The organism is Mesorhizobium sp. LCM 4576 (genome assembly GCF_001854815.1).
GTDB classification, from domain to species: Bacteria; Pseudomonadota; Alphaproteobacteria; order Rhizobiales; family Rhizobiaceae; genus Mesorhizobium; species Mesorhizobium plurifarium.
This window is the reverse complement of the sequence record NZ_MDDT01000015.1, coordinates 1-115,343: the sequence shown is the minus strand read 5'-3', so window position 1 is coordinate 115,343 and position 115,343 is coordinate 1. Positions and strand designations below refer to the sequence as shown.

Below are 115,343 nucleotides of genomic sequence, written 5' to 3'. Positions count from 1 at the left end.
CGACACTCTTCTCGCTGCAGGGGTAGTATGTCAGCGGAGGGCAGCTTTTCGTCATGCGTTCGCACGGAGAACCTTGGCGGCGTAGCGGCTATGCCGAGCGATTCATCACCTTATCGGGAACAACACACTTTGTGACGGGCCTCGTGCTGGAAGCATCTGGCGCAACCGCACATTGAGAGCTATTGATTTGGCATAGGGACACTTATTGGCGGCAGCAAGGGAGAAAACGCCATGCTTATTCATAGACTTGCAGCTTTGACGGGYCTCGCCGTCGCAACCTTGTTCATGGCGGCACCGGCCAACGCGCTGACCATGGCCGAGTGCAGCACCAAGTATAACGCGGCCAAGGATGCTGGAACGCTCGCCGGCCAGACCTGGAACCAGTTCCGCAAGGCGCAGTGCGGCAGCGATGCCTCCGCCGCGACCGACACCAAGGCGGCGACCGATACGAAGGCCGCCGACACCAAGACGACCAAGAAGGCAAAGACGGCCGCCGCTGCCGATGACGCAGCCAAGGGCCTGAGCTCCAAGGAGTGCAGCGCCAAATACCAGGCTGCAAAATCCGCCGGCACGCTCAACGGCATGAAGTGGAACGACTTCCGCAAGGCCGAGTGCGGTCCTGGCGCAACCGCCGCGGCTGCCGCCGCCCCGGCTGCGACAACCAAGACTTCGACCGCCGCTGCCGACGGCGGCAAGGGCCTGACCATGGCCGAGTGCAGCACCAAGTACCAGGCTGCCAAGACCGCCAACAAGCTGAACGGCATGAAGTGGAACGACTTCCGCAAGGCCGAGTGCGGCGCCGGCGCCGACGATGACGACACCGTGCCGGCGCCGTCGGAAGCCACCTATACCAGCGAGCCGGCGAAACCGTCAGTCGCCGCGCCGAAGGGCGTGACCTTCCCGAAGGCGATCTCGCCGAAATTCGCCACCGAGACCCCGGCCAAGGGCCGCATGCATACCTGCCTCGAGCAGTACTACGCCAACAAGGATGCCAACACGCTGAACGGCCTGAAGTGGATCCAGAAGGGCGGTGGCTTTTACAGTCTCTGCAACGCCAAGCTGAAGAGCTGATCGCCGAATTATCGAAGAGAAAAGGCCCGCGCATCGCAAGATGCGCGGGCTTTTTTGCAGGCGAAGAGCCTGCGGCCTTCCTCGCATCTGCATATCGACGTAGCTGCGGGCATGATCGATTCGCCCACACTGCAACCGGCAGGCCTATCGGTAGTTGCAAAATTCCGATTGAACATAACAGGAACAAACGGTATACAAAGGGCGTCGAGATTACTGTCACTCAGGAGGGTCTTATGTTCAGTTTGAAATTGACAGCGTTGGCTGTGACGGCATTGGTCGCTTGGACCGCCGCGCCTGCAAGCGCACTGACGATGAAGGAATGCGGCGAGACCTATCGGGCAGCCAAGGAAGGTGGCACTCTGAACGGCATGGACTGGGCCGCTTTCCGCAAGGAGAAGTGCGCGACGTCCGCCGCGGAGAGTGTCAGCGCGGATTTGGCTGYAACCGCTGAGCAGCCGAAAAAAGAAACCAGCGCGGCGGTCGCCCCCACTGTAGCGCCGGCGGGCGTGACATTCCCGACCACCCTCGCCGCCGAGTTCAAGACCGAAAGGCCCGCRAAGGCCCGGATGAAGACCTGCCTGCAGGGTTACCACGACAACAAGGAGGCGGGTACGTTGAACGGCCTTCGCTGGATCCAGAAGGGCGGCGGTTATTACAGCCTCTGCAATGCCAGGCTGAAGAGCTGAACGCCTTAGCCTCTTCCAGAAAAAGCCCGCGCATCGCAAGGTGCGCCGGCTTTTTGTTTGGGCGGATTCCGAGGTCACATCCGCTCCTCAGGGAAGCGCCGTCCGCGACACTGCCAATCTCCCCTCGAGGGGAGATGTCCGGTTCACCCTCCGCAGCTGCAGCGCAGTTGCTGCGGAGGACGGGCAAGACAGAGGGGCGCTGTTCTCGCCGGCGYATCAAAGCTTGGGTTCCTCGCCCCCCGCCAAAGGCGGGGGAGAGGTGGCCGCGAAGCGGACGGAGAGGGGGCCTTCGTAGGGCGCTCCCCTCTCCGTCTCGGCTTCTCCGAGACACCTCTCCCCACTTTCGTGGGGCGAGGAACCTTCGTCCTGTGAGCGCCGCGATCCTTCGCGCTCCCCCTCTACCCTGCCCTGTCCTCCGCGGCAGCTACGCTGCAGCCGCGGAGGGTGGACTCCACAAGGGGGAGATTGGCCGTCACGGTGACCTTCGCAAATCACAAGCCCCAAAAACGAAAACGCCGCGGTTTGATCCGCGGCGTTTGTCTGTAGGATTTAGCCAATTCTCAGCTTGACGGCTGCGGCTCCATGCCGCCTTCGGGCTCGGGGCCCTTCTTGCGGCGGCCGCCCGTGCCGGCCTTCGGCACGGCCGAGCCACGGCTGGGCGGCGTGTCGTCGCCGAGGTCTCTGGCGGGCTTGTGCCCGGCGATCAGCTGCTTGATCTCGTCGCCCGACAGCGTCTCGTATTCGAGCAGCCCTTCGGCAAGCGCGATCCAGTCTTTCTTCTTCTTGGTCAGCACCGACTTCGCGGTCGAATAGGCGTCGTCGATCAGCCGCCGCACCTCGGCGTCGATGATCTGCGCCGTCTCTTCCGAGATGTTCTGCTGGCGCGCCACCGAATGGCCGAGGAAGACCTCTTCCTGGTTGTCGCCATAGGCGACATGGCCGAGCTTGTCGGAGAAGCCCCAGCGCGTGACCATGGCCCGCGCCAGCTTGGTCGCCTGCTCGATGTCGGAGGAGGCGCCCGACGTGATGTTCTCCTTGCCGAACTTGAATTCCTCGGCGACGCGGCCGCCCATCATGATCGCCAGCCTGGAGATCATGTATTTGTAGCTCATCGAATAGCGGTCGCCTTCGGGCAGCTGCATGACCATGCCGAGCGCGCGGCCGCGCGGGATGATGGTCGCCTTGTGCAGTGGATCGGCCGTCGGCACGTTGAGTGCCAGGATGGCGTGGCCGGCTTCGTGATAGGCGGTCAGCTCCTTCTCGGCCTGCGTCATCGCCGACGAGCGGCGCTCGGCGCCCATCATGATCTTGTCCTTGGCGTCCTCGAACTCGGCCATGGTGACGAGCCGCTTGTTGCGGCGCGCCGCCATCAGCGCGGATTCGTTGACGAGGTTCATCAGGTCGGCGCCCGAGAAGCCGGGTGTGCCGCGCGCGATGACCTTGAGGTCGACATTGGGCGCCAGCGGCACGTTGCGCACATGCACCTTGAGGATCTTCTCGCGGCCGACGATATCGGGGTTCGGCACCACGACCTGGCGGTCGAAGCGGCCGGGCCTCAAGAGCGCCGGGTCGAGCACGTCGGGCCGGTTGGTGGCGGCGATCAGGATGATCGACTCGTTGGACTCGAAACCGTCCATCTCGACCAGCAGCTGGTTCAATGTCTGCTCGCGCTCGTCATTGCCGCCGCCGAGGCCGGCGCCGCGATGACGGCCGACCGCGTCGATTTCGTCGATGAAGATGATGCAGGGCRCATTCTTCTTGGCCTGGTCGAACATGTCGCGCACGCGGCTTGCGCCGACGCCGACGAACATCTCGACGAAGTCCGAACCGGAAATGGTGAAGAACGGCACATTGGCCTCACCCGCGACCGAGCGGGCGAGCAGCGTCTTGCCGGTGCCGGGCGGGCCGACGAGCAGCACACCGCGCGGGATCTTGCCACCGAGACGCTGGAACTTCTGCGGATCGCGCAGGAACTCGACGATCTCCTCGAGGTCTTCCTTGGCCTCGTCGACGCCGGCGACGTCCTGGAAGGTGACGCGGCCGTGCGCCTCGGTGAGCAGCTTGGCCTTCGACTTGCCGAAGCCCATGGYGCGACCGGAGCCGGACTGCATCTGGCGCATGAAGAATATCCACACGCCGAGGATCAGGATCATCGGCAGCCACGAGATCAAGTATCCGAACAGCGAATTGGAGCCGTCGGTCTCAGGCTTGGCGGTGATGGTGACGTTCTTGTCCTGCAGCCTGGAAACCAGCGACGGGTCGCCTGGCGAATAGGTCTGGAAGCCGTTGGCGTTGTCCGTGTAATTGCCGAAGATGCGGGCGCCGGCGATGGTCACGCTCTTGACCCGGCCGGAAGCGACATCCTGCAGGAACTGCGAATAGGCGATATCCGTCGTGGCACCGCGCGTCTGAGGYGTCTGGAACAGATTGAACAGGGCGATGAGCAGGACGGCTATGATCGCCCAGAGCGCGAGGTTGCGATAAYTCGGATTCATCTATTGTCCCGTTGGGGCCCGCATACGGACCCGCGATGATGGAGAAGCTTGGGCCTAACATAGGGAGAGCGCCTCCCCTTGCCAAGCAGAACAGCATGTATCGGTTAAGCTTTCGCCCACCCTCGGCCACCATCATGGCCGAGGAATGGCGGCGCCGGCAAAGGCGGCGCGCCGACAAGCGCCGCGATGGCGGCGGCGGGCTTAAGATCGAAGGACGGCAGGAAGCGGGCGAAAGGGGCCACCGCCGGAACCATCGAGATCGCCAGCGAGCCGGCATCGCCACCAGCAGCATCAAGGCACACGCCACCGCGCCACAGCGCCGGCTCCACGGCCCGCGCCGCGCGTGAGAGGCTTTGCGGAACATCCTCGCTCAAGGACGCTTGCCTGGCGGCGGCGAACCCCAGTGGCGCGATCACCAAGTCGCCCGGCCTGTCTTTCAAAGTGATGCGTTCTTTCAAAGTGATGCGTCGCCGGTTGTCCCAAAGCTGGTTGTCCGACGGCGGCAGGGCAGCGGGCAGGTTGCGGTTCTCGCGGCGGAGGAAAATGCCGGTTCGCCGCGCATCGACCACCGTCCGCGACAATGTGGCGCAAAGCGACCCCAACCGCAGGCGCGAAAACAACGCGGCGCAGCGCGCCTCATCGGCGAGGAACGACACACCGCCGACGGTGGCCAAAAGGATGCGCAACGCATAGATGGCCGCTTCCCCATCCTCCTGCCTGGCGAAATCGCGATCGAGGCGGATGAGGCCTGGACCTGGTCTGTCGGCAAGCACGTCGACAAGCATCGCGGCGCGGCGACCGATATCCTGGCGCGCGAAAGCCGCCTGGCGCGACCGCGCCAGCGCTTCCGCGATGCGCCGTTCGCCTTCGCCCTGCACGAGCTTCGCCCGCACGCGCGGTCGCTCGAAGCGGATATCGATATTGGTCGGGTCCTCGATCCAGCCGACATTGCAGGCCCGCAGCATGTCGCGCAGCGCCGCGCGCCTTGTGCCGAGAAGCGGCCGGATGATCCATGTCCGCCAGTCGTGCAGCGTGGCGGGCGCCATGCCAGCGAGGCCGCGGCCGTCATCGTCGCGCGCCTGGCGCATCAGCACCGTCTCCGCCTGGTCGTCGGCGGTGTGGCCGGTCAGGATCAGCTTGATATGTTCGGCATCGGCTGCTTCTGCAAGCAGCCCGTAGCGCTGCTCGCGTGCGGCGGCCGCCAGGCCCGTGGCAGGCTTGTCGCCGCGCCAGGCGAGAATGCGATGCGCAATGCCGCGCTCGGCGCAGAACCTGGCAACCTGCCGCGCCTCGGTAGCCGAGTCCGGCCTCAAGCCGTGATCGATCGTCACCGCGAGCAGCCTGGCGCCCGATGCGGTCCGGTCGAGGTGATCCTTGAGGAGGAGAAGAAGGGCGGTCGAGTCGCTGCCGCCGGATACGGCTGCAACGGCGCCGCTCGAAAAGTCCAGGTCTGAGAAAAGGCGGTCTTTGGTATCGGGCGTCAGCACGCCGCCAGCGCCTTTTCCTGCTTGATGCGTTCCTTGAGCGTGCCGGAAACGTCGGGATAGCGCTTGCCGATCTCGTTGAAGGTGGCGCAGGCCACGTCGTTCTGCTTCAGGCCCACCAGCGAAACGCCGAGCTTGAGCAGCATGTCGGGCGCCTTCTTGGCCTTCGGATAGTCCTTGCTGGCGGCGAGGAAGACCTCCGCCGCGTCACGGTATTTCTGTTGACCGAGCAGCGACTCGCCCAGCCAGTAATGCGCGTCCGCCGCCTTGGCGTCCTTAGGGAAGCGCGAAATATGGTCGCGAAAACCCTGCTCGGCGGTCGGGTAGTCGCCCGACAGGATGAACTGGTAGGAATTGCGATAGAGCTCGTCGGGATTGTCGGTCGACGGCAGGGCCGCGACTTCGGTGCCGCCGGCCTTGTTCTTCCTGGCCGGCGTTTCGGCGGAAGGAGCGTTTGCCGTGGCCGCGGGAGCTTGCGCCGGCGCGCTGGCCTGCGAACCGGTCTCGGCATTGACCACGTTGCCGTTCTTGTCGACGGTGATGGTGCCGAAATTCTTCGGCGGCGCGCCGGTGATCAGCTTGCCGGGATCGCCGGTCTGCGATTCCACGATCACGTCGCCGACGGTCTTRCCGCCGCCATCTTGCCCACCGGTGTCGGCCGGCGCCTGCGTCGCCGGGGCCTGGGCGACGCTGTTGTCGGTTCCGGCGTCGCCGGTGCCGGAATCCCCGGAGYCGGCGTCGCCGAGATTGGTGCTGCCGCCGTTGCCATTCCCGTCCTGGGGCGCGGCCTCCGACTTCTTCTGCCCGGCCGGCTTGGCGCCGCCTTGCGCACCGCCCTCGAGCTGCTGGAAGCGGAACTCGTTGTCTTCCTGCTGCTTTCGGATCTGTTCCTGCATTTGCAGGATCTGGAAATTCATCTCCTCGATCTTGCCGTTCAACTGTCGCAGCTGGTCTTCCAGACCGGTCATGCCACCGCTGTTGTCCTGCGCGATCTGCGCCGGTTCCGGCTTCTTCTTGTCGCCGAAGATGCCGAGTGTCGGCAGATGGAAGGTGAAGCCACTGTCGGAGGCCTGCCCGGCGCCGTTGGCCGACGCGGCAAGGCTTGGGAGGCTTGATACGAGCAGCAGCGCAAGCGTGCCGCTCAGGACCGTTCTGAAATGCATTCTGTCTCTCGCGGTGGGTGTTGGCCTGATGCGCCTTTCCAAATCAAAACAGGGGGAGCAAGCGCCCTCGCGCTCATAGCAGGACGCGAGACTTCGGCCAAATTTTGTTTCAGGGTGTCGCAAATGAAAAAGGCGGCCCTGCGGCCGCCTTTGATTTTTGCGGTGTTGTATTTTTGTCGCCTGCGGCGTCGCGCCAAGCGGCGGCCGCGGGACCGGCCTTAGGAGCCGGCGCCGGAAAGCGTGGTGACGGCGCGGCGGTTCTGCGACCAGCAGGAGATATCGTCGCAGACCGCGACCGGACGTTCCTTGCCGTAAGAGATCGTCTTCAGGCGGCTGGCGGAGACGCCCTTGGAGACCAGGAAGTCGCGCGTGGCGGCGGCGCGGCGGGCGCCCAGCGCCAGATTGTACTCACGCGTGCCGCGCTCGTCGGCATGGCCTTCGATGACGATCGCGTACTGGCGATACTGATTGAGCCACTGCGCCTGACGCGAGAGCGTGGTCTGCGCATCGGCGCGGATCGACGAGGAATCAGTGTCGAAGAAGATGCGGTCGCCGATGTTGACGGTGAAATCCTGGGCCGAACCCGGCGTCGCGGCGCCGGCGCCGTTGAGGCCGAGATCCGCCGCGCTGTTCGGGGTCTTCTTCGAGGCGCAACCGGTGATGGCGAGAGYCGCCACCAGCGCAATCATCGCCGGGTTTCTGGTAAGTGCTGCGATACGGCCCATGCCGCCTCTCCTTCGCATATGAGTGATTTCGTTGATCACCCAGTAACCACGTTTGGGTTAACCGGCATTCAAGAAACACGGTTAATTTTTGGTTTCGGCCGCCGTCCTCGGCCGTTACGCATCCACGCATTTACCAAGATCGACAATGCCCGCGGACCGTAGGCGGAAATACGGCCAAAACGCGACCAAGCCGTGGAAAAGGGGAACTGAAGAATTGAGGAATTGAAGAATTGAGGAAAAGGGTCACTTCAGCCTCTCCCTCAGATTCACCAGCATTCCATAGATATGAACATAGGACCGCAGCCATTCGTCGCGCTGCGCTTGTGCGACGTAGCCAAGATCGAAGGCATAGGAAATCCACGTTCCATTTCGCTGCATGATCCCAGAGCCATCGAAATGAACCGTGCGAATTCTGGCCTGGAATGCGTCTGCTTGGCAAAGCCCTCAGCGAGATTGGCGCAAATCGCCTTGCTGGATCGACGCATTTGGTCCGCCAGCGCGTATTGCTCGATTTTCGGAAAAACGAGCGTCGCTCTGTGAACGTCAAGAGAAACTGCATAAGCACGCCTATAGACTTCCAAATCCTTCGCGCGCTTGATGTAATTGCCCTCTTTCTCCATTCTTCAATTCTTCAATTCATCAGTTCTTCAATTCCTCTCCTGCCCCGCCCCTCACTCCAGCAACGGCGACCAAGCCGGGTCCGAAGCATAGTTCGCCGTCGGAATCTGCTGCTCGTTGCGGCCGGTCAGATCGACCGAAACCAGCTTCGGGCCGCCGGCGGAGTCGCGGAAGAACATCAAGACGCGGCCGTTGGGCGCCCAGGTCGGGCCCTCCTGCTGGAAACCTGAGGACAGGATGCGCTCGCCCGAGCCGTCGGTCTTCATGACGCCGATCTGGAATTCGCCGCCGCTCTGCTTGGTGAAGGCGATCAGGTCGCCGCGCGGCGACCAGACCGGTGTCGAATAGACGCCGTCCCCGAAGGAGATGCGGTGCGGGTTGGAGCCGTCCGCGCCCATGACGTAGATCTGCGAGCGGCCGCTGCCGCCACCACGGTCGGAGGTGAAGACGATCTGCGAGCCGTCCGGCGAATAGGAGGGCGAGGTGTCGATGGCGGTCGAGTCGGTCAGCCGCGTCGTCGAGCGGCTCCTCAAATCCATGGCGAAGATGTTGGAGTTGCCGTCGTCGCGCAGCAGGCTCATGATCACCTTCTGCCCGTCGGGCGAAAAGCGCGGCGCGAACGTCATGCCCGGGAAGTTGCCGACCAGCTCGCGCTGTCCGGTCTCGATCTGCAGGAGATAGACCTTCGGCTGCCCGCTTTCATAGGACATGTAGGTGATTTCCTGTCGGTTCGGCGAGAAGCGCGGCGTCAGCACGATCGAGCGGCCGTCCGACAGATAGCGCACATTGGCGCCATCCTGGTCCATGATGGCGAGCCGCTTCTTGCGCRCGTTCTTGGCGCCGGATTCATCGACGAAGACGACGCGCGTATCGAAATAGCCCTTTTCGCCGGTGATCTTTTCATAGATCGCATCGGCGATGATGTGCGCGACACGGCGTTGATTGGCGTCGTTGGCGAAAAACTGCTCGCCGGCCAGCTGCTGGTTGCCGAAAATATCCCACAGGCGGTACTGGGCGCGGATGCGCCCATCGGCCTCCTTGCTCACGCTGCCGGTGACCAGCGCCTGCGCGTTGATGACCTTCCAGTCGTCGAAACGGGGCGTGGCATCCGGATTCGTGATCTTTTCGACAAAGGCGGCCTTGTCGATCGGCGCGAACAGTCCCGACCGTTTCAGATCGGCTGCGACGATCTCCGATATCTGCGGGCCAAGTCCTCCCTGGAAGTCAGGGATGGCGATCGGCATCGGCTCGACATTGCCTTTGTTGACGTTCAGCTCGAGAGTTGCCTGGGCGGGCAGGATCGCGACGGAACTTATGCCCATCGCCATCGCGGCGACCATCAGGAGCGGCTTGAGGATGGCTTTCATGTCTTCTCGCTTCTCTTGCTGATTTTTTGGACGCACAGGCTTAGAGGCCAAGCATCGCTCTCGGATCGAAGTTGACGCGAATGTCAGACCAGATGTCTTGCTTTCCGGCGGGAACCTGCAGCCCGGCGACATCGCATTTCTGCACGGCGCGAACCGCGCTGGCGTCGAACTGGGGGTTGCCGCTGGACTTCTCGACGGTCGGGCGCCCCTCCAGCTTGCCGGAGGCATTCAGGTTGAAACGCACGACCACAGTGAAGTTCTCGGAGCCTTCGAGGCCGACCGGAAGGGTCCAGCAACCACCGAGCTGGTCCTCCAACGCCCCTTGCTCCGATTTGGAGAGCTTCTGGCCCTGATCCTTTTCGCCGCCGAGCGAGGCCTGCTGGCTTGACCGCTTGGCGCCGCCRCCGGACGGCTTTTGCTTGTCGAGCAGGGCCRTTATCTCGTCGGCGTTGAACTGCTTCTCGTCCGATTTCTTCTTGGAAGAGGCTTCCTTTACCGGCTTTTCGGCGTCCTTGCGATCCGGCGCCTTGGCGCTCTCGGCCTGCGCCGGCTGCGGCTTCGGCCGCGCTTCCGGCGCCGGCGCCGAATCCGGAAGCTTTGCTTCCTCGGTCGGCTGATCCTGCGAGATCGCCTCGGCGACTGCGTCCGGCTTGACCACTTCCTTCTGGATAGCAGCGGTCTTGTCCGGCTGCGGCGCGGGCGTCGGTTCCTTGGCCGGCGTCGGCTTCGGCTCGGTCTGCTTGACCGGCTCGGGCTTGACCTCTTCCTTCGGCGTCGGCGTCGGCGCGACTTCCGTCGCGGGCGTCGGCTTCGGCTTCTCCTGCGGCTTCGGCACGTCCTCGACCGCGGGCTTCTCCGTCGGCGTCGGCGCGGGCGGYGGCGCCGCCGTCTTGTCGACCGGCTTCGGCTTGGCTTCGTCCGTCACCGGCTTGTCGGTGTCGACGGTGTTCTCGCCGACTTTCTGGGCATTGGGAACAACATCCGGGCGCTTCGTCGGAACAGGCGCCGGCTTGTCATGCATGACCGMCTTCTTGTCGCCCTGCAGCGTCTGCGCGATGGCTTCCATCGGCACGATGTCGACTGCCACCGACTCGACGTCGGAGGCAGGCATGGCCGGYGGCGACGATAGCGTGAACAGCCCGAAGGCCAGCGCCACCGCATGCAAGATCACCGAAGAGGTGAGACCGGTCCGCATTTGGCGCGCCTACTGATCCTGTTCCTGCAGCGAGACCAGGCCGATATTCTTGTAGCCGGCCGCCGAAATGCGGGCCATGACCTTCATCGCCGTGCCGTAATCCRTCGACTTGTCGCCGCGGATGAAGATGCGCTCATCATAGCCGGTCTTGGAAATCGCCTGCAGCTTGGCCACCAGCTCMTCGATCGGKATCTCRGTTTCCTGCAGGAAAATCTTGCCCGCGGCGTCGATCGACACGGTGATCGGCTGCGTGTCGACATTCATCGCCTTGGCCTGCGTGTCTGGCAGGTCGATCGGCACCCCGACGGTGAGCAGCGGCGCCGCGACCATGAAGATGATCAACAGCACCAGCATCACGTCGACCATCGGCGTGACGTTGATTTCCGACATCAGGGCATGGTGACGGCCACGGCGCCTATGACCGCGCCCGCCTCGCCCCGAGCCACCTGCGCCAGCAGCAGACATCCCCATGATCGTTCCTCAGGCCTTCTGCGCTACTTTTTCATCGATTTGGCGCGAGAGTATGGCGGAGAACTCGTCCGAGAACCCTTCCATGCGCACGCCGAGCTTGTTCGYGTCCGATGACAGTTTGTTGTAGGCGATGACCGCCGGAATGGCCGCGAGCAGGCCGATCGCGGTCGCGAGCAGCGCTTCCGCGATGCCGGGCGCCACCACCGAAAGGCTGGTGTTTTTCGAGGCGGCRATCGCCTGGAACGACGTCATGATGCCGATGACGGTGCCGAACAGGCCGATGAAAGGCGCGGCCGAGCCGGTGGTGGCGAGGAAGCCGAGGCGGCCCTCCAGCCTTTCCATCTCGCGCGTCAATGCCAGGTCCATGGCCTTGTCGATGCGCGTCTGCAGCGCCAGCGGCGATTTCGCGCCCTTTTCGAAACTCTTCTTCCATTCGCGCATGGCGGCGACGAAGATCGCGCCCATGCCGGTGGTCTTTCGGTCGGCCAGCGTGCGGTAGAGGTCCTCGAGCGATTGCCCGGACCAGAAGACCTGTTCGAAGCGGTTCAGTGCCAATTTCATCCTGCTATAGGCGACGAGCTTGTCGATGATGATCGCCCAGGTCCAGATCGAGGCGCAAAGCAGGCCGWTCATGACCAGCTTGACCACCCAGCCGGCCTGCATGAACAGGGCCCAGATCGACAAATGCGCTGCCGGATCGGCAAGAGCGATGTTTTCCATGACTTAAGTCCTTAAGGTTTTCCGGGCATCGCTGGCGGCTGGCCCATGGGCATTCCTTTGGTCCGATCGCGCGAAGCTTGAAGCTTGCGGGATAAGCCCCGAATGCACCGTTTCGCGGCCTTTTCGAGGCAAATATTGGTGAAAGGAAGGCGCACGAATTGCGCCAATCTTCGCCAATTCCTTCATGAACCGTTATGGTTAAGGATGGGTTAGGACGTAAGGCGCGGCGCATTGCCGCGCTTAGTCTCGGGGCGTTAGCGTCGAGGGGCGTTGAGATTCAGGTCAGRCCGAGTCGAAAATGGCGGATTCCGAGAACCGGAGCGGAGCGTACTTTTAGGTACGTGAGCACCGGAAGCGCAGGAAGCCACCATTTGCAGGCCGGCCTCACCTGAATATCAACGTCCCTTGGGCATGAAAGCAGCAACCCACTCCTTCGGGAAGCGCTTCGGGCGGCCGCTTTCACCGACGATCGCCGCTTCCACCCTAGCCTCCACAAGCACGTCGCCGCCGCGCTTCAACTGCTGGCCCATGAAGATGCGGGCGCCGGAAATGTCGTCGGTGCGCGTGTCGATGGTGAGGATATCGTCCATGCGCGCCGGCGAGCGGAAGTCGATCTCCATGCGCCGGACCACCCAGACGATGCGCTCGCCATGCTTGCCGTCCAGGAGCTCGGTGTGGTGGACGCCGGTCAGCCTCAGATAGTCGGAGCGGCCGCGTTCGAGGAATTCGAGATAGCGCGCATGATAGACGACGCCGGAGAAATCGGTGTCGGCATAGTAGACCCTCGCCATCAGCCGGTGGCCGAAATCCGTCAGCGCTCCGGAAAGTCCGGCGACGAGCGCCGCCGATTCACCATGATCGTCCATCGCGCTTTCCTTTTTCGGCCCAGAAAGGCACCTAAAGCCCGACGGGCTTTAGGAATCTTTGCGCGTGCCGTTGCCTCAAACCGCTCCACAGTTTTGGGCGATACGCATAGTCTCGCGCGGGAACGGGATGGCACTGTTGGGCACGATGATCAAGACCTTGATGGCGGCGTTTTGTGCGCTCGCCACGCTGGCGCTTCCGGCCGGGGCGGCGACGTTCTCGATGAAACGCGGCCTCAATCTCGACCAGTGGGTGACCTGGCCGGCCGAGGACAAATGGGGGGAGCGCCAGGCGATCCTGCCTTATCCGGAGTGGCGCAAATTCCTCAAGGCGGACGATCTCGAGGCGCTGAAGGATGCAGGCTTCGACTTCCTGCGCATGCCGGTCGATCCCGCGCCTTTTCTCTCGGACCGGACCGCGGCCCTTCGCGGCGACCTCTTTGCCAGCGTCCTGGACTCCGCGCGCATGATCAACCGCGCCGGCCTGAAAGTGGTCGTCGACCTGCATCTGATTCCCGCCGGCGGCAATCGCAAGATCGGCATGAGCGAGGTGATGGACAATCCAGCGACGTTCGACGCGTATGTCGACGTCGTGCGCGCCATGGCAAAGACACTCGCCAGGGAAGACCCGCGGCTTGTCGCGCTGGAACTGATGAACGAGCCGATCGTCGATTGCGACGAGGACGCGACCAGTCTTTGGCCCGACCGCCAGAAGCAGCTTTTCGCGGCCGCGCGCGCTTCCGCCACAAGGCTGACGCTTGTGCTCACCGGCGGCTGCTACTCGAACGCAGCCTCCTTGGCGAAGGTCGATCCGAAGGCGATCGCGGACGATAACATCATCTGGGCCTTCCACTCCTACGATCCATTCCTTTTGACGCATCAGGGCGCGACCTGGGCCGGCGATTTCATCCAATACGTCACCGGCCTGCCCTATCCGCTGACAGCCGTTCCGAAGGCGCAATTGGACATGACGCTAGACACGATCCGCGACCGGATCAGGGCCGAGGCGCCCTGGGCGCGGCAGAGCRGCATGCTCGCCTATCTCGACGAACAGGTGGCAGCGATGRACAGTCCCGAGAAGCTGGCCGCCGTCATGGATGCGCCGTTCAGGACGGTCGACGCCTGGGCGAAGGCCAATGGCGTCAAGCCGCAGGATATCACGCTCGGCGAATTCGGCATGATCCGCAAGGAATACGGCAACGGCTTCGTCATGCCGGCCGCATACCGCGCCGCCTATGTGCGCGACATGATCGCCCGCGCCGAGGCGCATGGCTTCTCCTGGTCGGTGTGGAGCTATGGCGGCGCCTTCGGCATCGTCGACGCGTTCGACGGCGAGAAGGCGGAACCCGAAGTGATGGATATGATTAGGTCGCTGCGGTAAGCAACAAACCAAGGTCTCACCTGAACATCAACGCGCCTTAGCCGAGATCGATCTGCAGGATCTCCGGCCGCACGCCAAAACGCACCGGCAGGATGCTGAAACCAAGTCCGCCGGAAACGATCAGGTTACGGTCGTTCTCCACGACATGGCCATAGGCGAAACGGTTGCCGTAGTCCGAAGGCACCACCGGTGAATAGCCAAACACCCGTACCTGCCCGCCATGCGTGTGCCCGGACAAGGTCAAYGAAACTCGCCATGGCACTTTTGGAAAAATGTCCGGCTCATGGGCGAGCAGGATGATCGGCTCGCCTCCTTGGATCTTGGCCAAGGTGCCGGGGAGGTCGTCGAAGCCCTGGAAGCTCTCGCGTCCCTTGGCTTTGTTCGGCAGCAGCGCGAGCTGATCGGCAAGCCCGGYGATCCAGAAACCATGCCCGTCCTTTTCCAGCCGCACGACGTCGTTTTCCAGCACCGGGATTCCGACATGCTCGAGCGCCTTGCGCGACTGGGTCGGGCCGGCTTCCGCGCGCTGCGCAAAGAAATCGGTCMACCAGTCGTGGTTGCCAAGGATCGACAGCACGCCGAGCCGCGCCTTCAGCCCGGACAGCGCCTCGGCCCATTCCGCCACCCGCACCGAGCCTGTCACGATCTTGGTTCCAGCGGTGTAATCACCCAGCAGGACGATAAGATCCGGCTGCAGCRCATTGGCCTGTTCGGCAAGCGCTGCGATCCGTTCCGGCGTCATCCACGGCCGGCAGGCGTGGATGTCGGCAAGCGCCACGACGCGCAGCTTGAGTCCGGCCGGCCAATGCGGCGGCGTCAGCGTGTAGCGCTTCACATGGGTCAGCAGCATCGGCTCGATGCCGACCGCATAGGCGCCGAGCGACACCATGGCGAAGGCCGAGCCGCCGACGAGGCGCAGGAAGGCGCGTCTGGTGATCATGGATCGGCCCAAGCCCCTTGGGAATCTATCAGGGAGCTGCCTTAAAGGCGGCAATTGCGCCCTGAGCTAGGCCAAGGCGCGCAGATTCTGCGCAGATCGGCCCGCCGCTCGGCCGAACGGCGAACAAATCTGCGTTACTCTTCCTGGAACAGGCTGATCTGCTGCTGGGCGATGTCCTTGGGCGGATCGAGGCCGAGATGGCGCCAGGCATTGGCGGTCAGCACGCGGCCGCGCGGCGTGCGCTGGATGAAGCCCTGCTGGATGAGATAGGGCTCGATGATGTCCTCGATCGCGTCGCGCGGCTCGGAGAGCCCGGCAGCGATCGTCTCGATGCCAACCGGGCCGCCGCCGAAATTGCGCGCGATCATCGACAAATAGCGGCGGTCGAGCGCGTCGAGGCCCAGCGCGTCGACCTCCAGCCTGGTCAGCGCCTCGTCGGCGATCTTCCTGTCGACATGCGCGGCGCCGGCGACGCTGGCGAAGTCGCGCACCCGGCGCAACAGCCGGCCGGCGATGCGCGGCGTGCCGCGGGCGCGGCGCGCGATCTCCGCCGCGCCGTCGTCGCCGAGTGGCATCGAGAGAATCCGGGCGCCGCGCCGCACGATCTGCTCCAGCTCCTCGACCGTGTAGAAATTGAGCCGCACCGGAATGCCGAAGCGGTCGCGCAGTGGATTGGTCAGGAGCCCGAGCCGGGTTGTTGCCGCGACCAAGGTGAAACGGGCGAGGTCGATCTTGACCGAGCGCGCCGCCGGCCCCTCGCCGATGATCAGGTCGAGCTGGAAATCCTCCATCGCCGGATAGAGGATTTCCTCGACTGCCGGATTGAGGCGATGGATCTCGTCGATGAAGAGGACGTCGCGTTCGTCGAGATTGGTGAGCAGCGCGGCGAGGTCGCCGGCCTTGGCGATGACCGGGCCGGAGGTCGAACGGAAATTGACGCCGAGCTCGCGCGCCATGATCTGCGCCAGCGTCGTCTTGCCGAGCCCGGGCGGGCCGACGAACAAGACGTGGTCGAGCGCCTCGCCGCGACTCTTGGCGGCATCGACGAAAACCTTGAGATTGGCGCGCACCGCCGCCTGGCCGACGAACTCGTCGAGCGACTGCGGCCGCAGCGTCTGGTCGGCATCCTCGCCGCGCTTGTCGGGAGCAATGAGGCGGGGCGAAAGGCTCATGCCGCCTTCCTTGCATAGGACCGGTGGCGGGACAAGCGTCGCCTCACCGCGCCAGTTCCTTCAGCCCGAAGCGGATCAGCTTGGACGCGTCCGCGCCCTCGCCCGCCGATTTCAGCGCCGCGGCAACCGCGTTCGCCGCGATGTCGCGCGAATAGCCGAGATTGACGAGCGCCGAGACCGCATCGGTGATCGGCGCGGCCGCGACCCCTTCGCCAAGCTCCTGCTTGAGGCCGATCGTRCCGGTGGCAGCACCCGCATAGGCCGGCGCCTTGGTGCGCAATTCGGTGACGATGCGCTCGGCCACCTTCTTGCCGACGCCGGGCGCGCGGGAAACCATCGCGATGTCGCGCAGGGCGATCGCGTTGGCGAGATCGGCCGGCGCCAGCGTCGACAGCACCGCCAGCGCCACCTTGGCGCCGACGCCCTGCACATTGTTCATCAAGAGGCGGAACCACTCGCGCTCCAGTCCGGTCTGGAAGCCGTAGAGCCGGATCATGTCCTCGCGCACATAGGTCTCGATGAACAGCACCACCGCCTCACCGGGCGACGGCAGCGCGGCAAGCGTGCGCGCCGAGCAATGGGCGACATAGCCGACGCCATGCACGTCGATGACGCAGCTATCTTCGTCGATCTCCTCCAGCGTGCCTTTCAGCTTGCCGATCATGGCTTGGCCTTCATGGATGCGTTTCCGGAGAGATAATTTCGAGATCGGGGAAATAGCTGCGGTAGCGAGGTGCGTCGCGCGTCAACAGACGATGCCCGGCAACGGCCGCATGCGCGCCGATGAAGAAGTCGGGCAAAGTCCGCTCTCGAACACCGCCGGCCCGCCGATAGCGGGAATGTGCCGCCCCAGCCAGGAATGCGGCTTCCCAAGGCAAAAACTCGCGATCCATTTCCAGTCTCTCGGCTGCTTTCCTCAGCATTGCTTCGGAAGCGACCAGAGGAGCAAGCTCGGACCAGACGATGCTGTTGATGACCAACGCGCCATCGCGTCGGCAGGAKATAATCGCGGACGAAGACCATTCCGTCAGCGGCCCGGCCGGGCCCCAGACGTCAATGAGCACGTTTGTGTCAATCAACGTCGAGATTTTCACGCGGTCCCCTCAACCACTCCATATACTCGTCCGTCGTCATGCCGCCCAAATCCAGCGTTCCCTCCATCTTGTCGAGGACCTCCCTGAATTTGCGGGCAGCTTCCTCCTCCGAAATGTTTTCGTTGACGGCGACAAGCCGGGCACCCTCGTCGGTCGCCACGAACTCCACCTCGGAGCCCGGGCCGATACCCAAATGGTCTCTTATCTGCTTGGGGATCGTGACTTGCCCCTTGGTGGTCACCCGCATGGTAATACCTCGCAGGTATTACCTAYGCCCCAAATGAGAACAAGTCAAGAACACCTACCCCGCCACCGCCATGCGATAGGCGACGCTCGGACGGTGATGCGCATGGCAGATGGCGATGGCAAGGGCGTCGGCGGCGTCGTCGGTGTCGAAGACGGCCTTCGGCATCAGCACTTTGACCATCATATGGATCTGCTTCTTCTCGCCGTGACCGACACCGATGACCGCCTTCTTGACGGCGTTGGGGGCGTATTCGGCAACCACCAGCCCGGCCCGCGCCGGCACCAGCATGGCGATGCCGCGCGCCTGGCCGAGCTTCAGCGTCGCGGTCGCGTCCTTGTTGACGAAGGTCTGCTCGACCGCCGCCTCATGCGGCATGGCCTGGTGCAGCACCTCGGCCAAGCCGTCATGCAGCTGGCAGAGCCTTGTCGCCAGCGGCGCCTTGTCGTCGGACCGCACCGTGCCGGACGCGACGAAGCGCAGTGAATTGCCCACGCTGTCGACAATACCCCAGCCGGTGCGCCTCAGCCCCGGATCGATGCCGATGATGCGAATCGCTTCCCCCATGTGCCAAGTCTAGCCGTGGCGGCAAGCGATGCCAGCAAAATGTGAACAAACCAGAAACAATTGCGACCTCAAGAACGCAACCGAAAAGCCGATCGAAGCGGCGGTCGCGGGCTAGCCCGTCCAATCCCAGGATCTAATTCGTCACGCGACGGATGGTTTTCGACAGCCGCGCGAGGAATGCCGGCCTGGACGATGCGACCAGCTTCCACGCCAGGACCGCATTGCCCATGCGCCGCGGCAGGATTCCGATGCTGAGGAACCAGGCCGCCAGGGTGGCCCGCCGCCGCCAGGATGCGTTCATTTCCAGGCTGGCGGTAGCGCCCGCTCTTGCCAGTCCCAGCCGGGAGTCGGTTTCAACCGGATGCTGGGGCTCGTCGACGCAGAGCGAAGCCAGCCGCTCTTCCAGATGAACCGGATCGTGAAGGCCGGCATCCGCTGGCACGGTCAAACCGATCTCGGCCGCCCGGTCGGATAAGGCTTCGAGGCGGCGGAAGTCATGCTCGACGCRCCAGCGCGCCCGCTCGGCAAGCTTTTCGGCAAAGACCGAATGGTTGGAGCCGTGGATGCGGTAGGCGCCAAGGCAGGTGTCGATGGCTTTCACCTCTCCGTGCAGCGGCGCGAGCGTCGCGAGATAGCCGTCGGCGCCTTGCCGGAAATCGCTTTCAGGCATGGGCATTATCGGTTCCAGCGCCTCGCGGTCGAACGCCAGCCCGCTTGTCACCGTCGTCCGGTACCGCCCCTTACGCAACAATTCCGGAACGACGTCGCCTGAATCGAACGGCTGTTCCGGAGGGGGAAAGACATCCTTGATATGCTGGTTCTCATCGACGAGATGCAGTCGGAATTGCGCCTGGGCGACATCCGCGTCCCACTCGTCCAGGACCTCGGAGACGGCGTTCGGATAGAGATAATCGTCGGCGTCGAGAAAAAGAATGATCTCCCCGGTGCTCGCCTCGAACCCGGTATTGAACGCTGCGCCATGCCCACCATTCCTGCGCCTGAGGCACGGACGGATCTTATCGCCATAGGATTCGATGACGGCCACCGACGCATCCGTCGATGCGTCGTCGACGACCACGACCTCGACATTTCGGTGATCCTGCTCCAACGCGCTGTCGATGGCGCGTCCCAGGAACTGCTCGTAATTATAGTTGGGGATGATGATCGATACCGGAATGCGGTCCAATGGCGAATGCACGGGATCAAGCCTCGCAATCTGCTTTGGTCACAGTGACGGTGATTCCTGCAGAACCGGCTCGGTCGACCCGGCTGCGGCGAACGGCCCCAACTAGGGTCCCGTCGCTTCAAGGCAAGGGTCATATTCCCCGCAAAGGCCGGCTTGGCCTTCAAATGCGATGACAGCTGCCGCAATATCGAGCGCAGYCAGAATCGCGGGCGCTCGATTTRCAGCCAGAACGGCTCGTCAAGTCGCGGCTCGGTGAGGGACCGATTCTGCGCGACGCTATCGTTGCAAACGCGATGTCAGCCGCGCGCGAACGCCGTGTTCAAAAGGCTGATCTGGTCGGAAACCGGGTTGGCCCGCCGCCCGGGTGCATGCGTGTCGCTGATGACGCCGCCATAGAWTTCCTCGTCCATGCGCCGCACCAGCGACTGCAGGCGCAGCGAGCGCRTCACGAGGTCCAGAAAATCCGTGGGCAGCTCGTTCCAGCCAAGCGCCTCGTCATGCGCGGACGCCGTGTCGAGCCGTACCTTGGACTTCTCCGAGGCCACCTGATCGCGCGTCATCTCGCCGGAATTCGCCGCCCGCTGCAAAAGCAGCCAGGAGGCGACCTGCATGAGCCTCGTGGTCAGCCGCATCGACTCGGCCGCATAGAGGGTCGCGRCCGTGCGCGACAATTTCTTGGCTTCGAGYCTGCCCTTGCCATCGAGATACTCGGCGGCCTGCTCGACCAGCCCCATGCCTTCCTGGTAGAGCGGCTTGAAGGATTGGGAGAAAACCCGGCGCTCCGCCAGCTTGACGGTTTTCGCGCTGCCCTTCGAAGGCTCGTTCATCGATACGCCCCTGCACTGCCGCCAGCCGATTCGGCAATCCTTGCCGACACGGCCGCACCCTTAAATGACTGAGGCTTGAAAATGCGCTTCGACGCCCATGAAGGCAAGCGCATGTTTAACAAACGGTTAACGCCGRCCGCGCTGCAGCCATCCGCCGGCGGATGACGCCGGCGTGCTGCCTGCGGACAAAAAAAGAGCCGCGGATAAGGCGGCTCTCAGGAGTTTAACAGGGAGGCGTCAAACAAAGTGGCTCCAACCACTCGGTAAGAATCCAGCAAAACTGGATGGGCATAGTAAACGCCCGTAAAGCTTAATGAACCCTTAACGCCGGGTGGAATTTTTGAGCGAACGGACTTTCCTGTGCCGGAACAGGACAGCGGCTTCGCTTCCCGGGACCCTCTGAAAACCGGATTTTCGAACGCCAACCGTGGCCATCGAAACATGTTGGCCGCTGCGGCGGCATCGTTCCGAAACACGCGCCGCGCAAAAGGCCGCTCCTCTGAAGCGGYGCGCGTGTCCGCGCCCTTTGAAAATCACGCGGGATATCCGGGAGCAAACCATGGATTGGTATTCGATCGTCAAATTCCTTCACGTCGTTTCGGCTGTTTTGTGGGTCGGCGGCGGCTTCGTGCTGTTCCTGCTCGGCGTGCTGGCCGAGCGCGCCGGCAACATCGAGGACAAGCTGCTGGCAATGCGCGCCAGCGGACAGCTTGGCGGCAGGTTCTTCGCGCCRATGTCGATGCTGACGCTGGTCTTCGGGCTGATCATGTGCGGCTTCTGGGTCGGMTTCACCGAGCTGTGGATCGTCATCGGCCTCGTCGGCTACGCCACGACCTTCTCGATCGGCATGCTGATCTTCAAGCCGACCGGCGAGCGCATGGGTGCCATGGTCGCCAAGGACGGYGTGACGCCCGCCGTTCTCGCCATCGGTCAGCGCATGATGAGCTGGGCGCGCCTCGACTACGCGGTGATGCTGGTGATCATCGCCGACATGGTGCTGAAGCCCRCTTTGCACGACATCGGCGTTCTTGCCGGCATGGCGATGGTGGTTGCGCTGGGCGCCGCGCTCGCCTTCGGCGGCAGCCGCCAGATGGTGCCGAGCGCCGCCTGATTGTCTGGAGCGAGGCGGCAGGATGGCCGATTCGCTTCTACATCAAGCCGTCCCACAGCAGCTTGACGGCGACCACCGCGACGGTGGCGTAGGTGAACGGATAGAAGACCTCAGGCCGCATGCGGCGCACCAGCCAGGCGCCGGCGATCGTCGACAACGGCGCCAGCGGCATCAGCGCGGCCGACGCGATCAGGTTGGTGGCGTCGAACTGGCCGAGCGCGAAATAGGGGACGAGCTTCAGCGCATTGGTGGCGGCAAAGAAGATCGCCGCGGTTCCCGACAGCACCTTCGGATCGAGCCGGATCGGCAACGCATAGACCTGGAAGGGCGGACCGCCGACATGGGCAACGAAGCTGGTGAAGCCGGCGACCGTGCCCCAGAAGGCGGCGGCGACGCGGTTCGGCTCCGCCGCATGGTCGGCGCCGTGGCGGAACTGCAGGTAGATCCAGCGCAGCACGAACACCAGCGCGACGGCGCCGACGATCAGCCGCACCATCTCCTCGGTGACCAGAGCCGCGGTCAGCCAGCCGAGCCCGATGCCGATGACGGCGCCAGGCATCATATCGACCAGCATCTTGCGGTCGTAGACGCCCCACCAGGTCCACACCGAAACGATGTCCATCAGGCACAGGATCGGCAGCAGGATGGCGGCCGCCTGAACCGGCGGCATGGCCAGCGCCATCAGCGGCACGCCGACGAAGCCGACGGCGCCGCCGAAGCCGCCTTTCGACAGGCCGACAAGGATCACCGCCGGAATGGCGGCGGCATAGAACCACGGATCGCTGAGCAGGCCTGACATCGGCAAAGGAAGGTTGGAGAAGGCGGGAACCCAGCCATAGCGCAGAACAGGGCCGCCGGGATAGTCATTAATGCCAATGCCGGCATCCGCTATGCCGGCCCGATATTGGGCTTCCTCATCCTGACGACTCAGCTTGATGATGYACCATCACGCTCGGGAGCTGACACCTAGCCCTTCGTATAGTCAGRCCCAAAGCGTCTCGGCAGTCCGTCGGCGARCATCAGCCAAGGCAGCTTCTCCTCGAAAGCGACATGCAGCGTAGGCGCAAACTTTTCCGGCTCCGTCATCGCCGCGGCAAAGAAATGCATGACGCCGGACATGTTCTTTGAGYGGAAGGAAAGCGGCGAACCGCAGTGATCGCAAAATGTTCTTTCCACGCCGGGAGAAGAGTTGAACACCTTCGGTGGCTTGYCCAGCCATCGCCACTGGCCGTCCAGGACGCCAATGTAGGTTGTCATCGGCGCGGAACACTGCCGCCGGCAACTTTCACAATGGCAGACCACGCAGGCCTGTGCCGGGCCATCGACTTCAAAAGCAATTGCGCCGCAAAAGCAACGACCACGCATGCGAAACCTCCTCGAGGCAGCAACGACGGCTCAGACTAGTGCGGGGTACGCGCGGGAGTCGCCAAGGAATGCGCCGGACTGGCGCCTGATCCCGACATTCGGAGCTGGCGATTAGCTTCGCCGCGCCTGGACCAGCAGGAACATCGGCCGCTCGAGCTCTTCGGCCAGTTCCGGCCGGGCGGCGATCTGCGCGTCCGTCGGACGGAATTCCTCGACATGCCCGATGGCGAAGCCGGCCTGGATCAGCAAATTCAGCGTGGTGCCGATGGTGCGGTGATGCTTGACCACGCCCTTGGTGAACCAGTCGGTGGTGCGCGGTCCCTCGACCAGATACCGGTCGACCGGCCATGTCTTCCGGCCAGCGGCATCGACGGACCAACCCGGGTTGGTCGGCGCCATATAGATCGGATGTTCCGTCGAGAAGACGAAGGCTCCGCCTGGAACCAGGGCCTGGTGGACGGTCGCGAACAGGCGCGCGGCATCGCCGACATAGTGCAAGGCAAGCGAGCTGTAGGCGAGGTTGAAGCGCGCCTTCGGCAGGCTGAGCTCATCGAGGTCGGCGCGCCGGTAGGTGAGGGCATCATCGGCGCCGGCGGCGCGTGCCCGCGCAAGCATCTTTTCCGACAGGTCGAGGCCGAGGACCTCGCTCGCGCCATGCGCGCGCGCCCAGCGGCAGAACCAGCCGAAGCCGCAGCCGAGATMGACGACGCGCAAGCCATCGACGTCGGGCAGCATGGCGCGCAGCGCCGGCCATTCGGGCGCGCCGTTCAGGCCCTCGACCGAGCGGCCGAGGCGGCTATAGCCTTCGAAGAATTCCGGACGGTCGTAGATGTTTTGCGCCATGTGTCTGTTCCTGCTCTTGCCGGGTATTTAGCGGACGGCCTCTCGGCTTCCAACGCCCTCCGCGAAACCCGAAAGGCGACGCAAGCCGCAGCAATGGTTAAGCATTTTGGCCGCGGCCCCCGCGCGGCCGACTGTTCAAGCCGCTCCCTTTGCTCTATGCCGCAATGCAACCATGTTCGCCCGGCATAGGCGAAACCGGGATCGAAGGCCAATGAACGACGCAAACCMGCCCAACCGCTGCCGTATCGTGCTGATCGCGCCGCCGCTCGTGCCGGCGGAGCAGATCTGCGCGGCCTTCGAGGGCGGCGACATCGCCTCGCTGATCCTGCCCGACAACGGCATGGACGACGCTTCCTTCCAGGCCTTCGCCGAGAGGATCGTGCCGATCGCCCAAGGCGCCGGCATCGCCGTCATCATCGCCGGCGACAGCCGCATCGCCGGGCGCGTCCAGGCCGACGGCATCCATGTCGAAGCAAAACCCAAGGAGCTTGCCGAGACGATCGAGCGCCTGGCCGGCAAGATGATGGTCGGCGCCGGCGGCGCCAAGACCCGCGACGAGGCGCTGGAGCTCGGCGAGGAGCGGCCTGACTACATGTTCTTCGGCCGTTTCGGCTATGACAACAAGCCGGAGCCGCATCATCGCAACCTCGCCCTCGGCGAATGGTGGGCGGAGATGATTTCGATCCCCTGCATCGTCATGGGCGGCTCCGAGCTTGCTTCCGTCGAGACGGTGGCCGCGACCGGCGCCGAGTTCGTGGCGCTGTCCAGCGCCGTCTTTGCCGACGGTCGCGACCCCCGGGCGGCGATCGCCGCCGCCAACGCGCTGCTCGATGAAACCGCGCCGCGTTTCGAGGACTGACATGCGCCTGCGTGGCCCTTGCCTGGTGGTCCTGGCCGGCCTGCTTGCGCAGGCCGCGATGGCGGCCGAGACCGTCCCGTTGCCGCAGCCGCGGCCGGAGACGAATGCGCCGGACAAGAGCGCACCCGACGCAGCCCAGCCGTATGCAGCCAAGCCGGATGCAGGCACGCCGAATACAGCCACACCCAACGCAGGCACGCCGGACACAGCCGCGCCGGACACCGGCGCGCCGGATCCGAGCAGGTTCGGCGCCGGCCCGCATATCGACAAGCCGATCCAGAACACCTTGCCGCAGCCGGCCACCATGACGCCGCCATCGGCCGACACCGTCAATCCCGACCGCTTCGGCGCCAAGCAGCCGGACGCCGCCTACGGCGCCTTCCAGCGCGGCCTTTACAAGACCGCCTACAACCTTGCCATGGAGCGCGCCAAGAACGGCGATCCGGCGGCCGAGACGCTCGTGGCCGAAATCCTGTCGCGCGGACTGGGTGTGCCGCTCAATCCGGCCGAGGCCGCGAAATGGTATGCGCTGGCGGCCGAACAGGGCGTGCCGGAGGCGCAGTTCCAATATGCGCTGATGCTGTTGGACGGCCGCTACGTGAAGAAGGACGAAAAGGGCGCCTTCGCCCTGATGCAAGCCTCGGCCGAGGCCGGCAACCGGCTTGCGCAGTTCAACTTCGCGCAACTGCTCGTCCAGCAGGATCCCGGCGATGCCGGCCTTGCGAAGGCCGCCGTCTACTATGAGCGCGCGGCCGCCACCGGACTTGCCGACGCGCAATACGCGATGGCGCAGCTCTATGCCAACGGGGCCGGCGGCAAGCCGCATGACGACGCCCAGGCACGCATGCTGCTGGCGCAGGCGGCGCGGCAGAACTATGACACCGCGCAGATCGACCTCGCCACCTGGATGATCGAGGGACGCGGCGGCGGGCGCGACCTGAAATCGGGCTTTGCCTGGATGAAGCGGGCGGCGCAAGGCGGCAATGTCGCCGCCCAGAACCGCCTCGCCAAGCTCTATATGGGCGGCATCGGCACCGACCCGGACCTGATCCTCGCCGGCGCCTGGTACATCGTCGCCCGCCGCGCCGGGCTGATCGACCCGCGGATGGACGATTTCCTGCAGGGCCTCGACGACGATCAGACCAAGCAGGCGCTGCAGAAGGCCAACCGCCTGCCTTGACGCGTGGCGCCGGGGACGGCATGTCCGGGCCGCCTTGGGTTCCCTCCCTTGCCACTATGCGCGATTTGTGGTCTTGGAGGCGCCAAAGCGCGACCCGCGCGTGAAAGATCTCACTCGGATCAGTTCATCATGGCCAAGATCAGTGGCAGCGAAATCCGCCCCGGCTATGTCATCGAGCACGATGGCGGCCTGTGGGTGGCGGTCAAGACCAATACCGTCAAGYCCGGCAAGGGCGGYGCCTACAATCAGGTCGAGCTGAAGAACCTGATCAACGGCACCAAGCTCAACGAGCGCTTCCGCTCGGCCGAGACCGTCGAGCAGATCAGGCTCGACCTGAAGGATTTTTCCTTCCTTTACGAGCAGGGCGATGCGCTGGTCTTCATGGATACCGAAAGCTACGAACAGCTCGAGCTGGCGAAGGACTTCGTCGGCGAGCGCGCCGCTTTCCTGCAGGACGGCATGATGGTGACGGTGCAGCTTTACGAGGAGCGGCCGATCGGCATTTCGCTGCCCGACCAGGTGACGCTCACCATCACCGAGGCCGACCCGGTGGTGCGGGGCCAGACGGCCGCCTCCTCCTACAAGCCGGCGGTGCTGGAGAACGGCATCCGCGTGCTGGTGCCGCCTTTCATCTCGGCCGGCGAGCGCATCGTCGTCGACACCAACGAAATCACCTATATGCGCCGCGCAGATTGACCGGCCGAAAGCAGGAATAAAAAATGGCGCGTTCCGCTCTCCTCAACGTCATGGTCCAGGCCGCGATGAAGGCCGGCCGCTCGCTGTCGCGCGACTTCGGCGAGGTGCAGAACCTGCAGGTCTCGATGAAAGGACCGGGCGACTATGTCAGCCAGGCCGACCGCAAGGCCGAGGAGATCGTCTTCGCCGAGCTGTCGAAGGCGCGGCCGGGCTACGCCTTCCTGATGGAGGAGCGCGGCGCCGTCGAAGGCGAGGACGCCCAGCACCGCTGGATCGTCGATCCACTCGACGGCACCACCAATTTCCTGCACGGCATCCCGCTCTTTTCGGTGTCGATCGCGCTCGAACRCCAGGGCCAGATCGTTGCCGGCGTCATCTACAATCCGGCGATGGACGAGCTCTACACGGCCGAGCGCGGCGGCGGCGCCTTCATGAACGACCRCCGGCTGCGCGTTGCCGGGCGCTCCAAGTTGATCGATAGCGTTATCGGCTGCGGCGTGCCGCATCTCGGCCGCGGCCAGCACGGCAATTTCCTGATCGAATTGCGCAACGTCATGGCCGAAGTCTCCGGCGTTCGACGCATGGGCTCCGCCGCCCTCGATCTCGCCTATGTCGCGGCCGGACGCATGGACGGCTTCTGGGAAACCGGCCTGTCGTCCTGGGACATCGCCGCCGGCATTCTCCTGGTGCGCGAAGCCGGCGGCTACGTCTCCGACATGGATGGCGGACAGGGCATGCTGGACAGCGGCGAGGTCGTCGCCGGCAACGAGCTCATCCAGCGCGCGCTGCTGAAAACCGTGAAGAAGCCGCTGGCTGCTCGCTGATCGACAATGGCGTTCCTCGCGCGTCGAAAGGACGCGCGCCTTTAGTCGCAGAACCGCAACCGAAGCTTGAAATACTGGTCCGCAAGCGCCCAAATAGGCGTTGCAGGGTCATTGATGAGCGACGCGCGTCCAGATACAACGCTTGAAATCCCCTTCGTGGGGCGATGGCACTATTCGCGCGCCGAAATGATCGCCGATGGCATCGTTCACGCGGTGGGCATCGTGCTGGCGATCGCCGCCGGCTCGGCTTTCCTGGCTTTGGCCGCCTTCCACTCCGGCCCTGGCGAATATGTCGCCGCGGTGTTCTATGTGGTGTCGCTGCTCACCGTGCTCTCGGTGTCGCTGGCCTATAATCTATGGCCCGTCTCTTGGCCGGCGAAATGGATCCTGCGCCGTTTCGACCATRCCGCGATCTATCTGCTGATCGCCGCCACCTACACGCCCTTCCTCGCCCAGCTCAACAACTCGCCGCTGGCCGTGCCCATGATCGTCGTCGTGTGGAGCGCGGCCGTGACCGGCATCGCCATCAAGATGTTCCTGCCCGGCCGTTACGACCGGCTGGCCATCGTCTTCTATCTCGCCATCGGCTGGAGCGGTGTGGTGCTCGCCGGACCGCTGGTCCAGACGCTGCCGACGACCTCGGTGGCGCTGCTGGTCGCCGGCGGCGTCGTCTATTCCCTGGGCGTCATCTTCTTCGCCTGGAAGGGCCTGCGCTTCCACAATGCCGTCTGGCACGGCTTCGTCGTTACCGGCGCCGGCCTTCACCTGGCGGCCATGGTCGACTGCCTGGTGGTCAGCCGGTTCTAGGCCTGCGGCGCGGGGGCCTATCGGCCATATTGCCAAGCGCCATTCAATTTGGTCACAATTCCGTTTAGAGTCGCGGCAATTCTGCGGCGGGTGGCATCGGAAACGGGGCACGGATGGCTTTTCTCAGATCCTTCGGCAGGCGATCGGACGTCCTGGTCTATGATCCGCATAAGCTGTCGAGCCCGCAGGTCTTCCTGCTCACCATGGTGATCTTCCTGATCATCGTCGCTTTCATCGCCGCCATCCTCACCCGCCAGATCTCGACCGCCTTCTCCAGCAATCCGGGCCTCAACGGATTGATCGTCGGCGTGCTGGTAGTCGGCATCCTGCTTGCCTTCGTCCAGGTCGGGCGGCTGTTCCGCGAGGTGCGCTGGGTCAACTCCTTCCGCGCCGGCTCCGAAACCACCGAGCCGGTGCTCTTGGCGCCGATGAAGGCGATGATCGGCCGCTCGTCGACGATCGCGTTCTCGACCTCGTCGATGCGCACGATGCTGGATTCCATCGCCACCCGCCTCGACGAGAGCCGCGACACCTCGCGCTATCTGGTCGGCCTGCTTGTGTTCCTCGGCCTGCTCGGCACCTTCTGGGGCCTGCTCAACACCATCGCCTCGATCCGCGAGACGATCGAGGCTCTGGACCCGGGCACCGGCGATGCGGCGGCCGTGCTCGATGCGCTGAAGCAGGGCCTGTCGGCGCCGCTGGCCGGCATGGGCACCGCCTTTTCGTCCTCGCTGTTCGGCCTCTCCGGCTCGCTCGTGCTCGRCTTCCTCGACCTGCAGGCCGGCCGCGCCCAGACCCGCTTCTACACCGAGCTCGAGAACTGGCTGTCCTCGGTCACCGATCTTTCTTCCGACATCGTCGTGTCCGACACGGCCAAGACCGAGTCCTCCGAGGACATCCGGCTCCTGTCGGAGCGGCTGCGCAGCCTGCAGGAGAATGGCGGCGGCTCCAATCCGCGCGTCGCCACCGCCATGGCCAATCTTGCCGACGGCATCTCGGGGCTGGTGAAGAACATGCGCTCCGAGCAGCAGATCATGYGCGACTGGGTCGAAGCCCAGTCCGACGAGCAGAAGGCCATGCGCAACACGCTGGAGAAGATCGCCGACGCGCTGAAGAAGCAAGGGGTCCACTGACGTGGCGCTGGCAAGACGGCGCGCCGACCGCCGCATCGACTACTGGCCGGGTTTTGTCGACGCCTTGTCGACGCTGCTGCTTGCGATCATGTTCCTGCTCACCGTCTTCGTGCTGGCGCAGTTCCTGCTCAGCCGCGAGATCTCGGGCAAGGACGCGGTGCTGAACCGCCTCAACTCGCAGATCAACGAGCTGACCCAGCTGCTCGCGCTGGAACGCACGAACAGCCAGGACAAGGAGGATTCGCTCGCCAACCTGCAGGCGTCGCTGTCGGCGGCGCAAGCCGAAAAGAGCCGCCTCGAGCAATTGCTGGCGCAGGGCGCCGGCGCCGGCGACGCGGCTAACAAGCGTGCCGACGCCCTGTCCGGCGAGCTCAGCAACCAGCGCCAGATCAGCCAGCAGGCGCTGAGCCAGGTCGAGATCCTCAACCAGCAGATCGCAGCACTTCGCAAGCAGATCGGCGCGCTGGAAGACGCGCTCAACGTCTCGGAGCAGCGCGACCGCGACTCCAACACCAAGATCGCCGATCTTGGCCGGCGCCTGAACGTCGCGCTGGCGCAGCGCGTCCAGGAGCTCAACCGCTACCGCTCCGACTTCTTCGGCCGCCTGCGCGAGATCCTCGCCGACCGCGAGAACATCCGCATCGTCGGCGACCGTTTCGTCTTCCAGTCGGAAGTGCTGTTCCCGACCGGCTCCGACGTGATCAACGACGCCGGCAAGGTCGAGATGAAGAAGCTCGCCGACGCCATCATAGAGTTGCAGAAGGAAATCCCGCCGGAGATCARCTGGGTGCTGCGTGTCGACGGCCACACCGACAATAAGCCGCTGTCCGGCACCGGCCGCTATCGCGACAACTGGGAATTGTCGACCGCGCGCGCCACCTCGGTGGTGAAGTTCCTGATCGAGAACGGCGTGCCGGCCAACCGGCTGGTGGCCGCAGGCTTCGGCGAGTTCCAGCCGCTCGATCCGGCTGACACCGACGAGGCGCGCAGCAAGAACCGCCGCATTGAACTGAAGCTCACCGAACGGTGATCTATCTTCACGCCAGGTCACGGGAAGTTGTTTGTCGGCTTGAATACTTAGAGTATCAAGTCCCGTCGRCAAGACCTGAAAACATTATCTTTTTTTAATTACAAATCGCAAATCGACGCACCTAGTTTGCCGCGCAGGGCCGGGGACCGCCGGCGATGCCTCCCATCGCGACGCGACGGAACCGGACGGCCCGGAAAGGTCGGAAGGCAAGGCGGCAGGGCCGCCACCTTCCCTATCGGAGGATGCGCCGCCATGCGCGCTTCAACATCTCTCAAGACTGTAACCCTGGCTGCCGCGCTGATCGCGGCCCCGCTCGCCGGCGCCTATGCGGCCGGGCACCGCAAGGGGCTTCTCGACGCGACCCCTCCAGCCGAGTTCATCGGGCCGCGCGTGACCGGTCTGATCGATCAGGTTGAGGGCGTGGATCAGGGCATCACCGACGCCCGGCAGGCCAACAACATTTCGGCTTCCGAGGCGCAGCAACTGCACATGCGCGCCGCGCGCATCAGCCAGGCCGCGGAGCATGTCGCGGCGTCGGATCACGGCAGGATCCCGTCCCCGCAATACCATGAGCTGCTGCGCCRCCTCGACAATGTCGACCAGAGGCTGATGAACGATACCGGCAGCGGCTTCATGACGGGCGACGGCTCAGACGGCGGCAATTACCCGAACGGCTGACGTTTCCGGAGGAAATGGAAGGGACCACCTGGCGCCCGCGGGACCTGGCCCCGGGGGCGTCCTTTTTCGATTGCTGTTCCGATTACAGGCCGAGCCAAAGCGCGACGATGGCGAGCACCGCCGGCACCGACTGGATGAAGAGGATCTTGCGGCCGACGGTCGCCGCGCCGTAGAGGCCGGCTATCGCGACGCAGAGCAGGAAGAACATCTTGATCTGAAACCCACCGGCGCCGAGATAGAGACCCCAGATCAGGCCCGCGGCGAGAAAGCCGTTATAGAGGCCCTGATTGGCGGCGAGCACCTTCGAGGCGCTGGCGAATTCCGGCGTCAGGYCGAACGCCTTGCGGCCGCGCGGCGTGTCCCAGAGCACCATCTCCAGATAGACGATATAGCAATGGATCAGCGCCACCAGCCCGACCAGGATATTGCYGATCATCGTCCCCTCCAGCGATTTGTTCCCCGCATTGATCACGCAGCCGCCTCACAAGGCAAGACGGCCGATCCCCTCACTGCTGATCACTTGACGACCAATCCTCTGGCGATCGGTGAGGGTTGCCAAGCGTGGTGCGTTGGTATCTTTTCGCGCCAGCCAAATTGAAGCTGGGTATCCATCATGTCCTTCCAGAAACTCGACGATCTCGGCCACAAGCTCGAAGCGCTCGAGCATGCTTTAGCCATCCTTGGCGCGGATGAGGCGACGCACATGGCGGTCGGYGGCGGCGAAAAGCGCGCCGAGGCGATGTCCTCGCTTGCCGGCATGCTGCATCGCCAGGCGACCGCGCCCGAGATCGGCGACTGGATCGCCGCCGCCGAGCAAGAGCCGCTGAACGACGAGCAGCAGGCGGCGGTGCGGGAATTGCGCCGCCAATACACCAACCTCACCTGCCTGYCGGCCGAGTTCGTCGAGCGTCAGACAGTGGCGCGCATGCGCTCCGAGCAGCTCTGGCGGAGCTTGCGCGCCAGGAACGACTGGGCCGGCTTCCTGCCGGCGCTGGAAGGCGTCGTGGCGCTGGTGCGCGAGGAAGCAGCACTGCGTGCCGAGGCGCTTGGCCTGGCGCCCTATGATGCGCTGATGGAGCAATWCGATCCCGGCAACCGCGCCGCCGACATCACGCCGGTCTTTGCCGAGCTGAAGGCCTTTCTCAAGGATTTCCTGCCGCACGCGCTGGCGGTGCAGGATGCGCGGCTGGCAAAACATCCGCTGAAGCCGCTCTCCGGCAGCTATGCCGTCGAGAAGCAGCGCGAGCTCGGTCTTGCCATGATGGCGGCCGTCGGCTTCGACCTCACCCATGGCTCGCTGTCGGTGTCGCACCATCCCTTCTGCGGCGGCGTGCCGACCGACGTGCGCATCACCACCCGCTACAAGACCTCCGACTTCCTGTCGGCGCTGATGGGCGTGCTGCACGAGACCGGCCACGCGCTCTACGAGCAGAACCTGCCGAAAGCCTGGTCGCATTGGGCGCTCGGTAAGGCGCGCGGCATGGCCGTGCATGAGAGCCAGAGCCTGTTCGTCGAAAAGCAGATCGGCCGCAACCCCGCCTTCTGGCACTGGGCGCTGCCGGTGGTCGAAAAACACCTCGGCGAAGCCTGGTCGCTCGACGACATCCTGCCGCATGTCCACCATGTCGAGCGCGGCCTGATCCGCGTCGACGCCGACGAGGTCACCTATCCGCTGCATGTCATCCTTCGCTACGAGCTCGAGCAGGAGCTCGTCGCCGGCCGGCTGGAGGTCGCCGACCTACCCGAGGCCTGGGACGCCAAGATGCGCGACTATCTCGGCCTCTCGACCATCGACAACCCGGCTGACGGACCGATGCAGGACGTGCACTGGCCGGGCGCCGCCTTCGGCTATTTCCCCTCCTACACGCTGGGCGCCATGATGGCGGCGCAGCAATGGGCGGCGCTGACTAGGGAGCATCCGTCGGCCGACGAGGACCTCGCCAAGGGCGATTTCAGCGCCGTCAACGAATGGCGTCGGGCAAAAATCTGGTCGCAAGGCTCACGCTGGTCGACGCCGGACCTGCTCGAGCGCGCCACCGGCGAGAAGCTCAACGCGGTTTACTTCACGGAGCACCTGCGCAAGCGCTACGACGCCTCATAGACCGACACCGGCAATGGCCGCCCGTTTGCATACCGATTCGTACTACCATATGTTATGATCAAAAGGTGCGCAGATGAACGCTTCAGGTCCCAAGGAACGCGCAACGTTTTCGATCGACAGCACGATCAAGGAGACGCTTGAAAGCCAGATTCCGAAAAGCAAGCGATCCCGCTTTGTCGAAGAGGCAATCGCGAAGGCATTGAAGGACGCCGCGAAAGAACGTGCTCTGAAAATGATCCGGGAATTCAAGCCGACCTCGACCGGCGGTGAAGACTCCACTGACGTGCTGCACAGAATTCGCCAGGAAATGGACGGTCGGCCTGTGGATATCCTCGAAGGCCGCAAAAAGTGATCATCGTCGATGCGTCGATCTTCATCAAACTCTTTCGGGATGAGGATGACAGCGAACAGGCACGAAATCTGTTCGCGAAGAACATTGCGGATGGCCGCGCCATGGCCGCTCCCAGCATCCTGCTTTACGAGGCGCTATCGGCTGYGCTTCATTATGAGCAATCCTTTGTCATAGTCGCAAAGCTCATCGCCGGATTGCGCGAAGGCGGTTTCGAGCTTCTAGAGCCGGATATGGACGAACTGGCCAAAACACAGGAGATGGCGACGCAGCTCAGCCCGGCTGGCGGCTATCCGACGCTCAATGATTGCGTTTACCATGCAATCGCCATCAATCGCGCCGGAACGTTGGTAACAGCCGACCGGCGGCATTTTGCCAAAACAAAACACTTGGGCCGCATCACTCTACTCGCCGACTGGCGAGCAGACTGACACATTTCTACTCCGCCGCGCCCTTGAAGGCGCTGGCGCCCGTCTCGAACTGCAGCTTGGCGAGCCGCGCATAGGTGCCGCCCTTGGCGACAAGGCTCTGATGCGTGCCTTCCTCGACGATGCGCCCGCCGTCCATGACGAGGATGCGGTCGGCCTTGAGCACGGTGGCCAGCCGGTGCGCGATGACGATGGTGGTGCGGCCGCGCATCAGCCGCTCCAGCGCCCTTTGCACCAGCGTCTCGCTTTCGGCGTCGAGCGCCGAGGTCGCTTCGTCGAGCAGAAGGATCGGCGCGTCGCGCAGGATGGCGCGGGCAATCGCGACGCGCTGGCGCTGGCCGCCGGACAGCGTCACGCCGCGCTCGCCGACCTGGCTGTCATAGCCATTGCCCAGCCTGGCGATGAATTCATCGGCAAGGGCGGCCTTTGCCGCGGCCTCGATCTCGGCGTCGCCGGCGCCCTGCCTGCCGAAGCCGATATTGTCGCGGACGCTCGCCGCAAAGATGGTGACGTCCTGCGGCACGATCGCGATGCGCTGGCGGATGGCGGCCGGATCGGCCTCGCGCAGATCGACGCCGTCGATGACGACGCGGCCGCTCTCGGGATCGTAGAAGCGCAGGATCAGCGAGAAGACGGTGCTCTTGCCGGCGCCTGAGGGCCCGACGATCGCCACCGTCTCGCCCGGCTTCACCTGGAAGCTCAGGCCATGCACGGCGGCGCGGTCCGGCCGCGCCGGATAGGAGAAGGAGACATCGTCGAAGCTGATCGCGCCCTTGGCGGTGGCAGGCAACGGAACAGGGTCGACGGGCCGCTGGATCGCCGGCGTCTCGGCCAGGATCTCGGTCAGCCGCTCGGCGGCRCCCGCCGCCTGCGACAGCTCGCTMCACACCTCCGACAGCGCGCCCAGCGCGCCGGCGGCAAACACCGAATAGAGCAGGAACTGACCGAGCGTGCCGGCCGACAGSGTGCCGGCAAGCACGTCGCGCGAACCGAACCACAGCACCGCGACCACGGACGAAAAGATCATGAAGATGGCGAAGAAGGTCAGGAACGAGCGCGCGAACACCGATGCCCGCGCGGCCTCGAAGGCGGCGTCGACGGCGCTTGCGAAGCGGCCGGTAACCAGCTTCTCGTTGGTGAAGGCCTGCAGCGTGCGCACCGCGCCGATCTGCTCGCTGGCATAGGCGGTGGCCTCGGCGAGCGTGTCCTGCGCCATGCGCGATTTAYGGCGCACCGAACGGCCGAATGCGACCAGCGGCAGCACGATCACCGGGATCGCCACCAGCACGAGGCCGGAGAGTTTCGGGCTGGTGACGACCATCATCGCCACCGCGCCGAGGCCGAGGATGAGGTTGCGCAGCGCGACCGAGGCAGTGGCGCCGACCGCCGACTTCACCTGCGTGGTGTCGGCGGCGAGCCGCGACACGATCTCGCCCGAATGCGAGCGGTCGAAGAACGCCGGCGACAGGGTCGTGACATGGGAAAAAACGTCGCGGCGGATGTCGGCGACGACCCGCTCGCCGAGCGTGATGACGAAATAGTAGCGGCTGGCCGAGGCGGCCGCGAGCAGCGCCGCCATCGCCACGAGCGCGGCGAAATACTCCGCGATGAAGGTCGAGCCCRATGCCTGGAAACCGTGATCGATCATGCGCCGCACGGCCATCGGCAAGGCAAGCGTCGTCACCGCCGCCACGATCAGCGAGATGATGGCGCCTATCGCCAGCTTCCGGTAGCGGGTGATATAGGGAAAAAGGCTGCGGAGCGGCCGGACCGAGCGTCTGCGCTCGCCTGCACTGGCACCGATTTCCGCCATGAGCATTTCCTCTGGCCGCTTGCCGGGACCGCGTTTCAATATGCGTCCGCCGCGGCCTTGTGATTCAATTCCGGCTGATGTATAGGCTCGCCGACCGTTTTAGAAGCCGTGGCTTTTCATTAGCTGCGGCTTCGAGTTTTAAAAAGGGGCGCATCGACGCAGGCCTTTGGCCCGTCACCAGCGCCGGCAGCCAGGAAACACGACAATGAAGGCCGATATCCATCCCGACTACCACACCATCAAAGTCGTCATGACCGACGGCACCGAGTACCTGACCCGTTCGACCTGGGGCAAGGAAGGCGACACGATGAACCTCGACATCGACCCGACCACGCACCCGGCCTGGACCGGTGGCCAGCAGACCCTGCTCGACCGCGGCGGCCGCCTGTCGAAGTTCAAGAAGCGTTTCGAAGGTTTCGGCCTCTAAGCCGGATATATCGACAGGTTTGAAAAACCCGCCTTCGAGGCGGGTTTTTTGTTGGCAGTTTTTCCTTCYCCCCGTTCAACGGGGAGAAGGTRCCCGAAGGGCGGATGAGGGGCAGCGCCGAACCTTGAAGTTCAAGGTTCCTCGCCCATGAAGTGGGGAGAGGTGGCTCGGCGAAGCCGAGACGGAGAGGGGAGCGCCCTTCGAAGGCCCCGCTCCGTCCGCTTCGCGGACACCTCGCCCCGCTCTTGGCGGGGGCGAGGAACCCAAGCCTTGCGACGCTGCGGAAATCGTTCCTACTCTCCCACCAACTCCCTCAGCGCCATGCGCTTGTAAGCCGCGACCAGTCTGTCGCCCTCGTCGCGGTCGACCGAGATCGCCAGCCGCACGGCGGCTTCACCCATCTGCCACACCAGAAATGCCGTCGTCTCCAGCTCGACCGGATCGGCATCGGGCCTGAGCCGTTTCAGCACCGCGACCAGAAAGTCGGCGTTGGCGCGGCTGTCGGCCAATTCCAGTTCGCGCAGCGCCTTGTCGGCCTGCGTGCCCGACCAGACGTCGCGTATCACCGGCTCGGCCAGGAACAGCCGGTAGTAGATGTCGACCAGTTCCGAGAACGCCTGTCTAAKGCCATCCTTGTCGCCGACATCCTTCAGCGCCGCGGAAATGCACGCCTGGCTTTCGGCCGTGTAGCGCTCGGCCAGCGCCCAGACGATCGCCCGCTTGTCCGGAAAGAACTGGTAGAGCGAGCCGATCGAAACCCCTGCCCTTTCCGCGACCTCGCCCATGCGCATGGCATCGCTGCCCTGCTCGGCAATCAAGGCCGAGGCGGCCGCGAGCATGCGCTCGACCCGTTCGCGGCTGCGCTGCTGGCTCGGCGACCGGCGCGGCGAAGCGATGGCGGCCTGATCGGCCTTCGCGGCGACTTTCTCGTCCATGGCTCTCTCCAGGCGATTTTTCCCACAACTGGCTTGACTCAAAAAATACGAGGGTTTATCACGTTTTGCAAATGTGAGGATTTATCACGTTTTAATCCTGGCCCCTGGAGCAACTGAGATGATGAAACTTCTTCCCACCCTCACCTTCATCGCCGCGATCGGCTCGGGCGTCGTCGGCGGCGTGTTCTTCGCCTTTTCCAATTTCGTCATCGCGGCACTTGCCCGGCTGCCCGTCCCAAGCGGCATCGCGGCGATGAATTCGATCAACGTCACGGTGATCACGCCGACCTTCATGACCGCGCTGTTCGGCACCGGCCTGATCTGCCTGGTGTTGATTGCCGCCGTTTTCTTCGGCTGGAGCCAGTCGGGCTCATACTGGCTGCTTGCCGGCGCCGTGATCTATTTCGTCGGCAATCCGATCGTGACCATGGTCTTCAACGTACCGCTCAACGACGCGCTGGCCGCCGTCGATCCGCAGAGCGCCGAYGGCGCCGCCGTGTGGGCGAACCATCTGAGCCAATGGGTGATGTGGAACCATGTCCGCACCGTCACCGCCATCGTGGCGATGGCCTGCTTCATCATGGCGCTGATTTGAAAGGCGCCTAGTTCAAAACGAAAGAGCCGGCTTCAAGCCGGGTCTTTCGTTTTATGCCCCTTGCGGTCGGCGTGGCCGAGATCCCGCTCCGGATCGATGACGTCGCGGACCAGCTGCTTCAGCTTCGCCGCGTCCGGAAAACCGCCGTCGCGCTTGCGTTCCCAGATGAGCTGATCGTTGCAGGAAATGGAGAAGATGCCGCCAGTGCCCGGAACCAGTGTCACCTCGCCGAGATCGGTGCCGAAGGTCGAGAGCAGTTCCTGCGCCATCCAGCCGGCACGCAACAGCCATTGGCATTGCGTGCAATAGGTGATGCGGATGACGGGCAGCGGCTTCTCGCTCATATCGGATCCGCTAGGCCGGTCAGGCCGCGCTGAGCTTGGCCATCGTTTCGTCGTCGACCTCGAAATTGGCGTAGACGCTCTGCACGTCGTCATCGTCCTCGAGCGTGGCGACCAGCTTCATCAGCGACTGCGCCCGCTCTTCGTCGACCGGGACGTTGTTCTGCGGCTGCCAGATCGGCTTGACCGATTCCGCTTCGCCGAGCGCCGCTTCCAGCGACTTCGACACTTCGCCGAGATTTTCGAAGCCGCAATAGATGGTGTGGCCTTCCTCGTCGGACTCCACATCGTCGGCGCCAGCCTCGATCGCAGCTTCCATCACCTTGTCGGCGCTGCCGGCCGAGGCCGGGTAATAGATCTCGCCGACACGGTTCCACATGAAGGACACCGAGCCGGTTTCGCCGAGCGCCCCGCCGGCCTTGGTGAAGGCGGCGCGCACGTTGGAGGCCGAGCGGTTTCGGTTGTCGGTCAGCACTTCCACGATCAACGCCACGCCGCCCGGGCCATAGCCCTCATAGCGCACGGCCTCATAATTTTCGGCGTCGCCGGCGGACGCCTTGTTGATGGCGCGCTGGATGTTGTCCTTCGGCATCGACACCGCCTTGGCGTTCTGCACCGCAAGGCGCAGCCTTGGGTTCATCGCCGGGTCCGGCGTGCCGGTCTTGGCGGCGACGGTGATTTCGCGCGCCAGCTTGGAAAACATTTTCGACCGCACCGCGTCCTGGCGGCCCTTGCGGTGCATGATGTTCTTAAACTGCGAATGGCCAGCCATGGCACCCCTGTCGTGTTCGGCTAGAGCATTTCGAAGCGAGGTGTCGTCACCGCGTCTTCGGCAAATGCTCGAATTCAATCTTTTAGAACGTCCCGGGCATGCCTGCGAAGGCACGCGGCGCTCTTTGTCGGAATGGCCGGCTTATAGATAAATCGGCTCAATTCGTCCAGCCGCCCCGTCACTCCGGCGCCGAAGAGACCGCTCAACCCTCCAGATCGGACTTCAGCCGATCGAGAATGCTGATCGCGTGGCCGGCATACTGGCTGATCCAGCGATCGTGGATCTGCTTGATCGGCAAGGCGTTGAGATGGTTCCAGCGCTCGCGCCCCTCGCGCTTCGYCACCACCAGGTCGGCCTCCTCCAGCACTTTCAGGTGCATCATCACCGTGCAGCGGTCCATGTCCGGGAAAGCCTCGCACAGCGCGCCTGTGGTCTGCGGCTGATCCTTCAGGCGATCCAGCAATTCGCGCCGGCGCGGATGCGCCAAGGCCTTGAAAACATGGTCGTCCGCGGTTTGACTTGACATGTTATGTTTCTATAACATATCGTTTCGCGCAGCAAGGAAGGAGYTGTGGATATGTCCCTTGGTTTCAGGATTTCCGGACGCATCGGCAAACCGGTCGCCGAGGTCTTCGACGCGGTCGTCAACCCGACGAAGCTCAGCGGCTATTTCACCACCGTCGGCGGCGCTTCGGCTCCGCTTGTCGCCGGCACCACGGTCACCTGGTGGAAGGCGGTRCCGGTCGAGGTCGACGAAGTGACGAAGGACAAGCGCATCGTGCTGCGCTGGGACGCCACCGACGCTGATGGCAAGCCGGTCTACAAGACCCGCATCGAGATGAATTTCGAGCCGCTGGACGACGGCGGCACCTTCGTCACCATCGCCGAGGACGGCTGGCGCGAAGGAGAGGTCGGCCTGAAGAAATCATACCTCAACTGCGAGGGCTGGTCGCAGATGCTCGCCTGCATGAAGGCCTATCTCGAATACGGCATCAATCTGCGCGACGGCTATTATCGCAGTGAGATGAAGGGCGAAYCGGCCAACGAGACCAATATTTGAGACCCAGCATCTCCAGCCAAGGGAGGACTGTCGTGAAGGTAACGCCGTTCCTGATGTTCGAAGGCCGGGCCGAGGAGGCCGTGACCCTCTATTGCGGGACAATTCCGGACAGCAGCGTCCTCGAGATGACACGTTACGGTGCGGGCGAAGATGGGCCCGAGGGGACCGTCAAGCTGGCGCGCGCGTCCATCTGCGGTGTGGAGGTTACGCTGTTCAACAGCCCGGTCCACCACGCCTTCACCTTCACGCCGTCCTTCTCCTTCTTCGTCGACTGCTCGTCCGAAGAGGAGCTGGAGCGTATCGTCTCCGTTCTTTCCAAGGACGGCGGCTTCCTGATGCCGGCCGGCAATTACGGCTTCAGCCGTCGCTTCGCCTGGCTGAACGACCGCTTCGGCGTCTCCTGGCAGATCAACCTGCCTTGAACGGTCACCAGCAACATCCGAACGGCAGACAAGGAATCGGGAATGGAAGCCGAAATCACCGGCGGCATCAACATCGCCATGAAGGTACCGCCCCACCAATATGAAGCGACCATCGCCTTCTATCGCGATGTCGTCGGCCTGAAGCCTTTCACAGCTAAGGCGCCGGCGGTGGGGTTCGAACTCGGTCCCAACCRCCTCTGGATCGATGAAGCGCCGATGCTGAGCCAGGCCGAAGTCTGGCTGGAGCTTTTCACGCCGGACTTTGCAATCRCCGCCGATCATCTTGCCAGGACCGGTGTCGTGCGTTGCGACGCCATCGAGCCGCTGGGCGATGGCTTCCGCGGCGGTTGGATCACCAATCCGGCCAACATCGTCCACATGGTGCGGGAGCCGGACGCCTGGTGACCTGCCCGAAAGGAGAACGCCATGGAAATCGACAAAGCTCCAACCGCTGAAACCGCCATGCTGATCCGCCGGCCGGTCGCCGAGGTCTTCGAGGCGATCGTCGATCCGGYGGTCACCACGAAATTCTGGTTCACGCATTCGAGYGGCAGGCTGGACGAAGGCAAGCCGGTCGAGTGGGAGTGGCGCATGTACGGTGTCTCGACGACGGCCACGGTCAGCGAGATCGTTCGCAATGAAAAGATCGTCATGCAATGGAGCGATCCGCCGACCACTGTGGTCTGGACCTTTACCGAAATGCCCGGCGACACCACTTTCCTCGAAGTCCGCAACTTCGGCTTTGCCGGCTCTGGCGACGAGCAGGTCAAGCAGGCGGTCGACTCGACCGGCGGCTTCTCGCTGGTGTTGGCCGGCGCCAAGGCCTGGCTGGAACAAGGCCTGACGCTCGGCTTGGTCGGCGACCGTCACCCGAAGGGCATTTCGGCTTAGCGGCGCGCCGGTGCCGTAGCGGGGGCCTAGTGCCCGCCGCCCGACCCCTGYTTCTTGCGGTTCCGTGCCAGCATGTTGAGGCCCTCGACCAGCGCCGAAAAACCCATGGCGGCGTAGATGTAACCCTTGGGCACGTGATAGCCCATGCCGTCGGCGATCAGCGTCATGCCGATCATCAGCAGGAAGCCCAGCGCCAGCATGACGATGGAGGGGTTCCTTGCGATGAAGTTGGCGAGCGGTGTCGCCGCCAGCATCATCACGCTCACCGCCACGATCACCGCGATGTACATGATGGCGATCTCGTCGGTCATGCCGACCGCGGTGATGATGGAATCGATCGAGAAGACGAGGTCGAGCAAAAGGATCTGGAAGATGGCGCCGGCAAGACTCAACTGCAACGTGCCGCCGACCATCGTGTCCTGATGGTCTTGCGGATCGACCGTATGATGGATTTCCTTGGTCGCCTTCCAGACCAGGAACAGGCCGCCGGCGATCAGGATCAGGTCGCGCCAGGAAAAGCCGTGGCCGAAGGCGGTGAATACCGGCGCCGTCAGCTGCACGATGATCGAGATCGTGGCGAGCAGGATGAGGCGCATGACCAGCGCCGCCGAGATGCCCAGCCGGCGGGCGCGGGCGCGCTGCGCTTCCGGCAATTTGTTGGTCAGGATCGAGATGAAGATCAGATTGTCGATGCCGAGCACGATCTCAAGCACCACCAGCGTCAAAAGCGCGACCCACGCGGTCGGATCGGAAACAAAGTGAAAGTGCGGCGCCAGGAATTCGACAAGCTGCATGGAGGTCGTCCCCTCTACGATCTAGAGCAGTGTTGCCGCCAGTTAGGTACTTTGCACACTCGTATCAATGTCACGACCAGAAGGACGGCGCCGTTTCTTCCAGCCGCGGCCCGCGACGAAACGGCGCKATTTTTTCGGCAAGCCCGGTGCGGTCGGAAATATCGACGCCGACGCCGCAGAGCGTCGCGGGTCCAGACGCCGCTTCGAAACGGCCCTTCGGCACTTTCGACAGGAACCGGTTGAGCGGCTCCTCCTTGTCCATGCCGAGCGAGGAATCGTAATCGCCGCACATGCCGGCGTCCGAAATATAGGCGGTGCCGCCATTGAGGATCTGATGGTCGGCGGTCGGCTGATGCGTGTGCGTGCCGACCACGAGGCTGGCGCGACCGTCGACGAAATGCGCGAAGCACATCTTCTCCGAGGTCGCCTCGGCGTGGAAATCGACGATGGCCGCATCGGCCTGCTCGCCGAGCGGACAGGCGGCAAGCTCGCGCTCGCCGGCCTGGAACGGATCGTCGAGCTCGGGGTGCATGAAGACCCGCCCCATGATGTTGGCGACCAGCACACGCGCGCCGTTACGGGCGATGTAGACGCCCGAGCCGCGCCCTGGCGTGCCCTTGGGAAAATTCGAAGGCCGCAGGAAGCGCTCCTCGCGCGGCGCGAAGATCAGCGCGTCGCGCTGGTCCCAGACATGGTTGCCGGTGGTGACGACATCCGCGCCCGCCGCGAGCGTCTCGCGGAAGATCTCCTCAGTGATGCCGAAGCCGCCGGCGGCGTTCTCGCCATTAACGATGACGAAATCGAGCTTGAAGTCGGAAATCAGCCCCGGCAGCTGCTCCCAGACTGCCGTGCGTCCYGTTTTGCCAACCATGTCGCCGAGGAAGAGAAGTCTCATGCGGCGCTACGCGTGCYGAGCGCCCGAGACACCGTTTCCGGCTCCTTGGCGATAACTTGCAAATAAGCTTGCGCAGCCTGGTCCGGCTCCGTTCTGCCCTGCTCCCAGTCCCTAAGTGTGCCGAGCGGAATGCGATAGCGGACGGAAAATTCCTCCTGGGTAAGATGCAAGGCCCGACGGATCACTTTGACGCGCGCGACAGATGCCACTCCCGACCGATCCGTGTCGAGGGGAGGATTGTCCTTGTCCGTCAAGGCGCCGGCCTCCGCCTCCGCGTCGCTCATGTTGCGCAGACGCTCCCAATCGGATTCAGTTCCTGCGTGCTTGGTCATAGGCTTTCTGCTCATGGCGCGTCGCCTTCCTGGCGGAGATCAGTCTTATTCGGTCGCCGCGTTCGGTGTAAACCACTGTCAGCACCAATCCATTGACAATACCGATGCCGATAAAGCGCTCTTCTTCGTAATCCATCGAGCGATCCGAATAATGCAGGGCATGGATATCGTCGAACAGCCGTTTGGCATCCGCAAATGCCACACCGTGCTTGGTAAGATTGCTCGCTGCTTTGTCGTCATCCCACTCGAATTCAAGCATTGCGACCTACTGGAATTCAGTAGTATTTGCCAGATGGGCGCGAACGTCAAGCCGTGGCATGGCGTCCTCGCAGCCAGAAGAACCAGACGTAAAACAAGGTGAACCCGCCGGTGACGCCGAGCAGCAGCAGCMCGCCACGCCARCCCTCCATCRCCGCGGTATCGAGGTTTGATGGATCGGCCGGGTCGTAATAGAATTCCAGTTGATCGCCCTTGGCCGCCTTGTAGAGACCGACATCCTTACCCTTGCCGGACCAGGTCATCGGCACGTCGTTGACGACGTAAGCCAGGGCGACATCGATGCCGTCCGTCTTCAGACCRTTCGCCTGCATTTCGCTGTAGGGACTGACATCAGCGACGGTGGCGACCGTCCGCTGCCAGGCGACCTGATGATGCAGGGCAGTTCCTATGATGTGCGATCCCATCAAGAACAGTATCGCCGCGATCAGCGCGAAAGGCATCAGCAAATAGCGCGAAAGAACAAGCACCGCGCCCCCCCCGGCTCGACTATGGCTGCAGGAATATTATCCGACGTGTCTTTGAAACGCATTAAGCGGGTCGCGATAGTTTAAGCGATATCGAACCGGCGCAACCCGCTCTCGGTCAGTATTTCCGGAATGATGACGTCGTGGTCTTCATTGGGCACCAGCGGCACTTCCTGGCAGTCGAAGGCGATGCCRATCAGCCTGGGCTCGATGCCCTTGTCGGCGAGCTTGGCGATAGCGCGGTCGTAATAGCCGGCGCCATAGCCGATCCGGTGGCCGCGGGCGTCGAAGGCGGCGAGCGGCACCAGCATGAGCGTCGGGTCGAGCACCTCCGCCTCTTCATGCGGYCCGACCGTGCCGAACCCCATCTCGACCATCGGCGCGCCGCGCACCAGCTCGCGGAAGACGATCGTGGTCTTGTCGAGGATCGCCGGCAGGCAGAGTCTGGCGCCCTTTTCGCGCAGCGCGAACATCAGCGGCCGCACGTCGACTTCCGAGCGCATCGGCCAGAAGCCGGAGACGATCCGGCCGGGCTCGAAATCGATTTTTTCCTTCGCGGTCTCGGCCATTTCGAGCGCGATTTCCACGCGCCAGAATTCGTCGAGCGCATCGCGTCGCGCCAGCGCTTCCTTGCGAAGCTGTTTTTTCAGGTCTTTGGAAGGTGACATGCGGGGACGCTAGAAAAGGCCGAGCTTGGACGGCGTTGCAGGAACGACGTTTTCTAGCGTAATTCCAGGAAAGTGCGCAGCGCTATTCCGACCGGAATTGCGTCAAAACAGAGTGCAGGCGCAAGTCTYCCGAAATCGGCTACGCTATGCACACATCTTCCGTGACTGGCGTGACTGATCCGGCCGAGGCTTGATTGCCTCGTGGTTCCCCCAATCGGTCGCTGCTTCGCAGCGCCACCTTCCCCCGGAGGGAAAGGAAGGGAGCGTTGCAGAAAGCTCAGCGCCTTTCCTCTACCCCGTCGATCGGGGGAGAGGTGGCTCGGCGAAGCCGAGACGGAGTGGGGGTCGACCAGCGCTGCGTTGGACAATGCATGCGTCAAGCTGCCATGCTCGCCAAAGACCAGCCGTTTGTGTGCATGCCGTAGCCGAAATCGGGAGAGTGGCGATCCACACAACCGGTGGAGAGGTCGATCCCGGGTGCCTACAAAGTAGGTGGGCGCCGTGTGAGAAAACCCACGGGTCTTCCCAGGGACAGCTCCCTAAGGATCGATAAGGCCCCGGGGATAAGTTTCTCCTGCCGGGAAGCGCAGACCGCCGGGAGCAAATATAGGCCGATGGTTGGCCGTGCGCCAGAGAAACGAGCGACCATTGCGCGTAATTCGCCTTGCAGACCATCCMGACCAGAGGCTCTTCGGCAGCCGCCCTTGCGCGGCCCGTCCGGCCTCCTTACGGTCGCCGCAAAACGGCCAGGAGAAAAAATGCGTTTCGAAGGCACAGCGGCTTATGTCGCCGACAAGGATTTGATGGTCGCGGTCAACGCCGCGATCGCGCTGGAGCGGCCCTTGCTGGTCAAGGGCGAGCCGGGCACCGGCAAGACCGAGCTTGCCCGCCAGGTGGCGACCGCGCTGGGGCTCGAGTTCATCGAGTGGAACGTCAAGTCGACCACCAAGGCGCAGCAGGGCCTTTACGAATATGACGCCGTCTCGCGGCTGCGCGACAGCCAGCTCGGCGACGAACGCTTCAACGACATCGCCAACTACATCAAGCGCGGCAAGCTTTGGGACGCCTTCRCTGCCGGTAGGAAGGTCGTGCTGTTGATCGACGAGATCGACAAGGCCGACATCGAATTCCCCAACGACCTCCTGCAGGAACTCGACCGGATGGAGTTCTTCGTCTACGAGACCGGTCAGACGATCCGCGCCGAATTCCGCCCGATCGTCATCATCACCTCGAACAACGAGAAGGAACTGCCGGACGCCTTCCTGCGCCGCTGCTTCTTCCACTATATCCGCTTCCCCGACATCGACACGCTGCACCGCATCGTCGAGGTGCATTATCCCGGCATCAAGCAGAATCTGGTGCGGGCGGCGCTCACCCAGTTCTACGAGATCCGCGAGGTGCCGGGCCTCAAGAAGAAGCCCTCGACCTCCGAGGCGCTCGACTGGATCCGCCTTTTGGTCGCCGACGACATCGCGCCCGAGGATCTGCGCGCCGATCCGAAGAACATGCTGCCGAAACTGCACGGCGCGCTGTTGAAGAACGAACAGGACGTGCACCTGTTCGAACGCCTGGCTTTCATGGCCAGACGGCAGCAATAACGCATGTCGCCCAGAAGTGTGCAGCGGTTCTGGGACAACGACATGCGTAAAAACAAGGAGCTAAAGCGCGTCGCGCTTTAGCTGCCAGCAATAGCGCTTTCCCGGTCCGTGGACCGTTGCCGGCCAGTCGTCCTCAGCGCAGCTTCGGCCCAAATGTTGGAGGAGAAAATGTCCGAGATCATCATCCGCCCACTCGCGCAGTCCGACCACGCCGACTGGCGCCGGCTGTGGACCGACTATCTGACCTTCTACGAGACCAAGCTGCCGGAAGAGGTCTACGCCATCACCTGGAAGCGGCTGTTCACGGACGGCGAGTTCGAGCCGAAGGGTTTCATCGCCAGGCTCGACGGCAGGGCCGTCGGCCTCACCCACTATCTCTATCACCGCTCCGGCTGGTCCGAGAAAAACAACTGCTACCTGCAGGACCTGTTCGCGGACCCTGAAGTGCGCGGCAAGGGCGTGGGCGCCGCGCTGATCAAAGCGGTGCAGGACGAGGCCGGCAAGATCGGCGTGAAGAACGTCTATTGGATGACGCACGAGACCAACGCCACCGCGCGCAGGCTCTACGACCATGTGGCGCGGCGGACGGGCTTCATCGAATACGATCTGCTATAACGGCTTGATGTTCATCCCCTTCTTCCTCGAACTGAAGGCCGCGCGGGTTCCCGTTTCGCTCAGGGAATATCTGTCGCTGCTGGAAGGGCTGGAAGCCGGGTTGGTCGATTATGACGTCGAGGCCTTCTACTACCTCGCGCGCTCGGCCCTGGTGAAGGACGAGCGCCATATCGACCGTTTCGATCAGGTCTTTGCGCATGTCTTCAAGGGCGTCGAGGCGCTTGGCGGCCCTGACGCCGTCGATGTCGCCAATATCCCGGAAGAATGGCTGCGCCGTTTGGCCGAAAAGCATCTGACCGAGGAGGAAAAGAAGCTGGTCGAGGCGCTGGGCGGCTTCGACAAGTTGATGGAGACGTTGAAGCAGCGGCTGGAGGAGCAGAAGGGCCGCCATCAGGGCGGCTCGAAATGGATCGGCACCGGCGGCACCTCGCCCTTCGGTGCCTATGGCTACAATCCGGAAGGCGTGCGCATCGGCCAGCATGAAAGCCGGCATCGTCGCGCGGTGAAGGTCTGGGACAAGCGCGAATTCCGTAACTTTGACGACACCGTCGAGCTCGGCACCCGCAACATCAAGGTGGCGCTGAAGCGGCTGCGCCGCTGGGTGCGCGAAGGCGCCGAGGAGGAGTTCGACCTGCCCGGCACCATCCACGCCACCRCCGAGCACGGCTATCTCGACGTGAAGACCAGGCCCGAGCGTCGCAATGYCGTGAAGCTCCTGATGTTCTTCGATGTCGGCGGCTCGATGGACGACCATATCCGCGGCGTCGAGGAATTGTTTTCCGCGGCGCGCGCCGAGTTCCGCCAGCTCGAATATTTCTACTTCCACAATTGCCTGTACGAGCGCGTCTGGAAGGACAACCGCCGGCGCTTGGCCGAGACGATCCCGACCTTCGACCTGATCCACAAATACGGGCCTGACTATAAGGTGATCGTGGTCGGCGACGCCTCGATGAGCCCGTACGAGATCGCCCATCCCGGCGGCTCGGTCGAGCATTGGAATCCGGAGGCCGGGAGCGTATGGCTCACGCGCCTGTTGCAGCAATGGCCAAACGCGATTTGGCTCAATCCAGAAGCCGAGAAGAACTGGCGCTACACGCACTCGATCGCCATGATCGGCGAGATCTTCGGCGGCCGCATGTTCCCGCTGACGCTGGCCGGGCTGGAGGCTGCGACAAGGCAGTTGTCGCGCAAGCATTAGTTCCCCAGCACAGGGATTTTGACCGGTCGGCTCTGTTTGCGTTGGCAGATGGCATGCTTTGGAGATTGGCCGAAACGCCCATCGCGGTCGTCATTCCAGGGCGGAGCAGGAGCGAAGCTCCGTCGCGAAGACCCTGGAATCCATGCCGTTCCCTTCGCCAAGGCGTGCAACGGAGCAGAATTCTGCACCGCGGCGGCGGTTCGAAGTCACGGCATGGATTCTATGGTCTGCGCCGCGTCGCTTCGCTCCTTGCTCCGCCATAGAATGACGAGGTTGGGGCGGCTTCGACCAATCCCCGGCGTTTGCGCTGATTTCACGGACATGAACGGAAAATCTTGCACCAAGACAAACGRCAACCTTTCAAAATCGCTGCGTCGGTGAACGTCAAGCTCGCTTTCGCTGGCAGCGCTTGTAACAAACGCCTATGTTTCGGCGAATACCCGTTGCAAGCAACAACGAGCCGCCAAGGCCGAGGAGATTTCATGGACACCCACGCCTATCCCGTCACCCGCACCGATGCCGAATGGCGCGCCCGGCTGACGCCGGAGCAATATGYCGTCATGCGCAACCACGGCACCGAGCGCCCCGGCAGCTGCGCCCTGCTCTACGAAAAGCGCGCCGGCACCTTTTATTGCGTCGGCTGCGACCAGCCGCTGTTCGAATCCAAGCTGAAGTTCGAGAGCGGCACCGGCTGGCCGAGCTTCAACGATCCGGTGCCGGGCTCGATCGAGACCACCATCGACCGCAGCTACGGCATGGTCCGCACCGAATGCCATTGCGCACGCTGCGGCAGCCATCTCGGCCATGTCTTCGAAGACGGCCCGCCGCCGACCGGACTGCGCTATTGCATCAATGGCGTGGCGCTGCGCTTCGAGCCGGCGGCTTGATGCCTCGGAAATGACCTCGCAAAGGGCGGCTTCGGCCGCCCTTTTTCGTACAGCTCACGCCACGACCGTCGCGATCAGCCAGAGCGCCGAGCCCAGCATCATCAGCTGCGCCTTCAAGCCGCCGCTCTTCTCCGCCGTTCGCCAGACGGCGATCGTCAGGAAGATGTTGTAGGGAACAGGCAGGAAATGCACCGCCAGCACCAGCCAGAGCGGCAGCTTGAACCCGAGCAGGATCAGCGCCAGCGCCGAAGAGGTGACGTTCAAGATCGTCCCCACCAGCAGCATGTCGCGCCAGAACAGCTGGTCGAGCGGCGCTTCACCCCTCCAGCGCGCACGGAAAAAGTCGATCATGACCTATTTCTGCCCCAGGACGTCGGTCACCRCTTCTTCGAAGCGCGAGCACTCCGTCACCAGCCAGTCGGTCATGGCTGGCCAGTTGTCCTCGGCATAGCAGTTCACGTGCCATAGTGAATTGATGCCGAGGTCTTGCGCGCTCTGTTCGGGCCTGAGCTTCAGCCTGGCCTCGATCGCCGGCTGGAACGGTTTCAGCCGCGACCACGATTGCGTGGCCCCGAGCTTCTCGTTACGCCCGAAGAAGACGCCGACATGGTTCTGYGCCGGCGCGACATACATGGAAAGCACCAGGGCGAAATCCGGCAACCCACGCTGCCAGAACCAAGGCCCGCGTCGCGCCATCCTTGGCCTTTCCTCCGGGTGCCGCTCGGCGAACAGCGCCCAGAAGCCGCGATGGCGGAACTCCGAGGCGCGACGGCCGCCGAAGTCGAATTCGTTCATGGCCGGCTCCCGGCCATGAGCCTTACACCATGCCGAGAGCGGCCTTGTAGAGATCGAGGATCGACTCCTCCTCCTGGCGCTCGGCCTGATCCTTCTTGCGCAACCGCACGATGGTGCGGATCGCCTTGGTGTCGAAGCCGGTGCCCTTGGCCTCGGCATAGACGTCCTTGATATCGTCGGAGATCGTCTTCTTCTCTTCCTCGAGCCGCTCGATGCGCTCGATGATGGTGCGCAGCTGGCCGGCGGCTACAGTCTGGCTGGTCTCGGTGATTTCGTCGGCCATTTTTCTCTCCGCGTCTTCTGGAGCCAAGGCGATTCCCGCCACGGCGAATTGGAGCGGGTTCCCTGCCCGAGCGGGCGCGGCGGGTCAAGCCACTTGTCGAACGGCTGTGGACGGCTGCTGTCAGTCGTCCGTCCGACTTCCAGTTCGGCCGTCACTTAAAGGCTATGAGCAGATCCTTCGCATCGATCTGGTCGCCGGCCTTGACCAGCACCTCTGCGATCTCGCCGTCGCGTTCGGCATGYAGCGCGGTTTCCATCTTCATCGCCTCGATCGACAGAAGCACGTCGCCCGCCTTGACCGCCTGTCCGGCCGCCACGGCAAGCGCCGACACGACGCCGGGCATCGGCGCGCCGACATGCCCCTCATTCCCGGGCTCGGCCTTGCGGCGCGCCTTGGCGGCGGAAGCGCCATGCGCCCTGTCCGGCACCTTGACGCGGCGCGGCTGGCCATTGAGCTCGAAGAAGACGGTGACCATGCCCTTGTCGTCGACGTCGCCGAACGCCTGGCAGCGGACCACCAGCGTCTTGCCCTTCTCGATGTCGAGGAAGATCTCGTCCTCAGACTTCATGCCGTAGAAATAGGTCGGCGTCGGCAGCACGCTCACCGGCCCGTAGGTTTCCTGCGCCGCGGCGAAGTCGGTGAACACTTTCGGATACATCAGCCACGACGCGAACTCGTATTCCGACAGCTTGCGCTCGAGCTTGGTCTCGATGTCCTTGCGGCTGGCCTTGAGATCGGCGGGCTTCAACAGCGAGCCGGGCCTGACCGTGATCGGCTTCTCGCCCTTCAGCGCCTTCTTCTGCAGCGCCGCCGGCCAACCGCCGGGCGACTGGCCGAGATCGCCGCGCAGCATCGAGACGACCGAGTCCGGGAAGGCGATATCCTTGGCTGGGTTCTCGACATCGGCGACGGTGAGATCCTGGCTGATCATCATCAGCGCCATGTCGCCCACCACCTTGGATGAYGGCGTCACCTTCACGATGTCGCCGAACATCAGATTGACGTCGTGATAGGCCTGCGCCACCTCATGCCAGCGCGTTTCCAGGCCAAGCGAGCGCGCCTGTTCCTTGAGGTTGGTGAACTGGCCGCCCGGCATCTCGTGCAGATAGACTTCCGAGGCCGGCCCCTTGAGATCGCTTTCGAAGGCGGCGTACTGGTTGCGCACCGCCTCCCAGTAGAAGGAGATGTGGCGGATCCATTGCGGGTCGAGACCGGGATCGCGCTCGGTGCCCTTCAGCGCCTCGACGATCGAGCCGAGGCAGGGCTGCGAGGTGTTGCCGGAGAACGAATCCATCGCCGCGTCGATGGCATCGGCGCCGCTCTCCACCGCCGCCAGCACCGTTGCCGCGGAAAGCCCCGACGTGTCGTGCGTGTGGAAATGGATCGGCAGGTCCGTCGCCTCGCGCAGCGCCTTGAACAGCACGCGGGCAGCACTCGGCTTGAGCAAACCGGCCATGTCCTTGACGGCGATGATGTGCGCGCCGGCGGCCTCCAGCTCCTTGGCGAGCCCGACATAATATTTGAGGTCGTATTTGGCGCGGGCCGGATCGAGGATATCGCCGGTATAGCACATCGCCGCTTCGACCAGCTTGCCCTCGGCGCCGACGGCGTCCATGGCGACCCGCATGTTCTCGACCCAGTTCAGGCAGTCGAAGACGCGGAACAGATCGACGCCGCCGCTTGCCGCCTGGCGGACGAAATGCTGGACGACATTGTCGGGATAGTTGGTGTAGCCGACGCCGTTGGCGCCGCGCAAAAGCATCTGCAGCAGAAGGTTGGGCGCCGCCTCGCGCACCTTGCTCAGCCGCTCCCACGGATCCTCGGTGAGGAAGCGCATGGCGACGTCGAACGTGGCGCCGCCCCAGCATTCCAGCGACAACAGCTGCGGCAAGGCCCGAGCATAGGTGCCGGCGATGYCGACGATGTCATAGGTGCGCATGCGCGTGGCGAGCAGCGACTGGTGGYCGTCGCGCATCGTCGTGTCGGTGACCAGCACCTGGCGCTGCTCCCGCATCCAGCTCGCGAATTTCTCCGGGCCGAGCGCATTGAGCCTCTGCTTGCTGCCGTCCGGAATRTGGCCGTTCAGGTAGGGCACCACGGGTGCCGCCGCATTCGGCTTCGGCATTGGCCGGCCGCGCGTCTCGGGATGGCCGTTGACGCTGACATCGGCCAGATAGGTGAGCAGCTTGGTGGCRCGGTCCTGCCGCTTCACCTGCTCGAACAGTTCCGGCGTCGTGTCAATGAACTTGGTCGTGTAGGAATTGTCGGCGAAGCGCGGGTGGTTGATGATCGCTTCGAGGAAGGTGAGGTTGGTGGCGAYGCCCCGGATGCGGAACTCGCGCAGCGCCCGGTTCATGCGCGAGATCGCCTCGGCGGGCGTCGGCGCCCAGGCCGTTACCTTTTCGAGCAGCGGATCGTAGAAGCGGGTGATGACCGCGCCCGAATAAGCGGTGCCGCCATCGAGCCGGATGYCGAAGCCGGCCGCCTCGCGATAGGCGGTGATGCGGCCATAGTCCGGGATGAAATTGTGCTCCGGATCCTCGGTGGTGATGCGGCACTGCAGCGCGTGGCCGTTGAGCCGGATGTCCTTCTGCGCCGGCACGCCCGATTGCTTGGTGCCGATGGCGAAGCCGTCCAGGATGTGTATCTGCGCCTTGACGATGTCGATGCCGGTCACCTGCTCGGTGACGGTGTGCTCGACCTGGATGCGCGGATTGACCTCGATGAAGTAGAATTTGYCGGTGTCGGCATCCTGCAGGAACTCGACCGTGCCGGCGCCGATATAGCTGGTCTCACGCGCGATCTTGAGCGCATAGCCGCAAAGCTCCTGACGCAGCTCTTCGCTGAGATAGGGTGCCGGCGCGCGCTCCACGACCTTCTGGTTGCGGCGCTGGATCGAGCAGTCGCGCTCGAACAGGTGCACGGCGTTGCCGTGGGTATCGCCCAGCACCTGCACCTCGACATGGCGGGCGCGCTCGATCAGCTTTTCGAGATAGACCTCGTCCTTGCCGAAGGCGGCCTTGGCCTCGCGCTTGCCCTCCATCACCTCGCGCGCGAGGTCGGCCTCGGAACGGATGGCGCGCATGCCGCGGCCGCCGCCGCCCCATGAGGCCTTGAGCATCACCGGATAGCCGACCTCCGCCGCGAGCTTCTTCACCTCGTCCATGTCGTCGGGCAGCGGATCGGTCGCCGGCACCACCGGCACRCCGACCTCGACCGCCAGGTTGCGCGCGGCGACCTTGTTGCCCAGCCGGCGCATCGTTTCCGGCTTCGGACCGATGAAGGTGATGCCRRCCGCCGCGCAGGCTTCGGMGAATTCGGGGCTTTCCGAGAGCAGGCCRTAGCCGGGGTGGATGGCGTCGGCGCCCGACAGCCTGGCGACCCGGATCACCTCCTCGATCGACAGATAGCTCTCGATCGGGCCCATGTCCTTGGCAAGATGCGGTCCGCGCCCGACCTGATAGCTCTCGTCGGCCTTGAAGCGGTGCAGCGAATATTTGTCCTCCTCCGCCCAGATCGCCACGGTTTTGAGACCGAGCTCGTTGGCCGCGCGGAATACGYGGATGGCGATTTCGGACCGGTTGGCGACAAGGATCTTCGTGATGGCCAAGGACTGGGCTCCAGCAGCGGAAGGGACGATGAACCGGCGCAATGATTAGCGTGAAAATGCTGCAGTGCAAACAAATTTGCGCGACACCTAAAGCGATTTAACTCGCTTGTTTGCGTCAGACCGTCATTTGCTTTTCCGCCGACATCGGCGGTCTGGGGCGGGTATTCCGGGCGCGCGGCGCGGGAGCTCTCCTGCAAGGGCCGCAAACCCGCAAACGAAAATGCCCGGCGCACGCGCCGGGCATCCCGAAAAGTCGGCTTGAATTGGCCGGCTTATTTCTCGAAGTAGGCGTACTTGCCGTCGTCGCCCTTCTTCCATTCGTAGATGACATAGTCAGGACGGGTGATGTCGCCCTTGGCGTCGTAGCCGATGTCGCCGATGGCCGTCTTCCAGGTGTTGGCCCGGATGGTTTCGGCAACCTTCTGCGCGTCGTCGGCYGAGCCGGTCTTGGCGATGGCCTGGGCGATGATCTGCACGGCGGCATAGGAGTAGAGCGTGTAGGCTTCCGGCTCGAAGCCGGCGGCGCGGWACTTCTCCACCACTTCCTTGGCGGCCGGATTCTTGCGCGGATCCGGAGCGAAGGTGTTGAGCGTGCCGGCAACGGCGTCGCCGGCGATCGAAGCCAGTTCGTTGGAGACGATGCCGTCGCCCGAGAACAGCGGCGCCTTCAGGCCCTGGTCGRCCGACTGACGGATGATCAGGCCGGCTTCGGTGTGCAGGCCGCCCCAGTAGATGAGCGTGACGCCGTTTTCCTTCATCTTGGCGATGAGGGCCGAGAAGTCCTTGTCGCCGACATTGACGCCTTCATACATCACTTCCTTGATGCCGTTGGCGTTGAGATTCTTCTTGGTCTCGTCGGCGAGGCCCTGGCCGTAAGGCGTCTTGTCGTGGACGATGGCGATTTTGGCGTCCTTGAAGTTCTTGGCGATGTAGTCGCCGGCCACCTTGCCCTGCTGGTCGTCACGACCGCAAGTGCGGAAGGTGTTCCACATGCCGCGCTCGGTAAACTTCGGGTTGGTCGCGGCAGGCGTGATCTCGAGAATGCCGTTTTCCTGATAGACTTCCGAGGCCGGGATCGACACGCCCGAGTTGAAGTGGCCGTCGACATACTTGACGCCGTCGGCGACGAACTTGTTGGCGACCGAGATGCCCTGCTTGGGATCGGACACGTCGTCGCCGATCTCGAGCTTGAGCTGCTGGCCGAGGATGCCGCCCGCCGCGTTGATGTCRGCGATCGCCTGTTCCGCGCCCTTCTGCAGCTGTGCGCCGAAGGCGGCGTTCGGGCCGGTGATCGGACCGGCGACGCCGATCAGGATGTCAGCGGCCCACGCGCTGCCGCTGAGCGCGACGAACGCGGTCAGCRCAACGGCGGACAAGAGTGATTTTTTCATTGAAACGCTCCCATTTACGGAGTGGGCGTGGATGATACTTTCATGCGATGCCCACCCTTATCGCAGAAAGCATAGAATGCCGATTTTCAGGCACTTGTCACGCCGATTCATCCCCGAGACGGCGTTAATCATGAACGTCAACCTTTCGGTTTCCAGCTTAATAAGGAAGCTCTTTCATAGAGCCAGTTATACTGGGTGACCATCTGGTTGGTGCGCGTGTATTGATAGCCGAGGAAGCCAAGGATCATCAGCACGATGGTGTCGACGATATAGTAATGCAGCGAGAACATCGTGCCCTCGAACAGGRCATGATGGATGAACCTGATGCCGACGCCGAGGCCGAGCATGTAGAAGAACAGCTGCAAGTGGCTRCTCCAGGTCTRCGYCGCCGCCTTGCCGGTCATCCACGCCGCCCAGCCGCCGAGCAGGCATGTGACGAACAGGAACTGCCAGATCGAGGCCTCTTCGTAGAGAATACCCATGATTGATCTCCCCCGATCTCAGTGATGTCCGCCTTCGAGATAGGCGGCGCGCACTTCCGGATTGGCGAGCAGTTCCTTGCCGGTGCCGCTCATCGTCACATTGCCGTTGACCATGACATAGCCGCGATTGGCGAGCTTGAGCGCGCCGAAGGCGTTTTGCTCGACAAGGAACACGGTCAGTCCCTGCGCCTTGTTGAGCTCGCGTATGGCGTCGAAGATCTGCTTGACGATCAGCGGCGCCAGACCCAGCGACGGCTCATCGAGCAACAAAAGCTTCGGCCGCGCCATCAGCGCGCGCCCGATCGACAGCATCTGCTRCTCGCCACCCGACAGCGTGCCGCCGCGCTGGGCGATACGCTCTTTCAGCCGCGGGAACAGCGCGAACACTTTCTCGACGTCCTCGTCGTAATGTTTGAGGTTGTCGAGGCTGGCGCCCATCTGCAGGTTTTCCATCACCGTCATGCGCGGGAAGATGCGGCGTCCTTCCGGCGACTGGGCGATGCGCAGGCGGGCGATCTCGTGCGTAGGCAACTGGGTGATGTCGGTGCCCGCGAAGGTGATGGTGCCGGCTCGCGCGCGCGGAGCGCCGAAGATGGTCATCATCAGGGTCGACTTGCCGGCACCGTTGGCGCCGATCAGCGCCACGATCTCACCCTGGTTGACCTGCACGTTGACGCCGTTCAGCGCGCGGATGTTGCCGTAGTAGGTCTCGACGCCCTTGATGTCGAGCAGCGTTGTGCCGGCCATTATTTGCGCCCTCCACGCGTCGCGGGCTTGGCCGCCGCTTCCTTCGCCAGCGCTTTCGCCTGGCCGATCCAGTCTTCGCGCTCGATGCGCCCGTCAAAGGCGAGATAGGCTTCCGCCGCTTCGATGTCGGCCTTCTTCCAGGCGGCGATCTGGTCGAAATGGAAGATGCCGTGCTCGTTCAGCTTGCGCTCGTTGACCGGGCCGATGCCCTTGATGCGGATCAGGCTGTCGGCCTTGCCGCCGCGCGGCGCGTCGAGGCGGTTGGAGATGCCGGYGGTTTTCGCGGCGGGAGCCTTCGCGGCCGCCTTTGTCGATCGYGCTTTTGCTGCCGGCTTCTTCGCCGCCGGAGCAACGATCGGCTTGCTGGCGATCGACGCGGAGCGCGCGTCGACCTGGGCCGCCTTCGAGGCCCCTTTGGACACCGTGACCCGCTCGCCCTCGTTGGCATGTTCGACGCTGTCCGAAACCGGCCCCGCCATCATCGAAGCGGAATTGCCCGGCCCGTGCGCCGGGTCGGGGCCCGTATCGAGCTGCTCGATGACATCCTCGTCGCCGACTTCGGTGAGCACTTCTTGCACCTCCTCGTCGTCGACGCCGAGATAGGCGGCGATGACGCGCGGATCGGTGCGCACCGACTGCGGATTGCCGTCGGAAATCTTGCGGCCATATTCGAGCACCACGACGTGGTCGGAGATCTGCATCACCACCGACATGTCGTGCTCGATGAGCAGGATCGAGGTACCGGTGCTCTTGATGCCCATCAGGAGCTCGTTGAGCGCGGCCGATTCCTTCGGATTGAGGCCGGCGGCCGGTTCGTCCAGGCACAGAAGCTCCGGCCCGGTGCACATGGCGCGCGCGATTTCCAGCCGCCGCTGCGCGCCATAGGGCAGGTCGCCGGCCGGATCGTCGGCGCGGTCGACGAGGCCGGCCTTCTCCAGCCAATGCCTGGCGAGCTCGATCGATTCGGCCGAGGCCTGGCGATAGCTCGGGAAGCCGAACAGGCCGAGGAAGGTATAGCCCGAGGCCTTCATCAGCTTGTTGTGCTGCGCAACCAGAAGGTTCTCCAGCAGCGTCATGCCCGAGAACAGGCGGATGTTCTGGAAGGTTCGCGCCACATTGGCGCGCGCCGGGATCTCGTGGTTGGGCAAGCGTTCGAGCAGATAGGTCGAGCCGTCACGCTTGTTGAGCGTGATCATGCCCTCGGTGGGCTTGTAGAAGCCGGTGATGCAGTTGAACACCGTCGTCTTGCCGGCGCCGTTCGGCCCGATCAGCGCGGTGATCTCGCCGCGCCTGGCCTGGAACGACAGGTCGCCGATGGCGACAAGGCCGCCGAACTTCATCGACAGATGCTCGACCTGCAGGATGAAGTCGTTCGAGGAAGGGGTCGCGTTCATCAGCCGTGGCCCTCCTTGGTGAAGGAGGCTGAGACCGCTCTTCGCTCCTTCAGGAAGGCTGTCGGTTCCCGGCTGCCGACGAAGCCGCGCGGCTTCCACAGCATGACGATGACCATGGCCATGCCGAACAGAAGCATGCGGTAGAGTTCAGGCGTGAAGTCCGGCCCGAACACGGCCTTGAGGAAGTCGAGCTCGCGCAGGATTTCGGTGCCGCCGATCATCACCAGCGCCGCCACGGCGATGCCGCCGAGCGAGCCCATGCCGCCAAGCACGACGATGGCGAGGATGATAGCCGATTCCAGGAAGACGAAGGATTCAGGGCTGACGAAGCCTTGCCTTGCCGCGAAGAACGAGCCGGCGAAGYCGCCGAACATGGCGCCGGTGGCGAAAGCGGTCAGCTTGGTGGTGGTCGTGTTGATGCCGAGCGAGCGGCAGGCGATCTCGTCCTCGCGCAGCGCCTCCCAGGCGCGTCCCACCGGCAGGCGACGAAGCCTGATGGTGACGAAGGCGGTGAGGAAGCAGAGCGCCAGGATCAGATAATAGAGGAAGATCTTGTAGTAGGCGCCCGACTGAGYGATGTGCAGCACCTTGGCGATATAGTTCGGATCCGAGACGTTGAACGACATCAGGCCGAAGAACGACACTTTCGGAATGCCGGAGATGCCGGCCGAGCCGTTGGTCACCTCGCGCCAGTTGATCAGCACCAGACGGATGATCTCGCCGAAGGCCAGCGTGACGATAGCCAGATAGTCGCCGCGCAATCTCAGCACGGGAAAGCCGAGCAGGACGCCCCAGAAGGCGGCCATGGCCCCGGCGGCCGGCAGCAGGATCCAGAATGACAGGCCGAAATGCGTGCCGAGCAGCGCATAGGCGTAGGCGCCGACAGCGTAGAAGGCGACGTAWCCGAGATCGAGCAGGCCGGCGAGACCGACGACGATGTTGAGGCCCCAGGCCAGCATCACGTAGATCAGGATCTGGATGCCGAAATTATCGACCCACTTCAGCGAGCCCTGGAAGCCGAAGGCGAGCACCATCGCAATGGGGTAGAGGATCAGCAAGGTGGCGCCGATCTTGTTGAAGTTCCGCCTGACAAAGCCGGGCTCGGCGACAATGGCGGGCGCTCCTGCCTTCTCGGCCTTACGCCGCTCCATGGCCGGGACGGCGTAAGCCACATAGAGGAAGCGGCCAACGGTGACGGCGCCCACCACGATGGCGAGCAAACCCCAGCGCTTCACCAGGATCAGCTCGTTGCTGATGTTCTGGTCGGTCCTCAGGCCGATGAACAGCACGAACAGGCCAAGCGAAATGGCGCCGGCGTAAAGCGCCTCGCGAAAAGCGCGTTGTACGGGAGTAGCGACGTCGTCGCGCTCCGAAGACACGGTAGCGGCCATGAGGATCAGACCTTTTCGACTTCAGGCCGGCCGAGGATGCCGGAGGGCAGGAAGATCAGCACGATCGCCAGGATCGAGAAAGCGGCGACGTCCTTGTAGTCGATCGAGAAATAGGCCGACCACATGCTCTCGATGAAGCCGATGAGCAATCCGCCGAGCACGGCGCCGGGCAGCGAGCCGATGCCGCCGAGCACGGCCGCCGTGAAGGCTTTCACGCCCGGYACGAAGCCGTCCGAGAACACCACGACGCCGTAATACATCAGGAACAGCGTGCCGGCGACGGCGRCAAGGGCCGCGCCCATGATGAAGGTGATGGAGATGGTGCGGTCGACGTCGATGCCGAGCAGCGCGGCCATCTTGCGGTCCTRCTCGCAGGCGCGCTGCGCCCGCCCGAGCGCCGTTCGGTTGACGAGGTACCAGAAGATCGCCAGCAGCGCGATGGTGACGATCACGATGATGATCTGTTTCAGCGAGATGCTGATGCCGTCGATCGTGTAGACCTGGCTGACCAGCGGCGGGATCGGCTTGTTGCGCGGACCTTGCGTGACCTGCACGAAGTTGGACAACGCGATCGACATGCCRATGGCGGTGATCAGCGGCGCCAGGCGGAACGAGCCGCGCAGCGGACGGTAGGCCACCTTCTCGATCGTCCAGTTGTAGAGGCTGGTGAGAAGCATAGCCACGATCATCATGATCAGAAGCGCCACCACGACCGGCACCGAGTAGAACAACGCGCCAAGGATCAGAAAGACGATGAGCGCGGTGAAGGCGCCGATCATGAAGATGTCGCCATGGGCGAAATTGATCATGCCGATGATGCCGTAGACCATCGTATAGCCGATCGCGATCAGCCCATAGATCGATCCCAGCGTCAGCCCGTTGATAAGCTGCTGGACGAAATATTGCATATTCATGCGGCTCCCCTGGAATGTCGCCTTTCAGGACGCATTCCTTTTCGTATTTCCCCTAGTCGTAAAGTTTCGAGCCCGGATTGCAACGTGATTTTTCAATCGCTCCGCGTGGTTTGGAAGCACGCCGTCCGATTGCCCGTTTTTTCGCACCCGACCCCTGGACTATCGCGGACCCTATCATTGGCACAACGCAATGTCTTTGACGATTCAACCTTATGATGATCCTCCTGTCGAAGGAATCAGCGTCAAAATAAGTTGATAAGAAGAATCCTTGCATGAACCGAAGCGCTCGGTTTTGCATCGCCGCATCTTCCGTAAGGTCAGGATTCCGCTCTGTGTGACGGCCACGTGACGGTGGGACGCCCTCGATGGAATGCGCCTCTCCAAATAGAAACGCCTTGAAGCAAAGTCTCGGCAAGCAGAGCCTGAGATCGGTTCTCAATCCCTTTGAGCGGCGGATGAAGGCGCCCACCAAGGCCGGAGCGCATGCCGGCTGATCCCGTCACGTCACGATGAACCCGTGCGCGAACGGATCGCGGTCGTCGATGAAGATGGTGTTCAACCCCGTCATCCGCGCCCAGCCGCCGATCGAGGGGATGATCGCCGGCTTGCCCGCCACGCTGACCTCCTTTTCGACCCTGCCCTTGAACAGCGAGCCGATGATCGATTCATGCACGAAACTGTCGCCTTCCTTGAGCTTGCCCTTGGCGTGGAGCTGCGCCATCCGCGCCGAGGTGCCGGTGCCGCAGGGCGAGCGGTCGATCGCCTTGTCGCCATAGAAGACGGCGTTGCGGGCGTCGGCCTCGGCCTTCTTCGGCTTGCCGGTCCACAGYATGTGCGACAGCCGGTTGATGCCGGGGTTCTCCGGATGCACGAAGGAGTATTTCTCGTTGAGGCGCTGCCRCACCACCGGGCTCCAGGCGATGAGGTCGCCGGCCGAGTAGTCGGCCATGTCGCGATAATTCTTCWGCGGCTCGACGATGGCGTAGAAATTGCCGCCATAGGCGACATCGACGCTGATCTCGCCGAGCACCGGGCATTCGACGGTCAGCCCTTCGGCATGGAGGAAGGACGGCACATTGGTGATGCGCACCTCCTCGACATATTCGCCGACCTGTTTGTATTCGGCGATGACCAGGCCGGCCGGCGTGTCGAGCCTCAAGACGCCGGGCGTCTTCGGCTTCACCAGCCCGTGCTCGATCGCCATCGTCACGGTGCCGATCGTGCCGTGGCCGCACATCGGCAGGCAGCCCGAGGTCTCGATGAACAGGATCGCGATGTCAMAGTCATCGCGCGTCGGCGGATAGAGGATCGAGCCCGACATGACGTCATGGCCGCGCGGCTCGAACATCAGCCCGGTGCGGATCCAGTCATATTCGGCGAGGAAATGAGCCCGCCGCTCCATCATCGTCGAACCCTCGAGCAATGGCCCGCCGCCGGCGACCAGGCGCACCGGGTTGCCGCAAGTGTGGCCGTCAATGCAGAAGAAGGATTTCTTGGCCATGGTTGCTCTCTTGCTGTCAGAACCGTTGCGGACGGAAGGGCGTGAGGTCGAGCGGCGGAGTCTGCCCGAGAACGAGATCGCGGATCAAGCGGCCGGTCGCCGCCGACTGGGTGAGGCCGAGATGGCCATGACCGAAGGCATAATAGATATTCGGCGCGCGCGCCGCGCCGATCACCGGCAGCGAATCCGGCAGCGACGGGCGATAGCCCATCCACTCGCGGCCGCCCGACGCGTCGAGCCCGGGCAGGAAACGCTTCGCCTTCTCCAGCATCGCCTTGGAGCGGGCGAAGTTGGGCGGCCGCTCGATGCCGCCAAGCTCGACGGCGCCGCCGACGCGTAAGCCGGTTTGCAGCGGCGTGATGACGAAGCCATGYCCAGAAAAGATCAGCTGCCGCTTCACGTCGAAGGCCGACACCGGTAGCGTCGTGTTGTAGCCGCGCTCGGTTTCGAGCGGGATGCGGTCGCCGAGATTTTTTGCCAGGAGATGCGACCAGGCTCCCGCGGCGACCAGGAGCTTGTTCGCCCTCCGCCTGGTGCCGTCGGCCAGAACGATCGTCGCGCCGTTTGCGCCTGCTTCGATGCGCTCCACCCGCGCATGCTCGAAACGGGCGCCGAGCTTCTCCGCATAGGCCCACACCGCCTTGCCGAGCAGCTTGGGATCGGCGACCGTCTTCCAGCCCGGCACGAAGGTGCCCTTGACGAAGCGCGGCGCCAGGCCCRGCTGGAGCGCGGCCATCTCTTCGCCCTCGACATGGCGGAAGCCGATGCCGAAACGCTGGCGCTCGGCCCAGCCCGGCAGCGAGGCGCGGAACTCCGCCTCGCTCTCGTAGAATTCCAGCGAGCCGTCCTCGCGCAGCATCGGCCGCGTGCCGGAGCGGTCGAGCAGGCCCATCCATTCGGCTTCGGCGAGCTTCATCATGCCGGCCTGCGTGGCGAGGCTCGTCTCATAGTGCTTCGCCGCGCCCGCGCGCCAGAAGCGGACCAGCCAGGGCAGGAGTTTCGGCAGATAGGCCGGCGGAATGGTCAAAGGCCCGAGCGGGTCGGCGAGCCATTTCGGCAATTGCCGGATCATCCCCTTATGCGCCAGCGGCAGCACGTCGGAGAAGGCGAAGGCGGCGGCATTGCCGGAGCTCGTCTCCTCGCAGATGCCGGTGCGGTCGAAGACGGTGACGCTGCGCCCCGCCTCCGAGAGCAAGGCCGCGGCGCAGATGYCGATGATGCCGCCGCCGACGATGGCGATGTCTTCCGCTTCTCCCCGCGAACGGGAGGAAGATGCCCGAAGGGCGGATGACGGGCCGCCCCCCTCCTCGGAATTTCCCTGCACGCGAATGCTACCTCTTATTCGGCCGCCACCAACTTGTCCGTCGATCGGGGAGACGTCTGCAGCGACGGCAGCTTCGGCCGCGCCGCCAGCGCATCCCGGACGATCTTTTCCACCGCCTTGCGGCGTTCGCCCGACAGCGGCTGGCGCGGCATGCGCACGCGGTCATTGGTACCGATCGCCAGCACTTCGGCAAGCTTGATGTTTTGGACCAGATAGGTCGACACATCGAGGTCGAGCAAGGGCCGGAACCAGCGGTAGATCGCCAGCGCCTCGTCTCGGCGGCCCTGCCGCATCAGCTGATAGATCGCGACCGTCTCGCGCGGGAAGGCGGTGACCAGGCCAGCGACCCAGCCGATGGCGCCGACCGACAGCGCCTCGAAGGCAAGGTTGTCGACGCCGGTGAAGAGATCGTAGCGGTCGCCGAACCTATTGATGATCTCGGTCGAGCGGCGGATGTCGTCGGAGGATTCCTTGATGGCGACGAAGCGCTTGTCCGACGCCAGCTCCTCCATCAGGTCGACGGTGACGTCGACGCGATAGGCGAGCCGATTGGAATAGATCATCACCGGCAGGTCGCCGGCCTCCGCCACGGCGCGAAGCGCCGCGACGGTTTCTTCCGGATTGGTGTGGTAGATCGAGCTCGGCACCACCATCAGCCCGTCGGCGCCTTCCTTGGCGGCGCGCCTCGCGATAGCAGCCGCCTCGCGGGTGCCGGGCTCGTTGACGGTCAAGAGCACCGGCTTCTTCCCGGCGACTTTCTGCGCCGTCTTCAGCACCTCGATCTTCTCGTCAGGCGACAGCATCGGCCCCTCGCCGAGCGAGYCGCAGACGATGATGCCGTCGCAGCCGGCCTCCATTTGCAGCGAATAACAACGCTCCATCTCGGCATGGTCGAGACGATCGTCGGCGGTGAATTTGGTCGTGACGGCGGGGAAAACTCCGGTCCACATGGCTGTCTCTCCGTTGATATATCAGTCGTATATCTATTAAGAGCTGGCTCGTCAATGCTGAATCCGTTATGATATATGAAAAATATATCAGGAGCCCGCCATTGATCTCCCCACTGATATCCGCTGACGCGAACACGAGTTTCGAGCCGGCGGCGACCAAGGCCTATCGCGCGCTGGAGCATATGATCGTCACGCTCGAGCTGGCGCCGTCGAGCTTCGTCACCGAAGGCGCGYTGATCGACCGGCTGGGTYTCGGACGCACGCCGGTGCGCGAGGYGATCCAGCGGCTGGCCTGGGAAGGGCTTCTCGACATCAGGCCGCGCGCCGGCATCGCGGTCGCGCCGCTTCACGCCGGCGACTGGCTGCGGGTGCTGGACGCGCGGCGCGGCATCGAGGTCGTGCTCGCCCGCTCGGCCGCCCGCTTCGTCACCCGAGAGGCCGCCGACCTGTTCCATGAGGCGGCGCTCGCGATGCAGAAGGCCGTGATCTCGGGCAACGTGCTTGCCTTCATCCAGGCCGACAAGGCGCTTGACGAGGCGCTGGCCATCGCCGCCGATAATCCCTTCGCGGCGCGTGTCGCCGCTCCCTTGCAGACCCACAGCCGCCGCTTCTGGTATCGCTACAAGGCCGACACCGGGCTGGCCGAATCGGCCGAGCACCACGTCGCGCTGATCCGCTCCATCCTCGACGGCGACGAGGAAGGCGCCGCCAAGGACGCCAAGAAATTGATGGCGCTGCTGCGCGGCCACGCCGAGGTCGCCGCGACCCGATAAGTCCACTCCAGGCGATGACTCTCAGCTCGCGCGCGGTCCGATATCTCCGGCTGGGTTAAGGCATGTCTCCCGAAGCGGGAACCGGTTTCGCGACGCGCTTTAGGCGCCTGGCATCGCCGCCCTGATCGTCGGGCTGTCCCAGCCCTCGCCGACCGACAGAACGCAACTTTGCCCCTTGGTATCGGAAGCGAGCACGGTCCAGCTGCCCTGGTCCGAGACAAAAATCTCGAGCACGACGTTCGGGTTGATCAGGCCGCGCCCGGCTTCGGTTTCGTGGAATTTGTCGCCAAGGGCCTTGATGATGTCGGCGCGCGCCGCGCATTGCGCCGCAGCACTCGCCGGCGCGGCTCCAACGGTCAGCGTCGCCGCCAATATCGTGGCCATAAGAAATCGTGTCATCCGACACCTCCTCGCGCCAGACGAGACCCCGGCTGAACCGGCGCTGTTTGATTGCCTGCACGCATGGCAGGAATACAGCCTAAGGCGAATGGTGGTCTGTTGGTTCCATCACGCGGCGATGGAATTATTAGAAGATGCGTATGCTCTCTCGACGTGCCGCGCTTCGAATCGAGCACCTGAAGCTGTGCCGCGACGACGACGCGCCGAAAAAGCGAGAGGTTGACGCGGCATAAAAAGAAAGCGCGGTTCGCACCGCGCTTTCTCAATGTCTGCTTGGAAACCGTCGGGCTAGTTCATCGTCGGAATGACGAACTCGGCGCCGTCCTTGATGCCTCGCCGCGCGCCCGCAGCCACGAAGTGGCGAGGACGCGCAAACGAGGAAACCGTCGGGCTAGTTCATCGTCGGGATGACGAATTCCGCGCCATCCTTGATGCCCGACGGCCAGCGCGAGGTGACCGTCTTGGTCTTGGTGTAGAAGCGGAACGCGTCCGGGCCGTGCTGATTGAGGTCGCCGAAGGACGACGCCTTCCAGCCGCCGAACGTGTAATAGGCGATCGGAACCGGGATCGGCACGTTGACGCCGACCATGCCGACCTGAACGCGGCTGGCGAAGTCGCGCGCGGCATCRCCGTCGCGGGTGAAGATGGCGACGCCGTTGCCCATCTCGTGGTCGTTGGCGAGCTTGATGGCGTCCTCATAGCGCGGCGCGCGCACCACCGAGAGCACCGGCCCGAAGATTTCTTCCTTGTAGATGCGCATGTCGGCGGTGACGTTGTCGAACAGGCAGCCGCCCATATAGTAGCCGTTCTCGTAGCCCTGCATCTTGAAGCCGCGGCCGTCGACGACGAGCTTGGCGCCTTCCTTGACCCCGATATCGACATAGCCCTTCACGCGCTCCAACGCCTGCGCCGTCACCAGCGGGCCGAAATCGGCGGAAGAATCCGTCGAGGGGCCGACCTTCAGGCTTTCGACGCGCGGCACCAGCTTTTCCATCAGCCGGTTGGCGGTATCGTTGCCGACCGGGACCGCCACCGAGATCGCCATGCAGCGTTCGCCGGCCGAGCCGTAGCCGGCGCCGATGAGCGCATCGACCGTCTGGTCCATGTCGGCGTCGGGCATGATGATCATGTGGTTCTTGGCGCCGCCGAAGCACTGCACGCGCTTGCCCGATGCCGTGCCGCGCGAATAGATGTAGTGCGCGATCGGCGTCGAGCCAACGAAGCCGATCGCCTTGATGTCCGGATCGTCGAGGATGGCGTCGACCACTTCCTTGTCGCCGTTGACGACGTTGAGGATGCCGGCGGGAAGACCGGCCTCGATGAAGAGCTCGGCGATGCGGATCGGCACGCCCGGATCGCGCTCGGACGGCTTCAGGATGAAGGCGTTGCCGCAGGCGATGGCCGGCGCGATCTTCCACAGCGGAATCATCGCCGGAAAGTTGAACGGGGTGATGCCGGCGACGACGCCGAGCGGCTGGCGCATCGAATAGACGTCGATGCCGGGGCCGGCGCCGTCGGTGAACTCGCCCTTCATCATATGCGGCGCGCCKATGCAGACCTCGACGACTTCGAGGCCGCGCTGGATGTCGCCGCGCGCATCGGCGATGGTCTTGCCGTGCTCGCGCGCCAGGATGTCGGCCAGCTCGTCATAGTCGCGCTGGACCAGCTCGAGGAACTTCATCAGCACGCGCACGCGGCGCTGCGGGTTGGTGGCGGCCCATTTCGGCTGCGCCGCCTTSGCGTTCTCGACCGCGGCGCGCAGCTCCGCCTGCGAGGCAAGCGCCACCGTGCCGCGCACGGAACCGTCCATCGGCTGCATCACATCCTGCTTGCGCCCGCTGGTGCCGGCGACACGCTTGCYGCCGATGAAATGACCGTATTCGATCATGGTTTCTCTCCCTGGATTTGGTGATGGCGCATTGTCCGCCTTTGCGACGGCGATGGCAACGCGAGGAAGATCGCAACCGTTGTGCGGAAAATGGACAGCGGTGATGGAGTGTGCATTAATTGTCGCAAATGACAGCGTCGCTAAGATATCCCAAAGGGACAACAGATTGAGTTCCTTCGCGCCCCCCTCTGTCCTGCCGGACATCTCCCCCACTTGGGGGGAGATCAGCAGCTTTACCGCCGGCACCATCTCCTGCAACGCTGGTGATTGGCGAAAGCCGGCGAGGCATCCAATCTCCCCACTTGTGGGGGAGATGTCCGGCAGGACAGAGGGGGGCGCCACAGAACGCTCCGTTGATGATTGTCATCCAGGTCATCCCCATGAACTGGGATGACGTCCGCATCTTCCTCGCCGTGGCACGCGCCGGCCAGATCCTCGGCGCGGCCAAGCGCCTGGAGCTCAACCACGCCACCGTCTCGCGCCGCATCGCCGCGCTCGAGGAGGCGCTGCGCACAAAACTCTTCCGGCGGCTCACCACCGGCAGCGAACTGACGCCGGCCGGCGAGCGCTTCCTCGAGATCGCCGAGCGCATGGAAGGCGACATGATCGCCGCGCGCTCGACCATTGCCGGCGAGGGCGACGACGTTTCGGGCACGGTGCGCATCGGCGCGCCAGACGGCTTCGGCGTCGCCTTCCTGGCGAAACGGCTGGGCGAACTGACCGCCTTGCACCGCGAGCTCACCATCCAGCTGGTGCCGGTGCCGCGCTCCTTCTCCCTGTCGCGCCGCGAGGCCGATATCGCCATCACCGTCGAGCGRCCGACCGAAGGCCGGCTGGTGGCGGGCAAGCTGGTCGACTACACGCTCGGCCTCTTCGCCTCCCGAGGCTATGCCGAGGCCAATGGCCTGCCCAAGACGCCGGCCGAGCTCGGTCGGCACACGCTGATCGGCTATGTGCCGGACCTCATCGTCAGCCCCTCGCTCGACTACGCCGCCGAGTTCAGCCCCGAATGGCGCACCAGCTTCGCCATCTCCTCGGCGCTGGGCCAGGCCGAGGCGGTTCGCTCCGGCGCTGGCATCGGCATCCTGCACACCTTCGTCGCCCGCTCGATGCCGGAGCTGGTGCCGGTCGACATCGTCGCGCCCATCCGCCGCGCCTACTGGCTGGTCTATCATGAATCGGTCAGGCCGCTGCGCCGCGTCCAGCTGGTCGCCAACTTCATCACCAAGGCGGTGGAACGCGAGCGGGGCCTTTTTGTCTAATCCGCGTCGAGCACGAACGAGCTCACGATCTTCTCGGCCTCATCCGCAAGCGGCGCCCATTTGCGCTCTACCTCTTCGGAGTTGTCGCCCGCGACCCCGCAATCGACGAAACCGTAATGCGATCGGCGCAGTGTCAGCGCAATGCGGGAATGGCCGTAGAAGCTGACATTTTCGTCGGCATAGTGGAAATCCATGTCGGCCATGCGCACCGGATAGCCGTCCGGRAAATGCGCCAACCTGTCCTTGCGGAAGGCGGCCGACTGATAGGCTACGCCAACCATGGTCTGCCAGTTGCTCACCTGYCAATCTTCCTCCATGAACGCCCTGACGTCGGGTGGATTGTCGGGAGCGGTCGGATCGTAGGCATTTTCCGACACGCGGCAGGTGAGTCCTCGTTCGCCGGATTTGATCTTGAGCCGAATGGTGTTGTCAAAGGCGGTTTCGCTCGCCCATTCCTCGGGATAGGTCAGCGAAAAGCCGTGCTCCCTATCGTGAACGGTCTTGTCGTGAACGGTCTTGTCCGCGGCAAACGCCGCCGCGGCGCAGCTCAGACATGCGGCCACCGCCGCGAAAAGAAAAAGACGCATGCCAAAGTCCCCTCGCTGCGGCCGATCCTATCACAGGCAGTTGGTGGTTGCCGCCTTGCCTCCGCCACAAATTCAGCCACTGTGGCACCGGCGCGCTTCGTCATGCTGTGGCTGGGCGCGAGGGGACAATTTTCACAACGCGGGCGGAGAAATGCGAGCCGTTCTTGCCATTCTGCCGCTGCTTTTCCTGTCGGGCTGCGCCAATCCCTGGGCGAAGGTTCCGGAAGCGGAGCTGCCGAAGCCGATCCGCTATGCCATGTCGCGCCCCTCGCCTTTCGTCATCGGCAACTATTGCGGCCCGGGCACCCGCACCGGCGATCTGTCGGCCAAACCGGTCGACCGCCTCGACGCCGCCTGCCGGGTCCATGACGCCTGCTATATCGCAAGGCACGATCATTGCGACTGCGACGGCGCGCTCGTCGCCTCCGCCAGGAAGATCCGCGACGACAGGACGGCGCCGCGCAAGATGCGCCGCGAAGCCGAACTGCTGATCGCCACTTTCGCGTTTCCCGTCTGCAGGATCTTTCMGCAGGGCTTCCTGCCGCCGCGCGATCCTGCCCAGCTCAAGACCCTGAATGGGGCGGCTGGATGAGCTTCAGGCCGGCTCTCGCCAAGGCATTGCTTGGACTGGCGCTGGCGGTATTTGCCGGTTGCGCCGGCATGCCCGGGCATTCGGCCTGCGCCTTCTTCCCCGGCGACGACGCCTGCGGCCGCCTGCCCGTCTCGGCGGACARCAGCGGCGAGGAGATAGCCGGAGCCCACTACTTCGCAGGCGGCAACGGCGCCTACGAGAAACAGTTCCAGGCGCTGCTCGCCCAAAGCCGCCTCGACGCGCTCGACCGCGCCAACGGCACCGGCCGCTTCGGCCGCGACTGGCGCGATGTCCAGAACAGCGGCTTCCACGCGATCTATCCGGCGCTGCAGCGGTTGGCCCGACCGCTCGACGACGCTGAGATTGCGCCGACACAAGGCAGGCCGGGCGAAGGCCGGTTCGCCGGCCGCTGGCGCATGTCGCGGCAGACGCTCTATCTCGATGCCGCCGCGCGGCCCTTGGCGCCCAAAACCTTCAGCTTCTCCGGCCTGCAGGCGCGTTCGGTCGAGATCGTGCTGCGCCAGGCGGGCCAACAGCCCGTCCACATCAGCGGCACCTGCGACGGCCCGCTCGCGATCCGCGCCTCGGGCCGATCCACCACCGTCGGCAGGGCCTCGCCATTCCATCTCAGCTTGCCAGCCGCGGAAACCTCCGTCAGCCTGTTCCCCGACGAGACGCTCAGCCAGTGCGATCTTCGCGTGACCTCGGCGCTGGCGCCGGCCGGCGCGCCGCTGACCCTGCTGCGGGAGGAGAGCGCGAATCCCTGGATCGCGAGGCTCGACAGCCGCTACGACCGCTGCCCGGTGCCCGATCCGGCGGGTATGGAGGAGCTCGACCGCGCCTTCTATGCCGGCCGCTGGTTGTCGCAGACCTGCGCGCTGCCTCTCGGGTCGCCGGCCCTGCTGCGCAAGTCGCRCGACGGTTTCAACGCCAAGGTCGAGGCCTTGCTCGGCAAGACGCTGCCGGACAGCGCCTTCGACAAGGCCGACCCCGAGCTGCCGCTCGATTTCGCAGACGCGCCGAAGCTCAGGCTGATCTATCTGTCGTCGCTGGAGTTCAAGGCGGATTTCTCCGGCCGCATCATGGAGCGGCTGATCCGCCATCACGCGGCACTTGGCACCAAGGTGCGCATCCTGGTGACCGACGTGCTGGAGCGGGAGAAGGACGACGCCATGCTGCACCGGCTGGCGGCGGAATTCCCCAATGTCGAGCTGCAGGAATATCGCTGGCAGGCCGACCACGGCGCGCCGTTCGACGAGCAGATCTCGCAGCTGCACAAGGTTCACCACATCAAGATGCTGGCGACGCTGGCCGAAGAGCCTGGACGCTCGCGCGTCATCATCGGCGGCCGCAACGTCCATGACGGTTTTCTGTTCCACAAGCCGGTCGACCTGACGCGCTATCCGGACCTGGAGCAATACGGCAAGACCGACGGCTTCTCGCTGAACTACTACTCCAACTGGAGCGATTTCGACATCGAGATCGCCGACCCGGCGACCGTCGAGACGCTGGCCGCGCATCTGTCGACCGTATGGCTGCGCGACGCCGACACCAATCTGTCGCGGCCGTTCTCCATTCCGGTCCGCTCCAGCGCGGCCCCGCGCGGCGTGGCGCGGCATTTCATTTCCGTGCCCTATGAGGACGGGCACGCGCTGGAGGCCTATTTCGTCGAGCTGATCGACACCGCCGAGCACCGCATCCAGATCGTCAATCCCTATCTCAACCTGACGCCCGATATTGCCCGGGCCTTCGACCGGGCGCTGGCCAGAGGCGTGAAGATCGATGTCGTCGGCCGCATCGACCTCAAGGGCGATATCGGCGGCCGGTTCCTCACCGCGCTCAACAAGCTGTTCGTCGAGAGATATGGCGACCGCATCGACATCCGCGAGTTCAAGGCGCCGGATGTCGTGCTGCACTCCAAGATCATGATGATCGACGAGAGGCTGGTCGCCATCTCCTCGGTCAACCTCAACAACCGCAGCTTCTTCCATGACTCGGAGAACGGCATGGTCGTGCTCGATCCGGCCTTCTATCGCCGCATGAAGCCGGTCTATGACGATTACCTCGCCCATTCGCGCCCGGTCGCCACCAACGTCACGATCGGCTGGGCCTACCGGCTGCTGTTCAGTGACACCTGGGTCAGGGAGGCGTTTTGAGGCCGCCCGACACCAACTAAGGTGTGCTGAGATTCAGGTCAGGCCGAGTCGAGAATGGCGGATTCCGAGAACCGGAGCGGAGCGTACTTGAAGTACGTGAGCACCGGAAGCGCAGGAAGCCGTCATTCGCAGGCCGGCCTGACCTGAATATCAGCGCACCTTTAGATGGGTTTCAGATACCGCTCGGGGCTCAGGTCGCGCGCGTTGATCTCCGGCACCCGGTTCGACATGATGTCGGCCAGCACCTTGGCCGAGCCGCAGGCCATGGTCCAGCCGAGCGTGCCGTGGCCGGTGTTGAGGTAGAGGTTGGCAACCTCGCTCAGTCCGACCAGGGGCGGTCCGTCCGGCGTCATCGGCCGCAAGCCGCACCAGAAGCTCGCCGCCTTGAGGTCGCCGCCGCCGGGGAAGAGGTCGCCGACAGAATGTTCGAGCGTGCGGCGACGCGATTCATGCAGGCGAAGATCATAGCCAGAAATCTCCGCCGTGCCGCCGACGCGGATGCGGTCGCCGAGCCTAGTGATCGCCACCTTGTAGGTCTCGTCCATGACGGTCGACACGGGTGCTGCCCCGGCATTGCTGATCGGCACGGTGATCGAATAGCCCTTCACCGGATAGACCGGAATCGGCCGCCCCAGCGAGCGCATGAATTGCGCCGAGTAGCTGCCCATCGCCATCACGAAGGCATCCGCGGACCTCCACCCGTGGTCGGTGAGCACATTGGTGAGGCGGTTGCGGTTCCTGACGATGCGCCGGATGGTCGAGCCGTATTCGAAGGTCACGCCGCGCGCCACGCAGAGTTCGGCGAGCTTGTCGGTGAACATCTTGCAATCGCCGGTCTCGTCGCCCGGAAGCCTGAGGCCGCCGACGAATTTGTCGCGCACCGCCGCAAGCGCCGGCTCGGCGGCGACACAGCCGTCGCGGTCGAGGATTTCGTAGGGCACGCCGTATTTCTTCAGCACCTCGACGTCGCCACCGGTGCCGTCGAGCTGTTTCTGCTTGCGGAAGAGCTGCAGCGTGCCTTTGGCCCGTTCGTCGTAGGTGATGCCGGTCGCCTCGCGCAGCGCCTTCAGCGTGTCGCGGCTGTATTCGGCGAGCGGCACCATGCGCGACTTGTTGAGCGCGTAGCGCTCGGCCGTGCAGTTGCGCAGCATCTTGAGGAGCCAAGTCCACATATGCGGGTCGAAAGCCGGCCGCACCACCAGCGGGCCGTATTTCATCAACAGCCATTTGATGGCCTTGACCGGGATGCCCGGCCCGGCCCAGGGCGAGGCATAGCCCGGCGACACTTCACCGGCATTGGCGAAGCTGGTTTCGAGCGCCGGCCCCGGCTGGCGATCGTAGACGGTCACTTCATGACCGGCCTCGGCGAGGAAGTAGGCGGTGGTGACCCCGATCACGCCGCCGCCCAGCACGATGACTTTCATTCCATGCTCCCTCAAAGGCCGATCATGCCGCCGAAGGGCCCGGATCGTCCCCTTCTGTCTGCCGGATTTTGCCGCGCCCGCCAAGGGGCCAGTCAGCGGTGGGAGCGCTGTGGACCAGCTTCAGGACGTGGCGAGGCCGTTCGGCGACGCGGTCCTGCACCGCTCGCCGCGCCGCCTCCGGCTGATAGGCCACCTCCTCGAGAAGGACCTCCTCGGCCGGGCCGTCGGCCCGCTCGGCCAGCGCCGATTGTCCCGCCCTCATGCCAAGCAGGCAGAGGCCGTGCCACGTGGCGACCGGCAGGCCGGAGCCGACGGGAGCAGATGCTTCGGCCTGCACCAGCGTCCGCGTCTGCGATGAACCGCCGCCGGCGCGGAAGATCACCCGGCTGTTGAGCGTGGCAAGGTCGGGCTCGACGGCTCCCGTCGCAATGACGCGGCTTTCGGCGAGCTTGCGTTCGAGCATCGGCGCGATCGGATCGGCAAACGCGCGACGGCGCATCAGCATCGCCTCGATCACCGCGAAGTCCTTGGCCGTCAGGCGATAGAAAGTCCCGGTCATGGCGCTCTCCGCGTTTGTTCGACGGCGTCGATCGTTGCCGAGAGGACCCGGCTGTCACGGCTGCGCCACGAAACCGTGCGTCCGGCCCGCGCGCCGATCAGCGCCGTTCCAAGCGGCGTCAACACCGATATGCGTTTTTCGGCGATATCGGCCTCCGCCGGATAGACCAGCGTCACCGTCTGGGTGCTCCCCTCCGGGTCCTGAAGCGTCACCGTCGAGCCCATCCGCACCACGTCGGCGGGCAAAGCCGCCTCGTTGGCGACCCTGGCGCGATCCATCTCGGCAAGCAGGTCCTCGGCCATATCGGGTACGCGGTCGAGAAAGGCCCTGGCGAGACTGCTCAGCCGGTCGTGGTCCGCCGCGCTGACAAGGATGGTGTTTCGCGAACGCGCTTGCGTTGCTGCATGCATGGCATACCTCATAATCCGGCGCATCGGTTGCCCGAATGCGCGCAAGCCGCCACGTCGAGGGCGGCGAACAAAGCCGGACCGCAAGGGCCGCAGGCTCGATGAAAATATCTGGAATTCAAACGCCCCGGTTCACGCGGCCGCCGGCATTGGCGGCCACGCCGGGGCTACGCTCCCGCGATGGGGCAAACCCTGAAGCAGGTTTTGATATAAGCGAGGTTGCTCATATCCCGAACCTTGCCGAGAAGCTCCGGCTTGTCAAGCAAGGCGCCTGTTTCAACCGCCGAGGTAGCGGCGGTGAAAGCGCGCACCCAGGCTGGTCAATATCTCATAGCCGATGGTGCCGGCATGGCCGGCCGCGTCGTCGACGCTTTGGGACGGACCGATGAGCTCGACGAGATCGCCCTCGCTGAGCCGGCCGGCGGGAAGCGCCGAAATGTCGAGGATGATCGAGTCCATCGACACGCGCCCGATGAAGGGCAACCGCACGCCCCCGAACCAGGCGGCCGAAGCGGCGCGCCGGTGCCAGCCGTCGCCATAGCCCAGCGAAATGGTCGCCAGCCTGAGCGGACCGTTCGCCTGGTGGGTGTGGCCGTAGCCGATGYCGGTTCCGGCGCCGATCGCGCGCGTTTGCGCCACCTTGGCTTGCAGCCGTATCACCGGCAGCATCGGATTGGCTTCGTAGGGCGTCGGATTGACGCCGTAGAGCGCGGCACCCGGGCGGGCGAGGTCGTAATGATAGGCCGGCCCGAGAAAGATACCGGACGAGTTGGCCAGGGAGGCTGGCGCCGCAGGCAGCAGCATGCGCAGCCGCTCGAATTCGCGCCGCTGCGTCTCGTTGGCCGCCTGTTGCGGCTCGTCGGCGCGGGCGAGATGGCTCATCACGAAACGGGTGCCGATGCCGTCGAAGGCGCCCGCCTCCCCCGCGACCGCCTCGACTTCCGCCGGCGCCATGCCGAGCCGGGCCATGCCGCTGTCGACCTGGATGGCGGCCGGCAGGCTCCGGCCCGCGCTCCGCGCGGTCTCGCGCCAGGCCTTCAATTGGACCGCGCTGTTGATGACCGGGAAAAGCCCGGCCGCCAAGGCTTCCGGTTCCGAACCCGGCGGCAGCCCGTTCAGCACGAAGATATCCGGCCCGGGACCGATCGCCTTGCGCAGCGCGATGCCCTCGCCGAGCAACGCGACGAAGAAGATGTCGCAGCCCTCTTTCGCCAGCGCCAAGGCCACTTGGGCGGCGCCGAGCCCATAGCCGTCGGCCTTGAGCACGCCGGCGCAGCGGACGCCGTTCAGCCGCGCCTTCAGCCGGCGATAGTTTTCCCGGATGGCCCCGAGGTCGATCGTCAGGATCGCTCCGGCGGCCGCCTCGCTCACCGTCGAGCCGCTGCTTGCGTCATGTGCCGGAAACCTGCGTCCGGTGTCGTCGTTCATGGCGACCCCCGCTTAAAGCATGTCTCCCGAAAGTGGGAACCGGTTTCGGGATAAAGACATGCGCCAAATCAAAAAACCTAAAGCGCATGGAGCGAACCTGAAAGATCGCGACGCGCTTTGGTGCATCGGCAATCAATACGGTCACAGCGCCGCCGCGACAACCGGGTGGCTATAGGGCCAGGTGCTCGAACGCCGCCACCACCTGCTCATAGACCTTGCGCTTGAACGGCACGATCAGCTCCGGCAGCTCCCGCATCGGCCGCCACGCCCATTCATCGAATTCGGCCGTGTGGCCGCCGGGCGGCGGATTGATCTCGATCTCGCTTTCGTCGCCCTCGAAGCGGTAGGCGAACCATTTCTGCGTCTGGCCGCGATAGCGGCCCTTGAAGGCGACGCCGACCAGATGCGGCGGCAAGTCGTAATTGATCCAGCGCGGCGCCTCGGCAAGCAGCGAAACGCTGCGCATGCCGGTTTCCTCGTAGAGCTCGCGCCCGGCGGCTTCGATCGGCTCTTCGCCCTTGTCGATGCCGCCCTGCGGCATCTGCCAAAGCTGCGTCGTGCCGGCGAACTCGCTGTCCGGTTCGGCGATGCGGTGGCCGACCCAGACCAGGCCTGCTCTGTTGAGGATCATCAGCCCGACGCAGGGACGATAGGGCAGCGTTTCGGGATCGATCTTCTTGGCCATGTGGATTTCCAGCCGTTTTGGGGATTGATTGCGCGAGGCGGGTAGAGTTATCCCTTTTGCGGATCAACAGCCACCGCCGAGATCGGCACGATCTCGATGCCGCGCTTCTTCGCTTCGGCGATCCAGGACGTCACCGTGTCGACGGTGATATCGAAGGCCGAACCGATGCCGACCGCCGAGCCCTTGGCCCGTGCCGTCGCCTCAAGGCTGTCCAGCTTCTTGAGGATTTCGCCGCGATCCTGCACGGCATCGATCGCCATGTCCCCGGCGGCGAACGGCACGCCGTCCTTCAAGGCAAGCTCGGGCGCAACGCTGCGCGCGGTAGACCCGTCGTCGATATAGGCAAGCCCCCGCTTCCCGAGCTCGGCCATGAACGGCTCCATCGCGTTCGCATCGGCCGAAAAGCGCGCGCCCATATAGTTCATCACGCCYGTGTAGTTGGTCGTGCGCGACAACGCCCAGTGCAGGCTCTTCAGGTTCTCCTCGGGACTGGCCGAGACCGTCAGCGTGTTGCGGCCGGGATTGACGTTGGGATAATCGAACGGCTCGAGCGGCACCTGCATGACGATCTCATGCCCGCTCTGCCTTGCCGCCTGCATCCAGCGGCCGATGCTGTTGCCTTGCGGCGCGAAGGCCAGCGTCACTTCGGCCGGCAGCTTGGCGATCGCCGCTTGCGTGCCGGTCTGCGACACCGCGAGCCCGCCGATAATAATCGCAACGCGCGCCCCGCGCGCCCCCGACCACGGCCGCGCATAGACGTCGAACGGCCTCCGGCCATCAGCAGAACGCATCGGCAACGGACCGGTGTCGCTGGCCTCGATCAGCGCCCTGTCCGGGATATGGGCGACCTTGAGGTTCTGGCCGAGCGTCGAGGGATCGCGGATGACGATCGCCGCTTTCGGCGGGCCGTCGCCCTCCTCGGTCTGGACGTGGATGATCTGTGGCCCGCCGCTCTTCATCGGCGTGCTGGCCTGCGGCGTTGCCGTGGCGACCGGAGCCGGTGCAGGCGCCAGCGCCGGCGTGGCGGGAGCAGCGACGACCTTCGGTGTCGAGACCGCCACCTCTTCCGGCTTGCGGAACGGCTTTTCACGCAGCGCGATCGCACTGGAGACGCCGATCACGGCAAGCACCGCGACCGCCGCGACAGCTGAGCCGCCGCCTATGCCGCGCCGCGCCGGCCGCTTGGGTGGGAGCGACTGTCCGAGCGGGCGTTCGATATCTTTGCCGATGTCTGCCAAGTTAAGTTCCCAGCACGCCGCCCCGTGAATGTCACGTTAAACGTGAGATCCTGCGCAACCTTCGGCGCTATACCCCAGACGCGTGGCGCCTAGATCAGGATGACGTTTCGTTGAACCGCCACCCCGATCTAAATTTTTGTTGGAGCATGATCTTTCCCGAAAACCGGTTCCCACTTTTCGGGATCATGCTCTTAGCCTCGGTCCCCGAATCAAACTGCCGGAACCTCGCGGTCCCGGCAGCATTGCATTGCTTAGCTCGATCGGCCAGAGCCCAGCCTAGTGCATGTCGCCCAAAAGTGCGTCGCGGTTTTGGGATAACGACATGCACATACTCAAAGCCCGAACCGCATTACTGGTTCAGCACGGCCTTGTCCGGGTTCGGCGGGAAGGCCGGATCGGTCTTCTCGCCGCGCAGCAGCTGCTCGGCATAGATCAGCTGCAGGTCGTCCTTCGGATCCGGCGGCACATAGGCGGCCGAGCCCGAGCCGGTCGAGTTCTCGTCGGCGCCCTTGATGTGGCCCTTGAGGTCGGATTCGCCGCGGGTCAGGTCACGGCCCTGCAGGTCAGGCGGCAGCGGCTGGTCGACCTTGATGTCGGGCGTGATGCCCTTGCCCTGGATCGACTTGCCCGACGGCGTGTAATAGAGCGCCGTCGTCAGCCTCAGCGCGCCGTTCTCGCCGAGCGGGATGATGGTCTGCACCGAGCCCTTGCCGAAGGACTGCGTGCCGACCACGGTGACGCGGCGCAGATCCTGCAGCGCGCCGGCGACGATTTCCGATGYGCTCGCCGAGCCGCCGTTGATCAGCACGATCATCGRCTTGCCGTTGATGTCGTCGACCTGCTTCGGCTTGGCGTCGAAGCGGGTCACGTCCTTCGGGTCGCGGCCGCGGGTCGAGACGATCTCGCCGCGCTTGAGGAAGGCGTCCGACACGCTGACCGCCTGGTCGAGCAGGCCGCCCGGATTGAGGCGCAGGTCGAGCACATAGCCCTTCAGCTTGTCGTTCGGCACCTGCTTCTTGATGTTCTCGATGGCGTTCTCGAGATCGTCATAGGTCTTTTCGGTGAAGGAGGTGATCTTCATATAGCCGATGTCGTTCTCGACCCRGTACTTCACCGCCTTGACCTTGATGATGTCGCGCACCACCGTCAGCTCGATCGGCTTGTCGGCGCCCTGGCGCAGGATGGTGAGCTTGATCGGCGTGTTGACCGGCCCGCGCATCTTCTCGACCGCGTCGTTGAGGGTGAGGCCGCGAACCTCCTCGCCGTCGATCTTGGCGATGTAGTCGCCGGCAAGCACGCCCGCTTTGGCGGCCGGCRTGTCGTCGATCGGCGTGATCACCTTGACGAGGTCGTTCTCCATGGTGACCTCGATGCCGAGACCGCCGARCTCGCCCTTGGTCTGCACGCGCATGTCCTGCGCCTGTTCGGCATTCATGTAGGAGGAGTGCGGGTCGAGCGAGGCGAGCATGCCGTTGATGGCGTTCTCGACCAGCGACTTGTCGTCCGGCGGCGTCACGTAATTGGCGCGCACCCGCTCGAAGATGTCGCCGAAGATCGCCAGCTGCTTGTAGGTTTCCGAGCCCGCAGCGTTCGCCRCCGAGCCCGGTGCGCCGTAGACCAGGCTCATTGCCGATGCGCCCATCAGCGCGCCGGCAAACAGAAGCGACAGTTTCCGCATCATTTCACGTCCTTCCAGAGAATCGGTCCGCCCACCATGGGGCCGGATCGACGGGTTTTCCATCCTTGCGGAACTCGACATAGAGTTCCGGCGTCGCATTTCCATTTCGCGAGGCCGAGGTGCTTGCCACCCGGGCCTCTCCCATCGCGCCGATCGGCTCTCCCGCGAGCACCGACTGTCCCGTCGCGACGCTGATTCTGCTCATCCCCGCCAGGACGACATGATACCCGTCGCCCGCATTGAGGATCAAGAGTTGACCATAGGAGCGAAACGGCCCCGCATAAAGCACGTTTCCATCCGCCGGCGCGGTGACGATGGCCCCCGATTGTGTCGCAACCATGTCGCCCTGCATTGCCGCGCCATTGCCGTCGTCGGTGCCGAAACGCCGTTTTATCTTGCCGATGACCGGCAGCGCGATCTGGCCCTGCAAGGCCGAAAATGGCGCCGATCCCRTAAGGCGGTTGGCCTCCGGCACCGGCAGGGCGGCGAGCTCGGTGGTCGAGGCCGTCGTGTCGGCGTCGGTCGACTTTCGCTCACCGGCCTTGACCTGGTCCTGCGCCTTGCGCGCCTTGTCGGCTTCCAGCGAAGCGATCAGGTCCTTGAGGCTGCTCGCCTTCGCCGCCAGCTGCTGCGAATGCTGCTGCTCGGCCGCGATCGCGGCCTGGGTGTCGGCCTGCAGCTTCTTCTTGGCCTCGAGCAGCATGGTGAGCCGCTTCTTCTCCGCCGTCTGGTCGGTGACGGCGCTGGTGAGTCTCGCCCGTTCGGCCTCGATCGAGGCCGTCACCCTTGTTTGCTCCTTGAGATCGGCCATCAGCCGGTCGGTCTRCTGGCGCAGTTCCGGCACCACGGCGCCGAGCAGGATGGCGCTGCGCACCGACGACAGCGCATCCTCGGGCTTGACCAGGATCGCCGGCGGCGGGTTGAGCCCCATGCGCTGCAGGGCGCCCAGCACCTCGGCCAGCACGTCGCGCCGCGCCATGAGCGAGGCGCGCAGCTTCTTTTCCTCGGCCTTCAGCCCTTCGAGCTTGGCGCCGATGTCCTCGATGTCCTGGCCGAGCTTCTGCTCGGTCATCGCCGACTGGATGAGCGCAGCGGTGATCGAGGCATAGTCCTTGCGGACCGAGGCGATATCGGCGGCAAGCTTGGCCAGCCGCTCCGACGAAAGCGTGATCTCCTTRGAAACCTGCTCGTATTCGGCCCGGCTCTGATCGGGATCCGGCGCCGTGTCGAGCGTGTTCTCGGTCGCCCGGACCGGCCCGAGCGCGACCAGGGCGGCGACGAGGGTCAAGCCGCAGCGGCTGCGCCAGGCGCGCGTGATCGGGTACCAGCCTTCAGACATCAGGCCCCTAACCTATCCGCCGCTTCGTTAACGAACCATCAACCATGTTGGAAGCGGTGCCGTGATCGTGGTGTCGAGTTATTGCGGCGGAAATCCGGATAGTTACGTGTCACCTATTTCTCAGCATAGGATTTTGACCGGTTGCCGGTTGTCCTGGTGTAAGGCTTCCGTGAAGGCAGCGCAAACGCCGGGGATTAGCTGAAGCCACCCCAACCTCGTCATTCTATGGCGGAGCAAGGAGCGAAGCGACGCGGCGCAGACCATAGAATCCATGCCGTGACTTGGAAGCGCCGCTGCGGTGCAGAATTCTGCTCCGCAGCACGCCTTGGCAAAGGTAAYGGCATGGATTCCAGGGTCTACGCGACGGAGCTTCGCTCCTGCTTCGCCCTGGAATGACGATCGCGATGGGCGTTTCCGCCAATCTCCAAAGCATGCCGCCTGCCAAACGCACCGCGAATCACGATCGATGATAAGGATGCCCCGCCAGGATGGTCGCGATCCGGTAGAGCTGCTCGCCCAGCATCACGCGCACCAGCTGATGCGGCCAGGTCAGCGCGCCGAAGGACAGCACAAGATCGGCCTGATCGCGCAGGGATTTGTCATGGCCGTCGGCGCCCCCGATGGCGACGACCAGCGCCTTGCGGCCGCCGTCGCGCAACTGGCCGATGCGGGCGGCGAGCTCCTCCGACGAAAGCGACTTGCCGCGCTCGTCGAGCAGGATGAGAACGCTACCGGCCTGCAATTGGGCCTGCAGCTTCTGGGCTTCCTCGCGGCGGCGCTCGTCGGCGCTCTGTCCGCGGCTCTCGGGGACCTCGACGATGCCGGCAAATTCCAGCCCGACCGCGGGTCCGCTTTTGGCGAAGCGCTCGAAATAGCGGTCGGCGAGCTCTCTCTCGGGGCCGGTCTTCATCCGGCCCACGGCATGAACGGTGATCTTCATCCTCGCCCCGGCGAGCTTGTCCTAGCGCCTACCGTGACGGTCCACGGCAGGCGGATCAAGGCTCAGTGCAAGGTCTCTTCCTCGAGGTCCGGCGCCAGCCACATCTTTTCGAGATTGTAGAAGTCGCGGACTTCGGGGCGGAAGACATGGACGATGATGTCGCCCGAATCGATCAGGACCCAGTCGGCGCTGGCCAGCCCCTCGACGCGCGCGGTGYCGAGACCGGCATCCTTGAGCGCCTTGAGGAGGTGATCGGCGACAGCCGAGACATGACGGTGCGATCGGCCYGAGGCGATGACCATATAGTCGCCGAGGCTCGATTTTCCCTGGATGTCGATTGAGACGATGTTTTCGGCCTTGGAGTCTTCCAGACTGGCAAGGACTGTGGCGATGGCGTGGGACGCGGCGTCGTTTACGCTGATCCCGGCCGGCGAAGGCATGATGTCAGCCTTCTTCCRCAGTGCTGTTCTCAGTGTGTTTCCTTTCCCAACAAGAACAACCAAATCACCTATGCAAATCAGGTGACACCACTTAGATAGGCAGAGTTCCATTGCAGTTTCAAGACGACGGCCCCGARGCGTGATCGTCGCGCGATGCTCCGGAAGCCTTCCGCCGGACTGCAAGAGGCGGGAACTGATCCCGGGCGCATGGGTTATCGGCGCACCGACCAACGGGATCCCCGTCATGCCCACCGACCCGCAAAGCGCCCTCATCACCATCCAGGCCGGGCTCGCGCAGCTCAGCACGCTGATCGTTTCCTATTCCTTCTCGGCCATCGGCGCCGTCATCCTCCTGGTCGTCRGCTACTTCGTCGCCGGCCTGGCCGAACGCTCGATCCGTGCCGRCCTCAGTCATATCCACGGCTTCGACGCGACCTTGCGCAATTTCTTCTCCAAGATCGTGCGTTACGCCATCCTGATCCTGGTCGTCATCATGGTGCTCGGCCAGTTCGGGGTGCAGACGGCCTCCATCATCGCGGCAATAGGCGCTGTCGGCCTCGCCATCGGGCTGGCGCTGCAGGGCACGCTGCAGAACATCGCCGCGGGCATCATGCTGCTCGCGCTCAGGCCCTTCCGCATCGGCGAATATGTCGAGGTCGGCTCGATTGCCGGCACCATCGAGGAGATCGGCCTCTTCGCTACCAAGCTGCGCTCCGCCGACGGCGTCTATGTGCTGGCGCCCAACTCGACGTTGTGGAACCAGCCGGTGCGYAATTTCACCCGCAACGGCGTGCGCCGCACCGACGTGGGCTTGAGCATCGGCTCCTGGAACGATATCGACCGCGCGCAAAAGACGCTGCTTGCCATCGCCGGCGCCGAAAAGYGCATCCGCCGCGAACCGGCGCCGATCGCCTTCGTGGCCAGTCTCGGCGATGCGACCGTTTCGCTCACCTTGCGTTACTGGACATCGGCCGCCGACTACTTCTCGACCCAGATCGACATGACCCAGCGCGCCAAGCAGGCTTTCGACAGCGAAGGCATCTCGATCCCGCTGCCGCCGCCGGAGGTGYCGGCGCCGGAGGCACGCAAGCAGTAGCCCGACCAGCGCTTCCCCGCTCAGTGCTTCGTTGCCGCCTCGTCCGGCGCAAAGGCAAGCTCCACCGGCAAGGGCGTCTGCGCCGACATCGGCGCGAAACTGCCGCTTGTGGGCGCGGGCGTCGGCCGGCCCGCCATCACGCGCCACAGCACGAACAGACAGAAGGCTGATGCGATGACGATGCCGACATAGATGAAGGCCGCCGTGCCGAAGACGGCGGAAAGCGCCGTGACGAAGCCCGGCACGATGAAGCCGGCCAGCGACCAGGCGAACAGCATCGAGCTCGACAGCGCCAGAAGCTCGTCCTTGGCGGCACGGTCGGCGGCATGCGCGCTGGACAGTGCATAGATCGATTCCGACGCCCCGTCCCAGATGAGATAGATCACCACCAGCACCATCAGCGCGCCGCCGTCGAAGGCGATGGCGAGCACGCTGGCGACGGTCGCGAGCGCCGCCGCGCCCGCCAGCACGTAGCGCCGGTCCGTGCGGTCCGAAATCCAGCCGAGCGGTATCTGCAGGATCAGCGTGCCGACCGGCATCGCCGACAAAAGCAGCGCCACATCGGCCTGGCTGTAGCCCTTGGCGGTGGCGTGGATAGGCGCGAAGCCGGATACGATCATCGACAAGCCGCCGACGGCGAGCATGCCGGCGACGCCGACCGGCGAGATGCGCCAGGCGCGGCGCAGCGCCACCGACGCGGCCTGCGGCGCCGGCGGCTGCGCAAGCCGCGTCATGCCGACCGGCAGAATGGAAAGCGCCGTGAAGGTGATGCCGATCAKCGCTGCCGCGGCCGTGTGGATGTCGACCGCGGCGAGCGTCGCATATCCCACGCCCAGCCCGGCGATATAGGCGACATAGAACACCGCCATCACCCGGCCGCGGATCGAGTTCGGCAAGGCGTCGTTCAGCCAGCTCTGCGCGACGATGAACAGCCCACAAATGGCGAAGCCGTAAAGCGCCCGGGCGGCGATCCATAAAAGCGGGATCGGCCCGGCGCCGATCGCGGCGTTTGAGAGTGCGATCAGYGCCGAAAGCACCATGAAGGCGCGGGCGTGACCGACCCGCCTGACGAGCGGCCCGGTCAGGATGCAACCGGCCAGCCCCCCGGCCGAGAGCCCGGTGACGATCAGGCCGGCCCAGGTCGGGTCGAAGCCGTCGGCGCCGAGACGCACCGGGATATAGGCGAACATCAGCCCATTGCCGATGGCGATCAGCGCCATCGACACGATGACGCTGGCAATGGCGATCAGCGGCGCCGGTTGTTCGGCCTGTATCCGATCGGTTGTGGCTTGGTCCTGCTGCAGCATGCTCCARCATCTCCTGCCGGCGAGCAAAAGGCAGCCGTAAAAGCGACATGGCCGGACTTCCTTCCCCCTTGTGGRCCAAGGGAAAGTGCTACCCCTTCGCCGCCTTGCGGATCGCGGTGGAGGAGAGCGACGAGCGCGGGCCGTGGATGAAGGTCCAGGCCGGCGCCTGCATGCGGGCGAGCAGCGGCGCGTCGCCCTCGTCGATGCGGGCATAGTCAAAGGTCTTGGCGACCACCGACGACAGGAAGGAGAGCGTGGCGCCCGGACGGTCGATGACCGCGATCGGGAAGGTCAGCACGATCTCGCGCCAGCGCTGCCAGCGGTGGAAGTCGCGTAAGGAGTCCGCGCCCATGATCCAGACGAAATCGACACCCGGATTGCGCGCCTTGACCAGAGCAAGCGTGTCGGCGGTGTAGCGCACGTGGTGCGCCGCCTCGAAGGCGGTGACCTTGATCCTGGGATTCCTGGCGATCCTTTCGGACAATTCGATGCGTTCGGCGAGCGGCGCCAGTTCCCGCCCGCTTTTCAGCGGGTTGCCCGGTGTCACCATCCACCAGAGCTGATCGAGCGCGAGCCTTCTCAGCGCAATCTCGGCGACCAGCGAATGTCCGGCATGCGGCGGGTTGAACGAACCGCCGAACAGGCCGACGGTCAGGCCCTTGGCGGCGTGCGGCATGCGGAGGTAGCGAGCGGGGACAGGCTGCTCGGCTTGCGAAAGCATTCGCCTTGGCCTCCCTCAGGCCCGCCGGGCGAAAAAGGTCAAGGCCTCACCTGTCCCGATCCGCGCACGCGGTATTTGAACGAGGTGAGCTGCTCGACGCCGACCGGCCCGCGCGCATGCATCTTGCCGGTGGCGATGCCGATCTCGGCGCCCATGCCGAACTCGCCGCCATCAGCAAACTGCGTCGAGGCATTGTGCAGCAGGATCGCCGAGTCGATCTCGTTGAAGAATTTTTCGACCGCCTGTGCGTCCTCGGCGATGATCGCCTCCGTGTGGTGCGAGGAGAAAGTCTCGATGTGCTCGATCGCGCCGGCGACGCCGTCGACCAGTTTCACCGCGATGATGGCGTCGAGATATTCCGTCACCCAGTCGGCGTCGGTCGCGGGGCTGGCGTCGGCGAAGGCCTTCATCACCTCTTGATCGGCATGGATCTCGCAGCYGGCGGCGCGCAGCGCTTCGAGGATCGGCACCAGATGCGTGGCGGCCACCGCGCGGTCGACCAGCAGCGTCTCGGCGGCGCCGCATACCCCGGTGCGCCGCATCTTGGCGTTGACGGCGATCTTCACCGCCATGTCGAGATCGGCCGAGCGGTCGATATAGAGATGGCAGATGCCTTCCAGATGCGCGAAGACCGGCACCCGCGCCTCGGTCTGCACGCGCCCGACCAGGCTTTTGCCGCCACGCGGGATGATGACGTCGAGATTTCCGCCAAGCCCTTTCAGCATTTCACCGACAGCCGCGCGGTCGGTGGTCGGCACCAGCTGGATGGCATCCTCAGGCAGGCCGGCCGCCTTTAGCCCTTCGGTCATGCAGGCATGGATCGCCGACGACGAATTGAGCGAGTCGGACCCGCCGCGCAGGATGACCGGATTGCCCGCCTTTAGGCAAAGCGCGCCGGCATCCGCCGTCACATTCGGCCTGCTCTCATAGATGACGCCGATCACGCCGAGCGGCGTGCGGACGCGCTCGATATGCAGCCCGTTCGGCCGGTCCCATTCGGCGATCACGTCGCCGACCGGATCCTTGAGCGCGGCGATTTCTCGGATGCCGTCAGCCATCGCCTTGATGCGCGAAGTGTCGAGTTTCAGCCGATCCATGAAGGACCCGGACAGCCCGGCCTCCTCGCCATTCGACATGTCGATGGCGTTGGCGTCGAGGATCACCTGCTCGTTGCGCAGGATGGYGTCCGCCATCGCGGCAAGCGCGTCGTTCTTGGCCTTGGTGGAAGCGACGGCCAGCGGTCGGGCGGCCGCACGGGCGCGGCGGCCCATRTCGGCCATCAGCGCAATCGTGTCTTCGCCGGATTTTTCATGCAGTTTCAGCATGGTTATCCTCCGCTTTGGTCAGTCGTCGGCCAATATCTGGTCGCCGGCCAATATTTGATCGCCGGATTGGCTTACCACAAGGTCGTCGCGATGGATCATCGCCGAACGCGCCTCGTAGCCGAGCACGGTTTCGATCTCGGCCGTCTTCAGACCCGCGATCCTTACGGCATCGGCGGCATCATAGGCAACCAGCCCGCGCGCGATCTCGCGGCCCTCGGGCGACAGGATCGCCACCGTGTCGCCGCGCGAGAAATTGCCGCTGACCAGTTTTACCCCGGCCGGCAGCAAAGACTTGCCGGATTTCAACGCGCCGATGGCGCCGGCATCGAYGGTGAGCCGGCCGGCCGGTTCGAGCTGCCCGGCGATCCAGGTCTTATAACCCTTCACCGGGTTGGCGCTCGGCTTGAAGAAGGTCGCTCGCTCGCCGCGTTCGATCGCCATCAACGGCGACAGCCTGGTGCCGGAGGTGATGATCATGGCGGTGCCGGCGGCGTTGGCGATCTTGCCGGCATCGAGCTTGGTGCGCATGCCGCCGCGCGACAATTCGGAAGCGGCCGCGCCCGCCATCGCCTCGATGTCGGGCGTGATGCGGTCGACGACTGGGATGAACTTTGCCTGCGGATCCTTGGCCGGCGGCGCGGTATAGAGCCCGTCGATGTCGGAAAGCAGCACCAGAAGATCGGCGCCCATCATGGTCGCCACCCGCGCCGCCAGCCGATCGTTGTCGCCGTAGCGGATTTCGGACGTCGCCACCGTGTCGTTCTCGTTGATGACCGGCACCGCCTTCATCTTGAGCAGCGTCGAGATCGTCGCGCGCGCGTTGAGGTAGCGGCGTCGCTCCTCGGTGTCGCCAAGCGTCAAGAGGATCTGGCCGGATCTCAGCCGGTTCTTGCCGAGCGCATCCGACCAGGCGCCGGCAAGCGCGATCTGGCCGAYGGCGGCAGCCGCCTGGCTCTCCTCGAGTTTCAGCGCGCGCTTGCCCAAGCCGAGAATGGTGCGGCCGAGCGCGATCGCGCCCGAGGAGACGACGAGCACTTCCGCGCCGGCATCGGCAAGCACGGCGATGTCATCGGCCAAGGAGGTCAGCCAGTCGCGCTTCAGCCCTGCCGCGCGGTCGACGAGCAGCGCCGAGCCAATCTTCACGGTGATGCGCCGGTATGATTTCAGCGATTTCATGGGTCTTACCGCCAGCGCGTGTCGACGGGGGCCGGAACGGCGTCGCGCGATTCCGCGACCACCGCCATCAGCGCGCGCAGCACCGCTTCGACGCCTTCGCCGGTGACGGCCGACAAAAGCATCGGCGCGCGGCCGGCCGCGCGTTTCAGCGAGGCGGCCTTCTTCTTGCGGGCGTCCGCATCGAGGATGTCGACCTGGCTGAGCGCGACGATCTCGACCTTGTCGGTCAGCCCATGGCCATAGGCTTCGAGCTCGGCGCGTACGGTCTTGTAGGCCTTGCCCGGATTTTCCTCCTGCGCGGAGACGAGGTGGAGCAGCACGCGCGTGCGCTCGACATGGCCGAGGAAAYGGTCGCCGATGCCCACCCCCTCATGAGCGCCCTCGATCAGGCCGGGAATGTCCGCCAGCACGAATTCGCGGCCATCGATGCGGGCGACGCCGAGGCCGGGATGGAGCGTCGTGAACGGATAATCGGCGATCTTCGGCTTGGCGGCGGTGACGGCCGCAAGGAAGGTCGACTTGCCGGCATTGGGCATGCCGACCAGGCCGGCGTCGGCGATCAGCTTGAGCCGGAGCCAGATGCTGAGTTCCTCGCCGGGCAGGCCGGGATTGGCGCGGCGCGGCGCCTGGTTGGTCGAGGTCTTGAAATGCTGGTTGCCGAAGCCGCCATTGCCGCCCTTGGCGAGCAGGAAGCGCTGGCCGACAATCGTCAGGTCGCAGATCAGCGTCTCATTGTCCTCGGCAAAGACCTGCGTGCCCGCCGGCACTTTCAGCGTCACGTCGGCGCCCTTGGCGCCCGTCATGTTGCGGCCCATGCCGTGCATGCCGGTCTTGGCCTTGAAATGCTGCTGGTAGCGATAGTCGATCAGCGTGTTCAGCCCGTCGACCGCTTCCACCCAGACATCGCCRCCGCGGCCGCCGTCACCGCCATCCGGTCCGCCGAATTCGATGAATTTCTCGCGGCGGAACGACATCGATCCGGCGCCACCGTCGCCGGAACGTATGTAAACCTTGGCCTGATCGAGGAATTTCATCGGATTTTCAAGTTTCTGCTGATGGCTGTGAGCGATTGCTCTAAGGCATGCCTTAAACCAAGGCGGAGCCAAGGGCGAGGCCCGTTTTGCGACTAAAGCGCCTGATGCCCTTAGGCCAAGGACGCGGTAGCACTGTTTGGGGGCGAGACTGGGAGGCGCGGGAATGAAGATCGTCACCTACAACATCCAATACGGCATCGGCCTCGACGGCAAATATGATGTCGGCCGCATCGCCGACGCGGTGCGCGGCGCCGATGTCATCGCGCTGCAGGAAGTGACCCGCAACAACCCGCGCAATGGCGACCGCGACATGGTGGCCGAGATCGGCGAGGCGCTGCCCGATTATTTTGCCGCCTATGGCAGCAATTTCGAGGTCAATATCGGCTCGCGCCTGGAGAACGGCCGCGCCATCTCGACCTCCTTCCAGCTCGGCAACATGGTGCTGTCGAAGACGCCCATTCATCTGTCGCGCAATCTCCTTCTGCCGCGCAGCCGCAGCCTCGAGACCATGAACTTCCAGCGCGGCGCGCTCGAGGCGCTGATCGAGACGCCGCTCGGCTTCATCCGCTTCTATTCCACCCATCTCGACCACCGCAGCCCGGTCGAGCGCCAGGGCCAGATCCGTTTCCTGCGCCAGCGCCTCCTGAACTACGCGCTGGAAGGCGGCGGCCTGTCGGRCATTCCCGAGATCGGCCTGCCGGACCTGCCCTATCCGGAAGCCTTCATCGTCATGGGCGACTTCAACATGCTGCCGGGCTCGCCCGAATATGTCGAACTCGCCGGCCGCCCGGACCATGAGTTCGGCATGCCGCTGACCGCCGATCTCGCCGTCGACGTCGCCCAGCGTCTTGCCGTCGCCGACCTCGTCACCTGGGTCGATCCCGACCGGCCCGCCGACAAAAGCCGCCATAAATGCATCGACTACATCTTCACCAGCGCCWCGCTCGCCAAATCGCTGCAGCGCCTGTGGTCCGACCGTGACGCCGTCGGCTCCGACCATTTGCCGCTCTGGGCCGAACTCGGCTGATGGATCCTCATCCGGCCGCTACGCGGTCACCTTCTCCCCTCGGGGAGAGGCCGGATTGCCCCGAATTGACCTTGGCAATTCGGTTGACAATCCGGGCGAGGGCGCGCCGCTCAACCTTCCGAAGCCCCGATCAATAGTGGATCCAGTTGCGAAGACTGTTCCACGTCTTCCTGTCGAGCCGGTAACGCTCGACCGGAACCTGGCCGGCGACGATCGAGTTCAGCATGCCCTGGCCGGCATACTGGAAGCCGCATTTGTGGATGACCCGCCGCGAGGCCGGATTGATCACCCTGGTCGAGGCATGCAGCACCTGGATCGAGGTCCGCTGGAAGGCGAGGTCGACGAGCGCGTGCGCGGCTTCCGTGGCATAGCCGCGCTTCCAATAGGGCTCGCCGATCCAGTAGCCCAGCTCCAAGCCGCGATCGGTGGTGTTCAGGCCGGCRCAGCCGACGAAGGTGCCGCCATCCTTGAGCGTCAGCGCATAGACGATGCCGGCGCGGCGYGACGCCGCCATGGCAAGGAAGGTGCGGCCTTCGGCTTCGCCATAGGGATGCGGCATGCGGGCCAGCATTTCGGCGACATGTCGGTTGTCGGCAAGCGTGACGAGTTGCTCGAGATCGCTTTCGCGCGGGGCGCGCATGACCAAGCGCTCGGTGGCCAGCACCGGGCAATCGATCGCATAACTTTCGTCTTCGGTATCTTCCGCTTCGGCAACCATTTTAGTCCTCCAGGGCAAGAAATGAAAAAGGAGAGAGGGCAAGCCCATCTCTCCTGATCCTTTTCCTGGCCTGGCCAGACACCGGTTCCCGAGATGGGCGCCGGTGTTATGGTGCGGAACCGGCTACTCCGCTGCTTTGGTAATCGGGTTCACCGATACGTAGGTTCGGCCGTTGGCTTTCTTGTTGAAGGTGACTGCGCCGGCTTCGAGCGCAAAAAGGGTGTGGTCCGTGCCCATGCCAACATTGGTGCCCGGATGCCATTGCGTGCCGCGTTGACGGATGATGATATTGCCGGCGACGACGGCTTCGCCGCCGAACTTCTTCACGCCCAGACGCTTGGAGTGCGAATCGCGCCCGTTGCGCGAAGAACCGCCAGCTTTCTTGTGTGCCATTTGACTAACTCCGATGCGCCCTGAGGCGCTTGAATGGTCTTATGAACGCGTTCGCGTTCCGTTTCAAGTCCGTACCGGCGACGATCGTCGCCGGAGAAATTACTTCTTCGCCAGTTCCTTGGCCTGCTCGCGCCAGTCCTTGATCTGGTCGGCGCTGAACGGCATATGCTCGTCGATCTTGGCGACATCCTTGTCGGTGAGCTTGGCGAGCTGCGCGAAGGTGACGATGCCCTGCTCGGCGAGGTCCTTCGCCGCGACCGGGCCGATGCCCTTGATCACGGTGAGGTCGTCCGGCTCGCCCTTCGGCGCCTTGAACAGCGGCGCGGCCTTTGCCTCTTCGCTGGCGGCAGTTTCCTTCGGGGCGGCTTCCGCCTTCGGAGCAGCTTCCTTCTTGGCCTTCGGCTCCTTCGGAGCAGCCTCGGCCTTCGCCTCGGCGGCGACTTCAGCCTTGGCCTCTGCCTTGGCTTCCGGCTTCGCAGCAGCCTTCTTCGACGGCTTGGYGCCGCCCAGCAGGATCTCGGCGATCCGGACCGTGGTCAGCAGYTGGCGATGGCCGATCTTGCGGCGCGAATTCTGGCGGCGGCGCTTCTTGAAAGCGATGACGGTGCGGTTCTTGCCCTRCTCGACGACTTCCGCCGTGACCATGGCGCCATCGACGAACGGCGCGCCGAAGGTGACATTCTCGCCCTCGCCATGCGCGAGCACATTGCCGATCTCGACGATATCGCCGACCTTGGCTTCGAGCTTCTCGATCTTCAGGAGATCGTTGGCGGCGACGCGATACTGCTTGCCGCCCGTTTTGATGACTGCGAACATTTTTAGCCTWTCGCTGTTCGGTCGGCCTTGATGAGCCGCCTGAGGCGGTTCGRCCGTCTTTTTGTCAGTCTGCGGGTTCAAAAAACAAGCGGCGCGGAAGAGCCTCCACGCCGAATGCGGGCTGTCCCTAACCGAAGGTTGCGCCGGAGTCAAGGCAAGCGGCCTTGTTCCGAGAGGCCGCGAGCGGCGTTGCCGGCAAATATCGGTCCGCCMCGTCGCAATCGCTTTTCACGGAAGCTGGAATTCGCTCGAATAAGGCCTTGTATCTCCGGCAGTCAGCCGTTATCTAGTGCGCCGCGCCGGCAACGGCCGACCATGACCTCGCGGAGAGGTGGCAGAGTGGTCGAATGCACCGCACTCGAAATGCGGCATACTCGCAAGGGTATCGGGGGTTCGAATCCCTCCCTCTCCGCCATATTGTCGTTGCCGTTACGCCGCGCCGCCCAGGAACATTTCGATGGGTCCGACGTTCCCGGCCATGGTCAAAAAGCAATCCAACGACAACCGTTCATACTTCGAATTCGACGTGATGYGCGAAGCGTTCAAGCGCTGGGTCGAGGAGGACAAAGTTCCCGAAGATCAATGGCGGCCGCGCGCAACGAAACTGGTCCGTATCGTGACCGGCGACGACTACGTTGATCCCAACATGGTGGAATGGATCGTACGGAGCAAAAGCTCCACCCCCGCGGATGAAGAGTGAAGCGCTCACATGCCGAGCATTACAATCCTGTCGGGTTGATGAGTAGCCGCTACCAAAGCAGCCGCCGCCTGCTCGACCTCRTCGGCCAGGTGGTCCACCTTATCCATCCGCTTGACCACGCGCTCATGAAGCATCGAAAGCCGAGCGGATCTGTGGATCTCGGCGCGCTTTTCGCCATGCATATCGAGGGGCGCAAACATTACCATCCCCGCCAACGGCCATCTGCGGCGTTTGTTCCGCGGTCGTCTGTTGGAGCAGCTGTGCCCCCTTGGCCGGCACGCCTATGCCGTTTCGGCAAGTCCGGCCTGAACTCACCGCTGCATGGACGGGACAGGTGAGTACATTTATATTAGCGATACCTAATCATAGGAACGGTCCTCGCGTATCGCAGCACGCGACATCCGCTCGAAAGGCYTTTTGTTCGGAGGGGACGCAAGCATGACAAGCGAACGTCGTTACGAATACGAACTGGGGCATTCGGAAAAAGAACTGAGAAGGCTCGCGACGCAGGCGGCCTTGGTTGACCCCATGACGCGCGACTACCTGCGGCGGGCCGGGCTCCGAACGGGAATGCACGTTCTCGACATCGGAAGCGGCGCCGGCGACGTGGCTTTTCTGGCGGCCGATATCGTTGGGCCTACAGGTCTGGTCATCGGTTCGGATACATCGCCGGMAGCTCTCGAAGCAGCTCGGGCGCGAGCCGCGCAACGCGGACTGGAGAATGTGATCTTCCACCAATGTGATCCCGCAAGCTTTGCCTTCGACATATCATTCGACGCAATTGTCGGCCGTTATGTGCTGATGTTCTCGCCCGATCCCGTCGAAATGTTGAGAGGCGTTGCGCGAAATCTTCGTCCGGGGGGCGTGGTCCTATTCCACGAAGTCGATTGGACCGGGGCCGCCTYGTTTCCGCCCGCCCCAACCTACGACAACTGCTTTCGGTGCATTGCCGAGACGTTCCGTCGGGTGGGCACCAATCCCAATATGGGCCTCGCGCTCCACTCGACCTTCATCAAAGCTGGACTGYCGGCCCCCAGCATGGCGATCAGTGCTTTGGCCGGAGGCGGGTCGGACAGCCTGAGCGGTATTGACCTTGTTTCGGATCTTGCGGCGACCATGGCTCCGGYGATGGAACAGATGGGTGTCATCGCAGCTTCGGAACTCGGCCCGGACACCCTTCAAGACCGAATTCGCGCCGAGGCTGCCGCAAACRCCAGCGTGGTGATCGGCCGCTATGAGGTGGGAGCCTGGTCACGACGGATTTAGGTGGGGCAATCCCGACGGCCTCCCACACCGACCACAGCCCTTGCCAGGACGTTGAACGTGCCGCCCTTCGGCATCTCCTTTTGCTTGGAAAAGGACCAACCACCACCGGGCGGTGCGATCCTTATAGTTGCCATTGTCTGTCGCGGGGATGAACGGCAACTTATGATATAATATGATCTCAGGGGAACATCCTGTGGAGGGCCGTCAGACATGCGCTCGGGGCAAAATCCAACCGTATCCGGTCGCTGTTTCACAACGGGTGACAGGATGACAGGGCGAACCATAGCGRCTGCCCTTGCACTTGCGTTTTCCTTTTCGCCTTCGCACGCGCAACCGCAGCATCGTCTGCCGAGCGGTTACAAATGGGGCCGCTGCCTGCTGGTCGTTCACGGTGAGACCCGCATCTCCGGAAAATGCTCCTATCAAATCGAGAAGGGCGGCGATTTCAACATCCAGGGTCCCAAGCAGGTCTTCGCAGGCATCGAGTATCCCGATACGCATAGCGGGGCCGGTGAGATGTCGAAGGATTACTGGGCCGTTGTCTACAAGGACGGGGATTCTTGGGCAGGCTATGCGAACGGGGATATCCGCGACACGCATGGCGAGGCAGGAGATTGGGGGGAGCTTCGCCGTGAAGGCGCCTGCTATGTCGGGAAGGACGTCAAGGTCTGCCTTTGGCGTTAGCCGGCTCAAGCGGTCGTAGGGTTGGCGCGAGCAGATCGATCGGTGAGTAAGCTGACGCCGCCTGGATCCATTGGGCGGCGACCGGGCAAGACCTACCCCAGCGACACCAGACGTTCGAGGAAGCGCCCCTTCCCGGCATGGCGCTCCCGAATCGACTGAAGTCGGACACGGAATTCCTCGGCGCCGCCCTCTCTTTCGGCAAGCACCGACAGATCGGAAAGAAGCGCCGCCGCCTTGTCGTAACCGGCGGGATTGCGCCGCATGATCTCGGTCTCGACCTCTTCCCAGACGGTTTCGCCCCTCTGGCGAAGGGCCTCGACCCGCACGTCTTGCGCCTTCTTCGCCGCTTCCGCCCGCAATCGCCGCTGCGCTTCCGCCAGCTCCGCCTCGGCGCGCTCGCGGGCAAGGCGAATGTCTTCGGCCCGTGCCTGCAGATCCGCCGCTGTGCGCAATGCGCCAGGCGAGATTGTCGTTTCGGGTTCCAGACGTGTCCGGACAGTGGCCCRCAACTCGGCGGACATGTTGGGCTCGCCGTTGAAAACCCRCATGAGCAGATCGGTTTTCTCAGCGTCGCTCATCGCCGCGACCACCCGCCGGACCATTTCCGGCGCGGGGTCGGCGGGCGCAATTGCCGCGTTTCGCTCGGCCGCCGCCTGGACGAGATCATGATCGATGCCGAAGAACGCGGCAAACGCTTCGAGCGCCTCGGTCAGCGGTCCGATCCCCGGCATCGGCTCCGGTTCATCGGATTCGATCGCTTCGGCTTCGACCGCCATCAGCCAAGTGAGATAGAAAAGCCGAAGATCGCCCGCGAGCAGATCGGCCCGCAATGGCGCCAAGGCCACGAGCCAACTCGAATCCTCATCGTCCAGATATTCGAGCTCCAACTCATCACGCGAGATGCTTATGATGACGTTCTCGCCGGCGTCTTCGAGCATGACGTCGTCRGTCGCCGCGAGGAAGGCCCCTATGCGATCCCGATCGACCAGCCGGGCCGGCAGCTTCATCATCAGGCGGCGGGAGCCCCAGTTCGCGAAATAGAGATGAAGATCGAACCAGCGCGCCATAAGCTCGTCCGGATCGCCTCTGAAATCCCCCCACTCGTAGAAATTTGTGAAGCTGGTGGCGGTGATCCGCGCCCGCGAGGATAGACCGCGAAGCACCTGGCGATCCGCGTTGCTGAGAGGACGATCGACCGCCTGGAATTCATAATATTGGTATTCGCTCATTGCTAGACCGGGTGCAGGAGTTCATCGGCTTCGAGAATATGTAGCGCCTCGACGAGCGTTACATTCGCATGCAATGGCCACCATTTGCCTGTATGCCGCATCCAATAAATGTCGAATCTGTCTGGTCCGATGCGGTCCAGCCTGGCGAATGGCGCGTCGAACTCCTCGCCGCGATTTTGCTCCCAGCCCGACCGAAAGCGCTGGATGAAGCGGTATCGTCCACCAGCCCATGCRCCCCGGATGTCGACTGTGTAGTTCCATTGCGTCGGTCGTATCTCGGACAGATACTTGGGCTTGAGGACGTCCTGAATAAACTTTTCGCATGACGTGACAATCGCCTGTTTTTCCCGGGGGTCTATCGTTGYGGGCCTTGTGGCTCTACGGCCCCACTGCTTGCCTTGGACCATAGGGTTGATCCATCCTCTGTTTACCGGCCGTATCTCTTGCGACCRCCAACATCCTGTCGATTCACAACTCGGCGAGCAAACATGAAACCGGAACAACGGGCAAGGAAGTGGATCGAGAAGAAAGCCAAGAAAGGAGTGCGAAGCTACCCTGTTGGCACCATCGCCTTCTATGGGCCCGATGACAGCCGCGCCACCAAGGTGGCCGCCGCGATACTTCCCTACCAAGACTCAGAGGTGACCGAGCTGCGTCGGTGGTTCGGCGAAACGGGCGATCTGCGCAAGGATGACAAGATCTTTGYCGAAATCGCGGCGTTCTTGTGGGAGCAAGACGTCCATTCCGTGGTCATGGTCGACGGAATTCTCKGGTGTCCGCATGAGGAAGGGACTGACTATCCTGAAGGCGGCGTCTGCCCGAAATGCCCCTATTGGGCAGGGCGAGATCGCTGGGCGGGCAAGCTCAAAGCCTATTGATATCCCGTCGAGATTGATCGGTCGCGGCGCACCTCCACGATCCTGCGATAAGGCCTTCAGTCCAATCCATCCGCCTGATGCGCCGCGATCGCAGCCAAGAAAACCTCGCCGAACTCCTTGAGCTTRGCTGCACCCACGCCGTTCACCTCGGCGAAGTCGTCGAGGTCGCGCGGACGGCRCTCGGCCATGTCGATCAGGGTGCGGTCGGAGAACACCACATAGGCCGGCACCTGGCGTTCCTTGGCGAGCCGCAGCCGCAGCGTCTTGAGCGTCGCCAGAAGCGATGCATCGACGCCCTCGCCATCCATGGCGGCGCCTTGCGCGGCACGCTTCCTGCCCCGCGCGAGACGGTCCCGGCCCTCGACACGATACTCGAACGCGACCTCGCCACGCCCGAGCGCGCGACCGCTTTCGGAGATGACGAGACCGCCATGGCCGTCGGGATCGGGCACCAGGAAGCCGCCGGCGACAAGCTGCCGGACGAGCGACAGCCAGACCGGCTTCCTGTGCATGATGCCGGTCCTGAAGCTTTCGAGCTTCTGATGGCCTCTCGCCAGCACCTTCTCGGTCTCATGGCCGAGCAGGATGTCGATGACATGGGAGGCGCCGAAGCGCTCGCCGCTCTGCGCGATCGCCGCAAGGATGAAGCGCGCCTCGGCGCTGCCATCGGCGCGCGGCGCCTGGTCGAGGCAATTGTCGCAATTGCCGCAGGCCTGCGCCTCCTCGCCGAAATAGCCGAGCARCACCTGGCGCCGGCACTGCGCCGTCTCGCAATAGCCGATCAGCGTGTCGAGCCGGCGATGCGCCCGTCTTTTGTGCTCGGGCGAGGTATCCTCCTCGTCGATGAACATCCGGCGCGTGCGAATGTCGCTGGCGCCGTAGAGCATGTGCGCTTCCGCCGCCCGTCCGTCGCGTCCGGCGCGGCCGATCTCCTGGTAATAGGCCTCCAGGCTGCCCGGCAGGTCGGTGTGGAAGACATAGGCGACGTCGGGCTTGTCGATGCCCATGCCGAAAGCGATGGTCGCCACCATGACGACGCCCGACAGGCTCATGAAGGCGTTCTGGTTGGCCTCCCGCGCCTCCTTGCTCATGCCGGCATGGTAGGCAAGCGCCCGCACGCCGTTCTTCTCGAGGAAGGCGGCCATCTCCTCCGTCTTGCGGCGCGACAGGCAATAGATGATGCCGCTCTTGCCCTGGTGGCGCTCGATGAAGCGCAGCAGCTGGCGCTTGCTGTCCTGCTTGGCTTCTATCRCCAGCTTGATGTTGGGCCGGTCGAAGCCCAGCACCAGGGTTTCGGCCCGCCCGGCGAACAGCCGCGCCTCGATATCGGCGCGCGTGGCCTCGTCAGCCGTCGCCGTCAGCGCGATGATCGGCACGCGGGGAAAGAGGCCGCGCAGCCGCGACAGGTCCTCATATTCGCGCCGGAAGGCCGGGCCCCACTGCGAGATGCAATGCGCCTCGTCGATGGCGATCAGCCCGACATCGAGCCTGGACAGCGCATCCAGCATCCGCTCCGTCATCAGTCGTTCCGGCGCCAGATAGAGCAGCCGCGTCTGCCCGGAYGCCACGCGGCGCCAGGCCGCCACATTGGTCTCGCGGTCGAGCGAGGAATTGATGGTGTCGGCGGYCACGCCGGCAAGGCGCAAGGCGGCGACCTGGTCCTGCATCAGCGCGACCAGCGGCGACACCACGATGGTGAGCCCGCCCTTGACCAGCGCCGGAACCTGATAGCAGAGCGATTTGCCGGCGCCTGTCGGCATCACCGCCAGCACATGCCGTCCGGAGAGCAGCGCCTCGATCACGGTCGCCTGTCCGGGGCGGAAATYGTCGAAGCCGAACACGTCTTTCAGGACGCGCCGCTTGTGGTCCCCGGCCCGGATGCTCGTCGCCTGTGCCGGCATCAGGCAGACACCGGGCAGCAGTTCGTTTTCGGGAAGGTGAGAAGAGCAGACAAGTGATTCACCACGTGATGCCCTGAAGTAGCRCAGGGCCCATCCGRCCACAACCGTGCTCGGCTGGAATCCCGTCGCTCCGTGYCAATGTCGTCATTCGAAAGCGACCGCTGGCATAGCGCCCGAGAGTTCCGCCGATGCATTCCGAAGTGCTATGGTTTCGAGTCGCCGAAGCCCGCCGGTCGACGCAAAAGGAACCTTCGCATGATCGATCCCGCCACGCTCATCACTTACGTCGCGGTCGTGTTCGGCTTCGTCTTCATTCCGGGTCCGGCGACGCTGCTCACGGTCGCGCGGGCGACGAGCTCAGGCACGAAGGTCGGCATCGCCACCGGAGCCGGTGTCGCCGCTGGCGATGTGATCCACACCATCATGGCCATCGTCGGCATCTCGGCCATCATCGCCGCCTCGGCGATGCTGTTCAGCATCGTCAAATATATCGGCGCGGCCTATCTCGTTTATCTCGGTATCCGCGCCATTCTCGAAAAGGCGCCGGCCGGCCTGGCGGGCAGGACGCTGCCCATCTCCGCGGGCAAAGCCTTCCGGCAGGCGATCCTGACCGAAGTGCTTAATCCGAAGACCGCTTTGTTCTTCCTCGCCTTCCTGCCGCAATTCGTGCACCCGCAAGGCGGTTTCGTGATGCTGCAGCTGATGCTGCTCGGCATCATCTTCGTCCTGCTCGGGCTCTTCAGCACGGTCGTCTTCGCCGTCAGCGCGGGCGGCCTGGGTTCTTTCCTGCGCCGCAATCCGGYGGTGCTGAAATGGCAGGGCAAGGTGGTCGGCGGCATCTATTGCGCGCTCGGCATACGCCTGGCGCTGCAGCAGCGCTAGAGAAGGCGAAACACTCTAAGGACGCTTTCATCCGGTAGCGCCGGCCCAGGCCGRCATGTCATAGCCGAATTCGCGACAGAAGGCCCGCATGGGTCCAAGAACGGCCGCCGACAGCTGGCTTTGAAGATAGGCATGATAGTCTTCGTTGCGCTCCCACTTGCGCAGCGAGCGTGAGTGGATGGGGCGCCCTCCGTCCCCGGTCACCGGCACTCTCGGGCGAAGTCCGAACCGGTCTGCGATCCGTTGCTGCACGGCGTCCGGATCGGCGATCGTGTCTTCGTAGCGCAGGTAAAGAATATCCCGCGCCGGCTGCGCCTTCCGCAAGCTCAGCAGGGCATCGTATTCCTGGGCCCAGCGGTCGGCCGTGGTATGAAATCGACGCTCCTTCATGGTCTGCGGATGCACGCTGGTAAGCACATCCAAGGGATGTCGAACGCAATAGATGAGACCGATGTCGGCAGGCAGTTTCGCAAGATGGGCGAAGGCCCGGGAATCGCGCTTGATGACCAGGTTGCTTTCCTGGCGGTCCAGCAGATAGAACTTCGTGTGCCGCGCCTCGGGCGGCCAGACGAAAGTATCCTCGAAGCTTTCCATGACGCGTTGCGTCAGGGTCGTTCCGCTGCGCGCGCATCCGGCTATGAATATCTTGTTGGTCCGCGCGGCCCGCGCATTCGGCCTCGACCGCCAGCGAATTTTGACGGCCGTCACAAGGCGATCGAGCTCCCTGCTCGATCGGGCAACCAGAAAACCGACAGCCGCCTGAAGTTTCCRCACAATCCCCTATCCCCGATCGCGCCGGATCACATTGCCGTGACCGCCACTAGCTGATTGGCCGATATGCGGGCGGGTTTCAAGGGCTGGAGACCAAGGGGGCTGTTAAACCTATCTTTACCCTGCTGCAGCACCCTCGCTCTTCTGCGGCGATGTTTGAGTACCGCGGCGGCGCGATAAGCGCCCAGGCAACAAGCCCGCGCCCGACGGCGCGGGCTTTTCTTTTGGTACTCAGCCCAGGAAATCGGCCCGGTAAGGCGCGAAGCTGTCGACCAGGCGGCCGGCCTCCAGCGCCTTGACGCCATGCACGAGGTTGGACGGCACGATGAAGCTGCTTCCTGTTTCGAGGATCTCCGATCGGCCGTCGATGGTGACCTCGAAGCGTCCCTCGGCGACATAGCTTGCCTGGACATGCGGATGCGAATGCAGCGCTCCGACGCCGCCTTTGTCGAAGGCGAACTCGACCATCATCAGTTCATCGGTGTGCACCAGCACGCGCCGCCTGTTGCCGTCCGGCGTCGGCTCCCAGGTTTTTTCGCCCGCATGGGAAAAGATATCGGTCATCGCTCAGCTTCCGTTCGAAGTAGGTAGAAACGTCATCGCGCCAGCCAGCCGCCATCGACCGGCACCATTGCGCCGTGCATGTAGTCCGACGCCGGCGAGAGTAGGAAAACCGCCACATCGCCGATATCCTCCGGCCGGCCCCAGCGCGCCGCGGGGATGCGCCCGAGGATGGCGGCGCTGCGGTCCGGGTCGGCGCGCAAGGCCTCGGTGTTGTTGGTCTCGACATAGCCCGGCGCGATGCCGTTGACGTTGATGCCTTTGGCCGCCCACTCGCAGGCGAGCAGCCTTGTGAGGCCGAGCACGCCGTGTTTCGAGGCCGTATAGGAGGCGACGCGGATACCACCCTGGAAACTCAGCACCGAGGCGATGTTGACGATCTTGCCGCGCCGGCCGGGCTCCGCCAGCACGCGCCTGGCAAAGCTCTGGCAGAGCCGGAAAACCGTCTTCAAATTGACGTCCATCACCTCGTCCCAGTCGGCTTCGCTGAGGTCGACCGCATCGGCGCGCCGGATGATGCCGGCATTGTTGACGAGGCCGTCGAGCGGGCCGCTCTCGCCCCAGACCCGGTCGAGCATGGCGGCTGCCTCGGCTGGGTCGCCGAGATCGGACTTGACCGCCTCGAAGCTGCCGCCCACGGCCGCGACTTTCCCGGCGGTGTCGTCCATCGCTGAGCGGCCGACGCCGACGACCAGGCCGCCGGCGCGCGCGATCGACACGGCGATGCCCTGCCCGATGCCGGTGTTGGCGCCGGTGACCAGGACGCGCTTGCCCGTGAGGCTGAAGGCGGAAAGATCGCTCAAGCTCGTCATGCCTTTCGCTTGCCGCCGATCGAAGGACCGGTCGTTCCGTGGCGGCGCGTCCTCACAGCCGATAGGCCTTCTTGGCAAGTGTATAGGCCAACTCCCCGGCCAGCTCGTGCGCCTCGTCCTCGCGCAGTCGATGCTCGGCGACCAGCCGCGCCAGGAAGGCGCAATCGACGCGGCGCGCGACGTCATGGCGCGCCGGGATCGAGGGGAAGGCGCGCGTGTCGTCGTTGAAGCCGACGGTGTTGTAGAAGCCGGCCGTCTCGGTGGTCATCTCGCGGAAGCGGCGCATGCCTTCCGGACTGTCATGGAACCACCAGGCCGGGCCGAGCTTCAGCGCCGGATAGACGCCGGCGAGCGGCGCCAGCTCGCGCGCGTAGCTCGTCTCGTCCAGCGTGAACAGGATGATCGCGAGGTCGCGCTCCAGCCCGACGCAGTCGAGCAGCGGCTTCAGCGCCGTCACGTAATCGGTGCGGGTCGGGATATCGAAGCCCTTGTCGCGCCCGAACTTCCGGAAAACGGAAGGCGAATGATTGCGCCATGATCCAGGATGGATCTGCATCACCAGGCCGTCGTCACGGCTCATCTTGGCCATTTCGGTCAGCATCTGGGCGCGGAACAGCTTTCGCTCGCGGCCGTCCTCCGAGCCGCGGCGGATGCGGTTGAACAGCTCCTCAGYCGCCGCGTCGGAGAGATTGGCGGTCTCGGCGGTGGGATGGCCGTGATCGGACGAGGTGGCGCCGAATGCCTTGAAATAGGCGCGCCGCTTCCGGTGCGCCTCGATATAGCCGGCCCAGTTGCCGGTGTCGCACCCGGTGATTTCACCGAGGCGATCGAGATTGGAAGCAAAGCCTTCGAAATCGGGATCGACGACGGCGTCCGGCCGGTAGGCGGTGACGACGCGGCCGCTCCAGCCGCTGTCGCGGATCGTGCGGTGCCATTCGAGATCGTCGAGCGCGCCTTCGGTCGTCGCGATCACCTCGATGTTGAAGCGCTCGAACAGCGCGCGCGGACGATAGTCGTCGCGTTGCAGCAGCGCGGCGATCGTATCGTAGCAGCGGTCGGCGGTGGCGGTGGTCAGCGGTTCCGCGATGCCGAACAGATGCTCGAGCGCATGGTCGAGCCAGAGCCGCGTCGGCGTGCCGCGGAAGAGATAGTAATGCTCGGCGAAACGCCGCCAGATCGCGCGGCCGTCGGTTTCGGCGAGCGAACCGTCAAGCGTTGCCACGCCGAGCTCTTCCAGCCTCACGCCCTGGCTGAACAACATGCGTAAGATGTAATGGTCCGGCACGATGAGCAGCTGTGCCGGGTCCGGAAACGGCTCGTCGAGCGCATACCAGCGCGGGTCGGTATGACCGTGCGGGCTGACGATGGGCAGGTCTTTCACGCCGGCGTAAAGGGCACGTGCGAGCGAAAGTTGGCGCCCTTCGGCGGCAAACAGCAGATCCGGATCGGTCAATGCGGCCATGTCGGTCCTCCTCYGGTGATCCACCGGTAGGGTCCGTGGGAAATGGTGTCAACACACGAAAGGCTGCGCGCCTTAAGCGTGCCGCGGCCATTGTCGACGGAGGCGGCGGGTGCTACGCCGCCACCGAACTTGCCGTCATCCAGGGCGGCCTGGCCGCAAGCGATTGGAGACTTCACGTCCGATGAAGAAGCGCCTGTCGAACCTGACGATTGCGAATGTGCCGGCCGCCATCCCGCGCTATGACCGCCGCGCCATCACGCCCGGCATCGTCCATCTTGGCGTCGGCGCTTTCCACCGCGCCCACCAGGCCGCCTATGTCGATGCCTGTCTGGCGGATGGCGAAGGCGATTGGGGCATCGTCGGGGTCTCGCTGCGCAGCCCCGACACGCGCGATGCGCTCAAGCCGCAGGACGGGCTCTACACGCTGGCAATCCGGGACAGCGCCGGCGAACAGCTGCAGGTCGTCGGCTCGATCCAGTCCTTGCTCGTCGCTCCGGAAGACCCCGGCGCGGTRCTCGCCGCGCTGACCGACCCGCGCATCCGCATCGTCACGCTCACCATCACCGAGAAGGCCTATCTCAGGGCGGCCGACGGCACGCTCGACAGCGCCCACCCCGATATCGTCCACGACCTCGCCAACCCTGGATCGCCCAAGACGGCGCATGGATTTCTCGCCGAGGCGCTGGCGCGCCGTCGCGCGGCGGGCACGCATCCCTTCACCGTGCTCTGCTGCGACAACCTGCCGGCCAACGGCGCCACGCTGCACCGGCTGTTGATCGAGTTCGCGAAGCTGCGCGATGCCGATCTCGGCCGCCATGTCGCCGACGAAGTCGCCTTTCCGTCGAGCATGGTCGACCGCATTGTGCCGGCGACGACGGACGCCGACCGGGCGCGCATCGCCGACGAGCTCGGCCTCGAGGACGCCTGGCCGGTGATGACCGAGCCATTCCGCCAATGGGTGATCGAGGACCGCTTTCCGGCAGGCCGGCCGGCCTGGGAGAAGTTCGGCGTCACCATGGTCGAGGATGTGCGGCCGTTCGAGGACATGAAGCTGAGGCTGCTCAACGGCGCGCATTCCGGCATCGCCTATCTCGGCCTGCTCAGCGGCCACGCCACCGTCGACCGCGCCTTTGCCGATTCGGCAATAAGGCAATTCGTCGACCGGCTTTGGGCCGAGGCCATTCCAACGCTGCCGCAAGATGCCGGGCTCGACCCGACCCCCTACACGGCCGAGCTCGCCGCGCGCTTTTCCAACACCGCGCTCGCCCATCGCACCGCGCAGATCGCCAATGACGGCAGCCAGAAGCTGCCTCAGCGCATCGTCGCCTCAGCGCTGGCCCGGCTAGAGGCGGGCCTGTTGCCTGAACATCTGTCGCTGGTTGTCGCCGCGTGGATCGCTGCATGCGCCGCGCGCGGCGGTCCTTTGCCCGAGGGCCATTTCACCGATCCGCTCGATGCGGCGCTCGGCGACCTGTTCGGCCGCAACCTGCCGACGGCGACGATGGCCGGGGCCGTGTTCGACCTCGCCGGCTTCGCCATAGGCCACGCGGAGCGCCGGACGTTGATCGAGTTTGTCGCCACGCATCTGGTCCATTTCAAGCAGGGTGGCCCGAAGCTGGCTTTCGCCGCGCTCGGGATTGGCAACGAGCCGCCCAGGCTGGCTGAGTAGCTATTCGCCCGCCGATCCGTTCACGACCTGCCGCACGGCGTAGTCGGATCCGTTCGAATTCCAGAACAGGCGCACCGCCTTGCCGACCAGGTTCCCGTAAGGCACCGCGCCCATGGTGAAGCGGCTGTCGGCGGAATTGTCACGGTTGTCGCCGAGCATGAAATACTCCCCGGCCGGCACCACGATTTCGGGCGTGTCGTCGCCGATCGAAGGGGCGGTGTAGTCGATCACCAGATAGGAGACGCCTTCTGGCAGCGTTTCGCGCTGCAGCCGTGCCGAGCGTATGTCCTGGGTGGCATAGTCTCCGAGGTCCTCCAGCTCGACGGGAACCCGGTTGATGTAGAGCCGGCCGTCGCTCATCTGGATGCGGTCGCCCGGCAGGCCGACGATGCGCTTGACGTAGTCCGTTTCGGGATCGCTGCGCGGCCTGAACACCACCACATCGCCGCGTTTCGGCGGGCTGCCCAGAACCCGACCGTCGACCGGCAGCAACCCGAAGGGAATACTGTAGCGGCCATAGCCATAGACATATTTGGAAGCGAAGAAATAGTCGCCCAGCTGGAGCGTCGGCTCCATGCTGGCGGACGGCATCGAGAAKGGCTGGAACAGGAACGTGCGGATCGCGAGCGCCGCRCCATAGGAGGTGAGAGCGGCCAGGATCAGCACMCAGAACCCGTGCGCGTACCACTTGTCGGGCCGGAAACGCCGCGCGAACGGAACGACGATCGCCGCCGACAGGATCGCCAGACCAGGCCCGGCGAAATCRGCAAGCCAGGCCAGATTGGCGCTTGGGAAAACCGGCAGCCCGACATARCAGGCTGCAATCGAGGCCAGGCTGACGACGATCAGYCAGGCGACCGCGGCACGRCCGGCGYCGATCCACAGGAAGCCGCCGARAGGCCCACCGAACAGCGACACCAGCGCTGTCGACCATCTCGATCGTGAGCCTTGTTCGTTGGACATCCGGCGGCCTTCTCACAAGCAGCGCGGACTGTCTCGCAAACGACAAAACGGGGCAAATAAAAAAGCGGGGCGAACCCCGCTCTTCAATTGAAGTCAGGAGCGACTTCCTCAGGCCGGCAGCAGCGCGCCTTCCAGCGTGGTGAGCTGGGCGAGGAACTGCTCGGCGCGGCTGCGCGCCACGTCGTCCTTGGCGTCGGCGGCGTCTTCCTTGGCGTCCTGGATGCGACGCGCCAGGTCCGCACGGTCGATGTCGTTCACATGCACCGCCGATTCGGCGAGCAGCGTGCAGCCGGACGGCAGGATGTCGGCGAAGCCGCCGAACACAACGTAGCGGTCTTCCTTGCCGCTGGCCGCCTTCACCGTGACGACGCCGGGTTTGATGGTGGTCATGACCGGCGCGTGCTGCGCCATCACCGTCATCTCGCCTTCGGCGCCCGGAATGACGAYGGACTCGACCTGCTCGGAGACGAGCAGCCGTTCCGGCGAGACCAGTTCGAACTTGAAAGCTTCAGCCATGATCAATTTAGTGAGTAGGGAATAGTGAGTAGGGAGTAGGGAGAGGACATCTGTCCTGATCACCCAGCTGCTTATTCACTACCGACTACTGACTACTCCCTATTGCCTCAATTAWGCCGCTTCAGCCGCCAGGCGCTGCGCCTTCTCGACCGCTTCGTCGATGCCGCCGACCATGTAGAAGGCGGCYTCCGGCAGGTGGTCGTAGTCGCCGGCGCAGAGGCCCTTGAAGCCCTTGATGGTGTCCGCGAGGTCGACCAGCTTGCCCGGCGAGCCCGTGAACACTTCRGCGACGAAGAACGGCTGCGACAGGAAGCRCTCGATCTTGCGGGCGCGGGCAACCGTCTGCTTGTCCTCTTCCGACAGCTCGTCCATGCCAAGGATGGCGATGATGTCCTGCAGCGACTTGTAGCGCTGCAGGATCGACTGCACCTGGCGGGCGACCTGGTAGTGCTCCTCGCCGACGACCATCGGGTCGAGCATGCGCGAGGTCGAGTCCAGCGGATCGACGGCCGGGTAGATGCCCTTTTCAGAGATCGCGCGGTTGAGCACGGTCGTGGCGTCGAGGTGCGCGAAGGAGGTCGCCGGCGCCGGGTCGGYCAAGTCGTCGGCCGGCACGTAGATGGCCTGCACCGAGGTGATCGATCCCTTGGTCGTGGTCRTGATGCGCTCCTGCAGCGCGCCCATGTCGGTGGCCAGCGTCGGCTGGTAACCCACGGCGGAAGGAATGCGGCCGAGCAGCGCCGACACTTCCGAGCCCGCCTGCGTGAAGCGGAAGATGTTGTCGACGAAGAACAGCACGTCCTGGCCCTGGTCGCGGAAATATTCGGCAACCGTCAGGCCGGTCAGGCCGACGCGGGCGCGCGCGCCCGGCGGTTCGTTCATCTGGCCGTACACGAGCGCTGCCTTCGAGCCCTGGCCGCCGCCCTTCTTGTTGACGCCCGATTCGATGAACTCGTGATAGAGGTCGTTGCCTTCGCGGGTGCGCTCGCCGACGCCGGCGAACACCGAGAAGCCGCCATGGGCCTTGGCGACGTTGTTGATCAGCTCCTGGATCAGCACGGTCTTGCCGACGCCGGCGCCGCCGAACAGGCCGATCTTGCCGCCGCGGGCGTAGGGAGCGAGCAGGTCGAGAACCTTGATGCCAGTGACCAGGATCTGCGCTTCCGTCGACTGGTCGACATAGGCCGGAGCCGGCTGGTGGATGGCGCGCAGCTCGACGGCGTCGACCGGGCCGGCTTCGTCGACCGGCTCGCCGATGACGTTGATGATGCGGCCGAGCATGCCCGGCCCCACCGGGACCGAGATCGGCGCGCCGGTGTCAAAGACGTCCTGGCCGCGGACCAGGCCTTCGGTCGAGTCCATGGCGATGCAGCGCACGGTGTTCTCGCCGAGATGCTGGGCGACCTCGAGCACCAGGCGGTTGCCGACATTGTCGGTTTCCAGCGCGTTCAGAATGGCCGGCAGATGGTCTTCGAACTGCACGTCGACGACGGCGCCGATGACCTGRCGGACCTTGCCGGCGGCGCCGACGCGCTTGGCCGCGACGCTGGCCGCGGAAGCCGCTGCTTTGGCCGGAGCGGCCGCCTTCTTTGCCGGAGCGGCGGCCTTCGCGGCGGCTGCCGGGGCCTTTGCCGCCTTCGGGGYCGATGCCTCCTTGGCCGCGGTCTTCGGGGTAGCTGCTTTCGCCATCGTCTTTGCCCTTTTCGTCTATCCGTTGTTCACGCCGCCGCGAGGTCTCGGACCCCGCTTGCGCGCGCCTAGAGCGCCTCGGCGCCCGAAATGATTTCGATCAGTTCCTTGGTGATCTGCGCCTGCCGCTGGCGGTTGTAGGTGATCGACAGCCTGTTGATCATGTCGCCGGCATTGCGCGTCGCATTGTCCATCGCGCTCATCTTGGCGCCCATCTCGCCGGCCGCGTTTTCCAAAAGCGCCCGGAAGATCTGCACGGCGATGTTGCGCGGGATGAGGTCGGAGAGGATCTCGCCCGGCTCCGGCTCGTATTCGTAGACCGCGCCGCCGCTATTGCCACCTTCGGCTGCGGCCGAAGCCTGCGCAGCCGGGATGATCTGCTGCGCCGTCGGGATCTGGCTGATCACCGACTTGAACTGCGAATAGAACAGCGTGCAGATGTCGAAGCCGCCCTCGTTGAAGAGGTGGATGACCTTGCGCGCGATCGCATCGGCATTGACGAAGCCGAGCGTCTTGACCTCGCGCAGGTCGACCCGCTCGAGGATCAGCGAGGCGTAGTCGCGGCGCAGGATGTCGTAACCCTTCTTGCCGACGCAGATGATCTTCACCTGCTTGCCGTCGGCCACCAGCCTGCGGATGTGGTCACGGGCGAGACGCGCAATCTGCGAGTTGAAGCCACCGCACAAGCCGCGCTCGGCGGTGCAGACGATGAGYAGATGCACGTCGTCCCGGCCGGTGCCCGTCATCAGCGCCGGGGCATCGCCGCCGCCGCCGATCGCCTGGGTGATGTTGGCCAGGACCGCGCCCATACGCTCGGAATAGGGCCTGGCTGCTTCCGCCGCCTCCTGCGCGCGACGCAGCTTCGCCGCGGCGACCATCTGCATCGCCTTGGTGATCTTCTGCGTCGCCTTGACCGAGGCGATACGGTTACGAAGGTCTTTTAACGAAGCCATGCCTCAAACCTGATCCCGTCCGGCGTCGTTCAAGCAAAGGTCTTGGCGAAGGCGTCGATTTCCGCCTTGAGCTTGGCGCGCAAATCGTCCGACAGCGCCTTCTCCTTGCGGATGCCGTCGAGCACGTCCTTGCCGGCCGAGCGCATGTGGCTGAGCAGGCCATGCTCGAACTTGCCGACCTGGTTGAGCGGCAGCTTGTCGAGATAGCCGTTGACGCCGGCGAAGATCACCGCGACCTGCTCTTCGGTCTTGAGCGGCGAGAATTGCGGCTGCTTCAGAAGCTCCGTCAGGCGCGAACCGCGGTTCAGCAGGCGCTGGGTGGCGGCGTCGAGGTCCGAGCCGAACTGCGCGAAGGCCGCCATTTCGCGGTACTGCGCGAGCTCGCCCTTGATCGAGCCTGCAACCTGCTTCATCGCCTTGATCTGCGCCGACGAGCCGACGCGCGACACCGACAGGCCGACATTCACCGCCGGACGGATGCCTTGGAAGAACAGGTTGGTCTCGAGGAAGATCTGGCCGTCGGTGATCGAGATCACGTTGGTCGGGATGTAGGCCGACACGTCGTTGGCCTGGGTCTCGATGACCGGCAGCGCGGTCAGCGAACCGGCGCCGTTGTCGTCATTGAGCTTGGCGGCGCGCTCGAGCAGGCGCGAATGGAGATAGAAGACGTCGCCCGGATAGGCTTCGCGGCCCGGCGGGCGGCGCAGCAAGAGCGACATCTGGCGATAGGCGACGGCCTGCTTTGACAGATCGTCATAGCTGATGAGCGCATGCATGCCGTTGTCGCGGAAATATTCGCCCATGGTGCAGCCGGCGAACGGTGCCAGAAACTGCATCGGCGCCGGGTCGGACGCGGTGGCGGCGATGATGATGGAGTAGTCGAGCGCGCCGCGCTCCTCCAGCACCTTCACGAACTGCGCGACGGTCGAGCGCTTCTGGCCGACGGCGACGTAGACGCAGTAGAGCTTCTCCTTCTCCGGGCCGTTGTCGTGCACCGACTTCTGGTTCAGCATCGTGTCGAGGATGATGGCGGTCTTGCCGGTCTGGCGGTCGCCGATGACCAGCTCGCGCTGGCCGCGGCCGACCGGGATCAGCGCGTCGATGGCCTTGAGGCCCGTCGACATCGGCTCATGCACCGACTTGCGCGGAATGATGCCGGGCGCCTTGACGTCGACGCGCTTGCGTTCGGTGGCCTTGATCGGGCCCTTGCCGTCGATCGGGTTGCCGAGCGCGTCCACGACGCGGCCGAGCAGGCCCGGGCCAACCGGCACGTCGACGATGGCGCCCGTGCGCTTGACGGTGTCGCCTTCCTTGATGTCGCGGTCGTTGCCGAAGATGACGACGCCGACATTGTCGGCTTCGAGGTTCAGCGCCATGCCACGGATGCCACCCGGGAATTCGACCATCTCGCCGGCCTGGACATTGTCGAGGCCGTAGACGCGGGCGATGCCGTCACCGACGGACAGAACCTGGCCGACTTCGGAGACCTCGGCCTCCTTGCCGAAATTCTTGATCTGGTCTTTCAGAATTGCGGAAATTTCCGCGGCGCGGATGTCCATCAGCCGACCTCTTTCAGTGCAAGCTTGAGCGAATTGAGTTTGGTTTTGAGCGACGTATCGATCTRGCGCGAGCCCATCTTGACGATCAGCCCGCCGAGCAGCGACGGATCGACGGTCATGGCGATGGCCACATCCTTGCCGGCGATGCTCTTCAGCGTCGCCTTGAGTTCAGTTTGCTGCGCGGCCGTCAGCGCATGCGCCGAAGTGACCTCGGCGGATGCCTCGCCGCGATGCTCGGCGGCGATCTGGCGGAACGCCTTGATCATGCCGGGCACCGCGAACAGACGGCGGTTCCTGGCGACGACGCGCAGGAAATTGCCGACCAGGCCGGTGATCTTGGCCTTGTCGACGATGGCGGCGATGGCCTTGGCCTGGTCCTCGCTGGAAAACACCGGGCTGTTGATCAGCCRCTTGAGATCGTCGCTGCCGTTGAGCAGCGCCTCGAAGCCGGCAAGGTCGGCCTCGACCTTGGCGACCGAATTGTCCTGCAGCGCGAGCTCGAACAGCGAGCCGGCATAGCGCTCTGCGACAGCTGAGATTGGCGATGACGATTGGGCCACGGACCGTCTTTTCTCTTGTCTGACAGGCCGCAGATTGTTGGCGCGAGCGAAAACTCTGGCTAAATCTTTGACCTTACTGCATTTTTCCAAGCACGGAGGCGCGGCTTCCGCTATCCCCGGTCGAAAGTCGATTGCCGTCTAGCACAGGCTTTTTAAGACCGCAATGCATCGTCCGRCATGGTTTTCAGGCACTTTTGTCGCATCAGGCGGCGAAGGCCAAGCTCAAGCGCCGAATTCACGGCACGAAGCCGAAGGCAAAGGCCAGCGGCAGCGCCGCCAGCGCCAATTCAACCACGATCGAAACCCAGTTGAAAGGTGTGTTGGCGCTGTCCGACATCATCGACAAAAGCCGGCCGAAAGCGGTGAACAGCCAGGAGAAGCCAAGCGCCATATAGAGCAGCGGCTGCGCCAGAAGGATGCAGCACAGGCTGACGCCGAGATAGAAGCCGGACATGCGGCCGCGCCCCTCGGCGATCGCCGCCGCCTTCTCCGGCCTCGGCTGCAGGCGCAGCACGCGAAATGCAAGCCCCGGCGCCAGGAACAGGAACAGGCCGAGGGCCAGGGTCACCACGGCGCTCGACCAGGCCAGCCATTCGCCTTGGCTCGCGGGCCACGGAAACGCAAAGTCCATATGATCCCCCTCATATTTCTTGTTCTGAAACGCTGCATTCTAGCGAGGGAATGAAAGCGCGCCAGAGGACGGCGGGCACATTAGAAGCAGCGCAATCAGGCGAGCGCGAAATCGACCGCGGCCGCGGTATGGATGCGGGTCGTGTCGAAGACCGGAACGTCGAAATCGCCCTGGCCGATCAGCATGGTGATCTCGGTGCAGCCCATGATGACGCCGTCCACCTGGTCGGTGCGCCGCATCCGGCCGATCTCGTCGAGATAGGCGGATTTCGATTCGCCTTTGACGATGCCCTGGCAAAGCTCGTCATAGATCACCTTGTGCACCATGTCGCGACCGGCCTGGTTCGGCACCACAGGTTCCAGGCCGTATTTGTCGGCGAGACGGCCCTTGTAGAAATCCTGCTCCATGGTGAAGCGCGTCGCCAGCAGTGCCGGCCGCCTCAGGCCCGCCTCGACGACGGCGCGCCCCGTCGCGTCGGCGATGTGGATGAGCGGGATCGAAATGGCCGCCTGCACCGCGTCGGCCAGCTTGTGCATGGTGTTGGTGCAGATCACCAGGCCCTCGGCGCCGCCGGCCTCCAGCCTGCGCGCGGCTTCTACGAGCAGGACGCCGGCGCCTTCCCAATCGCCCGCATGCTGCCGTTCGGYGATGTCGGCGAAATCGAACGACCACAACAAGAGCTTCGCCGAATGCAGCCCGCCCAGCCGCTCGCGCACGATCTCGTTGAGCAGGCGGTAATAGATCGCCGTCGATTCCCAGCTCATGCCGCCTATGAGGCCGAGGGTTTTCATAAGCTGGCACTCCGTTGGGATTGTCTCTCGCTTATAGGAAGCTCTGCGGGTCGATGTCGACCTGCACCCGGACCGAGCCGCGCAGCTTCGGGCCTTCGGCCAGCATGGCGCGGATGAAACCTTGCATGTCGGCACGCCGCTCGCCCTGGATCAGCAGGCGGAAGYGGTGACGGCCGCCGATCAGCGACAAAGGCGCCTCGGCCGGCCCGAGCACGAACAAGTCCGAAGCCTGCGGTGCCGCCCGTCTCAATCCCCGCGCATGGCTTTCGGCCTCGGCTCGCGTCGCAGCGCTGACGATGATGCCGGCGAGCCGGCCGAACGGCGGCAGGGCCGCCCGTTCGCGCTCGGCGATCTCGCGCTCGTAGAAGGCTTCCGAATCGCCCGAGACGATCGCCCGCATCACAGGATGGTCGGGCTGGTAGGTCTGCAACAGGCCGAGGCTCTTCTTGCCGGTGCGGCCGGCGCGCCCCGTCACCTGACTGAGCAATTGGAAGGTGCGTTCGGCGGCGCGCGGATCGCCATTGGCCAATCCCAGGTCCGCATCGACCACGCCGACCAGTGTCATGCCGGGAAAATTATGGCCCTTGGCGACGAGCTGCGTGCCGATGACGATATCGGCTTCGCCATTGGCGACGGCCTCCAGCTCGAGCCTGAGCCGGCGCACGCCGCCCAGAAGATCGGACGACAACACGATGGTGCGGGCATCCGGGAAATGCGCAACCACTTCCTCGGCGATTCGCTCGACGCCCGGGCCGCAGGCTACCAGATGGTCGAGCGTGCCGCATTCCGGGCAGGCCTCGGGCCGCCGCTCGTTGTGGCCGCAATGATGGCAGACGAGCTGGCCGCGAAAGCGATGCTCGACCAACCAGGCCGAACATACGGGGCAGCCGAAACGGTGGCCGCAGACCCGGCAGAGCGTCAGCGGCGCATAGCCGCGCCGGTTGAGGAAAAGCAGCGACTGTTCCTTCCTCTCCAGCGTGCGCTGCATCTGTTCCAGAAGCACCGGCGACAGGAAGCCGCCGCGCGCCGGCGGCGAGCGCCGCATGTCGATCGACTTCAGGTCGGGGAGCGCCGCCTCGGCGAAGCGCGACGACAGCACGGCCCGGTGGTAGCGGCCCTGGCTGGCGTTGACGCGGCTTTCCACCGACGGTGTCGCCGAGGCGAGCACGACCGGAAAGCCGCCGATATGGCCACGCACCACCGCCATGTCGCGCGCATTGTAGAAAACGCGGTCTTCCTGCTTGTAGGCGGGGTCGTGCTCCTCGTCGACGACGATCAGGCCGAGTTCCTTGAACGGCAGGAACAGCGCCGAGCGCGCGCCGGCGACGACCCTCACGCCGCCTTCGGCCACCTGCCGCCAGACGCGCTCGCGCATCCTCGGCGGCAGGTCGGAATGCCACTCCGCCGGCTTGGCGCCGAACCGGTCCTGGAAACGTTCGAGGAAGGCGTGGGTCAGCGCGATTTCCGGCAACAGGATCAGCACCTGCCTGCCCTTGTCGAGCGCCGCCGCCACCGCCTCGAAATAGACTTCGGTCTTGCCTGAGCCGGTGACGCCGTCGAGCAGCGTGACGTTGAAGACATCGGCAGCGACCGCGGCGCGCAGTTTTTCGGCCGCCGCTTTCTGGTCCGGCATCAATTCCGGCACGGCATGGCCGGGATCGGGCGCCGCCACCACCGGGCGCGGCGGAATCATCACCGTCTCGAACACGCCCTGGGCCCGCAATCCATCGATGACGGTCGAGGACACGCCCGCCGCATGCGCCAGTCCCGTGCGTGTCCAGGCGAGGCCGCCCTCGGCGGTTTCGAGCACGCGTCGCCGCGCGTCGGTCAGCCGGTCGGGCTCGGCCAGCGTGCGCTGAAGCCCTTCGATCCATGGCTCCGGGTCGAACGCTTCCGGCGCGCGCAGCAGCATGCGCGCCACCATGCCTGGGGCCGACAGCGTGTATTGTGCGATCCAGTCGACGAAGCGGCGCATGTCCTTGTCGATCGGCGGGCAGTCGAACACCTCCTCGATCGGCCGCAATTTCTTTGCATCGACCGCCTCGACCGCGCCGTCCCAGACGATGCCGGCCACTTGCCGAGGTCCGAGCGGCACGCGCACGATCGAGCCCGGCACCACGCGCATGCCGGGCGGCACGGCATAAGTGTAGGGCCGCTCAGCGGGCATCGGCACCAGCACGGGCGCGGCTGCGACAAAGGGCGAATCTTCCATCATGAGGCGTGACCTTGCCCCGACTTTGCTCTAGATCAAAGGGGACCCTCTTATGTGCCTGGCCGACGCCGGGCGACCCCAAGGAGACAGCCATGAAGTTTTTTGTCGACACCGCTGACATCAAGGAAATTAAGGAGCTGCACGAGCTGGGGCTTCTCGACGGCGTCACCACCAACCCCTCGCTGATTCTGAAATCGGGCGGCAAGATCGCCGAAGTCACCAAGCAGATCTGCGACATCGTCGAAGGCCCGGTCTCGGCCGAGGTCGTCGCGACCGAATACAAGCAGATGATGGCCGAAGCCGAGGTGCTGGCCAAGATCGCGCCGAACGTGGCCATCAAGGTGCCGCTGACGCTGGACGGCCTCAAGGCCTGCAAGACCATCCGCACCGAGATGAACCGCATGGTCAACGTGACGCTCTGCTTCTCGGCCAACCAGGCGCTGCTCGCCGCCAAGGCCGGCGCTTCCTTCATCTCGCCCTTCGTCGGCCGCATCGACGACACCGGCTCGGACGGCATGGAGCTGATCTCGGAAATCCGCACCATCTACGACAATTACGATTTCAAGACCGAGATTCTGACCGCTTCGGTGCGCACGGTGAACCACGTCAAGCAGGCCGCGCTGATCGGCGCCGATATCGTCACCGCGCCGCCRGCGACCCTGAAGGCGCTGGTCAACCACCCGCTGACCGACAAGGGCCTTGCCGCCTTCCTCGCCGACTGGGCCAAGACCGGCCAGAAGATCGGTTGAGGGCGGCATCTCGTCAGAACAGAAAAAGGCCGGGTGACCGGCCTTTTTTGTTTCAAACAGCCTACGTGTTGGTGGGTCGCATCTGGCGATGGCCGGAACGCCCATCGCGACCGTCATGGTGCAGAGTTCTGCTCTTCGATCGAGGTCGAGGTCGAGGCAAACGCAGGGGATTGGTTGAGGCCGCCCGAACCTCGTCATTCTATGGCGGAGCAAGGAGCGAAGCGACGCGGCGCAGACCATAGAATCCATGCCGTGACTTGGAAGCGCCGCTGCGGTGCAGAATTCTGCTCCGCAGCACGCCTTGGCGAGGGGAACGGCATGGATTCCAGGGTCTACGCGACGGAGCTTCGCTCCTGCTCCGCCCTGGAATGACGATCGCGATGGGCGTTTCGCGCCAATCTCCAGCGCATGCCACCAGCCAAACAGAGTCGACCGGTCAAGCCTCTGTGCAGTGCCTCAGGCTTTCTTGCCGTGCTTGGCCAGATCCTGCGCGATCGACAGCCGCAGCAGGTCGGCCAGCTCGCGCGCGGCGCGGTTCTCGGCGTCGATCTGCGCCCGGTAGGCCGCGAACTCCTGGCGGGGCCGGTCGAAGGATGAGGGGATCGAGCGTTTGCCCACCGCAATCACCGTGTTGGTCGCGGTATCGCGCAGCACGTAATTGGCGGTCAGCGTGACCGTGCCCGCCGTCGGCTCGTCCTCCTGGGTCTGCACCTGCACGATGGCCGCTGATTCGACGAGCTCGGTGACGCCGAGATCGAGCGTATAGGCCGGCGAGGCCGGCTCGCCCGAGCCTTGCCCGAAAGCGAAGATCAGATTGTTGCGCACCTGCTGCGCGTAGCGCGTCTTGACCGGCTTGATCGAGATCGAGGCGAGCTCGGCGGACGCGCTGAGCTGCGATCCGGGCGACAGCGGCTGGTTGGAATAGAGCGGCCTGACCGTGCAGGCCGAGACCAGCGCAAGCGCGGCGGCCATGCCGCAGACCGCCAGGCGGCCGCGCAGGCGGGGCCCTTCTGACTTCACCGGATCAGGCAACGACATTGACGATCCTCTGCGGGA

Annotated in this window: 123 protein-coding genes, 1 tRNA gene and 1 other RNA gene; 39 read left to right on the top strand and 86 right to left on the bottom strand. The window is 64.4% G+C overall.

The features are described from left to right. Positions 1-231: 231 nt before the first annotated feature. The gene (locus LCM4576_RS07650) at positions 232-1,071 is read left to right on the top strand and encodes a hypothetical protein (RefSeq protein WP_040991706.1); all 840 of its coding nucleotides are present in this window, start codon (positions 232-234) and stop codon (positions 1,069-1,071) included. Between the two features lie 233 nt (positions 1,072-1,304). Continuing rightward, a complete protein-coding gene (locus LCM4576_RS07645; protein ID WP_071031459.1) occupies positions 1,305-1,757 on the top strand; it encodes a hypothetical protein in 453 nt (150 codons plus the stop codon). A gap of 560 nt (positions 1,758-2,317) precedes the next feature. Here LCM4576_RS07645 and ftsH read toward each other — a convergent pair. From ftsH to ybgC, 10 genes are all read right to left on the bottom strand, one after another. Further along, complete coding sequence (gene ftsH, locus LCM4576_RS07640; RefSeq protein ID WP_071031457.1) at positions 2,318-4,252, bottom strand: ATP-dependent zinc metalloprotease FtsH; 1,935 nt, start codon at positions 4,250-4,252, stop codon at positions 2,318-2,320. A 104-nt stretch (positions 4,253-4,356) separates the two neighbouring features. Beyond that, positions 4,357-5,739, bottom strand: a complete 1,383-nt coding sequence (tilS, locus tag LCM4576_RS07635; protein WP_071031455.1) for a tRNA lysidine(34) synthetase TilS — start codon at positions 5,737-5,739, stop codon at positions 4,357-4,359. Beyond that, a complete protein-coding gene (gene ybgF, locus LCM4576_RS07630) occupies positions 5,733-6,899 on the bottom strand; it encodes a tol-pal system protein YbgF (protein ID WP_071031454.1) in 1,167 nt (388 codons plus the stop codon). The genes tilS and ybgF overlap by 7 nt, the downstream gene beginning before the upstream one ends. Before the next feature lie 218 nt (positions 6,900-7,117). Beyond that, the gene (gene pal / locus LCM4576_RS07625; RefSeq protein WP_071031452.1) at positions 7,118-7,624 is read right to left on the bottom strand and encodes a peptidoglycan-associated lipoprotein Pal; all 507 of its coding nucleotides are present in this window, start codon (positions 7,622-7,624) and stop codon (positions 7,118-7,120) included. A 266-nt stretch (positions 7,625-7,890) separates the two neighbouring features. Beyond that, entirely contained in the window at positions 7,891-8,244 is a 354-nt protein-coding gene (locus tag LCM4576_RS07620; RefSeq protein ID WP_244508299.1) for a four helix bundle protein, read from the bottom strand. Positions 8,245-8,295: 51 nt separating this feature from the next. Further along, on the bottom strand, positions 8,296-9,609 hold the full coding sequence (tolB, locus tag LCM4576_RS07615; RefSeq protein WP_071031450.1) for a Tol-Pal system beta propeller repeat protein TolB: 1,314 nt from the start codon (positions 9,607-9,609) through the stop codon (positions 8,296-8,298). 40 nt (positions 9,610-9,649) lie between these two features. Then, on the bottom strand, positions 9,650-10,804 hold the full coding sequence (locus LCM4576_RS07610; protein WP_071031448.1) for a TonB family protein: 1,155 nt from the start codon (positions 10,802-10,804) through the stop codon (positions 9,650-9,652). Positions 10,805-10,813: 9 nt separating this feature from the next. Beyond that, complete coding sequence (gene tolR / locus LCM4576_RS07605; protein ID WP_071031445.1) at positions 10,814-11,275, bottom strand: protein TolR; 462 nt, start codon at positions 11,273-11,275, stop codon at positions 10,814-10,816. Between the two features lie 9 nt (positions 11,276-11,284). Beyond that, the gene (tolQ, locus tag LCM4576_RS07600; protein WP_071031443.1) at positions 11,285-11,995 is read right to left on the bottom strand and encodes a protein TolQ; all 711 of its coding nucleotides are present in this window, start codon (positions 11,993-11,995) and stop codon (positions 11,285-11,287) included. 395 nt (positions 11,996-12,390) lie between these two features. Continuing rightward, on the bottom strand, positions 12,391-12,861 hold the full coding sequence (ybgC, locus tag LCM4576_RS07595) for a tol-pal system-associated acyl-CoA thioesterase (RefSeq protein ID WP_071031441.1): 471 nt from the start codon (positions 12,859-12,861) through the stop codon (positions 12,391-12,393). 127 nt (positions 12,862-12,988) lie between these two features. On the opposite strand from ybgC, the gene LCM4576_RS07590 reads away from it, so the two are divergent. Beyond that, positions 12,989-14,239: a glycoside hydrolase family 5 protein gene (locus LCM4576_RS07590; RefSeq protein WP_071031439.1), complete on the top strand. Its 1,251-nt coding sequence runs from the start codon at positions 12,989-12,991 to the stop codon at positions 14,237-14,239. Positions 14,240-14,276: 37 nt separating this feature from the next. Here the strand turns inward: LCM4576_RS07590 and LCM4576_RS07585 are convergent, their stop codons facing one another. The 8 genes from LCM4576_RS07585 to LCM4576_RS07550 all read right to left on the bottom strand — a co-directional run bounded on the left by LCM4576_RS07585 (position 14,277) and on the right by LCM4576_RS07550 (position 20,269). Then, positions 14,277-15,179, bottom strand: a complete 903-nt coding sequence (locus tag LCM4576_RS07585; protein ID WP_071031438.1) for a metallophosphoesterase — start codon at positions 15,177-15,179, stop codon at positions 14,277-14,279. Between the two features lie 134 nt (positions 15,180-15,313). After that, a complete protein-coding gene (gene ruvB / locus LCM4576_RS07580) occupies positions 15,314-16,351 on the bottom strand; it encodes a Holliday junction branch migration DNA helicase RuvB (RefSeq protein ID WP_071031436.1) in 1,038 nt (345 codons plus the stop codon). Between the two features lie 43 nt (positions 16,352-16,394). Continuing rightward, positions 16,395-17,015, bottom strand: a complete 621-nt coding sequence (gene ruvA, locus LCM4576_RS07575) for a Holliday junction branch migration protein RuvA (protein WP_040991682.1) — start codon at positions 17,013-17,015, stop codon at positions 16,395-16,397. A gap of 10 nt (positions 17,016-17,025) precedes the next feature. Then, positions 17,026-17,445 carry a type II toxin-antitoxin system VapC family toxin gene (locus tag LCM4576_RS07570; RefSeq protein ID WP_040991681.1) on the bottom strand — a complete coding sequence of 140 codons (420 nt, stop codon included), beginning with the start codon at positions 17,443-17,445 and terminating at the stop codon, positions 17,026-17,028. Then, positions 17,423-17,692 carry an AbrB/MazE/SpoVT family DNA-binding domain-containing protein gene (locus tag LCM4576_RS07565; RefSeq protein WP_040991680.1) on the bottom strand — a complete coding sequence of 90 codons (270 nt, stop codon included), beginning with the start codon at positions 17,690-17,692 and terminating at the stop codon, positions 17,423-17,425. The genes LCM4576_RS07570 and LCM4576_RS07565 overlap by 23 nt, the downstream gene beginning before the upstream one ends. Positions 17,693-17,746: 54 nt before the next feature. After that, positions 17,747-18,256, bottom strand: a complete 510-nt coding sequence (gene ruvC, locus LCM4576_RS07560) for a crossover junction endodeoxyribonuclease RuvC (RefSeq protein ID WP_071031435.1) — start codon at positions 18,254-18,256, stop codon at positions 17,747-17,749. A gap of 133 nt (positions 18,257-18,389) precedes the next feature. Then, positions 18,390-19,454, bottom strand: coding sequence for a glycosyltransferase family 2 protein (locus tag LCM4576_RS07555; RefSeq protein WP_071031433.1), 1,065 nt, complete (start codon positions 19,452-19,454; stop codon positions 18,390-18,392). A 284-nt stretch (positions 19,455-19,738) separates the two neighbouring features. Further along, positions 19,739-20,269 (bottom strand): DUF1465 family protein, encoded by a 531-nt coding sequence (locus LCM4576_RS07550; protein WP_071031431.1) that lies wholly within the window; start codon positions 20,267-20,269, stop codon positions 19,739-19,741. Between the two features lie 559 nt (positions 20,270-20,828). Here LCM4576_RS07550 and LCM4576_RS07545 point away from each other — a divergent pair. Continuing rightward, on the top strand, positions 20,829-21,380 hold the full coding sequence (locus tag LCM4576_RS07545) for a DUF2269 family protein (protein WP_071031429.1): 552 nt from the start codon (positions 20,829-20,831) through the stop codon (positions 21,378-21,380). Between the two features lie 37 nt (positions 21,381-21,417). Here the strand turns inward: LCM4576_RS07545 and LCM4576_RS07540 are convergent, their stop codons facing one another. The 3 genes from LCM4576_RS07540 to LCM4576_RS07530 all read right to left on the bottom strand — a co-directional run bounded on the left by LCM4576_RS07540 (position 21,418) and on the right by LCM4576_RS07530 (position 23,588). Beyond that, complete coding sequence (locus LCM4576_RS07540) at positions 21,418-22,179, bottom strand: sulfite exporter TauE/SafE family protein (RefSeq protein ID WP_041000937.1); 762 nt, start codon at positions 22,177-22,179, stop codon at positions 21,418-21,420. A 167-nt stretch (positions 22,180-22,346) separates the two neighbouring features. Beyond that, positions 22,347-22,745, bottom strand: a complete 399-nt coding sequence (locus LCM4576_RS07535) for a GFA family protein (RefSeq protein WP_083361347.1) — start codon at positions 22,743-22,745, stop codon at positions 22,347-22,349. 111 nt (positions 22,746-22,856) lie between these two features. After that, entirely contained in the window at positions 22,857-23,588 is a 732-nt protein-coding gene (locus LCM4576_RS07530; RefSeq protein WP_071031425.1) for a bifunctional 2-polyprenyl-6-hydroxyphenol methylase/3-demethylubiquinol 3-O-methyltransferase UbiG, read from the bottom strand. 211 nt (positions 23,589-23,799) lie between these two features. Between LCM4576_RS07530 and LCM4576_RS07525 the strand changes: the two genes are divergently transcribed. The 8 genes from LCM4576_RS07525 (at position 23,800) to LCM4576_RS07490 (ending at position 30,795) form a co-directional block, all read left to right on the top strand. Beyond that, the gene (locus LCM4576_RS07525) at positions 23,800-24,447 is read left to right on the top strand and encodes a thiamine phosphate synthase (RefSeq protein WP_071031423.1); all 648 of its coding nucleotides are present in this window, start codon (positions 23,800-23,802) and stop codon (positions 24,445-24,447) included. A gap of 1 nt (position 24,448) precedes the next feature. Continuing rightward, entirely contained in the window at positions 24,449-25,627 is a 1,179-nt protein-coding gene (locus tag LCM4576_RS07520; protein WP_116390034.1) for a tetratricopeptide repeat protein, read from the top strand. A 129-nt stretch (positions 25,628-25,756) separates the two neighbouring features. Then, the gene (gene efp, locus LCM4576_RS07515) at positions 25,757-26,323 is read left to right on the top strand and encodes an elongation factor P (protein ID WP_071031421.1); all 567 of its coding nucleotides are present in this window, start codon (positions 25,757-25,759) and stop codon (positions 26,321-26,323) included. 23 nt (positions 26,324-26,346) lie between these two features. Next, positions 26,347-27,147 carry an inositol monophosphatase family protein gene (locus tag LCM4576_RS07510; RefSeq protein WP_071031419.1) on the top strand — a complete coding sequence of 267 codons (801 nt, stop codon included), beginning with the start codon at positions 26,347-26,349 and terminating at the stop codon, positions 27,145-27,147. Positions 27,148-27,261: 114 nt separating this feature from the next. Beyond that, on the top strand, positions 27,262-27,954 hold the full coding sequence (locus LCM4576_RS07505; protein ID WP_071031417.1) for a hemolysin III family protein: 693 nt from the start codon (positions 27,262-27,264) through the stop codon (positions 27,952-27,954). A 113-nt stretch (positions 27,955-28,067) separates the two neighbouring features. Next, on the top strand, positions 28,068-29,087 hold the full coding sequence (locus LCM4576_RS07500; RefSeq protein ID WP_071031415.1) for a MotA/TolQ/ExbB proton channel family protein: 1,020 nt from the start codon (positions 28,068-28,070) through the stop codon (positions 29,085-29,087). Between the two features lies 1 nt (position 29,088). Then, the gene (locus tag LCM4576_RS07495; protein ID WP_071031412.1) at positions 29,089-30,117 is read left to right on the top strand and encodes a peptidoglycan -binding protein; all 1,029 of its coding nucleotides are present in this window, start codon (positions 29,089-29,091) and stop codon (positions 30,115-30,117) included. Positions 30,118-30,369: 252 nt separating this feature from the next. Then, positions 30,370-30,795 (top strand): hypothetical protein, encoded by a 426-nt coding sequence (locus tag LCM4576_RS07490; protein WP_071031410.1) that lies wholly within the window; start codon positions 30,370-30,372, stop codon positions 30,793-30,795. Positions 30,796-30,877: 82 nt separating this feature from the next. Here the strand turns inward: LCM4576_RS07490 and LCM4576_RS07485 are convergent, their stop codons facing one another. After that, a complete protein-coding gene (locus tag LCM4576_RS07485) occupies positions 30,878-31,231 on the bottom strand; it encodes a DUF1304 domain-containing protein (protein ID WP_071031492.1) in 354 nt (117 codons plus the stop codon). Between the two features lie 177 nt (positions 31,232-31,408). Here LCM4576_RS07485 and LCM4576_RS07480 point away from each other — a divergent pair, with 177 nt between their 5' ends. The 3 genes from LCM4576_RS07480 (at position 31,409) to LCM4576_RS07470 (ending at position 33,676) form a co-directional block, all read left to right on the top strand. Continuing rightward, positions 31,409-32,896 carry a carboxypeptidase M32 gene (locus LCM4576_RS07480; protein ID WP_071031408.1) on the top strand — a complete coding sequence of 496 codons (1,488 nt, stop codon included), beginning with the start codon at positions 31,409-31,411 and terminating at the stop codon, positions 32,894-32,896. A gap of 73 nt (positions 32,897-32,969) precedes the next feature. Then, positions 32,970-33,248, top strand: a complete 279-nt coding sequence (locus LCM4576_RS07475) for a hypothetical protein (RefSeq protein WP_071031406.1) — start codon at positions 32,970-32,972, stop codon at positions 33,246-33,248. Next, positions 33,245-33,676, top strand: a complete 432-nt coding sequence (locus LCM4576_RS07470; protein ID WP_071031404.1) for a type II toxin-antitoxin system VapC family toxin — start codon at positions 33,245-33,247, stop codon at positions 33,674-33,676. The genes LCM4576_RS07475 and LCM4576_RS07470 overlap by 4 nt, the downstream gene beginning before the upstream one ends. Positions 33,677-33,683: 7 nt before the next feature. Here the strand turns inward: LCM4576_RS07470 and LCM4576_RS07465 are convergent, their stop codons facing one another. Continuing rightward, entirely contained in the window at positions 33,684-35,486 is a 1,803-nt protein-coding gene (locus LCM4576_RS07465) for an ABC transporter transmembrane domain-containing protein (protein ID WP_071031490.1), read from the bottom strand. A gap of 205 nt (positions 35,487-35,691) precedes the next feature. Between LCM4576_RS07465 and rpmE the strand changes: the two genes are divergently transcribed. Then, a complete protein-coding gene (gene rpmE, locus LCM4576_RS07460) occupies positions 35,692-35,913 on the top strand; it encodes a 50S ribosomal protein L31 (protein WP_040974396.1) in 222 nt (73 codons plus the stop codon). Between the two features lie 293 nt (positions 35,914-36,206). Here rpmE and LCM4576_RS07455 read toward each other — a convergent pair whose 3' ends face one another. Then, the gene (locus LCM4576_RS07455) at positions 36,207-36,848 is read right to left on the bottom strand and encodes a TetR/AcrR family transcriptional regulator (protein WP_071031402.1); all 642 of its coding nucleotides are present in this window, start codon (positions 36,846-36,848) and stop codon (positions 36,207-36,209) included. A 118-nt stretch (positions 36,849-36,966) separates the two neighbouring features. Between LCM4576_RS07455 and LCM4576_RS07450 the strand changes: the two genes are divergently transcribed. Beyond that, the gene (locus LCM4576_RS07450) at positions 36,967-37,443 is read left to right on the top strand and encodes a DUF1772 domain-containing protein (RefSeq protein ID WP_071031400.1); all 477 of its coding nucleotides are present in this window, start codon (positions 36,967-36,969) and stop codon (positions 37,441-37,443) included. A 32-nt stretch (positions 37,444-37,475) separates the two neighbouring features. On the opposite strand, the gene LCM4576_RS07445 is transcribed toward LCM4576_RS07450, so the two are convergent. The 3 genes from LCM4576_RS07445 to LCM4576_RS07435 form a co-directional block, all read right to left on the bottom strand. Further along, positions 37,476-37,787 (bottom strand): SelT/SelW/SelH family protein, encoded by a 312-nt coding sequence (locus LCM4576_RS07445; protein WP_071031398.1) that lies wholly within the window; start codon positions 37,785-37,787, stop codon positions 37,476-37,478. Between the two features lie 19 nt (positions 37,788-37,806). Next, entirely contained in the window at positions 37,807-38,556 is a 750-nt protein-coding gene (locus tag LCM4576_RS07440; protein ID WP_040991660.1) for a YebC/PmpR family DNA-binding transcriptional regulator, read from the bottom strand. Positions 38,557-38,758: 202 nt separating this feature from the next. Continuing rightward, positions 38,759-39,082 carry a helix-turn-helix transcriptional regulator gene (locus LCM4576_RS07435; protein WP_071031396.1) on the bottom strand — a complete coding sequence of 108 codons (324 nt, stop codon included), beginning with the start codon at positions 39,080-39,082 and terminating at the stop codon, positions 38,759-38,761. A 51-nt stretch (positions 39,083-39,133) separates the two neighbouring features. Between LCM4576_RS07435 and LCM4576_RS07430 the strand changes: the two genes are divergently transcribed. Genes LCM4576_RS07430 through LCM4576_RS07415 form a run of 4 tightly spaced genes read left to right on the top strand, consistent with a single transcriptional unit; the run spans position 39,134 to position 40,929 of the window. After that, positions 39,134-39,616: an SRPBCC domain-containing protein gene (locus LCM4576_RS07430; RefSeq protein WP_071031394.1), complete on the top strand. Its 483-nt coding sequence runs from the start codon at positions 39,134-39,136 to the stop codon at positions 39,614-39,616. Between the two features lie 32 nt (positions 39,617-39,648). After that, on the top strand, positions 39,649-40,038 hold the full coding sequence (locus LCM4576_RS07425; protein ID WP_274534958.1) for a VOC family protein: 390 nt from the start codon (positions 39,649-39,651) through the stop codon (positions 40,036-40,038). 42 nt (positions 40,039-40,080) lie between these two features. After that, entirely contained in the window at positions 40,081-40,443 is a 363-nt protein-coding gene (locus tag LCM4576_RS07420) for a hypothetical protein (RefSeq protein ID WP_071031390.1), read from the top strand. A 21-nt stretch (positions 40,444-40,464) separates the two neighbouring features. Beyond that, positions 40,465-40,929, top strand: a complete 465-nt coding sequence (locus tag LCM4576_RS07415; protein ID WP_071031388.1) for an SRPBCC family protein — start codon at positions 40,465-40,467, stop codon at positions 40,927-40,929. Positions 40,930-40,955: 26 nt separating this feature from the next. On the opposite strand, the gene LCM4576_RS07410 is transcribed toward LCM4576_RS07415, so the two are convergent. The 7 genes from LCM4576_RS07410 to ssrS all read right to left on the bottom strand — a co-directional run bounded on the left by LCM4576_RS07410 (position 40,956) and on the right by ssrS (position 44,957). Next, positions 40,956-41,723, bottom strand: coding sequence for a TerC family protein (locus LCM4576_RS07410; RefSeq protein WP_040991655.1), 768 nt, complete (start codon positions 41,721-41,723; stop codon positions 40,956-40,958). 70 nt (positions 41,724-41,793) lie between these two features. Next, complete coding sequence (locus LCM4576_RS07405; protein WP_040991654.1) at positions 41,794-42,618, bottom strand: YmdB family metallophosphoesterase; 825 nt, start codon at positions 42,616-42,618, stop codon at positions 41,794-41,796. Continuing rightward, a complete protein-coding gene (locus LCM4576_RS07400) occupies positions 42,615-42,950 on the bottom strand; it encodes a DNA-binding transcriptional regulator (protein ID WP_071031387.1) in 336 nt (111 codons plus the stop codon). Before LCM4576_RS07400 ends, LCM4576_RS07405 begins: the two co-directional genes overlap by 4 nt. Next, positions 42,928-43,209: a BrnT family toxin gene (locus LCM4576_RS07395; protein ID WP_071031385.1), complete on the bottom strand. Its 282-nt coding sequence runs from the start codon at positions 43,207-43,209 to the stop codon at positions 42,928-42,930. The genes LCM4576_RS07400 and LCM4576_RS07395 overlap by 23 nt, the downstream gene beginning before the upstream one ends. Before the next feature lie 46 nt (positions 43,210-43,255). Then, the gene (locus LCM4576_RS07390) at positions 43,256-43,696 is read right to left on the bottom strand and encodes a DUF3592 domain-containing protein (protein WP_071031383.1); all 441 of its coding nucleotides are present in this window, start codon (positions 43,694-43,696) and stop codon (positions 43,256-43,258) included. Positions 43,697-43,776: 80 nt separating this feature from the next. After that, entirely contained in the window at positions 43,777-44,361 is a 585-nt protein-coding gene (locus tag LCM4576_RS07385) for a 5-formyltetrahydrofolate cyclo-ligase (RefSeq protein ID WP_071031381.1), read from the bottom strand. A gap of 440 nt (positions 44,362-44,801) precedes the next feature. Further along, positions 44,802-44,957, bottom strand: a non-coding RNA gene (gene ssrS / locus LCM4576_RS07380) — 6S RNA. A gap of 162 nt (positions 44,958-45,119) precedes the next feature. Here ssrS and LCM4576_RS07375 point away from each other — a divergent pair. The 4 genes from LCM4576_RS07375 to msrB all read left to right on the top strand — a co-directional run bounded on the left by LCM4576_RS07375 (position 45,120) and on the right by msrB (position 48,659). Next, entirely contained in the window at positions 45,120-45,959 is an 840-nt protein-coding gene (locus LCM4576_RS07375) for a MoxR family ATPase (protein WP_071031379.1), read from the top strand. Positions 45,960-46,127: 168 nt separating this feature from the next. Beyond that, complete coding sequence (locus LCM4576_RS07370; protein WP_071031489.1) at positions 46,128-46,574, top strand: GNAT family N-acetyltransferase; 447 nt, start codon at positions 46,128-46,130, stop codon at positions 46,572-46,574. A gap of 7 nt (positions 46,575-46,581) precedes the next feature. After that, on the top strand, positions 46,582-47,772 hold the full coding sequence (locus LCM4576_RS07365; RefSeq protein WP_071031377.1) for a VWA domain-containing protein: 1,191 nt from the start codon (positions 46,582-46,584) through the stop codon (positions 47,770-47,772). Positions 47,773-48,254: 482 nt separating this feature from the next. Beyond that, positions 48,255-48,659, top strand: coding sequence for a peptide-methionine (R)-S-oxide reductase MsrB (msrB, locus tag LCM4576_RS07360; RefSeq protein ID WP_071031375.1), 405 nt, complete (start codon positions 48,255-48,257; stop codon positions 48,657-48,659). Between the two features lie 54 nt (positions 48,660-48,713). On the opposite strand, the gene LCM4576_RS07355 is transcribed toward msrB, so the two are convergent. The 13 genes from LCM4576_RS07355 to LCM4576_RS07295 form a co-directional block, all read right to left on the bottom strand. Beyond that, positions 48,714-49,010: a hypothetical protein gene (locus LCM4576_RS07355; protein WP_071031373.1), complete on the bottom strand. Its 297-nt coding sequence runs from the start codon at positions 49,008-49,010 to the stop codon at positions 48,714-48,716. Between the two features lie 3 nt (positions 49,011-49,013). Next, positions 49,014-49,454 carry a hypothetical protein gene (locus LCM4576_RS07350; protein WP_071031371.1) on the bottom strand — a complete coding sequence of 147 codons (441 nt, stop codon included), beginning with the start codon at positions 49,452-49,454 and terminating at the stop codon, positions 49,014-49,016. 22 nt (positions 49,455-49,476) lie between these two features. Further along, entirely contained in the window at positions 49,477-49,737 is a 261-nt protein-coding gene (locus LCM4576_RS07345) for a DUF2312 domain-containing protein (protein ID WP_040991643.1), read from the bottom strand. Between the two features lie 151 nt (positions 49,738-49,888). Further along, a complete protein-coding gene (pyc, locus tag LCM4576_RS07340; protein ID WP_071031370.1) occupies positions 49,889-53,347 on the bottom strand; it encodes a pyruvate carboxylase in 3,459 nt (1,152 codons plus the stop codon). Between the two features lie 272 nt (positions 53,348-53,619). Further along, entirely contained in the window at positions 53,620-54,738 is a 1,119-nt protein-coding gene (locus LCM4576_RS07335; RefSeq protein WP_071031369.1) for a branched-chain amino acid ABC transporter substrate-binding protein, read from the bottom strand. 137 nt (positions 54,739-54,875) lie between these two features. Beyond that, positions 54,876-55,223, bottom strand: a complete 348-nt coding sequence (locus LCM4576_RS07330) for a DUF6867 family protein (protein WP_071031367.1) — start codon at positions 55,221-55,223, stop codon at positions 54,876-54,878. Positions 55,224-55,238: 15 nt separating this feature from the next. Next, positions 55,239-55,967, bottom strand: coding sequence for an ABC transporter ATP-binding protein (locus LCM4576_RS07325; protein WP_071031366.1), 729 nt, complete (start codon positions 55,965-55,967; stop codon positions 55,239-55,241). Then, a complete protein-coding gene (locus LCM4576_RS07320; RefSeq protein WP_071031364.1) occupies positions 55,967-57,361 on the bottom strand; it encodes an ATP-binding cassette domain-containing protein in 1,395 nt (464 codons plus the stop codon). Before LCM4576_RS07320 ends, LCM4576_RS07325 begins: the two co-directional genes overlap by 1 nt. Beyond that, positions 57,361-58,752, bottom strand: coding sequence for a high-affinity branched-chain amino acid ABC transporter permease LivM (livM, locus tag LCM4576_RS07315; RefSeq protein WP_071031362.1), 1,392 nt, complete (start codon positions 58,750-58,752; stop codon positions 57,361-57,363). The genes LCM4576_RS07320 and livM overlap by 1 nt, the downstream gene beginning before the upstream one ends. 5 nt (positions 58,753-58,757) lie before the next feature. Further along, entirely contained in the window at positions 58,758-59,660 is a 903-nt protein-coding gene (locus LCM4576_RS07310) for a branched-chain amino acid ABC transporter permease (RefSeq protein ID WP_071031487.1), read from the bottom strand. A 505-nt stretch (positions 59,661-60,165) separates the two neighbouring features. Continuing rightward, positions 60,166-61,167 carry a 4-hydroxyproline epimerase gene (locus LCM4576_RS07305; protein ID WP_071031360.1) on the bottom strand — a complete coding sequence of 334 codons (1,002 nt, stop codon included), beginning with the start codon at positions 61,165-61,167 and terminating at the stop codon, positions 60,166-60,168. 16 nt (positions 61,168-61,183) lie between these two features. Continuing rightward, positions 61,184-62,491, bottom strand: a complete 1,308-nt coding sequence (locus LCM4576_RS07300; RefSeq protein ID WP_244510706.1) for an FAD-binding oxidoreductase — start codon at positions 62,489-62,491, stop codon at positions 61,184-61,186. 14 nt (positions 62,492-62,505) lie between these two features. Next, positions 62,506-63,441 carry a dihydrodipicolinate synthase family protein gene (locus LCM4576_RS07295; RefSeq protein ID WP_071031357.1) on the bottom strand — a complete coding sequence of 312 codons (936 nt, stop codon included), beginning with the start codon at positions 63,439-63,441 and terminating at the stop codon, positions 62,506-62,508. A 68-nt stretch (positions 63,442-63,509) separates the two neighbouring features. Between LCM4576_RS07295 and LCM4576_RS07290 the strand changes: the two genes are divergently transcribed. Next, entirely contained in the window at positions 63,510-64,214 is a 705-nt protein-coding gene (locus tag LCM4576_RS07290; protein WP_244510704.1) for a GntR family transcriptional regulator, read from the top strand. 99 nt (positions 64,215-64,313) lie between these two features. On the opposite strand, the gene LCM4576_RS07285 is transcribed toward LCM4576_RS07290, so the two are convergent. Together LCM4576_RS07285 and LCM4576_RS07280 are read right to left on the bottom strand one after the other, a co-directional pair. Next, positions 64,314-64,613 (bottom strand): hypothetical protein, encoded by a 300-nt coding sequence (locus LCM4576_RS07285; protein ID WP_041011127.1) that lies wholly within the window; start codon positions 64,611-64,613, stop codon positions 64,314-64,316. A 391-nt stretch (positions 64,614-65,004) separates the two neighbouring features. After that, on the bottom strand, positions 65,005-66,501 hold the full coding sequence (locus tag LCM4576_RS07280; RefSeq protein WP_071031355.1) for a CoA-acylating methylmalonate-semialdehyde dehydrogenase: 1,497 nt from the start codon (positions 66,499-66,501) through the stop codon (positions 65,005-65,007). Positions 66,502-66,881: 380 nt separating this feature from the next. On the opposite strand from LCM4576_RS07280, the gene LCM4576_RS07275 reads away from it, so the two are divergent. Further along, positions 66,882-67,763: a LysR family transcriptional regulator gene (locus LCM4576_RS07275; RefSeq protein WP_071031483.1), complete on the top strand. Its 882-nt coding sequence runs from the start codon at positions 66,882-66,884 to the stop codon at positions 67,761-67,763. Here LCM4576_RS07275 and LCM4576_RS07270 read toward each other — a convergent pair. Beyond that, on the bottom strand, positions 67,760-68,350 hold the full coding sequence (locus LCM4576_RS07270) for a hypothetical protein (RefSeq protein ID WP_071031353.1): 591 nt from the start codon (positions 68,348-68,350) through the stop codon (positions 67,760-67,762). The two genes, LCM4576_RS07275 and LCM4576_RS07270, sit on opposite strands and share 4 nt — an antisense overlap. 151 nt (positions 68,351-68,501) lie before the next feature. Between LCM4576_RS07270 and LCM4576_RS07265 the strand changes: the two genes are divergently transcribed. After that, positions 68,502-68,942, top strand: coding sequence for a hypothetical protein (locus tag LCM4576_RS07265; protein ID WP_071031351.1), 441 nt, complete (start codon positions 68,502-68,504; stop codon positions 68,940-68,942). Beyond that, positions 68,939-71,098, top strand: coding sequence for a phosphatidylserine/phosphatidylglycerophosphate/cardiolipin synthase family protein (locus LCM4576_RS07260; RefSeq protein WP_071031349.1), 2,160 nt, complete (start codon positions 68,939-68,941; stop codon positions 71,096-71,098). The genes LCM4576_RS07265 and LCM4576_RS07260 overlap by 4 nt, the downstream gene beginning before the upstream one ends. A 161-nt stretch (positions 71,099-71,259) precedes the next feature. Here the strand turns inward: LCM4576_RS07260 and LCM4576_RS07255 are convergent, their stop codons facing one another. The 10 genes from LCM4576_RS07255 to rsfS all read right to left on the bottom strand — a co-directional run bounded on the left by LCM4576_RS07255 (position 71,260) and on the right by rsfS (position 81,236). Next, positions 71,260-72,567 (bottom strand): D-amino acid dehydrogenase, encoded by a 1,308-nt coding sequence (locus tag LCM4576_RS07255; protein ID WP_338012031.1) that lies wholly within the window; start codon positions 72,565-72,567, stop codon positions 71,260-71,262. After that, positions 72,545-73,081 carry a nucleoside-diphosphate kinase gene (locus LCM4576_RS07250; protein WP_071031346.1) on the bottom strand — a complete coding sequence of 179 codons (537 nt, stop codon included), beginning with the start codon at positions 73,079-73,081 and terminating at the stop codon, positions 72,545-72,547. Before LCM4576_RS07250 ends, LCM4576_RS07255 begins: the two co-directional genes overlap by 23 nt. Then, positions 73,078-73,491 carry a nucleoside diphosphate kinase regulator gene (rnk, locus tag LCM4576_RS07245; protein WP_040991625.1) on the bottom strand — a complete coding sequence of 138 codons (414 nt, stop codon included), beginning with the start codon at positions 73,489-73,491 and terminating at the stop codon, positions 73,078-73,080. The genes LCM4576_RS07250 and rnk overlap by 4 nt, the downstream gene beginning before the upstream one ends. Positions 73,492-73,764: 273 nt before the next feature. Next, a complete protein-coding gene (gene alr / locus LCM4576_RS07240; RefSeq protein WP_071031344.1) occupies positions 73,765-74,916 on the bottom strand; it encodes an alanine racemase in 1,152 nt (383 codons plus the stop codon). A 169-nt stretch (positions 74,917-75,085) separates the two neighbouring features. After that, the gene (locus LCM4576_RS07235) at positions 75,086-75,601 is read right to left on the bottom strand and encodes an RNA pyrophosphohydrolase (RefSeq protein ID WP_041001020.1); all 516 of its coding nucleotides are present in this window, start codon (positions 75,599-75,601) and stop codon (positions 75,086-75,088) included. Between the two features lie 47 nt (positions 75,602-75,648). After that, complete coding sequence (locus LCM4576_RS07230; RefSeq protein WP_071031342.1) at positions 75,649-76,839, bottom strand: divergent polysaccharide deacetylase family protein; 1,191 nt, start codon at positions 76,837-76,839, stop codon at positions 75,649-75,651. Between the two features lie 349 nt (positions 76,840-77,188). Then, positions 77,189-78,520, bottom strand: a complete 1,332-nt coding sequence (locus tag LCM4576_RS07225) for a S41 family peptidase (RefSeq protein ID WP_071031340.1) — start codon at positions 78,518-78,520, stop codon at positions 77,189-77,191. A gap of 1 nt (position 78,521) precedes the next feature. Further along, positions 78,522-79,856 (bottom strand): murein hydrolase activator EnvC, encoded by a 1,335-nt coding sequence (locus LCM4576_RS07220; RefSeq protein ID WP_071031338.1) that lies wholly within the window; start codon positions 79,854-79,856, stop codon positions 78,522-78,524. A 457-nt stretch (positions 79,857-80,313) separates the two neighbouring features. Then, positions 80,314-80,796 carry a 23S rRNA (pseudouridine(1915)-N(3))-methyltransferase RlmH gene (rlmH, locus tag LCM4576_RS07215; protein ID WP_071031336.1) on the bottom strand — a complete coding sequence of 161 codons (483 nt, stop codon included), beginning with the start codon at positions 80,794-80,796 and terminating at the stop codon, positions 80,314-80,316. A 62-nt stretch (positions 80,797-80,858) separates the two neighbouring features. After that, entirely contained in the window at positions 80,859-81,236 is a 378-nt protein-coding gene (rsfS, locus tag LCM4576_RS07210) for a ribosome silencing factor (protein ID WP_071031334.1), read from the bottom strand. A 244-nt stretch (positions 81,237-81,480) separates the two neighbouring features. Between rsfS and LCM4576_RS07205 the strand changes: the two genes are divergently transcribed. Beyond that, complete coding sequence (locus tag LCM4576_RS07205) at positions 81,481-82,332, top strand: mechanosensitive ion channel family protein (RefSeq protein WP_071031481.1); 852 nt, start codon at positions 81,481-81,483, stop codon at positions 82,330-82,332. A gap of 20 nt (positions 82,333-82,352) precedes the next feature. Here the strand turns inward: LCM4576_RS07205 and LCM4576_RS07200 are convergent, their stop codons facing one another. The 5 genes from LCM4576_RS07200 to obgE form a co-directional block, all read right to left on the bottom strand. Then, on the bottom strand, positions 82,353-83,639 hold the full coding sequence (locus LCM4576_RS07200; protein ID WP_071031333.1) for an MFS transporter: 1,287 nt from the start codon (positions 83,637-83,639) through the stop codon (positions 82,353-82,355). A gap of 88 nt (positions 83,640-83,727) precedes the next feature. Next, complete coding sequence (locus LCM4576_RS07195; RefSeq protein WP_041006934.1) at positions 83,728-84,315, bottom strand: nicotinate-nucleotide adenylyltransferase; 588 nt, start codon at positions 84,313-84,315, stop codon at positions 83,728-83,730. Positions 84,316-84,398: 83 nt separating this feature from the next. Further along, positions 84,399-85,685: a glutamate-5-semialdehyde dehydrogenase gene (locus tag LCM4576_RS07190; protein ID WP_071031331.1), complete on the bottom strand. Its 1,287-nt coding sequence runs from the start codon at positions 85,683-85,685 to the stop codon at positions 84,399-84,401. Positions 85,686-85,703: 18 nt separating this feature from the next. Beyond that, positions 85,704-86,861 carry a glutamate 5-kinase gene (gene proB, locus LCM4576_RS07185; RefSeq protein WP_071031329.1) on the bottom strand — a complete coding sequence of 386 codons (1,158 nt, stop codon included), beginning with the start codon at positions 86,859-86,861 and terminating at the stop codon, positions 85,704-85,706. A gap of 5 nt (positions 86,862-86,866) precedes the next feature. Beyond that, positions 86,867-87,895, bottom strand: a complete 1,029-nt coding sequence (obgE, locus tag LCM4576_RS07180) for a GTPase ObgE (RefSeq protein ID WP_071031326.1) — start codon at positions 87,893-87,895, stop codon at positions 86,867-86,869. A 163-nt stretch (positions 87,896-88,058) separates the two neighbouring features. Between obgE and LCM4576_RS07175 the strand changes: the two genes are divergently transcribed. After that, the gene (locus tag LCM4576_RS07175; RefSeq protein ID WP_071031324.1) at positions 88,059-88,922 is read left to right on the top strand and encodes an endonuclease/exonuclease/phosphatase family protein; all 864 of its coding nucleotides are present in this window, start codon (positions 88,059-88,061) and stop codon (positions 88,920-88,922) included. A 130-nt stretch (positions 88,923-89,052) separates the two neighbouring features. Here LCM4576_RS07175 and LCM4576_RS07170 read toward each other — a convergent pair whose 3' ends face one another. The 3 genes from LCM4576_RS07170 to LCM4576_RS07160 form a co-directional block, all read right to left on the bottom strand. Continuing rightward, positions 89,053-89,640: a GNAT family N-acetyltransferase gene (locus LCM4576_RS07170; RefSeq protein WP_041011112.1), complete on the bottom strand. Its 588-nt coding sequence runs from the start codon at positions 89,638-89,640 to the stop codon at positions 89,053-89,055. 123 nt (positions 89,641-89,763) lie between these two features. Continuing rightward, positions 89,764-90,033 carry a 50S ribosomal protein L27 gene (rpmA, locus tag LCM4576_RS07165; RefSeq protein WP_040991608.1) on the bottom strand — a complete coding sequence of 90 codons (270 nt, stop codon included), beginning with the start codon at positions 90,031-90,033 and terminating at the stop codon, positions 89,764-89,766. Between the two features lie 99 nt (positions 90,034-90,132). Further along, positions 90,133-90,849 carry a 50S ribosomal protein L21 gene (locus tag LCM4576_RS07160; protein WP_071031322.1) on the bottom strand — a complete coding sequence of 239 codons (717 nt, stop codon included), beginning with the start codon at positions 90,847-90,849 and terminating at the stop codon, positions 90,133-90,135. A gap of 325 nt (positions 90,850-91,174) precedes the next feature. Here LCM4576_RS07160 and LCM4576_RS07155 point away from each other — a divergent pair. Together LCM4576_RS07155 and LCM4576_RS07150 are read left to right on the top strand one after the other, a co-directional pair. After that, a tRNA-Ser gene (locus LCM4576_RS07155) sits at positions 91,175-91,264 on the top strand. A gap of 42 nt (positions 91,265-91,306) precedes the next feature. Further along, the gene (locus LCM4576_RS07150) at positions 91,307-91,549 is read left to right on the top strand and encodes a hypothetical protein (protein ID WP_071031320.1); all 243 of its coding nucleotides are present in this window, start codon (positions 91,307-91,309) and stop codon (positions 91,547-91,549) included. 5 nt (positions 91,550-91,554) lie between these two features. On the opposite strand, the gene LCM4576_RS07145 is transcribed toward LCM4576_RS07150, so the two are convergent. Then, positions 91,555-91,749 (bottom strand): hypothetical protein, encoded by a 195-nt coding sequence (locus LCM4576_RS07145; RefSeq protein ID WP_131803232.1) that lies wholly within the window; start codon positions 91,747-91,749, stop codon positions 91,555-91,557. A 238-nt stretch (positions 91,750-91,987) separates the two neighbouring features. Here LCM4576_RS07145 and LCM4576_RS07140 point away from each other — a divergent pair, with 238 nt between their 5' ends. Both LCM4576_RS07140 and LCM4576_RS07135 read left to right on the top strand, forming a co-directional pair. Next, positions 91,988-92,815: a class I SAM-dependent methyltransferase gene (locus LCM4576_RS07140; protein ID WP_071031479.1), complete on the top strand. Its 828-nt coding sequence runs from the start codon at positions 91,988-91,990 to the stop codon at positions 92,813-92,815. 210 nt (positions 92,816-93,025) lie between these two features. Next, positions 93,026-93,499 (top strand): hypothetical protein, encoded by a 474-nt coding sequence (locus LCM4576_RS07135; protein ID WP_131803231.1) that lies wholly within the window; start codon positions 93,026-93,028, stop codon positions 93,497-93,499. Positions 93,500-93,591: 92 nt separating this feature from the next. Here LCM4576_RS07135 and LCM4576_RS07130 read toward each other — a convergent pair whose 3' ends face one another. Both LCM4576_RS07130 and LCM4576_RS07125 read right to left on the bottom strand, forming a co-directional pair. Then, positions 93,592-94,728 (bottom strand): hypothetical protein, encoded by a 1,137-nt coding sequence (locus tag LCM4576_RS07130; protein ID WP_071031317.1) that lies wholly within the window; start codon positions 94,726-94,728, stop codon positions 93,592-93,594. Positions 94,729-94,730: 2 nt separating this feature from the next. After that, positions 94,731-95,135 carry a hypothetical protein gene (locus LCM4576_RS07125; RefSeq protein WP_071031315.1) on the bottom strand — a complete coding sequence of 135 codons (405 nt, stop codon included), beginning with the start codon at positions 95,133-95,135 and terminating at the stop codon, positions 94,731-94,733. An 81-nt stretch (positions 95,136-95,216) separates the two neighbouring features. Here LCM4576_RS07125 and LCM4576_RS07120 point away from each other — a divergent pair, with 81 nt between their 5' ends. Continuing rightward, the gene (locus LCM4576_RS07120; protein WP_071031313.1) at positions 95,217-95,606 is read left to right on the top strand and encodes a hypothetical protein; all 390 of its coding nucleotides are present in this window, start codon (positions 95,217-95,219) and stop codon (positions 95,604-95,606) included. A 56-nt stretch (positions 95,607-95,662) separates the two neighbouring features. Here the strand turns inward: LCM4576_RS07120 and recQ are convergent, their stop codons facing one another. Then, positions 95,663-97,507 (bottom strand): DNA helicase RecQ, encoded by a 1,845-nt coding sequence (recQ, locus tag LCM4576_RS07115; RefSeq protein ID WP_071031311.1) that lies wholly within the window; start codon positions 97,505-97,507, stop codon positions 95,663-95,665. A 255-nt stretch (positions 97,508-97,762) separates the two neighbouring features. Here recQ and LCM4576_RS07110 point away from each other — a divergent pair, with 255 nt between their 5' ends. Beyond that, positions 97,763-98,389, top strand: coding sequence for a LysE family translocator (locus tag LCM4576_RS07110; protein ID WP_071031478.1), 627 nt, complete (start codon positions 97,763-97,765; stop codon positions 98,387-98,389). A gap of 27 nt (positions 98,390-98,416) precedes the next feature. On the opposite strand, the gene LCM4576_RS07105 is transcribed toward LCM4576_RS07110, so the two are convergent. The 4 genes from LCM4576_RS07105 to uxaC all read right to left on the bottom strand — a co-directional run bounded on the left by LCM4576_RS07105 (position 98,417) and on the right by uxaC (position 101,995). Further along, the gene (locus LCM4576_RS07105; RefSeq protein ID WP_244510702.1) at positions 98,417-99,163 is read right to left on the bottom strand and encodes a sulfotransferase; all 747 of its coding nucleotides are present in this window, start codon (positions 99,161-99,163) and stop codon (positions 98,417-98,419) included. 228 nt (positions 99,164-99,391) lie between these two features. Continuing rightward, positions 99,392-99,724 carry a cupin domain-containing protein gene (locus LCM4576_RS07100; RefSeq protein ID WP_040991597.1) on the bottom strand — a complete coding sequence of 111 codons (333 nt, stop codon included), beginning with the start codon at positions 99,722-99,724 and terminating at the stop codon, positions 99,392-99,394. A 32-nt stretch (positions 99,725-99,756) separates the two neighbouring features. Continuing rightward, positions 99,757-100,524, bottom strand: a complete 768-nt coding sequence (gene kduD / locus LCM4576_RS07095; RefSeq protein WP_116397900.1) for a 2-dehydro-3-deoxy-D-gluconate 5-dehydrogenase KduD — start codon at positions 100,522-100,524, stop codon at positions 99,757-99,759. A 61-nt stretch (positions 100,525-100,585) separates the two neighbouring features. After that, the gene (uxaC, locus tag LCM4576_RS07090; protein ID WP_071031307.1) at positions 100,586-101,995 is read right to left on the bottom strand and encodes a glucuronate isomerase; all 1,410 of its coding nucleotides are present in this window, start codon (positions 101,993-101,995) and stop codon (positions 100,586-100,588) included. Positions 101,996-102,176: 181 nt separating this feature from the next. On the opposite strand from uxaC, the gene LCM4576_RS07085 reads away from it, so the two are divergent. Continuing rightward, positions 102,177-103,664, top strand: coding sequence for a mannitol dehydrogenase family protein (locus LCM4576_RS07085; protein WP_071031305.1), 1,488 nt, complete (start codon positions 102,177-102,179; stop codon positions 103,662-103,664). Here the strand turns inward: LCM4576_RS07085 and lepB are convergent, their stop codons facing one another. The 9 genes from lepB to LCM4576_RS07040 form a co-directional block, all read right to left on the bottom strand. Further along, the gene (lepB, locus tag LCM4576_RS07080) at positions 103,665-104,627 is read right to left on the bottom strand and encodes a signal peptidase I (RefSeq protein WP_083361345.1); all 963 of its coding nucleotides are present in this window, start codon (positions 104,625-104,627) and stop codon (positions 103,665-103,667) included. Positions 104,628-104,735: 108 nt separating this feature from the next. Beyond that, a complete protein-coding gene (locus LCM4576_RS07075; RefSeq protein ID WP_071031303.1) occupies positions 104,736-105,143 on the bottom strand; it encodes a F0F1 ATP synthase subunit epsilon in 408 nt (135 codons plus the stop codon). A 111-nt stretch (positions 105,144-105,254) separates the two neighbouring features. Continuing rightward, on the bottom strand, positions 105,255-106,832 hold the full coding sequence (gene atpD, locus LCM4576_RS07070) for a F0F1 ATP synthase subunit beta (RefSeq protein ID WP_071031301.1): 1,578 nt from the start codon (positions 106,830-106,832) through the stop codon (positions 105,255-105,257). A gap of 68 nt (positions 106,833-106,900) precedes the next feature. Beyond that, positions 106,901-107,785 carry a F0F1 ATP synthase subunit gamma gene (locus LCM4576_RS07065; protein WP_071031299.1) on the bottom strand — a complete coding sequence of 295 codons (885 nt, stop codon included), beginning with the start codon at positions 107,783-107,785 and terminating at the stop codon, positions 106,901-106,903. A gap of 29 nt (positions 107,786-107,814) precedes the next feature. Next, positions 107,815-109,344: a F0F1 ATP synthase subunit alpha gene (atpA, locus tag LCM4576_RS07060; protein ID WP_040991590.1), complete on the bottom strand. Its 1,530-nt coding sequence runs from the start codon at positions 109,342-109,344 to the stop codon at positions 107,815-107,817. Further along, the gene (locus LCM4576_RS07055; protein WP_071031298.1) at positions 109,344-109,904 is read right to left on the bottom strand and encodes a F0F1 ATP synthase subunit delta; all 561 of its coding nucleotides are present in this window, start codon (positions 109,902-109,904) and stop codon (positions 109,344-109,346) included. The genes atpA and LCM4576_RS07055 overlap by 1 nt, the downstream gene beginning before the upstream one ends. Positions 109,905-110,139: 235 nt before the next feature. Continuing rightward, positions 110,140-110,535, bottom strand: coding sequence for a DUF4345 family protein (locus LCM4576_RS07050; RefSeq protein WP_040991588.1), 396 nt, complete (start codon positions 110,533-110,535; stop codon positions 110,140-110,142). Between the two features lie 95 nt (positions 110,536-110,630). After that, a complete protein-coding gene (locus LCM4576_RS07045) occupies positions 110,631-111,326 on the bottom strand; it encodes an aspartate/glutamate racemase family protein (RefSeq protein WP_071031296.1) in 696 nt (231 codons plus the stop codon). Between the two features lie 31 nt (positions 111,327-111,357). Continuing rightward, positions 111,358-113,541, bottom strand: a complete 2,184-nt coding sequence (locus LCM4576_RS07040; protein ID WP_071031294.1) for a primosomal protein N' — start codon at positions 113,539-113,541, stop codon at positions 111,358-111,360. Positions 113,542-113,630: 89 nt separating this feature from the next. Between LCM4576_RS07040 and fsa the strand changes: the two genes are divergently transcribed. Beyond that, positions 113,631-114,287, top strand: a complete 657-nt coding sequence (gene fsa, locus LCM4576_RS07035) for a fructose-6-phosphate aldolase (RefSeq protein WP_071031292.1) — start codon at positions 113,631-113,633, stop codon at positions 114,285-114,287. Positions 114,288-114,743: 456 nt separating this feature from the next. On the opposite strand, the gene lptE is transcribed toward fsa, so the two are convergent. Continuing rightward, positions 114,744-115,325, bottom strand: a complete 582-nt coding sequence (lptE, locus tag LCM4576_RS07030) for an LPS assembly lipoprotein LptE (RefSeq protein WP_071031285.1) — start codon at positions 115,323-115,325, stop codon at positions 114,744-114,746. Between the last annotated feature and the right edge of the window lie 18 nt (positions 115,326-115,343).

Bases quoted from the DNA above. Each gene is read 5' to 3' on its own strand.
- LCM4576_RS07620 (WP_244508299.1), bottom strand. From the start codon at position 8,244: ATGGAGAAAGAGGGCAATTACATCAAGCGCGCGAAGGATTTGGAAGTC.
- ybgC (WP_071031441.1), bottom strand. From the start codon at position 12,861: ATGGACGATCATGGTGAATCGGCGGCGCTCGTCGCCGGACTTTCCGGA.
- ruvB (WP_071031436.1), bottom strand. From the start codon at position 16,351: ATGAGCCTTTCGCCCCGCCTCATTGCTCCCGACAAGCGCGGCGAGGAT.
- LCM4576_RS07565 (WP_040991680.1), bottom strand. From the start codon at position 17,692: ATGCGGGTGACCACCAAGGGGCAAGTCACGATCCCCAAGCAGATAAGA.
- ruvC (WP_071031435.1), bottom strand. From the start codon at position 18,256: ATGGGGGAAGCGATTCGCATCATCGGCATCGATCCGGGGCTGAGGCGC.
- LCM4576_RS07540 (WP_041000937.1), bottom strand. From the start codon at position 22,179: ATGTCAGGCCTGCTCAGCGATCCGTGGTTCTATGCCGCCGCCATTCCG.
- LCM4576_RS07520 (WP_116390034.1), top strand. From the start codon at position 24,449: ATGCGCCTGCGTGGCCCTTGCCTGGTGGTCCTGGCCGGCCTGCTTGCG.
- LCM4576_RS07475 (WP_071031406.1), top strand. From the start codon at position 32,970: ATGAACGCTTCAGGTCCCAAGGAACGCGCAACGTTTTCGATCGACAGC.
- rpmE (WP_040974396.1), top strand. From the start codon at position 35,692: ATGAAGGCCGATATCCATCCCGACTACCACACCATCAAAGTCGTCATG.
- LCM4576_RS07445 (WP_071031398.1), bottom strand. From the start codon at position 37,787: ATGAGCGAGAAGCCGCTGCCCGTCATCCGCATCACCTATTGCACGCAA.
- LCM4576_RS07440 (WP_040991660.1), bottom strand. From the start codon at position 38,556: ATGGCTGGCCATTCGCAGTTTAAGAACATCATGCACCGCAAGGGCCGC.
- LCM4576_RS07395 (WP_071031385.1), bottom strand. From the start codon at position 43,209: ATGCTTGAATTCGAGTGGGATGACGACAAAGCAGCGAGCAATCTTACC.
- LCM4576_RS07370 (WP_071031489.1), top strand. From the start codon at position 46,128: ATGTCCGAGATCATCATCCGCCCACTCGCGCAGTCCGACCACGCCGAC.
- LCM4576_RS07355 (WP_071031373.1), bottom strand. From the start codon at position 49,010: ATGATCGACTTTTTCCGTGCGCGCTGGAGGGGTGAAGCGCCGCTCGAC.
- LCM4576_RS07345 (WP_040991643.1), bottom strand. From the start codon at position 49,737: ATGGCCGACGAAATCACCGAGACCAGCCAGACTGTAGCCGCCGGCCAG.
- LCM4576_RS07285 (WP_041011127.1), bottom strand. From the start codon at position 64,613: ATGACACGATTTCTTATGGCCACGATATTGGCGGCGACGCTGACCGTT.
- LCM4576_RS07250 (WP_071031346.1), bottom strand. From the start codon at position 73,081: ATGACCGGGACTTTCTATCGCCTGACGGCCAAGGACTTCGCGGTGATC.
- rnk (WP_040991625.1), bottom strand. From the start codon at position 73,491: ATGCATGCAGCAACGCAAGCGCGTTCGCGAAACACCATCCTTGTCAGC.
- LCM4576_RS07235 (WP_041001020.1), bottom strand. From the start codon at position 75,601: ATGGCCAAGAAGATCGATCCCGAAACGCTGCCCTATCGTCCCTGCGTC.
- rlmH (WP_071031336.1), bottom strand. From the start codon at position 80,796: ATGAAGATCACCGTTCATGCCGTGGGCCGGATGAAGACCGGCCCCGAG.
- LCM4576_RS07195 (WP_041006934.1), bottom strand. From the start codon at position 84,315: ATGCCGCACGCCGCCAAGGGCCTGACCGTCGGCCTGTTCGGCGGTTCG.
- rpmA (WP_040991608.1), bottom strand. From the start codon at position 90,033: ATGGCACACAAGAAAGCTGGCGGTTCTTCGCGCAACGGGCGCGATTCG.
- LCM4576_RS07100 (WP_040991597.1), bottom strand. From the start codon at position 99,724: ATGACCGATATCTTTTCCCATGCGGGCGAAAAAACCTGGGAGCCGACG.
- atpA (WP_040991590.1), bottom strand. From the start codon at position 109,344: ATGGACATCCGCGCCGCGGAAATTTCCGCAATTCTGAAAGACCAGATC.
- LCM4576_RS07050 (WP_040991588.1), bottom strand. From the start codon at position 110,535: ATGGACTTTGCGTTTCCGTGGCCCGCGAGCCAAGGCGAATGGCTGGCC.
- lptE (WP_071031285.1), bottom strand. From the start codon at position 115,325: ATGTCGTTGCCTGATCCGGTGAAGTCAGAAGGGCCCCGCCTGCGCGGC.